A 115,343-nucleotide genomic window follows, 5' to 3' on the forward strand; every position below is an offset into this window, starting at 1 on the left:
ACCCCGGCCCCCACCACCAGCGCGTGGCCTCGCAGGCCCTGGTTCGCAAGCATGCGTTGCGTCCTCACGTACCGCTGGTGATCCGGGTCCACAAGCGAGTGCTCAGGCGCATCCCGGCCGAAGTCATGGTCTTGATCGGGAACAGGGTATCGAGCACCGATTGCGGTGGGTAGGCTGCCGAGTTGTTACGCAATTGTGGCTCGATGTAAGGCAAGGATGCCGAGTTGCCGTTGGCGTACTGCACGAAGTTGCTGATGTTGGCGATCACCTTCGGGTCCAGCAGGTAGTTCATGTAGGCGTAGGCGTTTTCCAGGTGCGGGGCATTCTTGGGAATCACCACCATGTCCATGGCCACGGTGGAGCCTTCCTTGGGAATGCTGTAGCCGATGTTCACGCCGTTGTTGGCCTGATGCGCGGTGGCCATGGCCTGCAGCACGTCGCCGCTGAAACCCACAGCCACGCAGATGTTGCCGTTGGCCAGGTCACTGACGTACTTGGCCTGGTGAAAGTAGAGGATCGAAGGACGGATCGCTCGCAGCGCTTCTTCAGCCTTCTTCAGATCCGCCGGCTGCTCGCTGTGCGGGTCCAGACCCAGGGCGTTGAGGGTGATGGGCACCATCTGCGTCGGGTTGTCGAGGAAGGCCACGCCGCACTGCTTGAGCTTCTGGATATTCTCCGGCTTGAACAGCATCTGCCAGGACTGAGTGACGTCGGTGTTACCGAAGATCGCCTTGATCTTGTCGACGTTGTAGCCGATGCCCACGGTCACCCACATATAGGGAATGCCGTACTGGTTGCCCGGATCGCTGGTTTCCAGGAGTTTCATCAGTTTGGGATCGAGGTTGTTCCAGTTGGGCAGCTTGCTCTTGTCCAGGGGCTGGATCGCCCCGGCCTGGATCAAGCGTGGCAGGAAGTGGTTGGACGGGCTGACCAGGTCATAGCCACTGCCGCCGGTCATCAACTTGGCCTCAGTGGTCTCGTTGCTGTCGATCACATCGTAGGTGGTCTGAATGCCGGTGCGCTTGGTGAACTCGGTCAGGGTGTCAGGAGCAATGTAGCCGCTCCAGTTGGCGATGCTCACGGTTTCAGCAGCCTGTACGCTTGCGGCGCACAAGGCCAGGGATAACAGTGCCGTAGTGGTGCGATTGATCATAATTGCCGCCCTCTGTGCTCTTATTATTGCGGCGATTTGTTCGCCGCGACGGTTAACGCTCGTGTCGCGCGCGCTGCACTTCCCAGCCCATGCGCAAGCTTGCTCCAATGTCGAAAAACGGTCGTGGCGGCAGGTAGCCGGGACGGGCCTGGGACAGCACGTCGCGCAGCAGCGGCGAGTCGCCACCACTGGCCATTTCCGCCAACAGCCGGCCCCACAGAGTGCCCCGGGCAACCCCGGAACCATTGCAGCCAGCCACCGTGTGCAGGCCCTCGGCAACCCGACTGAAATAGGGCTCGCCGGAGCGAGTGCCGCTCAGGTGCCCGGTCCAGGTGTATTGCAGATCGGCATCGGTGATCCCGGGGAAACGCTTTTGCAGGCCCCGCACATGCTCTTGCCGACGCACGGCCAGATCTGCCGGCCCCAGGTCGCGCTGGCGGTATTCGACGGTATTGCGCATCAGCAGGCGGCGCCCCGGCAGCAGACGCACGGTGGCAGCTCCCGGCAGTGTGGAAAGCACGCCCCAGCCCTGCTCGTCCAGCAGGCGCTGCCAGGGTTCCTCATGCAATGGCCGGGTGATGCTGGCGCTCAGTTCCAGGGGGAAGGTGCCGCTGTGCTTGACACCGACCCGGGGCAGGAAGGCACCGACACAAGCCAGCACCTGAGTCGCCTTGATCTCGCCCTCCCGGGTCCGTGCCCGCCAGCCATCACCAGGCACCGACCGCAGATCGTCCACCGGGCTGTTCTCGTAGACCTCTACCCGCTCGGGCAAGCCTTGCAGCAGGCCCTTGACGTACTTGGCCGGCTGCAGCAAGGCGTTGCCACCGGCACAGTGAATCGCTCGTTGATAGAATGAGCTGCCCAGGCGCTGCTGCAGGGCCGGGCCTTCCAGGTACTGGGCCTGGGCCCCCACGGCGTTCAAGGTCGCGACCCGTGCGGCACTGTCTTGCAAGTGCTGGGGCTGATGCACGGCGAAGTGGTAGCCGGCATCATTGAACTCGCACTCGATGGCCAGTTCGGCAATACACTCGCGCACTTCCTCGCCGGCGGCGAAACCCACCCGTGAGGCGACCTGATAGGCCGGGTAGCCAGAGCGGCCGATCAGCTCATCGGCGCCTGGCAGTTCATGGCTGACCACAAACCCCGAATTGCGCGCCGAAGCGCCCTGGGCCGCGCGCTGGCGGTCCAGCAGGACAATGCGCTGCTGAGGATACATCCGCGCCAGGGCGCGGGCTGCCGAGAGGCCGGTAATGCCACCGCCGATGATCAGCCAGTCGGTGTTCTGCGTGCCTTTGAGTGTCGGCCGCTGAGGGGCTTCCCCCGCCAGGGCGATCCAGCCACATACGTTGTTCAAAGCCTTCTACTCCTTCACAATCCATGCGCCGGGAGCATTCAACAGGGAATCCAGGCCGGCGCCACAGGCCTACAATCTATGGCGGCTAACGCTGGATTTCGAACGTTATTAATTCATCGAACTATTCGGAAAACGCATGGATAAGCTACTTCGACTGCCTTCGCTGCAGGCCCTGCAAACCCTGGTCAATGTGGCCCAGACCCACAGCTTCACCGAGTCCGCCGCGCGCCTGCACCTGACCCAGAGCGCGGTGAGCCGGCAGATCCAGCAACTGGAAGAACATTACGGGGTCAGTTTGTTCGAACGCAGCAGTCGCCGGGTGTCGCTGACCGATCAGGGGCGCGACGTCTGCACCGTGGCCACGCAGATCCTCAGGTCCCTGGGAGCACTGCAGGAACGCCTGGCTCCCGCGCCCCTGGACCAGCCCTTTCGCATCCGCATCTTCGTGTCCCTGGCAGTGCGTTGGCTGCTGCCAAGGCTCAGTGGCTTCTATGCCGCCAACCCCGGACTGTGCCTGTCGATCGAGACCGTGGGCGGCGCCACCGTGGACCCCGGCGGCGATTGCGATGCCTACGTGCTGTACCTGCCAGAAGGGCTGGATGAGCGGCCACTGACGCTGCTGTTCGACGAGTACCTGGTGCCGGTGTGTGCACCACAACTCAGTGATGGGCAGGCACCCCCGCGCTCCCTGGAAGAACTGGCCGGACATGCCTTGATTCACGGCTCCACCAGCCGCCAGGAATGGACCGCCTGGCTGCTGGCCCAGAACGACCAGACGCCCCACAGCTACAAGCACATCCTGTTCAACCTCGATGACCTGGCCCTGGACGCCGCAGCCCGCGGGCTGGGAGTGGCAATGACCGACCTGATCCTGGCCCAGGACTCCATCGCCCGTGGCAGCCTGCTGATCCCCTTCGGCGAGGCGCTGAAAACCGGCGGCGTCTATGCGCTGTGGCTGCGCGACAGCGGTGCGGCGCACCCGGCCTGCGAGACGGTGTTGAACTGGTTCCAGGCCCAGGCTGCCGAGCGCGACTTGCCTTCAACGGGCAATGCCTGAGCATTCTCGGCGGCCCCAGGCGGATTTTGCTGTGGCCAGGCAGTGGACTGTGGCAAGGTCGCTGGCCAGCAAAGGCAACCAGGTGTTGTCCGCAGTGACATGCATCATCGCCCGCGCGCGTTCAGCCCAGGAGGACACTGCATTGAATCAACGGTTCTATCTGACCGGCGCCTCGGGCGCCGGCGTCAGCACGCTGGGCATGGCCCTGGCCCGTCACCTGCAATTGCCCCATGTCGACGTCGATGACCATTACTGGTATCCCAGCGATCCACCCTTCCAGCGGGCGCGGGCGCCGGAACAGCGGCTGATGTTGCTCAAGGATGCCCTGGGTCAGGCGCCGTGGGTGATATCCGGATCCATGGACGATTGGGGCCAAGAGATCATCGCCCAGGCTGACTGGATAGTGTTTGTCGACACCCCGACGGCGCTGCGCCTGCAGCGCATCCGCGCTCGGGAACAACAACGCTTTGGCGCGCGCATTCTTCCCGGGGGCGATATGCACGCCCAGCACCTGGCCTTCCTTGAATGGGCGGCGGCCTATGACAGCGGAACCCGCGCCGGGCGCAGCCGCCCGCGACACAGCGCCTGGCTGAGGCAACTGACTCAGCCCTGGAAGCACCTCGACGGCGGTAGATCGGTGGAGCAACTGCTAGAGGAAATACAGCTGATCACGGCCAAGGACAGGCCGCGCTGAGACACTGCTGAGCAAGCCCCGGAGAGACTCGAGCGGCCAGTGGCATTCAACTGAAAGCAGCCGTCATCGCCCAGGCAAAACACGCCAGCACAAAGGCCATTCCCATCACGTACACCGCTAAAGCACGACCCACAGAAATACTCCACGAAGCAGACAGTCGACAATCAGCCGCCCCTTCGGGGCGAGCGACGGCATGCATTTTAACAGCCCGCGACATCATTTTGACACAATGAGCCACTACGGATTTTTCCGCTCCCGACAAACGGCAATTTCGTCAATTTTGTGACGCCCCTCTCACTATTATCCGAGAAGCCAGGCCGCCGACGCACAAACATGACCTTGCATTTCCCCTGGAGCTTTCCGCCGCCTCCTGGAGCCTCGCCAGCGGCTAGGTACCCGCCTCCTCCCTTTTTCCCGCACCACATGCTTGAACGAGATCAGAAGCGCTTCTCCGGGTTGGACAAGAGTGACTCTCGCTGCTTTATTCAGCATCAGGTTCAGTTGCATTACACCCAAGGAGGGGGATATGCCTTTCAAAATCATGATGGTTTTCGGTACGCGTCCTGAGGCTATCAAGATGGCACCGCTGGCTCGGATTCTGCGTCAGTGGCCAGGCCTGGAACTGCACATCTGCTCCACCGGCCAGCACCGTGAAATGCTCAAACAGGTGCTCGACTCCTTCGAGCTGCAGGTCGATGAGGACCTGCAAGTCATGACCCAGGGCCAGTCCCTAAACGGTCTCTCGCAACAGTTGCTGCTGCGCCTCGATAGCGCCTACGAGCGACTGCAACCAGACATCGTACTGGTGCACGGCGACACCACTAGCAGCTCCATCGCCGCTCTCGCTGCGTTCAATCGGCAACTGCCCATCGGCCACGTAGAAGCCGGCTTGCGCACCGGCAACCTCAAGACGCCCTGGCCCGAAGAGGCCAATCGAAGGCTGACCGGAGTCATCGCCGACCTGCACTTCGCCCCCACCGTCAAGGCCAAGGCCAACCTGCTGCGGGAGAATGTGCCGAACGAAAACATCGAAGTCACCGGTAATACGGTGATCGACGCACTGCTGTGGATGCGAACTCACCAGGAAAAAGTCCATTGGCACCCCGCCGCCGATTCCCCCCTGACGGCGCTGGCCGACAACCGGCGCATGGTGCTGGTTACCGGCCACCGCCGGGAGAACTTCGGCAACGGTTTCCGCGACATCTGCGAGGCTCTGGCGACCCTGGCCCTGCGCTACCCGGACGTGCAGTTCGTGTACCCGGTGCACCTCAATCCCCAGGTGCAGAATGCGATCTACGGCCTGCTCTCGGATACGCCCAACATCTACCTGGTGGAGCCCCAGGACTATCAGCACTTTGTCTGGCTGATGGGGCGCTCGCACTTCATTCTCAGCGACTCCGGCGGCATCCAGGAAGAAGCTCCTGCGCTTGGCAAGCCCCTGCTGGTGCTGCGCGACGTTACCGAACGGCCGTCAGCGCTGGAAGGCGGCACCGTGCTACTGGTGGGCACCGATCGCGAACGTATCGTGCATCACGCCAGCCAACTGCTGGACGATGCCGACTTCCATGCCCGCATGAGCCGCGTGCACAGGCCCTACGGCGACGGTCACGCCAGCGAACGCATCGCCCGCCGTCTGAGCACCTGGCTGGAGGCTAGAGCCGCAAGTGCCCAGGCCATGAGTCACGGCAAGGATCACAACCCCGTCCACGAAGCCTTGCCGACGGAAACAGCCTGAACCTCGGCATCGCTTCACCGGCCAGCCGGCGGCTACGGATCGTGACGCCAACCCTTTTGGAATAGGCGCCGGCTTGCCAGCGAAGAAACCCGCACCACCTCTTTCACCTGTCAGGCAACTGCCTGCCGGGACAACAGCACCTGGGTCACCCGCCGCTCCTCCACCGCCATGACCTGAATGTTCCAGCCGTCCCACTGCAGGCAATCGCCCTTCACCGGCAAGCGATCCAACAGACTCATCACCAGCCCGGCCAGGGTCTGGTAGTCCTCGGTGGGGGCGGCATTGAAGCCGGTACGCTGAGCCACCTGAGGCAGGTTCAAACCACCGTTGACCAGGAATCCATCCTCCTGTTCCACCACATCCGGCCCTTCGACCTCACTGGCATCGGGCAGCTCACCAGCAATCGACTCGAGAATATCGGTCATGGTCAAAATGCCCATGAAGTCGCCGAATTCGTTGATCACGAAGGCAATATGAGTCGAAGCCTTGCGCATCTGTTCCAGGGCATTGAGGATCGAAAAGCTGTCCAGCAGGTTGATGGTTCTGCGCGCCAGATGCGCCAGGTTCGGCTCGTTGCCGGCCAGGTACTCCTTGAGCAGTTCCTTCTTGTGCACGAAGCCCAGGGGCTCATCCACCGCACCATTGCGAATCAACGGCAGGCGTGAGTAGGACGAGTGCATCAGCTTGGTCCGAATCGTCTCCGGGCTGTCCGCAAGGTCAATGCAGTCAACCTCCGCCCGCACGGTCATCAGCCTGCGGATCGGCCGCTCCGCCAGCTGCAATACACCGCTGATCATCACCCGCTCGCGACGGTCGAACAGTTCGTTGCTGTTGGCCTCATCACCTTCCAGCAGATCGGCGATTTCCTCACCCACCTCCTCCGCCGCCAGCTTGCGCCCACCCAGCAGGCGCATCACCGCATACGCGGTGCGCTCACGCATGGGCCGCAGACCCTGCATCGACTTCTTGCGCCGGGCCCGGGCGACCTGGTTGAACAGCTCGATGAGGATCGAGAAGCCGATGGCCGCATACAGGTAACCCTTGGGAATGTGGAAACCCAGGCCTTCGGCGGTCAGGCTGAAACCGATCATCATCAAGAAGCCCAGGCACAGCATGATCACCGTCGGGTGTTCGTTGACGAAGCGGGTCAGCGGCTTGCTGGCGACAATCATCACGCCGATGGACACCACCACCGCGATCATCATCACCGCCAAGTGCTCGACCATGCCCACGGCGGTGATCACCGCATCCAGGGAGAACACCGCATCAAGCACCACGATCTGCGCGACGATCGGCCAGAACAGCGCGTAAGTGGCACTGCCGGCTCGCACACTGACATGACCTTCCAGGCGCTCATGCAATTCCATGGTGGCCTTGAACAACAGGAACACACCACCGAACAGCATGATCAGGTCACGGCCCGAGAAGCTGTGTTCGAACACCTCGAACAGCGGCTGGGTCAGGGTCACCATCCACGAGATGCTGGCCAGCAGGCCCAGGCGCATCAGCAGCGCCAGGGACAGGCCGATCAGCCGCGCGCGGTCACGCTGCTCGGGCGGCAGCTTGTCCGCGAGGATGGCGATAAACACCAGGTTGTCGATGCCCAGCACCAGCTCCAGGACAATCAGGGTCAAAAGGCCAAGCCAGGCCGTGGGGTCTGCGATCCATTCCATAACGACGACTCAAATACTCCGGGAATTCAAACGGCCAGGCGCGACAAAGCGCCGAGGTGCAGGGACTGCGAAACCTTGGGTTCGGGCGGGCAACAAGGACAGGACGTGGCAAATGCCAGGAAGGAACGACCGGGGGAATGGCTGACTGAGCGTCTGCGTCTCAGAGCGGCCGGATAGCGCGAGAAGTCATGGAAGAAAGCACAAGGAGAGCGCCAACTGGGAGGCTCCGAAAGAGTGTTCATGCAAGTCCTGAGAGAAAAAACGGACTTGGAGATTACAGGGGCCCGAGCCTGATTCCCCAGCGGGAAATCATTACAAAAGTTTATCCAGCCCGTTCCGGCAGCCGCTACCGCGGGCTGCGACAGGCCGGGATCGTGCCCGACACAAAGAGTCTTCAGCGCCCGCAGGAGCGCCGCGAGCAGGCACTACAACTGCTCGGAAATCTCGATCAGGTTGAGGTCCGGGTCTCGCAGGTACACCGAGCGGATCGGGCCGGTGGCCCCGGTGCGTGGCACCGGACCTTCGATGATCGGCCAGTTGGCCCGCCGCAGATGGGCAATCACCTGCTCCAGGGGCACGCTGGCGATAAAGCACAAATCCAGTGCCCCCGGCACCGGCAGGTGCGCCTTGGGCTCGAATTCCCGGCCACGCACATGCAGGTTGATTTTTTGCTGGCCGTACTTGAAAGCCTTGCGCCCGCCGGCAAAAGTTTCCAGTTGCATGCCCAACACGCGGACGTAGAAATCCTCGGCGGCTGCAGGGTCGATGGTGGTCAGTACCAGGTGGTCAAGGTGATCGATCATCAAGCACACAACTCCTGAAGGCAGAGGAACGACCCGCGGATTATGCGCGCCGAGGGTGATGCTTGAATACGCTGACTCAGGCCGGGCGCCGATACTCGCGCCGGACCTGTTCGATGTAGCGCACCACCGCCGGAGCCTGCTCGAAGCGCCGATGAATCAACGACAACCAGGACGTCGCCGAACTGCCACCGATGGTTCGGTACAACACATTGGGCAAGCTGAGATGTCCCACCACCGACTCCGGCACCACCGCCACGCCCTGCCCCAGTGACACCAGGGCCAGCACCGCCACCAGGCCACCGGGCTGGGCGCCGAGCTTGGGCGCGTAGGCGCCCTGGGCGGCCACCTGCAAGGTGCCGCTGATCTGCTCCGGGAGGATGAAGGTTTCATCGAGCAGGTGCTCGGAGGCGATCTGCGGCAGGCGGCACAGCCAGGATTCGGCGGACAACGCCAGGACAAAGCCCTCGGCATCCAGGCGAATGGCCTCGACCCCTTCCGGCAGGGTCATGGGCGAGCGGATGTAGCCGACGTCGAGGCGGCCATCGGCAATCCGCGCCGGCAAGGTTGCCATCGGGCATTCCCGCACATTCAGGCTGACGTCCGGGCAGTCGCGACTGAAACCCTGTACCTGCTTCTGCAGCAACCCCGAGTACACCGCCGAGGCCACGTAGCCCAGTTCGATATGGCCAATCTCGCCGCGCCCGGCCCGTTGCGCATTGCGCTGGGCGAACTCGAACTGACGCACCGTGGCTTCGGCCTCCAGCAGCAATGCGGCACCGGCCTCGGTGAGGCTGACCTCGCGCTGCTGACGGATGAACAGCCGGGTTCCCAAGGTCTTTTCCATGTCCTGGATCTGCCGGCTCAAGGTCGGCGGGGCGATGCCCAACTGCTCGGCGGCACGGGTGAAATTGCGCTGCCGGGCCACCGCCAGGAAGTAGCGAAAGTGCCGAATTTCCATAAATTTCATGAGCTCAAAGGTAATGAACTGGCCGCCAGCGGCTAACAAAGACCGCAATAGGCCGCGATAAGCTGAACAGACATTCACAGTAAAGAGCCTCAGCCATGTGCGTCAAACCCCTGTTTCTGGCAATAATCACCTGCTTCGGCCTGCAGACCGCCGTAGCCGGGGAAACCCGGCCTGACATTGCCCACAAGGCAATCCTCACCCTGGACAGTGCTCAGAACCTGCTCAAGGCCGCCCAGGAAACCGCCCACGCCAAAGGCTGGCCCTGCGCCGTGGTGATCGTCGACGACGGCGGCTGGCCGATTCTCGGCGCCCGCATGGACGGCGCTCCGGTGGTGGCCGGGATTGAGTTGGCCCAGGGCAAGGCTCGTACTTCAGCGCTGTTCAAGCGCCCCTCCGGTGACCTGGAAAATGCGGTCAATGGCGGTCGTCCAGCCGCCCTCAGCGCCGGCCTGCTGATGATGAAAGGTGCCCAGCCGATCGTTGTCGACGGCCAGGTGGTCGGCGCTATCGGGGTCAGCGCCGACACGCCGGCCCACGACGATGAAATCGCCCTGGCAGCGCTGTCCATCCTCAGTCGGCGGACCACGCCATGAGCCGGACCCTCAACCCGCGCCTGACCCTGTTGACCGCCTCCGGGGTCTGCTCGCTGATTGTCCTGGACACCAACATCGTCGCCGTGGCCTTGCCGAGCATCGCTCGCGACCTGGGGGCCAACTTCGCCGATATCGAGTGGGTCGTCAGTGCCTACATGCTGGCCTTCGCCGCGCTGCTGCTGCCGGCGGGCAGCCTGGCCGACCGCTTCGGGCGCAAGAAGACCCTGCTCTGCGGGCTCGTGCTGTTCATCCTCGCGTCCCTGGGTTGCGGCGCGGCACCCAATGCCCTGTTGCTGGACGCCGCCCGGGCACTCAAGGGCGTGGGCGCGGCGCTGCTGCTGACCTCGGCGCTGGCATCCATCGGCCATTGTTTTCATGACGAGGTGGAGCGGGCCAAGGCCTGGGCGTTCTGGGGTGCCTGCATGGGCATGGCGATGACCGCCGCGCCCACCGTCGGCGGGCTGATCACCGAGTTCTTTGGCTGGCGCTGGATCTTCTACTTCAACCTGCCGGTGGGCCTGTTGTTGCTGTGGAGCGTGTTGCGCAACGTGCCGGAGTCCCGCGATACCCAGGCTGCGCGCCTGGACCCCTGGGGCAGCCTGGCCTTCAGTGCCAGCCTGCTGTGCCTGATCTGGGGCCTGATCGAAGCCAACCGCATCGGCTGGAGTCACCCGGCGACCACCACCCGGCTGCTGGCGGGAGTCGCGCTCCTGGGGCTGTTCGTGCTGATCGAACGGCTGCAGCGCCGCCCCATGGTCGACCTGCAACTGTTCCGCCATCCGCGCTTCATTGGCGCTCTGCTGGGCATGTTCGCCTACGCCGGCTGCGCCCAAGTGATGATGACCCTGCTGCCCTTCTACCTGCAGAACGGCCTGGGCTTCTCGGCGATTGCCTCGGGCCTGGGCATGCTGCCCTTTGCCCTGACCATGCTCATCTGCCCTCGGATCGGCGCGCGCCTGGCCAGCCGTTATGCACCGGCCACGCTGATGGCTGCCGGGCTGACCCTGGTGGGTTGCGGCAACCTGCTCAGTGCCTGGGCGGTGCATGCCGGCGGCTACCTGAACTTCGCCCTGGCGATTGCCGTGACCGGCGCCGGCGCCGGCCTGCTCAACGGCGACACGCAGAAAAACATCATGGCCTGCGTGCCCCGGGAGCGCACCGGCATGGCCTCGGGCATGAGCACCACCATGCGTTTCAGCGCCATCATGCTGGCCATCGGGGTGTTCGGTGCGCTGCTGGCCAGCCATACCCAGCAATTGTTGCAGGGCAGCCTGAGCCGTGTGCCCGGACCTTGGCTGGCACAAGCGCCGGAGATTACTTCACGGGTGGTGGCCGGGGACATGCAAGGCGCCCTGGCAGGCCTGCCGCAAGCTGCTCGCCTGCTGGTCGAACCCCTGGCCCAACAGGCCTTTGTCGGGGGCTTCGGCCTGGTGCTGGCGGTGGCCGGAATCCTCGCATTGCTGGGGGCGCTGGTGGTCGGTCGGCTGATGCGCAATCCCCTGCCCCAGGCGGCGGGGTTGGCCTTGAAGCTGGAGTAGTGCACGCCAGGCCTGTGCCGAGCCAAGATCAGCCAGGGCTCGGCCGCGGCGGCAAACAGCTTGCGCCGCGGCGGCCGGTTTGCAATTTCATAACAGACGCGCAATAGCGCGAACAAAAAGGGCCGGTTAAGGTGCGCCCTGCAAGGCCTCGCCCTCCACCCGCGACAGGAGCCGCACCGACCATGGACAGCAAAAAGCCTGCCCTCGACCCACTGCCGACACCGATCAAGGTCGAGTTGCTGCCCCACGATCCGCAGTGGGCGGTGCACGCCAGTGAGGTGGCCGAGACGTTGCAGGCAGCCCTGGGCGCGACTCTGCTGAAGGTGCACCACATCGGCTCCACCGCGCTCCCGGGGATCGTCGCCAAACCCGTACTGGACCTGATTCCGGAGGTCACTTCGTTGACGCAACTGGATGCCCGACAAGCGCTGCTGGAGGCTCTGGGGTATATCTGGCACGGTGAACGGGGCCTACCCGGGCGACGCTATTGCAGCAAGGACGACCCTGTCAGCGGACGCCGTCTGGTGCAACTGCATTGCTATGCCCAGGGCTCACCGGAGATCGAGCGACATCTGGCTTTTCGCAATTATCTGCGTCGACATCCAGACCTCGCCCGAGCCTATGAACAGGAAAAAATCCGCTGCCAGGCCCTGCACCCCCACGACTCGCATGCCTACAGCGACTGCAAGGATGCCTGGATCAAGCGAGTCCAAGCCCAGGCACTGCGGAACCCCGCGATACGCCGACTGACTGAATGACGAGGTGAAGGTGAAACAATTGAGCGTGATCGTGGTGGGCGCTGGCATTGTCGGCGCGTCCATCGCCTACCACCTGGCCCGCCAGGGAGCACAGGTGACCGTGGTGGAACAAGCCACGCCCGGCTCCGGGGTCACCGGCCATTCATTTGCCTGGATCAATCCACTCGGCGATTTCCCCGTCGCGGCTCGGGCATTGCGCTCCCAGGCACTGGTGGACTACCAGCGCCTGCAGCAGGAGTTGCCGGGGCTGAAGATCAACTGGTCCGGGGCGCTCTGCTACACCGACGCCGTCCTGGACTCGAAACACGCCAATGACCGAGGAACCGATCCGTCCGTCAACTGGATCGACCGGCAGCAGATCGGCCAGCTGGAACCCCATCTGCAAGTGCTGCCGGAACGGGCCCGGTACGCTCCCGGCGAAGGCAGCCTGGACCCGATTGCCACCACCCAGACCTTGCTCGAAGGGGCCCGTGCCCACGGCGCCCGCGTGCTCACCCAGAACCCTGTGCTGGGGTTGCAGGTCGATGGCAAGCGGCTGGTCGGTGTCGAGACGGCCTTGGGATCTTACCAAGCTGACTGCATGGTCCTGGCGGCCGGCTGCGGGACGCCAAGCCTGCTGCAGCCGCTGGGAATCAAGCTGCCGGTGTCGGCTTCGCCATCGATCCTGATTCGCTTCGATGCCCCGCCGGGCCTGGTCAAGACCCTGATCTCCAACAACCAACTGGAAATTCGCGCAACGGCGGACGGTGGCCTGCTGGTAGCGGAAGACTACATCGATGCCAGCGGCCCTCAAGGGCCGGACGCCATCGCCCAACAAGCCATGGCCACCCTCCGCCAGTCATTCCGGGGTGCCGAGGGGATCGTCTTGCGCAGCGTGGAGGTCGGCCAACGCCCGATGCCCCAGGACCAGTTGCCGATCATTGGCTTGAGCGACCAGTACCAAGGCCTGTATCTGGCGGTGATGCATGCCGGAGTGACCCTGGCCGCCACGGTCGGGCGTTTGATCAGCCAGGAGCTTGTGCAAGACCAACCCTGCGCCGAACTCTCGCCGTGCCGGCCGGCGCGGTTCAACAGCGACCACCGCCCCTTGTAGCCAACGCGCGAGCGGCGATCAGGAACATCGACGCCAGTGTTGTCGTCACCGCAACCATGCGCCAGTGCTGGCCATCGCCGCGCAAATCCCCTCCTCGAAAATCGGCCTCAACTCCTTGCTTCGCGGGGGTTCCTCGTCATGGGCATTCTCGGCCTGCGGGTGGAGAACTCCGAAGAACTGGAAGGCGCTCTGCGCACAGCACTGGCCCACGACGGCCCAGTGCTGGTGGACGTGGTCACGGCCAAACAGGAACTGGCCATGCCGCCGGCGATCAAGCTGGAACAGGCCAAGGGATTTCAGCCTGTACATGCTCAAGGCGGTGATTAGCGGGCGGGGTGACGAGGTGATCGAGCTGGCCAAGACCAACGGGGTGAAGGGTGGGTGATTGAGCCGCCAAGGCAACAAGGCGCCCTGCGAAAACCGGGCCTTCGCAGGGTGCGGGGTCCCCCTCTCATCAGCCCCCACACTGGCTCAAGTGTGGGGGCTGATTTCACAGGCAAGGGTTTATTCCCCCGGGCACCAATGACCCCGATGCAATGGTCATGTACCCGAGTTGAAGCACATCCATCAGCGGCGCCTGAGCCGCGATGCAGGCAAAGAACCCGACTTTACTCACTCTCCTGCGAGGGTTGCCGGCTGGCTGTACACCGTTTTCCCACGGAACACGGTCTGCAGTACCTTGGTTTCAGCTATTTGCTCGGGTTTCCCCTGCTCAACCAGGTTGAACAGGTTGCGGTCGAGGACAATGAAGTCCGCCGACTTGCCCGGCTCGATCGAACCGATCAGCTTTTCCTGGCGCACCGCACGGGCTCCGTTGATGGTGTAGGCGTCGAGCATCTGCTCCAGCGTGGCCGACTGCTGCGGGTTGTAGGCCGGCTTGCCGGGAATCGCACGAGTGATGCCGGCGGCAATATTCATGAAAGGACGCGGGTCACGGGAGTCGACCGGTGCGTCACTGCCGGCAACCAGGACTGCGCCTGCCTTGTAGGTGCTTTCCACCGGGTAGATGGCGCTCCAGGTGTAACTGTTTTGGTTGTAGAGCACGTCGTCGATGGCCTGGCCCTTTTTGCTTTTCTCCAGGAACGGGGTGATCAGCACGTCATATTGGGGCTGCAGGTTGATCCAGGCGTAGGTGTAGGTGAGGTACACCCCAAGCTCGCCGAGGCGCCGTTGATCGTCCGGGTGAACCACTTGCAAGTGGGCAATGGTGTGCGGGATGTGGCTGTTGCCATTGCGCTGGCGAGCCGCTTCCAAGCCATCGATGGCGACACGCGTGGCGCGGTCGCCCACGCTGTGGATGTGGATGCTGAAGCCATTGGCATCGAGTGCGCTGGCGTAGTTCTTGAAGTCCTGCACCTTGTAATTGACGATGCCGTTCTTCTTCGAGTCGTCACTGTCCTTGATGACTGTGACGGCGCCGGTGTCTTCGTTCGGCTTGAGGTGGGGCGTCTGATAGTTGTGCAGCATGCCGGCGTTGGGAGAGAACGGTGGCTTGCTGAAGGGGTCGCCTTCGAGCACACCGTCGGCGAAGATTTTCACCGCATCCGCCTTGATCAGCGGGTTGTTGGCGAACGCGGCGCGGACTTCCTGGGCCTTTTTCAGGTGCCCGGCAATATCCACTTTGCCCTTGTAGTCATCGGAGATGAAGCAGGTGGCGGCCGTGACGTGCATGTTCAGCAAATTGCGCTGCTGCATCTTCACCAACTGCTCACGGATGAAGTCGTTGGTGCAGGCATCCTGAATGCTGGTGATGCCGCTTTGCGCCATTACTTGTGCGACTTTCGGCAGGATCGCGCCGTAGATGGCTTCGCCACGCGGATCGCCCACTTCCTGGGCAAACATGTCGAAGTTGCCGACCGGGATTTTTTCCTTGGCGGCATCGCGGACCACCCCGCTGTCGAGGCTGACGTAAGGCGCCAGCTCGGCGAACACACCGCCCTTGCCCAGGCTTTTGGCAGTGAAGCCCACGGTCTTGCCGTTATCGTCCTGGGCCATGCTCAAGGCTTTCGAGTTGTAGGCACTGGCATGGCCGTCTACGCCGGACAGGATGATCGGGTGACCGTCAGCGACCGCATCCAGCGCTTGGCGAATGGTCTTGTAGCGGTCGGTCGGTTCGTTGTTTTCATAGGGAACCCACTGCTCGATCTTCAGCCAGGAACCGGGTTCGCTGGCATAGCGAGGCAAGCACTCCTGCACTTTGCTGGCCAACTGATCGAGGTTCACACTCTTGCCCTCAAGGTCGCAGACATCCAGGGCGACCGTGCCCAGCACGTGGATATGGTTGTCGTGCAAGCCCGGCAAGACCATCTTGCCGCCCAGGTCGACCACCCGAAAACCCTGCTTGATGAAGCTTTCCGCGCCTTCCCGGTTACCGGTGTAGACGAACGTGTCATTAGCGACGGCGATGGCCTCGACCTTCCGGCGCAGGCCATCCTGGGTATAGATCTGGCCGTTGAGGTACACCGTGTTGTGGCTGTTGTCGACGCTTGGCGTTGGCGTCTGGCTGCAGCCGGTGATCCCGGCGAGCAAGGCGAAGGAGGAAAGCGCTAGATGTTGTTTTAGTTTTAATCGCATACATTCTCCGGATTTATTACAGTAATTACTGTAATTTCACGTTCTACCAGTCTTGCCCAAGGGCGTCAATCGGTGAGGTTTGACACTGCCGGGCCAGTCAATGTGAAATGCCCGCCAATCAACGATAAGGCTGAGCGCGTGATGATTTCGCAAGACTTGAGAATGCGCCGCGAGCCGCGCCAGCAACGCACATTGGCAATCATCCACAAGGTTGAACAAGCGACACTGGCGCTGCTCAAGGAAAGCGGGATCACCCTGCTGAACACCAATGCCATCGCCGAACGATCCGGCATCGACATCAAGTCGCTCTACCGGTTTTTCCCCAACAAGGAGGCGATTGTCTATCGCCTGGTCCAGCAGTGGCTGGAGGAAATCCGCAGTCGGGAAAAGGCGATTTACGAGAGCCAGCTGGACCTGATTGAAACCTGGAACGCGCTGGACGACATGATCGATGGACTCGAGCAGCAGTTTTCGGGTTATGGCGCGCTCTGGCAGGCGATGGATGTGATCCCGGCGTTGCACGGCCTGGAGCAGGAGCATGAGGCGATCCAGCTCGGCAACATGGTGGCGCTGCTGCGGACCCATGGCTGCCGCTGGCCGGAGAAGGAGTTGACCGAACTGGCCAGGTACCTCTATCGGACCTGGGATGTGGTCAAGCAAGGCAGCATCGAACAAGGCGAAGCCCGCGGCCTGATGTGGCGTACACACAAGAAGTGGCAACATCGACTGCTGTTGTCGGCAGTCAAGACCCAGGACTGCGCTGAGTTTGAACGTGAGCTTTCGGTTTAAACGACCACCAGGATCGAGCCTGCGTTTTTAACCGGGAGCCGGCGGCATTGAACGATGGCAAACAACCACGGTTGAACGTTCTACCGCTGCCGCAAGGGCATCGCCCGCCTGCATAGTTTAGTCCTGGGCAATCTAAGGATCATGACTGCCCGGTGTTCCAATCATTTCCCCCGTGCCATGTTTGCAGCCCGAGCAAGGGTCCTGGCTTCTGTTTTGACCCGAGCTCGGGTTGTGCAGCTTCGCGACAGTCGCCGATTGTCCTGACCAACGCAGACAGGGCGGTCCCGGCGTACCGGAATGTTTCGAAGACATCCTTGTAGCATCGGAGACAATAATAATGATCAGAACTCTGAAGTGTGCCGCCTTGGCCACAGGCTTGATGACCACCACCCTCGGGCTTGCAGCCGACCTCACCATTGTGTCCTTCGGCGGCGCCAACAAGGACGCTCAAGTGAAGGCGTTCTACCAGCCATGGCAACTGAGCAGCGGTGGCAAAATCATTGCTGGCGAGTACAACGGCGAAATGGCCAAGGTCAAGGCGATGGTCGATACCGGCAGCGTTTCCTGGGATGTGGTCGAGGTCGAGTCCGCCGAACTGGCCAGAGGGTGCGATGAGGGGATGTTCGAAACACTCGACCCCGTTCAACTCGGACTCAACAGCAAGGAGTTCGTGCCCGGTGCGATACAGCCCTGCGGCATTGGTTTTCTCGTCTACTCCACCGTGCTGGCCTACAACGCCAACAAGCTGCAACAAGCGCCCACCAGCTGGAAGGATTTCTGGGACGTGGAAAGATTCCCCGGCAAGCGTGGCCTGCGCAAACTGGCCAAGTCGACCCTGGAGTTCGCTCTGATCGCCGACGGTGTCGAGCCCCGCGATTTGTACTCGGTACTCGCCACCAAGGCGGGCCAGGACCGCGCCTTCGCCAAGCTGGATGAGATCAAGCCCCATGTTCAGTGGTGGGAGGCCGGCGCCCAACCGCCTCAATACCTGGCAGCCGGGGACGTGGTGATGACCTCGGTGTACAACGGCCGTCTCTCGGCTGAGCAACGCAAGAAATACGGCCTGGGCATCGTCTGGTCCGGTGGTCTCTACGAGTTCGACTCCTGGGCCATCCCGCGCGGCGCCTCGCAACAGGACCAGGCCCACAACTTCATCCGCTTCTCCGTCTTACCGGGACAGCAGAAACTTTTCTCCGAGCACATCGACTACGGCGCTGCCAACCTCGGGGCCATGGACCTGCTCGACCCGGCACGCATCGCCGAGCTGCCCACTGCACCGCAGAACCTCGCGCAACAAGTCGCGGTGGATGCCTTGTTCTGGGCCGACCATGGCGAGCAACTGGAGCAGCGCTTCAACGCCTGGGCGGCACGCTAGGCTAGCCAGCCCGGCGTCGAGCTGGCGCCGGGCTGCTGTCGAGCCACCGAGCATCGATTGAAAGAGCCAAACCCACCCGCGCCGGTCTTGGTGAGATCACTTGCCAGTCGTGGGTTTGGTTGGCACTTGCCGGCCTTGCTGTAGGTATGCCGGTGCACAGCGGCCTGTCTAAAGAGTTCGTAAAAACTGCCTGCTGATTGCTTCCCCGGCCCGGCAAATGCGCTTCAATGGTCCTTGAGACGAATCTGAAAGCACCCTGCCATTCCCGGAGCAGCCCATGAGCAAGCTTGCCCGCTACCTGCAAGTCGAAGACATCCTTCTCACCGTCAACGTCTCGAGCAAACAGCGCCTGTTCGAGCAGGTTGGCCAACATCTGCAAGAGACTCGACAACTGCCGGGCGACTGGGTGAGCGCCAGTCTGTGGCGCCGGGAACAGGCCGCCAGCACTGCCATCGGTGAAGGCGTGGCCCTGCCCCATGCGCGGCTTGCCGAGCTCGATAGAATCCACGCGCTGTACCTGCGACCGCAAACCGCCATGGCCTTTGGCGCCCCGGACCAGCAACCGGTCAGCGATATCCTGGTGCTACTGGTACCCGCCCCCGCCGACCAGCAACACCTGGAGCTGTTGGCAGACGCCGCCCGGCTGTTCTCCAACCCGCGCTTTCGCCAGGCACTGCTGCGCTGCAATGACGCACTGCAGGTCAAGCAGCTGTTTGATCACTGGTAGCTTGAGAATGAGGTATCGGCCCCGGGCATCGGTTTGCCGGGTGCGCCCGATCGAGTTGGATAGCTCCGACCCACCGATCTCTGCCTCGTGCAAGATTCCATCTATTGGCGATTAGCTAGCTCATCAATTAACGTTCATTGCACCTCGCGCTACCCACTGCATGAGGCGGCGCCTGTCCAACTGTTGCGCCGGTATCCATATTCCCGTTGAAACAACTCACTGATTGCTCAATTAGAGAGAATATGAACAAGCAACAGCAGCCGCCCGTATTCCCTGGCGGCCGGCGACCTCGCAAGGACGACGGCGCCGGTCGAGAATCTTCTCGGCACACGCCACTGCTAGTTTTCGCCCTGTCCCCCTTGAGCCTGATCTGCATTGCGAGCCTCGCCGGCTGCACCGTGGGGCCGGACTTCGAGCGCCCCGACCTGACGAAAAATGCCGGCTACAGCGCAACGCCCCTGCCGCCGACCACCGCCTCGGCGCAGATTGCCGCCGGCGGCGCGGCGCAGCGGCTGGTGGCCGGAATGGACATCCCGGGGCAATGGTGGGCGCTGTTCCGCTCCCCGGAGCTGAATGCCCTGGTGGCCGAAGCGTTGCAGGCCAACCCCGACGTGACGGCCGCCCAGGCCGCGCTGCGCCAGGCCAATGAACAGGTATACGCCGAGCAGGCGTCGCTGTTTCCGTCCCTCAGCGCCTCGGCATCGAAAACCCGCGAGAAGGTCTCGGCGGCCAGCGCCCTGGGCTCCGCTGGCGCGGCGGCTTCCGGCGGCTCGTCGGCGCAGATCCTCACGGTCAACTCGGCGTCCCTGAGTGTCTCTTATGCCCCGGATGTGTTCGGCGGCACCCGCAGGCAAATCGAGTCCAGCAGCGCCCAGGCCGACTATGAGCGCTATCAGTTGGAGGCCACCTACCTGACCCTGAGTGCCAACGTGGTCAATACCGCCATCAGCCTGGCCTCGGTGCGTGACCAGATGGCCGCGACTGAAGCCGTGATCCAATTGCAGAGCGATCAGCTCGATCTGCTGCAGGCACAACGTCGGCTGGGAGCGATCGGCGACGGTGACGTGCTGACCCAGGAAGCGAGCCTGGCGCAGACCCGTGCCAGCTTGCCGCCCCTGCAAAAACAGCTGGCACAAACCCGCAACCAATTGCTGGCCTACCTCGGTCGTTTCCCCAACCAGGACCATGACGAACGTTTCCAACTGGCATCCCTGCACCTGCCACAGGAGCTACCGTTGAGCCTGCCCTCGGCGATTGTCGAGCAACGGCCCGACGTGCGTGCCGCCGAAGCCCAGTTGCATCAGGCCAGCGCCAATGTCGGCGTGGCCATCGCCAATCAGTTGCCACAGTTCAGCATCACCGGCTCGCTGGGCTCCACGGCGCTGAGCGGCACCAAGCTGTTCTCCTCCGGTACCGGAGTCTGGAGTCTGGCCGGTTCCATCGCCCAGCCGATCTTCGACGCCGGGGCCCTGGAACATCGCAAGCGCGCTGCAGTGGCGGCCTATGACGAGTCGGCCGCGCGCTATCGCAGCACGGTGATTGGCGCTTTCCAGGATGTGGCCAACGTACTGCGGGCGCTGCAAGCCGACGCCGACGCCCTGCAGCAGCAAGTGCTCGCCGAGAGTGCCGCGCGCCAGAGCCTGGATCTGGCTCAGGCGCAGTACCGCCTGGGAGCGGTGGGCTACCTGAACCTGCTCACCGCGCAGCAGGCCTACCAAAATGCAATTGTCAGCCGGGTCCGCGCCCAGGCCGCCCGCTACAGCGACAGCACCGCACTGTTCCAGGCCCTGGGCGGAGGCTGGTGGCAACGCAGCGATGTCGACCCGGCCACCGCCGGCAGCCCCGACCGTTTCGGCCTGCCGTCACTCGATGAAATCTATCCAGCCCGCGCGTCCAGCAACCGCGACCACGCTCAAGTCAAACAGGCACAGGCAGGCAGTGACCGGACCCAAGGTCCGGCGGATGCCACGGCGGCCACCCGACTTGCACCCTTGTCTCAGTGAGATCCGCCATGGCCGACGTCAACCCCGTCCCTTCCGCGCCCCAACAACCCGCGGCCCCAAAGCGTCGCCGCCTACTGTTGCCGATGCTGGTCATGCTCGGCGTGGTGCTGCTGATCGTCGCCGTGATCGGCGGGGTCAAGTTCAGCCAGATCTCCAAGCTCATCGCCCAGGGCAAGGTGCCCCTGCCACCGGCCGTGGTCACCGCGATCAAGGCGCCGTATGAAGAGTGGCAGCCGAGTGTCAGCGCCGTCGGCTCGATGAAGACGATGCGCGGAGTGGACGTCACCACCGAGGTCGGCGGGATCATTCGCAGCATCGGTTTCAAACCCGGCCAGGAAGTGGCAGCGGGCGACCTGCTGGTGCAGTTGAATGCCGACTCCGACATCGCCCAATTGCGCTCCCTGGAAGCCACCGCCAACCTCGCCGGTACCGTGCTCAAGCGCGACAAGGCGCAGTTGGCGGTGAATGCGGTGTCCCAGGCGCAAGTCGAGGCGGACGAAGCGGACCTGAAGGCCAAGCTCGCGGCCGCCGAGCAACAGCGTGCGCTGGTGGCGAAAAAAAGCATCCGCGCGCCCTTTGCCGGGCGCATCGGCATCACCGGGGTCAACCCCGGGCAGTACCTCAACCCCGGGGACAAGATCGCCAACCTGCAGACCTTCGACCCGATCTACATCGACTTCAACGTGCCCCAGGCCCAGGTGCAGGCGATTGCCATCGACCAGAGCGTGACGGTCACCGCGGACGGCCTGCCCAAGCAGACCTTCAGCGGCCGGGTCAGCTCCATCGATACCCAGTTCGACCCCAACACCCGCAACGTCACCGTCGAGGCCACCATCGACAACCCCAAGCGCAGCCTGGTGCCGGGCATGTTCGCCCGAGCCGTGGTCAGCTCCGGCACCACCCAGCGCTACCTGACCCTGCCCCAGACCTCGGTCACCTATAACCCCTATGGCACCACGGTGTTCATCGTCACCCAGCACAACAACGACCGCGGCGAAGTGGTGCTCACCGCGCAGCAGACCTTCATCGAAACCGGCCCGACCCGGGGCGACCAGGTGGCGGTGCTGTCCGGGGTCAAGGAAGGCGACCAGGTGATCACCAGTGGTCAGATGAAACTCAAGAACGGCTCGCCGGTGAAGATCGAGGAGCGTGACGCGCCCTTGAACGACCCGTCACCGACGCCCCAAGAACGCTAGGGCCTGCCATGAACTTCACCGATACCTTCATCAAGCGACCGGTCTGGGCGGTGGTGGTCTCGCTGTTCATCTTGATCCTGGGCCTGCGCTCGATCTTCGAGTTGCCGGTCAACCAGTGGCCGCGCACGGAAAACACCGTGGTCACCATCAGCACCTATTACTACGGCGCAGACGCGGCCACCGTGGCCGGCTTCATCACCCAGCCTTTGGAAGCCGCCATCGCCCAGGCCCAGGGCATCGACTACCTGTCCTCCACCAGCATCACCGGCCTGTCGACCATCACCGCGACCCTGCGCCTGAACTATGACTCGAGCAAGGCGCTGACCGAGATCAATACCCAGGTCAACTCGGTGAAGAACCAGCTGCCGGCCCAGGCCCAGGAGCCGGTGCTGACGGTGGCGGTCGGCCAGACCACGGATGCCATGTACCTGGGTTTCTACAGTGACACCCTGGCCACCAACAACATCACCGATTACCTGGTGCGGGTGGTCAAGCCCAAGCTCGACTCCCTGGAAGGCGTGCAGACGGCGGAGATCCTCGGCGGGCGCCAGTTCGCCCTGCGGGCCTGGCTTGATCCACACAAACTGGCGGCCCACAACGTCACCGCCCAGGACGTGGCCAGCGCCCTGACCAGCAACAACTACCTGTCCGCCGTGGGCTCGACCAAAGGCCAGATGATCACCGTGGACCTGACCGCCGGCACCGACCTGCACAGCGTGGATGAATTCAGGCGCCTGGTGGTCAAGCACAACGGCGACGCCCTGGTGCACCTGGAAGACCTGGGCACCGTCACCCTGGGCGCGGAAAACTACGACAGCAGCGTGGCCTTCTCCGGCAAGCGCTCGGTGTTCATCGGGATCAAGGCCGCACCCTCCGCCAACATCCTCAGTGTCGCCAGCAACGTGCGCAGTGTGTTCCCCGACCTGCAGTCGCAATTGCCGGCCGGGGTTCGCGGCGAGATCGTCTACGACTCCACCGCCTTCATCAACACCTCGATCAAGGAAGTGGTGAAGACCCTGCTGGAAGCCATGATCATCGTCTCGGTGGTGATCTACCTGTTCCTGGGTTCGTTCCGCGCGGTGATCGTGCCCCTGGTGGCGATCCCACTGTCGCTGATCGGCACCTTCTTCGTCATGTACCTGCTGGGCTACTCGATCAACCTGCTGACCCTGTTGGCGCTGGTGCTGGCCATCGGCCTGGTGGTCGACGACGCGATCATCGTGGTGGAGAACGTCGACCGGCATATCAAGGAAGAAGGCAAAGGCGTGCTGGACGCCGCGCTGCATGCGTCGCGTGAACTGGGCGGGCCGATCATCGCCATGACCGTGGTGCTGATTGCCGCCTACGTGCCCATCGGACTGCGCAGCGGCCTCACCGGGGCGCTGTTCAAGGAGTTCTGTTTCTCCCTGGCGGGCGCGGTGACCGTGTCGGCGGTGATCGCCCTGACCCTGTCGCCGATGATGACCTCACGGCTGTTCAAGAGCGACCAGGAGGAAGGCAAGTTCGCCAAGCGCCTGGACCGCTACTTCGACTGGCTGCGGGGTCGCTATCACCGGGTGCTGGCGGCCGGGCTGGACATCTGGCCGGTGCTGGTGACCTTCGGTTTCCTGCTGTTCCTGCTGGTGGCCGCCAGCGGCATGACCGCCAAGAGCGAGCTGTCGCCCACCGAGGACCAGGGCCTGGTGTTCATGCAGATCAAGGGCGCCCCCACCGCCTCGCCGCAGCAGATGGAACGGATCGCCGACCAGGCATTCCAGATTGCCAACAAGGAGCCCGAGTACCTGCAGATGTTCCAGCTGACCGGGCTGCCCTCACTGAACCAGGGGCTGGGCGGGGTGCTGCTCAAGTCCTGGGAGGATCGCAGCCGCTCCCAGGCCCAACTGATCCTCGACCTGCAGCAGAAGTGGAACCAGGTGCCCGGCGCCACCATCGCAGCCTTTCCCCTGCCGTCGCTGCCAGGGGCTCAAGGCTTGCCGGTGCAGTTCGTCATCACCACCACCGAGTCGGTGGCCAACCTCAACGAAGTGGCCCAGGCGGTGTTGGCCGAGGCGCAGAAACAGAAGCTGTTCTGGTTCTCCGACCTTGACCTCAAGCTCGACAAACCCCAGGCCAAACTGGTGGTGGACCGGGAGAAGATCGCCGCCCTGGGCATGACCCAGGCCGACGTCGGCGCCGCGCTGTCAGCGGCGCTGGGCGGCAACTACGTGAACTACTTCTCCACCGCCGGGCGCTCCTACAAGGTGATTCCCCAGGTGCTGCAGGTGGACCGCCTGAACCCGGACCAGATTCTCGACTACTACATCCGCACCCCGTCGGGGGCGATGATCCCGGCACGTACCGTGGCGCACATCGAGACCTCCACCGAGCCGGAATCGGTCAACCACTTCCAGCAACTCAACTCGGCCACCCTGTCTGGGGTCAGCGGGGTTTCTCAGGGCGAGCTGCTGGCCCGACTCAAGGGCATTCTCGAACAGGTGGCACCGTCCGGGTATTCCACCGACTATGCCGGTGAATCACGGCAATTCATCCAGGAATCCGGGGGCTTCGTCGGCCTGCTGCTGTTCTCGATCCTGATCGTCTACCTGGCCCTGGCGTTCCAGTTCGAAAGCTACCGCGACCCGGTGGTGATCCTGTTCTCGGTGCCACCGGCGCTGTTCGGTGCCCTGGCCTTCATCACCATGGGTTTCGCCTCGATCAACGTCTACACCCAGGTCGGGCTGGTGACGCTGCTGGGGCTGATCACCAAGCACGGGATCCTCATCGTGCAGTTCGCCAACGAATTGCAGCGCGCCGGCCACAGCAAGCGCGAGGCCATCGAAGAAGCCGCCGCGGTGCGCCTGCGGCCGATCCTGATGACCACCGCGGCCATGGTGCTGGGGGTGGTGCCGCTGGTCTGGGCCTCCGGCGCCGGCGCCGCGGGCCGCCACGACATGGGGCTGGTGATCTTCGCCGGGCTGTCCATCGGCACCCTGCTGACCCTGTTCATGGTGCCGGCCATGTACCTGTTTATTGGCACTACTCACCAGGGCACGGCCCATCCGGTGCAAGGCCCGGTATCAGGCGAGGACTTTGTGTCCAGGGCCTGAGCCGGCCCGGGGCCGGTAATGCACCCTACAACCCGCAAAGGCCATGGCAACCTGGCGCATGAGCCGATGGATTTCTGTTTATCCGCTATCGGTTGGTTTTGTAAGGCAAAGAGGCGAACACATCATCTCTGTGGATGGCAGCCGGGGCTCGCGCTCTGCCTCGTTGTCTCAGAACTGCGAGTTCTTTACTCGTCTGATCGATGCGCTACAGCGTTTCAACAGAGAACACGTTCAAGTTTCAATACAACAGAAACTGTCTTTCAACAATATTTCAGTCCATGGCGAACAACCTTGTGCCGAACACTTTCGGCCGTTCCCCCTAACAGCCGGACATTGCACTTTTTTTACAGAAAGCACATAAAAAAACGACACGCACTGACGATTGTAGCCAGCAGAAAACAATGCTAAACAAACCTGCAATCGGCCAAATGGACAACCTGGATGTTCACCCCAAACTTGCATCACAAGATGATCTTCGTCGGTTTTCTCTTGATATCCAGCAACCTCAAGGCCGACTCATTCTCTGGTGGCACTGGCTGGGGAAAATTTGCTCAAGCCTTGCTTGCGGTGAGCACCTGCCAAGACCGCTTGCTGGAAACGGAACGAGCGGCATGTTTCAAACGCAATGCCCGGCAGGCATGCCAATATGCCCCCGAAGGCATCGAGAAAGACAACTGCGTAAAGCAATATTCAGGTTATCCGACCCGGCCTGATCCAGATCCGTCAAAAAAACCTTCGCGAACTGCAGGTTCTCTGACGACAAATCATGTTCCAGGCGTTCTGGCGCCCTTTATCGGGACCGAGGCCAAATCGCAAAACTCCAAGCCCGACGAGTTCGATTCAAGAGTAAGAGTTCTCTTGTACGCCCCAAAGCCAGCGCAACTTTAATCAAAGCAGCAAGCATCCAGAACTGTTGCAAGCATGCCTGCATCGCAAACTGGATACTTTGCTTTCGGGCCACTACAACCAAGGGAGCCAAACGATGACCGCTGGTTCAGCCATCAGGCCTGCTCGGTAGAACCCAGAGTAGAAGGCCCAATAGCCGTTGCGCCCCGCCAGTGCCCCCAGCCAATGGCAGGACACGGGCCCACAAGTGCCAGTCGGACTCAGGCCGGCACGCCAAGAATGATGTGCGAAGCCTTGATCACTGCCTTAGCGCGGACGCCCGGGGCCAGGCCGAGTTCGGTCACGGCGTCGCGGGTGACGATGGAATACACCTGGCTGCCGCCGCTGAGTTCAAGCACCACCTCGGCATTCACCGCACCGTCGGTAACGCTGAGCACCTTGCCCTGCAGGCAGTTGCGGGCGGACGGTCATGAGCATCACCCAGGGTGCCTTGACCAGGGCCCGCGCCTCGGTGCCGGTGCATTCTCGGTTTCCCGGCGTCATCCCTGCTCTTGCAAGTGCTCCATGAAGGTGCTGGCGCTATAACGCTCGCGGAACAGCCCGACCTGCACCAATTGCGGCACCACTTGCTCAAGAAAGATATGCATCGAGTGGATCGAGCCACCCGGAGCGGCGATAAAACCGTCCATGGCACCGGACGCCGCCCAGTCGACGATCTGTTCGAAGGCGTCCTCGGCAGTGCCGATCACTTGCCAGTGGGCAGCGGAAATCACTTCCGGGCGCAGCAGCAACTCCTCCAGGCTCAGGGTTTCGCGCTCGATCAGGCGCCGCAGCAGATTGGTGTGGGTGCGGCTGCTGGGGTTATGCACCGGTGCGGGCAGGTCTGCCGCACTGATCGGCCGGTCCAGGGGCCAGTCACTGAGATCGAGGCCGATCATCTGCTTGATCGAGGCAAACTTGCGGGCCAGATCCGGGCGACCGTGGGTCTGCATGAACATCTCCCGCGCCTCCTCCCGGGTTGCTGCCAGGTACAGGCTCAGGCCTGGCAGCAAGCGGATGTCCTCGGGATTGCGACCGTGGCGCTCGGCACGCCGGGACAAGTCACGACGCAGCTCCAGCGCCGCGTCCTTGTCCGGTGTCGGGGCGAATACCAGGTCGGCCACCGAGGCGGCGAAGTCGCGGCCGGTATCCGAGGCGCCGGCCTGGATCAGGGGGATCCGCGCGCCGCCATAGGCCGGCAGGTTGAGCGGGCCGCGGACCTTGAAATGCGCCCCATCATGCGCCACCGGATGCACCTTGGAGCGGTCGGCATAGCGACCGTTCTCGCGGTCGAGCAGCAGCGCTTCGTTGGGATAGCTGGCCCACAAGTCATGCACCAGGCGGGTGAACTCGGCTGCCCGGGCGTAACGTTGATCCGCGCTGGGCATGGCGTCCAGGCCGAAATTCTCGTGGCCCTGCAGCGCGGTGACAATGTTCCAGCCGGCGCGGCCGTTGCTCACCCAGTGCAGCGATTGCAGCTGGCGGGCCACCACATAGGGCGGAAAAAAGGTGGTGGAAACCGTGGACACCAGGCCGATATGCGAGGTCTCCCGGGCGACGGCGGCCAGCAGCACCGTGGGGTCGAGGCTGGCAAAACCCGAGCCGCTTTCCAGGCCGTCCATGTTCAGGCAACTGACGTCGGGGCGGAACACGAAGTCCAGGTGCGCGGCCTCCGAGCGCTTGGCGATGTCCACCGCGAAGTCGGCGCTGTAGATCCCTTCGATATTGCTGCCCGGTTGGCGCCACGCATCGCCGCTGAGCCAGGTGGGGGCCAGGGACATGCCGATATGCAGGCGTTTGCGATTACTCATCTGTTGCCAATCTCCTGTGGTGCAATGAAAGCCGGCCAGCCGCTGAAGGGGCGCCAGCCTTGAGTCATGGGGTGATCAGAAGCTGCCCTTGACCCCGATGCCCAGGGTGCGCGGCTGGGTCATGCTGGCTTCGATTCCGCCGATGCCACGGTTCTGCTGCATGTAGGTCGGCGAGCGATCGTCGAAGACGTTCTTCACGTAGCCGTAGAGCTGCACCTGCTCACTGAAGCGATAACTCATGCGCGCATCGGTGAGGGTGTAAGGCTTGATCGAATAGCTCGAGGTGTTCGCCACATCGGAGTAGTAGCCATCCAGGTAACGCACCTGGGCATTGAGGTTCAGGCGCTCGGTGATGTCCCAACTGGGGCCGAAGCTCAGGGTATAGCCCGGCGAGCGGGCAAACTCGTTATGGGCGTAGCCTGCATTGCTGGAGATCTTGTCGATGCGGGTACGCAATGTCCCGGCGCTGGCCTTGAGCCGCAGGTTGTCCAGCACACGGTAGTCGAAGTCCAACTCCAGGCCATAGGCGTGAGCCTTCTCGGCGTTGATCGTGTAGGACTGGGCGACCCCCGGGGAAATCACCACCGGAATGTTGTACTGGGCATCCTTGAGATCCATGTAGAACAGGTTGGTGTTGATCAGCAGCCGGTCGTCCAAGAGGCTCGCGCGGCTGAACAGCTCATAGTTCCAGATCGACTCTTCCTTGAAGTAGGCCCACTGCCGGGTGCTCAGGTTCAGCGACACGCCTCCCGGGTTGTAGCCGCGACTGACCAGGCCACCCACCGTCCACTGCGGGGTCGCGGCATAGGCCAGGGACACCTTGGGCAGCAACGCCGAGAAGGTCTTGTCGTAGTTCAGCGCCCGAGGCGCCAGCACCGAGTTGCCGGTGCGCTCGACACGGTCCTCCTGGTAACGCAAGCCGCTACTCAGGGTCCAGAGATCGCTGAGCCGGTAGTTCAACTCACCAAAGATCCCCAGGTTGGTCTTGGTGTCGTCGAAGGCCGAGCGGCCCATCAGGGTCAGGGTTTCATCGGTGCGGGTACGGGCGTAGTAGATACCGCCCATGCCGCTGAGCACATCCTCTTGCCCGCCGAAGGTCAGGCGCGATTCGTTGGAGCCGTTCTTCTGGTGGATGTTCGCATCGCCCTCGCCCGCGGCGCCGGTAACCCGTTGCACCGACGACAGCGAATACTGCGCCTGGTTGAACAGCTTGATGCCGTTGCCCAGGTCATAGGAGACATCGAGGATGCTGGTGTTGGTGTCCTGCTCCCAGGACGGCATGGTGGTGGTCCGGTGTTCGAGCTTGTGGTACGGCGCCGAGGCGGCCTCCTGGGTCGGGCGGTTGCTGTCGTTGTGGGCAAAGGTGAACTGGCTTTCCAGGCCCGGGATATTGCTCGGCAGCCATAACAGTTTGGCCCGGGCATTGAGGTTGCGGAAATCCTGGTCGGTCTTGTTGCCCTGGAAGCGCGGGTTGCTGTAGTCGATGAAGGTGTCACGCGAGGAGTAGTCCACCGCCAGGCGCCCGGCGAAATCCTCGACCAAGGGCCCGGATACCGCGACCGAGCTGCGCCGCGTCTGGTAGCTGCCGATCTCCGCCTGGTAGGCCGCCTCGGGGGTGAAGGTGGGGTTCTTGGTGTTGACAATGATCGCCCCGGCAATCGCGTTGGCCCCTTGGGAGGTGGTCTGTGGACCGCGGAAGACTTCAATGCTGTCGACATCCCAGACCGAGGTCGCGCCGAAGAACATCTCGTTGTAGTTCAGGTAGTGCCCGTCGAGGTTGATCGTCGCCCGGGGCACGGTGCCGCCCCAGAACACGTTCTGCCCGTTGTTCGGACCCTGGGTGTCCTGGCCACGAATGATCGGGGCGCCGACCGAATCGGTGTAGATCACGTTGGGCATGCCATTGATGACCTCGGACACCGACGAGTCACCGGTCTTGTTCAGGTCGAGGTCCTTGTCGGTGAGGATGGAAACGGACGACGCGGTGTTCTTCATGCCGCGTTCCAGCTTCTCGCCGGTCACCACCTGAGCGTCGAGGGCCAAGCTGCCCTTTTGCCCAACCTCGGACTCCTCGGCCATCAACGGCGGGGTCGCCAGCAGAGTGGACAAGGTGAAAACGCCAATACCGTGACTCAATGTGCGATGCGTAAGGGCCATCAAGGCCTCCCTCCAAATGAGAATGATCCTCTTTAGCGATAAGGCTATCACGCAACCACAGCATTCCTCAATAAGGAATGAATTCCACAAAACGGAATGATCTACACTTTTTGGCCAGAGACATTTGCGCGTCCCTGGCGGACCGCGGAACCGGTATCATGGCCGCCGCTAGCGCCATCGCCGCGCGGGCCGCAGCCTGCGGCCATGACCGCAGCCAGACATTGGTGAGGAGACCAAGCCGTTGAACACTTCACAGCCCCCACTGGATGACACCCTGGATTCAGTACCGGAAAAGCGTTCCGGGGTGATCCAGTCGGTGTCGATTGCCGCGCGCTTTCTCAATACCCTGGCCAATGCCGAGAGCGAACTGGCCCTGGGTGAAGTGGCCCGACGGACCGGTACCGGCGGTTCCACCGCCCACCGCTACCTGCAAAGCCTGGTCAAGGAAGGGCTGGCCAAGCAGGACCCGGTCAGCGGCCTTTACGACCTGGGACCGGCGGCACTGAGCATCGGCCTCGGCGCGCTGAAACGCATCGATGCCGTGGACATTGCCGCCCAGCACATGAAATCCCTGGCCCAGCGGCATGCCGCCAGCGGTGGCGTAGCGATCTGGACCGACCGCGGGCCGACCCTGGTGCGCTGGTACCGCAGCGCCTATTTCTCGATCAATCCGCTGGCCCTGGGGGACATCCTGCCCATCGACAATACTGCCTGCGGCCTGGTGTTCCAGGCGTTCCTGCCCAAGGCCAGCATCGACGCCGCACGCAAGCAGCAGCCGGCACACTTTCGCGGCAGCCCACCGAGCAACGCGGTGCTGGACGAAGTGCGACACAAGCACTGGGCCGAGTTGACCAGCCACCTGCTGTCCAACGTCACCGGGCAAGCCGCGCCCGTGTTCGATGCCCAGCAGGAAATCGTCTGCGTGATGACCACCGTCACCGACCTGGGGCAATTGCAGGCCCCGCAAGATCGCGAAGCACTGTTCCATGAAGCCGGCCTGGTCAATCAGGCCACCGGCGGGAGCTGGGCCCTTCAGGCAGCGAACCCGCGGCAACACTGAGTCGAGATTCAGGCAGGGGCCGGCGCCGCACCGAGCACCTCGGCCCGGCCTTTGGGCACCATCAGCGGCGTGCCGCTGACCGGGTCGCGGATGATCACCGAGGCCAGCCCGAATACCTCCTCCACCAGGGCCTCGGTGAAGATCGTCATTGGCTCGCCCTGGGCCACAATGGCACCGTCACGCAGGGCGATCAGGTGGCTGGCATAGCGGCAGGCCTGGTTCAGGTCGTGGAGTACCGCAACGATGGTGCGCCCCTGGCGGTTGAGCTCGGCGAGCAGTTCCAGCAACTCGATCTGGTGGACGATATCCAGGTAGGTGGTGGGCTCGTCCAGCAGCAGGATGGGTGTCTCCTGGGCCAGCACCATGGCAATCCACACCCGCTGCCGCTGCCCACCGGACAATTCGTCCAGCAACCGGTCAGCCAACTCGCTGACCCGGGTCGCGGCCATCGCCCCGAGCACCGCCCGCTCATCCTCTTTCGACCACTGGCGCAGGAACGACTGGTGCGGATAGCGCCCGCGAGCCACCAGGTCGGCGACCGTGATCCCGTCCGGTGCCTGGGCGCTTTGCGGCAACAGGCCCAGACGCCGGGCAACTTCCCGGGCCGGCAGTTGGCGGATGTCCTGCCCGTCCAGCAGCACCTGGCCCTTGGTCGGGGCCAACAGCCGCGACAGGGCTGCCAGCAAGGTGGATTTGCCGCAGGCATTGGGTCCGACGATGACCGTGAAGGAGCCATCGGGAATGGTCAGGGACAGATCCTGGGAAATGATTCGCGCAGCGTGGCGCAAAGTCACGGCATCCGCGTGCAAACGGTGAGTCATGGGCTGGTTTTCCTCGTGGGCCTGACGGTTGCAGCATTGCAATTGTGGAATGGATTCTACAATATGGAACGAATTGCATGAGAAGCATTAGCATATACACGCTAAAGCCCAGGCCCTTCAATCCGCATCGAAAGCGCCTTGCCCGTGCCCCACTCACCGCCCCAACGGATCGATGATGAACCCACGCCTTCCCGCCCGGCTGCTCAGCGCAGCGGTCCTGGTCCTGTCCAGCCAACTTGCGCTGGCCGCTGCCACGGCCCCTGCACGCATTGTCTCCACCAGTCCCAGTGTCACTGGCATCCTGCTGGCCATGGATGCGCCCTTGGTGGCCAGCGCCGCCACCACTCCCAGCCGCCTCACCGATGACCGCGGGTTCTTTTCCCAATGGGCGAACATCGCCGAGCAACGACATGTGCAAGTGCTGTACCGCAACCTGCAATTCGACATCGAGGCAGTGATCGCCAGTGACCCCGATCTGCTGGTGGTTTCCGCTACCGGGGCCGACAGCGTTGTCGCCCAGCGCAGCGAGCTTGAGGCCCAGGGCATCAATACCCTGGTGGTGGACTACTCGAACCAGAGCTGGCAGGACATTGCCAGCGAACTGGGCCAGCGCACCGGGCTGCAGAAACAGGCCCAGGCAGCGATCCAGCGTTTTGACCAATACGCCGCGGACACCGCCGCCAGCATCACTCCGGCACCCGGCCCCGTCAGCGTGGTGGGCTACAACATCGCCGGCAGCTACTCCATTGGTCGCCTCAGCAGCCCCCAGGCCCGCCTGCTCGGCACCCTCGGGTTCAAGGTGGCGGAGTTGCCCCAGGCCCTGACCGCAAAGGTCACCCGTGCCTCGGACTTCCAGTTCATCTCCCGGGAAAACCTGCCGGCGGCAATCACCGGCGACAGCGTGTTTCTCCTCAGCGCCAACGACCGCGACGTGCAAGCATTTCTCGCCGACCCGGTGCTGGCCAACCTGCCAGCGGTGATCCACAAGCGAGTCTATGCCCTGGGGCCAAGCTCGTTCCGAATCGACTATTACTCGGGACGGCAGATGATCGACGCCGTCGCCGCGCACTTTCGCTAGCCCATGAGCCTGCTTGTCCAAGGCCTCGCCGCGCCCTTGCCACGGCGCCGTCACTTGCGCGCCCGCACCTGGGGCCTGCTGGCCGGGCTGATGCTATTGGGCCTGCTGGCCCTGCTGAGCCTGGCAATCGGTTCGCGATCCATTCCCCTGAGTGTGACCTGGCAGGCCCTGCACGCTGCCGACCTGCACAACGACCAGCACCTGATCCTGCGGGAGCTGCGCCTGCCACGGACCCTGATCGCCCTGCTGGCCGGGCTGGCCCTGGGAGTGGCGGGCGCGGTGATGCAGGCGGTGACCCGTAATCCCCTCGCCGAACCCGGCCTGCTGGGGATCAACGCCGGTGCGGCCCTGGCGGTGATCATCGGCGTGGCACTGCTGGATCTGACGAGCATGGCCCAGTACCTGTGGCTGGCGTTCTTCGGCGCCGGGCTGGCGGGCATCGTCGTGTTCCTGCTGGGCCAGGCCCACGAGACTGGGACCAATCCAGTGCGTTTGGTGCTGGCCGGTGCCGGGTTATCGGTGATGCTCACCTCGCTGACCGGGATCCTGGTGCTCAACAGCCCGCCCGAGGTTTTCGATCACTTTCGCCATTGGGCCTCGGGGTCGCTGTCCGGCAGTGGCTTCGCCCTGTTGCCGGTGCCTGCCCTGGCAATCGCCGGCGGCCTGGCCGTAGCCCTGGGCATTGGCGCCCAACTCAATGCCCTGGCATTGGGTCAGGACCTGGGCCGCTCGCTGGGGGTGAACCTGCGCCTGACCTGGCTGCTGGCCTGCCTGGCGGTGATGCTGCTGGCCGGTGCGGCCACTGCCGTGGCCGGGCCCATCGGCTTCGTCGGCCTGGTGGCGCCGCACCTGGCACGGATGCTGGTGGGCCCGGACTACCGCTGGATCCTGCCCTACTCGGCACTGCTGGCCGCCGGCCTGCTGCTGGGGGCCGACGTACTTGGCCGAGTGCTGGCCGCACCGGAGGAAATCGCCGCCGGAATCATCACCCTGCTGCTGGGCGGCCCCTGCTTCATCCTTCTGGTCAGGCGCTTTCGCCTGAGCCGACTGTGATGCCGCGCAACGCCCTGCGCATGGGCACCCGCTCCTTGCGCTGGCAGCCACGCACGGCGCTGGTCTGTGCATTGCTGGTGCTGCTGGCGCTGCTGCTGTGGGCTTGGTTGCTGGGCACGGGCAGCCTGGCCCTGACACCGGGCGAAGTGCTGGCCAGTCTCCTCGGCCAGGGCCAGGACCCTACCGCCCAACGGGTCATCCATCGTGTGCGCCTGCCCCGGGCACTCACCGCAACCTTGGTAGGCGCGGCCCTGGGCATGGCCGGGGCGATCTTCCAGTCGATCTCGCGCAATGCCCTGGGCTCGCCGGACGTCATCGGTTTCACCACCGGCGCCGCCAGTGGCGCGATTGTGCAAATCATGCTGTTCGATTCAGGGCCCCTGGCCACCTCCCTGGCGGCAGTGATCGCCGGCCTGTGCACTGCCCTGCTGGTGCTCATGCTGGCAAGAAAAGGCGGTACCAGTGGTGGCTATCGCCTGGTGCTGATCGGAATCGGCGTGGGCGCCAGCCTGTCGGGCCTGAACAGTATCCTGCTGGTCAGCGGCAACCTCGACCAGGCGATGTTCGCCCAGCTCTGGCTGGCTGGTTCGCTGAATACCCGGACCTGGTCCCATGTATTGCCGGCGGCCCTGGGCCTACTGGCCATCGCCCCGCTGGCCCTGTACCACGCGCGCCGCATCAACCTGCTGGAAATGGGCGACGCCGCGGCCACACAACTAGGGGTTGCGGTGGAGCGTACGCGGCTGATCATGGTCCTGGCCGCTGTCGGCTTGACCGCCGTCGCCACCGCCGCCGCAGGGCCCATCGCCTTTATCGCCCTGGCCGGCCCGCAACTGGCCAGGCGCCTGACCCGCTCCGCCGAAGTGCCGCTGGTATCCGGCGCACTAATGGGTGCGGTACTGCTGCTGGCCGCTGACCTGCTCAGCCAGCGCTTGGCCCTGCACGCCAACCTGCCGATCGGCCTGATGACCGGCTTGCTGGGAGGGTTTTATCTGCTGTGGCTGCTGGTGCGCAGCCGGCGGGTGTGAGCCTGGGCTTCATGAGGGGGCTCGAACGGTAACGACTGCGAAGTCTTCCAGAGACCTCTGCTCGCGCATAGCCCATGAACCTCAGCAAACGCCCGGTCGATCGGCACACCGGCAAATCCCTGCCCGGTGGTTGAAGTCACCTGCTGGCAGCCGATGATTGTCGATGCAGAACGCGGCAGGAATGTGATGAAGAATGAAGCCTGGGAGATCGCGGGCACAAATATCGCTATGATCGCCAGCCCCGCCCTGCTCCACGCAGGCGAGGTTGGATCGAGGGGCTGGGACCGGCCCTGAAACAAAACCACCAAGGACAACCGACCGAATGAAAATCATTGCCGCAGCCGTCACTCTTGCCCTCGTCAGCGGGTGCTCGATCTTCCCGGAAACGCGTGAAGCGCTGCTAGAAAAGGGCAATCACAACCCCGACTATTGCACGGCGGATGACGTTGCAGTGGTGACCAGCCGGGTTGAAGGCTATTTCTCCAAATGCATTCGCTCAAACCAGGTCAATGTGGGCAACGGCGCCAGTTTTGTGTCCACGATGCTGGTCGAGAAAAACACCACCGATGCGGGCACCGACTTCTCTGTCTATTCGCCTTCCGGAACGGCAGCCGGCTACTACTTGACCACCCGAATTTCCAGTGGTCCGGCCAGTTGCAGAACCCGAGTGTCTGCCACCTCTTACAACTTCATGTGGTCCAGGCATTTCGACAAACTGATTGAAAGCGCAAAAGGCAACGACCCTTCCTGCCTGCTTTGACCTCCTTGAACCCTCACTCGGCAGAACCCGATATGCGCCTGCTTTACCCCAGCGACCCATTCGACCCGAAACGCCCGGATGAACATTACCTCGAAGAGTACGCCGCCGTGCTGGCTGCCGGCCTGAGTGCCTCGCTGTTCTCTTTCGAGGATTTCGAAAGTGGCCGCTTCAAGGCCTCCCCGGCCCTTCAACCCGGCGAGCGGGTGCTCTACCGCGGCTGGATGCTGACACCGCAGGACTACGCCTCGCTGGTGCAGCATCTGCACGACAAAGAGGCCGTGGCATTCACCTCGGCGGCTGAATATCAGCGCTGCCATCATTTGCCGGAGTGGTATCCGCTGCTGGCCCCGTACACCAGCGAAACCCTGGTGTTGGCCGCCGATGCGGACTTCACCCAGGCACTCGCAGGGCTGAACTGGCCGGGGTACTTCATCAAGGATTACGTCAAGTCGCTGAACACCGGCAGTGGCAGCCTGGTGGACAGGCCCGAGGACATTGCCCCCCTGATCGAACAGATGCGTCAGTACCGGGGCCAGATCGAGGGGGGGATCTGTGTCAGGCGCCGTGAGGACTATCTGGCGGACAGCGAGCGCCGCTATTTCGTGCTCAACGGCCAAGCCTGCGCCGCGAGCGGCGAAGTGCCGGCGCTGGTGCAGGAATGCGCAGCACTGATCGACAGTCGGTTTTTCTCGGTGGACGTGATATTGCGCAGTGACGGCGTACTGCGCCTGGTGGAACTGGGTGACGGCCAGGTATCAGACCGCAAGGAATGGACGGCGCAACACTTTGCCAAGATGCTCGGCGCCGTTGCCTGAGAGGCCACTCAGCGCAACAGACGCCGCAGCCCCGCCTCGAAAGCCCCGTCAAGCCCATGCCCGTCCTCGCCGGCCAAGGCCAATGCCAGGGCGTGGCCATGGGTGTAATCCACCAGCAGTTCGAACAGCAGTTGCGGTTCATCGTCGAACTGCCGCACCTGCTCAAGCAAGTCCTCGCTGAAGGCCGCCAAGGAACCGCCAAACAACTGCGGGTCACTCAAGATGCACAGGGTCAGCGCCGGGTGACGGCGCACCCGCGCCATGTAGTGACCGAGCAACACCTGGACCCGTTGCACCGGCGGCAGGCCCAGCGCAGGTTCAGGCAGCGGCTCGCCGTGTACCCGCTCCACCAGCAAGCGCATCAGGTTGTGCTGGTCACCCACGTGGTAGAGCACTGACATCGGGGTGATCCCCAGTTGCCTTGCCAACGCCCGGACCCCAAAACCCTGCGGGCCCAGCGCCTGCAACTGTGCCAGGCCGGCCTCCAGCACCCGCTCCAGGTTCAGCGCACGGCCAACGCCCGGACGACCGCTGCGCTTGGGTTGCTCAGTCATGGGCACTGTCCGGTTCAATGCGATAACGGGTGCTGACCAGTCCGTCGGGATACTGCCTGGAGGCGATGCAACTCAACCGCAGGTCCCTCTCGAGTGCGCCGAACAGAGGACGCCCGCTGCCGATCAATACCGGCACCCGGGTCAGGGTCAACTCATCGATCAGCCCGGCCTGGAGAAACGCGCGGATCACCGCGCCGCCGTCGATATAGGCCTGCTGCCAACCCTGTTCCTGCAGTTCTGCCACCAGTTCCGCAGGTTGCGCGGCGCTGATCCGCAGCCGGTCTCGCAGGTGCTGCGGCACATCCTGCGCGGTGAGGCTACGGCTCATGACCACCACGGGTTTGTCGAAGGGCCAGGGCTCGAACCCCAGGACGCTTTCATAGGTGCCACGCCCCATGACGATGCCATCCACCGACGCCATGAACGCGGCGTAGCCGTAGTCCTCCCCGGACTCGCCGCTGGGCAGCCAGTCGATAGCCCCATCGTTGCGAGCGATGAAACCATCCACCGAGGTGGCGATGAACACCTTGCCAAAAGCCATATGCGTTGCCTCGAAGCACTTAAACATACAGCGTATGATAAACCCATCTCGGGGCCTGCTGACAACAGCCCTGAACTGCTGCCCGTCGCCTGCCCTGGTTGTGCGGCGCTCAGGCCTGTTCGGCATAGGCACCCAGTCCCTTCACCAGCGCCGCGAAAGTCACCGCACAACGCGGGCTGTCGCGCAGGTCCTCATGCATCGCCACCCAAGTCTCCAGCCGTGGTGCGAACACGTCCGCCAAGACCCGTACCAGCCGCGGATCGGCGCTGGCCAGCAAGCTCTGGCAGACGCCAATGCCGAACCCCGCGCGAATCGCCGCCAACTGCGCCAGGTCACTGTCGCTGCGCAAGGCGAAACGGCCACGGGTGAGCATCGGATACTGCTGTTGCAGGCCGCGAATAAACGCGGTTTCAGTGTCGAAACCGATCAAGGCATGGTCGGACAAGTCGGCCAGCGAGGTCGGTATGCCCTGCTGCGCCAGGTAGTCATGGTGTGCATGCAAGCCCAGCTCGATACCCGCTACGCGTCGTACCAGCAATGCCTCCTGGGTCGGGCGGAACATCCGTACGGCAATGTCCGCCTGGCGTTGCAGCAAGTCATCCGCGCGATTGGACAGCACCAGCTCGATCACCAGTTGCGGGTGCTGTTGACGCAAGGCGGCGAGTATCGGGGGCAACACCTCAACGCCGATGATTTCACTGGCCGAGAGCCGCACGCAGCCCTGGACACCGGCGCCATGGCTGCTGGCCACCCGGCGCAAGGCGGCCTCTCCTGCGGCCACTTGCAGCAGGTAGGGCCTGAGTTCCAGCGCCGCTTCAGTGGGAGCGAAGCCGTCGAAGGAACGGATGAACAGCTTCAGGCCCAGGGCAGATTCCAGCAGGTCGATGTGCCGCCCGACCGTGGGCTGGGACAGGCCCATGGCACGACCGGCAGCGGACAGCGAACCGCTTTCCAGGACCGCGAGAAAACTCCGGTACCAGTCCCAGTTAAGGGTGGTGTCAGTCAGGCTATGCATTTATTTATAGAGCCCATCGAATACTGGTCAATTTTCATTTAGCCGAGGATTCTGCACCCTGCAAGCTCTACCTCGGAAAAAGGAACCTTGTCATGCCACAAATAGCCCTGTTCGGCGCCGCCGGTGCCATCGGCCAAAGCATTGCCAGCGCCCTGCGCTCCCGGGGACAGAGCTATCGCGTGGTGGGCCGCAACGAAGCTGGGCTGATTCAGGCCTTCGGCGGTGATCCGTTGGCCGAGTGCGTCACCTGGGACCCCGAGCGGCCCGACTCGATCGAAGCCGCGGCGGCCGGGATCGACACCCTGATCTATCTGGTGGGGGTCAACTACTGGCAGTTCGAACTGCACCCGCAGTTGATGCGCAAGACCCTGGAGGGGGCAATCGCCGCCGGGGTGCGCAAGATCCTGCTGATCGGCACGGTGTATCCCTACGGTCTGGCCCAGGGCAATCCGGTGAGCGAAGACCACCCCCGCCAGCCAAACAGCTTCAAGGGGCGCATGCGCAAGGCCCAGGAAGACCTGCTGATGCAGGCACATGCCGACGGCCGCATCCAGGCTGCGGTGCTACGGCTAGCGGATTTCTACGGCCCGGGGGTGGACAAAAGCCTGCTGCACAACGCGTTTCAGGCCGCGGTTCAGGGCGGCACCGCAGACCTGGTCGGCCCCCTCGATCGGCCCCACGAGTTCGTCTTCGTGCCTGATGTGGGTCCGGTAGTCTGCCGGCTGATCGAACGCCCCGAAGCGTTCGGCAAGAGCTGGCACCTGGCGGGCGCCGGTGTCACCAGCCAGCGCGAGCTGATTGCCCAGATCCAGCACCAGAGCAACAGGCAACTCAAGTTGCGGGTGGTCGGCAAGACCCTGCTGCGTGTGCTGGGCCTGTTCAACCCCCTGCTGCGCGAGATGGTGGAGATGCACTACCTGATCAGCTCGCCGCTGATCCTCGACGACTCGGCCCTGCAACGCTTGATCGGTCCATTCCACAAGACCTCCTACGCCGAGGGTGTACGCCAGACATTGGCTGAGGCAGGCAACCGGCACCAGCCGTGAACAGGCTTCAGAAACTGAAGCGGTAACCGACATTGGCCGCCCAGGGCCGGTCGATGTTCGAGCCTTCGCTGGTCTCGACCTCGGCATACAGCTGATGGTTGCGAGTCAGCTCCCCGGCCATGCCAACCCCGGCATACCAGCCGCCGCCACTGCCATCGGGACGGCTGGCGATGCCGTTGGTGCGGACCTTGTTCTGCGCCGACAGATCCTCGATCCAGCCAGCCTTGAGGTAAGGCTGCAGACGCGTGCCGTTGTTCAACTGCAGCTCGCGACCGGCGCGGGCGCCAACGCGTACCTGGGTCGACAAGCCGTCACCAGGTTCCACCTGCAAGCCGTTATCCAGGCGATAGCTGTCCGAGCGGGCGTAGAGCATCGAGACCTGCGCTTGGGGCTCGACGAACCAGCGGTTGCCCAGGTCGATCTGTTTACCGACCTCCACCGACAGGCCAGCGCCTTTACTGCGTGAGCTTCCCGAGACTTTGGCACCGTCGGTGCCCCACACATCCAGGCGGTTGGACCAGCGGTTCAGGGTCAGCAAGGTGTCGGTGTACCAGCCGGAGTCATCCAGGTAAGTGGCATAACCCCCCAGGTGATAGCTGTCGAGCTTGCCGCTGCCCTCACCCTTGAAGTCCCGATCGGTTTGGCTGTAACCGGCCAATGCACCCACCACCAGCTGGCCCCCGGCAGTGTCGATCCGCGTATCGATGCCCAACTGCGTGCCCTGTACCCGCTGGGAAAAATCACGTCCTACGCCGTTGTCCAGGGACTGCTGCTGGCCGAACCCGCGGATCCACAGCCCCTGCTGGTCCGCCCCTTCGCGCAGCTCGCCGACCCGCTGCAGCAAGGTCGCGCGCTCGGCGTCCCAGGTGGCGCGCAGGCTGGCGATGGCGCTGCTGTTGACCGCCGCGCTGGCGCCGGTGGACAGGTTGTCCGGGCCGGGCGTCGGCTGAGTCCGGCCGACATTGAGCAAGTTCCAATTGCCCTGGGTATCGGCCTGCAGCGCGTAGCGGAAGGTTCCCACGTCCACCACCCCATCACGGTTGGCCAGGGTAAACGAGCCCGGGCCACCGGCACTTTGCACCAAGTTCGGGCTTTGCCCTTCGGCACTCGGTTCGACACCGGAGTTGCGAATCAGGATCTGGTTGCTGCCCATGACCTGGCCGTCGATGACCAGCCGATCGCCCTGCTGCCGGCCAAGATCGGTGTTCATGATGTAGAGGCCATCGCCCGCAAGGTCACCGCTCACCTGCAACTGCTTGAACGCCCCCGCCAACCCGGGATCAGCGAACTCCACCACGCCGTTGTTGGTCAACCCGGTGAGGGACGAGTCGCCACGCAGTAGCCAGGCGCTGCTGTCGTCCAGGGTCAGTTGGGTATCCCGCCCGCCGCCCTTGATCGCCCCGTCGAGGCTGGAATGATCGGCCAGCGACAGTTGCAGGCTGCCGGCGTCCACCAGCACGTCGCCCTGCAAGTGAGAGCGGACTGCATCGAGCTTCACAGCACCCGCCAGCACTCCGCTCGCACGGTCGGTGATCCACAACGCCGTGCCCGGCTGGCCGCCGCGGCGACCAATCAGGACGCTGTCGGTGAGGTGCGTGGTCAGGCCGCCACCATTGACCAGGATGCCCGCCCCGTCCTGGGTTTCAATCCGGCTGGCATTGACCTCGACGTTGTTCACCACACCGGTGAGCGTGGCGTAACTGAAGATGCCGTGGGCCTGTGCGCCACCGGTGCCCACGCTCGCGCCCTGGAACAGCGTGCTCGCATTGTTGCTGATGGACAGACCATAAGCCTGCTCGCCGGCAGTCAGCACATCGCTGTCGACAAGCTGCACACTGGCGCCCCGGCCAGAGGCAAACAAGCCATGGGCCAAGTCGCCGTGGGTGACGATGCGGCTGTCGTTGAGGGTGATGTTCGCCCCCGACAACCGTGCCAATGCCCCCACCGCACCAAGGCCCGACGTCTCGATCAGTGTTCCGCTGACATTGAATACCGCCCCTGGGCTGCCGCCGGTATCCGGCGATGCGTACAAGGCGTGAGCACTGTTGCCCTGGGTGCTGATGACCCCGCCGTCCATCGTGAACACACCGCCACGGTTATCGATGGCCAACGCCTGGGTGCCATGGGTTTCCAGGATACTGTTCTTGACGTCGACCCGAGTGTTGCTGCCTGGCATCCAGATCGCCGCACCGGAATCGGTGATGATGTGCACGTTATCCAGGTCGGCGCTGGCGCCGCTGGCATTGACGTTGATGCCGTAACCATTTTGCGTGGTGATCGTGGTGTTGCTCACCACCGCAGTGCCCCCCGGTTTCTGATACTGCGATGACAGGTAGATGCCATCGCCCTTGGCGTTGATCACGCCGTTGCTGAAGGTCAGGGAGGCGCTGGTCACACTCACCCCGCGCCCATTGCTGGCATTGACAGTGACCCGGTCGGCGCTGATGGAGGAGCCAAGCCCATCGACGGACATCGCCCCCAGGAAACCCTCGGAGTTGACGGTCACCCGGTCCAGTTGCACGGACACCCCGGCGGAGGCTGTGACGCCACGGGTGGAACCGGTCGAATGGGTGTTCAGGGTCATGTTCGAGGCCTGAATGACCGAGCCGTTGCCACTTGCGGACAACGCGTCAGCCTGGTTGCCCGAGGTGTCGATGGAGCCACCGGACAACTGTGCCTGGCCACCGGCAGTGACCGACACGCCACGGCTTTGAGAACCGCTGGTGGTGATCTGCGCATCGTTCAGTGTCAGCTGGCTGCCGGCACCTGTGGACACCGCGCCAGTGGCAAAGTCGGAGCCGCCGGTGGTGATGTTCACATCCGTCAGCGTGGCCTGGCCACCGGCTCCCACTTGAACCCCCACCACTACGGTGCTCGAGTCGTCCGCCGTGGCGTGGATCTCGTAGCCGCTGCCCTGCAACTGATTTTGCGCGCCGTTGACCCGCACCGCCGGCCCTGAGCCGCTGTGATCGACGCTCACACCATCCAGGGTCAGGGATTCACCTTGAGGCGAGGACAAGTCGATGCTTTCATACTCGCTCGCTTGAGCAGACTGAGCAGGAAGCGTCATCAGCGCCAGCGCTGAACTGATCGCCACATTCAGGATTTTCTTAACCAGGATCATGAGGGTCTCTGTGTTGTACAAAAGACCTGCATGATCGAATTGGGTGACCAACTAAAGAACAAGAACATCCTCAAATGTCCGAACATTAAGGATGTTCTTAACAAGCACCATGAACAGCTCTGTTCATCTCCTCGGTCACAACCGCAACCGCTGTGAGAACGCCTCAGAAATTCAAGCGATAACCGACATTCATCGCCCAGGGGCGGTCGACGCTTGAGCCTTCACTGGTCTCCAGGTCGACATACAGCTGATGGTTACGGGTCAGTTCCGCGGTCACCCCAGTGCCTGCGTACCAACCGCCACCACTGCCATCGGGGCGACTGCTGATGCCATTGGTGCGCACGGTGTTTTGCGCTGAAAGGTCCTCGATCCAGCCAGCCTTGAGATAAGGCTGCAGGCGCGTGCCGTTGTCCAACTGCAATGCACGGCCGGCACGGGCACCGGTACGCACCTGGGTCGACAAGCCGTCACCAGGCTCCACCTGCAAGCCGTTATCCAGGCGATAGCTGTCCGAGCGGGCGTAGAGCATCGAGACCTGCGCTTGAGGCTCGACGAACCAGCGGTTGCCCAGGTCGATCTGTTTACCGACCTCCACCGACAGGCCAGCGCCTTTACTGCGTGAGTTGCCCGAAACTTTGGCACCGTCGGTGCCCCACACATCCAGGCGGTTGGACCAGCGGTTCAGGGTCAGCAAGGTGTCGGTGTACCAGCCGGAGTCATCCAGGTAAGTGGCATAACCCCCCAGGTGATAGCTGTCGAGCTTGCCGCTGCCCTCACTCTTGAAGTCCCGGTCGGTTTGGCTGTAACCGGCCAATGCCCCCACCACCAGCTTGCCCCCGGCAGTGTCGATCCGCGTATCGATGCCCAGTTGCGTGCCCTGTACCCGCTGGGAAAAATCACGCCCTACGCCGTTGTCCAGGGACTGCTGCTGGCCGAACCCGCGGATCCACAGCCCCTGCTGGTCCGACCCTTCGCGCAGCTCGCCGACCCGCTGCAGCAAGGTCGCCCGCTCAGCATCCCAGGTGGCGCGCAGGCTGGCGATGGCGCTGCTGTTGACCGCCGCGCTGGCGCCGGTGGACAGGTTGTCCGGCCCGGGCGTCGGCTGAGTCCGGCCGACATTGACCAGGTTCCAATTGCCCTGGGTATCGGCATGCAACCCATAGCGATAGGTACCGGCATCCACCACCGCACCCCGGTTGGCCAGGGCGAACGAACCCGGGCCACCGGCGCTTTGCACCAGGGTCAGGCTTTGCCCCTCGGCCCCGGGTTCCGAGCCAGAGTTGCGCACCAGGATGTCGTTGTTGCCCATGACTTGGCCGCCGACGATCAGGCGGTCGCCCTGCTGCCGGCCGAGGTCGGTGTTCATGATGTAGTGGCCGTCGCCGGACAGGTCACCGGTGACCTGCAACTGCTTGAACGCTCCGGCCAGCCCGGGGTCGGCGAATTCCACCACGCCGTTGTTGCTCATCCGGGTCAGCACCGAGTCGCCGCGCAGGGTCCAGGCGCTGCTGTCGTCCAGGGTCAGCTGGGTGTCCTGGCTGCCACCCTTGATCGCTCCGTCGAGGCTGGAATGATCGGCCAGCGACAGTTGCAGGCTGCCGGCGTCCACCAGCACGTCGCCCTGCAAGTGAGAGCGGACTGCATCGAGCTTCACAGCACCCGCCAGCACTCCGTCCGTGCGATCGGTGATCCACAACGCCGTGCCCGGCTGGCCGCCGCTGCGACCAATCAGCACGCTGTCGGTGAAGCGCGTGGTCAGGCCGCCACCATTGACCAGAATGCCCGCCCCGTCCTGGGTTTCGATGCGGCTGGCATTGACCTCGACGTTGTTCACGACCCCGGCGCCAGTGGCGAAACTGACGATACCGTTGGCATTGGCGCCGCTGGTGCTCATGGTCGAGCCCTGGAACAGCGTGCTCGCATTGTTGCTGATGGCCAGACCGTGAGCCTGCTCACCAGCGGTCAATACATCGCTGTCGGTAAGCTGCACGCTGGCGCCACGCCCCGAGGCAAACAGGCCGTAGCCCAAGTCACCGTGGGTGACGATGCGGCTGTCGCTGAGGGTGATTTTCGCTCCCGACATCCGCGCCAGCGCACCCACCGCGCCGCGCCCCGAAGTCTCGATCAGGACCTTGCTGACATTGAACACCGCCCCTGGACTGTTACTGGTGTCAGGAGAGGCATACAGCGCATGAGCGTTGTTGCCCTGAGTCGTGATCCTCCCACCCTCCATGGTGAACACACCGCCACGGTTATCGATGGCCACCGCCTGGGTGCCCTGGGTTTCCAGGATGCTGTTCTTGACGTCGACCCGGGTGTTGTTGCCTGGCATCCAGATGGCACCGTTGTAGCTGCCCAGGGTGGTGATGTGCACGTTGTCCAGATCGGCAGCAGCGCCGTTGGCATTGACGTTGATACCGTAGCCATTTTGCGAGGTGATCGTAGTATTGCTCACCACCGCCGTGCCGCCCGGTTTCTGATAGAGACCGCTCAAGGTAATGCCATCGTCCTTGGCATCGATAGAGCCATTGCGAAAGATCAGGGAGGCGCTGGTCACACTCACCCCGCGCCCATTGCTGGCAGTGATATTGACGCGATTGGCGCCGATCTGGGAACCGATCCCATCAACGGACATCGCCCCAAAGGTACCCTGAGAATCGATGGTCACCTGATCCAGTTCGATAGAGGCGCCGTCTGCAGCACGAGCGGCAGTGCCAGAGTACGCAGCGTTGCTGGTGAGCGTCAGGTTCGACGCCTGGATACGGGAGCCGTTGCCACTGGCGTATAACCCCTCGGCCTGGTTGCCCGAGGTGCTGATGGAGCCACCGGACAACTGTGCCTGGCCACCGGCAGTGACCGACACGCCACGGCTTTGAGAACCGCTGGTGGTGATCTGCACATTGTTCAGCGTCAGCTGGCTGCCAGCACCGGTGGACACCGCGCCAGTGGCAAAGTCGGAGCCGCCGGTGGTGATGGTCACATCCGACAACGTGGCTTTGCCGCCAGCCTCGACTTGCACGCCGACCACCGCGTTGCCCGGGCCGCCGGCCGTGGCATGGATTTCGTAGCCTGTACCCTGCAGCTGGTTCTGCGAGCCGCTGACGCGCACCGCCGGGCCTGTTCCCGAGTGCTCGACACGAACGTCATCCAGGGTCAGGGATTCGCCCTGAGGAGAAGAAAGATCAATATTTCCATAATCGATCGCCTGAACGGATTGAGCTGAAAGTGCCATCAGCGACAATGCCGAACTGACCGCCACGCTTATCGTCTTCTTAACCAGAACCATAACTTTAAAGCCTTTGTGTTAGAGCACAAGAGGCGTTAAGGATCGAGCTAATAGAAAAACTAACAAATGAGAATCTTCTTAAAGCACATCCATTAAGAATATTCTGAACAAGGCAATAGCTAGTTATCTTTACCATGGGCCAATGCATACAAACGCCCATCTATCGCCGTTCACCAATCACTTTGCCGGGGCGCATATCCCGGTGGCCCTGCTGCGCCTGTTCATGTTCAGCCTGCTGTCCTGCATCTTGGTCATCGCCGGCTTCATGATTCATTGGTCACTGAATGAAACACTCTCCAACTATCGCCGACAGATGAACGCCGCAGCATTTAACGCACAGCAGTTCTTCAATCAACGAGAGAACCTGTTGAAAGCCATTTCCTCTTCAGCCGTGCGCACTCTAGATGATCGCCTTACTTCAGACCCCGACAACTTCCCTACAAGTAACAACCAGTTACGTATATTGCCATTAAGCACCGATAACCAATTGCATCGCTGGGCCTTGATCCTCACTGCCCGGGACTTAGTGGAAATCGATAGCACCCATAGCCAGCTGCTGTACCTGGCACCGGACCAGGAGAGCATCCGCACGCTCTATGAGCCCGGGGACGCCTACAGCACCGGCAGGTTGCCACGCAGGATCAACGACCAATGGCTGAAGCACCTCGACCAGCGCGCCGCGCAAAACCTCCTGTCGCGCCATCCGGAGGCCCGTACCTTGTGGTCCTGGACCTCCAGCGGCACCTCCAAGCAGGTGTACCTGCTGCGCCCGGTGGACGAACAGCATGCCGCCGATGGCTGGCTTGGCCTGGAGCTCAACGAGATCGACCTGGCCCTCGATCCCCTGGGGCTCCATCAGGGCAAATACGCGCTCTACGACGCCGCCGGGGCGGTGGTGCTGCACAGTGCTTCCTGGGAGGTGCCTGAGACCCTGTCGCGCTTCCAGGCCGATGAAGACTCCTTTGGCTTGCATCGGCTACGCGGACTGCCCGACTACATCGTGCTCAACAAGTCGGTGGGCAACGCCGGCTGGCGCCTGGTGTACTACGCACCCGTCAGCCAGTTGCTGCAAGACAGCTCGCGCGCCCTGTACACCACGGGCCTGATCATCCTTGTGCTGTTCGCTGCGATCTTTCTCGGCGCGCGCTACATCCGCCTGCGCCTGGTAGAACCCGCCGTGCGCCATTACAGCGCCCTGACCGACAGCGTCTCGCTCAATCGCCGCTTCATTGAAGTGGCGCCAGTGGGCCTGTGCCTGATGCGCCGCGACAACGGCCGGCTGATCCTGTCCAACGAAACGGGCCGTCGCTGGCTGGCCTCGGTTCCCGACCTGCGGGAGCGGATCCTCGGCGATCCGCACACGCGCGTGCATGCCATCGACCATGCCCTGGCCGATGGCACGTTCATTCAACTGACCTGTGCGCCTACCGGCTACAACGGCATCGCAGCGGTGCTGTGTTGCATCAGTGACGTCACCGACTTCAAGCTGGCCGAACAGTCGCTGCTCCAGGCCAAGAGCCTGTCGGACCAGGCCAACCGTGAAAAGACCCTGTTCCTGAGTACCCTCAGCCATGAAGTCCGCACCCCCATGTACGGCATCCTCGGCTCCCTGGAAATGCTCCGCACCACCGAGTTGAGCCTTGAACAAAACGACTATCTGGAGGCCACCCAGCAAGCCTCCTCGGCCTTGATGCGGACCATCAACGACACCCTGGACATGTCCCTCATCGAGTCCGGGCGACTGAGCCTGAGCAGTGCGCCCTTCTCTCCGGTGCGGCTGGTGGAAGAAGTCGCCTTCAGCTACTCGGCCCGCGCCCGCAGCAAAGGCCTGCGCCTATACGTGACCCTGGACCCCGGCACCCCGGACATGGTCATCGGCGACGGCGGGCGTATTCGGCAGATCCTCAATAACCTGGTGAGCAACGCGATCAAATTCACCGAGTCCGGCCATGTGATCCTGCGCCTGTACTGCCAGGCCGACAGCAGCGCGGATACTCGCCTGCGCTTCCAGGTGGTCGACACCGGCCCGGGCATCGCCCCCGAGTACCACGCCAGTCTGTTCGAGCCGTATTACCGGGTACCCAGCTGGCTGAGCCAGAAGTCCTCCGGCACCGGCCTGGGCCTGGCCATCTGTGAACGGCTGGCACTGATGATGAACGGTTCGCTGGCGGCCACCAGCGAGCTGGGGCTGGGCTCCAGCTTCAGTCTCAGCCTGGCACTGGACTACTGCGCGGCGTCCTCGGAGATAGAGATACAGCGCCTGGGAGTCACACCGGTGTATGTCCGCGGTGATATCCAGGAAATGGTGCTCAACCTCTGTCTGTGGTTGCGCCGCTGGGGCGCCCTGGCCATTCCCTACACTGCGGACAAGGGCCCGGCGCCCCAGCCTTCGGTGCTGGTGGATGCCTTCCTCGGAGAGCCCAAGCCGATTACCTGGGCCGGCCCGCGAGTGGTCATGCACGCCCCGGGCATGGGCCCGGCGGCGCGCCAGAACACCGACAGCTGGATCGCCCGGACCTTCAGCCTCGACAGCCTGCGTGAAGCCGTGGCCCAGGCGCAGAACGGCATCGTCACGCAGATGCGCTTTTCACCTCCCGTTGGCCTGGCCCCCCGCCTGGAACTCAGTCTGCTGGCGGTGGATGACAGCCCCCTGGCCCTGCAGGTGATCGGCCAGCAGAGCAAGTACCTGGGCAACCGGGTGGTGGCCAGCGCCAGCGCCGTCGAGGCCCTGAAACGCAGCGACCTGCTGTCCTTCGATGCCGTCCTGACCGACTTGCAAATGGAACACATGGATGGCCTTTCATTTGCCCTGGCCCTGCGTGAGCGAGGGTTCGACGGACCGATCATCGGCATCACCGGCGAGCTTTCACCCGCGCTGCGCAGTCGCTGCGAGTCGGCCGGGATCCGCCACCTGCTAATCAAGCCGGTACCTCTGGATGCACTGTGTGAGGTACTCCAATCCGTCAAGAGGAAAGTGATGTGAACTTGCCCAAGGGAATCCGTGTACTAGTGCTGGACGACCACCCGATCCAGTGCATGAAGGTCAAGCAATTGCTCGAGGAGGCCGGCTTCGGTCCGGTGGATACCACCCTGGATGCGCGCCAGGCACTGGCCATGCTGCACCAGCAGGTCTACGACCTGGTGCTGGTCGACCTGCATATGCCGGAAATGGATGGCGTCCAGTTCATCAATGCCCTGACCGGCGTCGAGCGCGTGCCGATCCTGGCCATCGTCTCATCCTGTTCCCGACGCCTGATGAACAGCGTCAGCCTGATGGCCAAGGAAAAAGGCCTGGCAGTGCTGGGCACCTTCCCCAAGCCTCTGGAGGACGTGCACGTTCGAGAGATCTGCCGGATCATCGGCAGTGGCCATCGACTGCCCTCACGGATCAAGCCGGAAAGCGAAACAGTCTTCGATCGCCAGACCTTGGAACGGGCCATCGAACGGCGCGAACTGCAGGCTCGTTTCCAGCCGCGGCGCTCACTGTCCAGCGGCAAGATCGTCGGCGCCGAGGCCCTGGTGCGCTGGCACAACCCGTCCTTCGGCCTGCTGATGCCGGATTCGTTCCTGGGCTCCATCAGCCGCCATCATCTGGAGCGCGACCTGCTGTTCCTGATGCTCGACGATGCGATCCTTGCGCAAAAGAATTGGCACGCCCTCGGCCACCGGATTACCGTGTCGGTGAATTTGCCCACCGGCCTGCTGGATGACCCGGAGCTGCCGGACCTGTTGCAGCAGGTGACCTGCGCTTCAGGGCTGGCCACCAGCGACATCTGTTTTGAACTGCTGGAAACCGAACGCCCCCTGGCCCCGGGCCAATACCACATGGGCGCCAGTCGCCTGCGCCTGAAAGGCTTCGGCCTGGCCCAGGACGACTTCGGCATGGGCTACAGTTCAATCTATAGCCTGATCTCGACGCCCTTTACCGAGATGAAGATCGATCGCCACTTCGTCCACGGCGCGGCGGCCGACGAATCGCGGGCCGCGGCGCTGGTGGCAGCGGTGCAACTGGGCCGCCAACTAGGCCTCGAAGTGGTCGCAGAAGGAGTAGAATCTGCCCGTGACCTGGAATTCTTGCGCCAGATCGGCTGCGACAGCGCCCAGGGCTTTCTGATTTCCACCGCATTGGAGCTGGACGCTTTCTCTCAACTGCTGGGATGCAGTATCAACCCACCCTTTTCTCCACCGACTCGGCCTGCCTCTCCTCCCACATGCCAGACATCCCGCTACGCCGCATCGCGCAAAACTCCCGGCGGCTGAACCTCGCCCTGTTCGGTATCCTGCCGCTGCTGTTGATCATGGGCGGTGCTCTGTTCTTGGGATTCCAACGAATCATCAGCCAGGAACAAGAGCGGATCTCATTCGACTTCACGCTGCTTGCCCACTACATGGACGAGCAGGAAGCGCTGCTCAAGCGCCTGAACAAGGAGCACATGCTTGAAGAAAGCCGCTCCCGACGGGATTCGTCGAGCATCTTTCACCTCATGGATCAACAAAACGCCTTGGGTGCCACGTTGTTTCAAGGCACCCCATCGCCCGTGGATACACCGTTCACCCTGGTCTGCGAGGACTTGACTCACTGCCCCCTGGAAAGCGAATCGGCGGTCGGTTTCGGACGCTACCTGTCCGATTTGTATTCCAGCTTCTGGATACACTCGAACTTTCCGGCTTCACCCCTGATGGTGGTGGATGCAAGCAAAGGCACCAGCTACACCATACCAACGGTGGGCAGCACCCAGCCCAGGTTGCCCGCACCCCTGGTGATGGCGACCATCGCCGCAGTCCGCGCCAACGCCACCGGGCTCCAGGAAATTCGCTGGGTCCGGCTCCGAGGCTTTCCCGAGCAGCTGGTAGCCATCACCCCGCTGCACAACATCACCATGAAAGACCGCGGCGATGCCGGCATCGCCTACGCCGTGACTCTCACCCACCGCGACCGCCTCAACGTGCTCTCACGGGCGCAGCAGGACCACTACTACGACGCCTTCTGGCTGGAAAGCCAGCACGATGGGCTATTGCTGGGGGAGCGGCCGCAGCCGATCAATCTCGACAGGGGGGTCAACTACCAGCCCCAAGGCCTGATTTTTCGGGTCGACGATGATAAGGGGACCCGCACCGGCTACTACATGCTGTCCTATCAGAACCTGTTTCTGGGGCACAACAACTGGCTACTGGCGGTGAGCCTGGCCCTGATGCTGATCAGCCCCCTGGCCGGCTGGGCCTATGTGCGCTGGTTCCAGCGCCGAGTGATTGCCCCCGCCCAGCGGGCCCATGCGGAGATCGTCGAAAGCGACCAGTTCAGCCGAGCCCTGCTGGAAACCACCCCGGTCGCCCTTTGTGTACTCAGCCGTGAGACCAGCCGAATCGTCTTCGCCAACACCCTGACACTCAAGTGGTTCGATACCCAGGTGGGCCAGAACCTCAATGACACTGGCCTGGATGCCCCCCTGATGGAGCGGATCCGCCAGGCCAGGGCTCCGGGCGAGATCGAGAACTACCAGAGCTTCGACGGCCGCTCCTTCTACATCGCCTATGCACCGACCCGCTACCGCAATCAGGATGTGGTGATCTGCGCCTTCGCCGACCTCAGCGTGCGGGCCCACATGGAACAGCAGCTGACCCAGGCCAAGCAGGCTGCGGATAAGGCCAACGGCGCCAAGTCGATGTTCCTCGCCACCATGAGCCACGAGATCCGCACCCCACTCTACGGCGTCCTTGGCTCCCTGGAGCTGATGGGACTGAGCGATCTGGACCAGGCACAGCGGCAATTGCTCGAGCGCATCCAGGTGTCCTCCGGGCTGCTGCTGCAGATCATCAGCGACATCCTCGACATCACCAAGATCGAGTCCGGGCAACTGTCCCTGAACGGCCAGGCCTTCGACCCCCGGGCCCTGGTCCAAGGCTGCGTCGCATCCTTTGTCGATCGGGCCCGGAACAAGGACCTGCTGCTGTTCTCCTGTGTCGACCCGACATTGCCTGCGACCCTCTCAGGGGATCCCGGACGCATCAGCCAGCTCCTCAATAACCTGATCAGCAATGCGGTCAAGTTCACCCACTCGGGGCACATCATCGTCCGTGCCCGTGCCGAACCTGGGTGTGACGGCCATGTGCGGATGTTGCTGCAAGTGGCCGACACCGGTATCGGCATCGGCAAAGAAGAACAGGAGCAACTGTTCATGCCCTTCTATCAGATCGATGCACACTCCCACACCGTGCACGGTGCCGGCCTGGGCCTGTCGATCTGCGCCAAGCTGGCGAAGCTGATGGGCAGCGAGATCCACCTGACCAGCGAGCTTGGGCTGGGCAGCAGCTTCTCCATGAGCCTGGAGTTGCCCCTGGTCGAAGGCGTCCTGCCAGCACGCCAGCCTGACCTCGCCGGCGCCCGGGTCTACGTCCAGAGCCCCCACCACGAATTGACCGCCAACCTGTGTCAGTGGCTGGAAAAATGGGGCGCCAGAACCAGCCCCGTTGAAGGCTCGCCCCTCGATGACGAGAGTCGCGGGATCCTCCTCAACCTGTTCGACAGCCACCCGGGCAAGCCGGAACGATGGGACCCAGGGCTCACCGTAATCAACCTGGGCGACCGCACTGACAACGGCCACAAAAGCCAGACCGACGCCTGCGACTTTTATGCCATTGGCCTGCTTATCGAGCGCACCCTGCGCGGCGAGCCGGACATGCTCCCCGCCAGCCGGGTTCCAGGCCTGCAGAACAACAACCTGCCGGCCTTGTGCCTGAACGTGCTGATCGCCGAAGACAACCAGATCAACCAGGCAACCCTAAGTCACCAGCTCAAGCAACTGGGCTGCCAGACCACCCTCGCCGTCGATGGTGCCGAAGCCCTCGAACTGTGGCAGATCGGCAACTACGACCTGCTACTGACGGACGTCAACATGCCGCGCATGAACGGTTATGAACTGACCAGCAAGTTGCGCCTCTCGGGGGATGACCGCCCCATCATCGGCGTCACCGCCAACGCCATGAGCGACGAGGAAAAGCGCTGCCGGGCCTCTGGAATGGATGCCTGGCTGGTCAAGCCAGTGCAGTTGCGCACGCTGTGGAATTGCCTGGCGCCGCTCTCGGGCATCGACCTGCAGGACTGCTCCATGCCTTCTGCCCGTAGCCCCCAGCCAGACAGCCTGCCCGATGATTTTCGCCAACTGTTTGTCAGCACCATGACCCAGGACCTCGAAAAACTGCGCCTGGCCATTGATGAGCAGCAACACGAACGCATCTTCTACCTCTTGCACCGCATTCGCGGATCGCTGGCGGTAGCAGGCTTCGAGTCATTGATTGAGCAGGTCGATGCCCTGGGAGAAAGCCTGCGCGACGACGGCCTGACCGCCGCTACCCACGCAGGCAGCCTGACCCTGATCAACCTGTTGCACAGCATCAGCCAATCAGACTGAGTCCCTGGGCAACCCGTACTTCCTAGCATTCCCTTTGAAAATGGATCGTGTCCCAATGAAAAAAATACGAGTGGTACTGGCCGACGATCATCCCCTGGTGCTCGCTGCCGTCAGGGACCTGTTGCACAAGACCTTGCAATACGAGGTGGTGGCTGCCGTCACCACCCCCAGTGCACTGATCCAGCAACTGTCGGACGACCCGAGGATCGACGTGGTGATCACTGATTACTTCATGGAGGGCGACGAAAAATTCGGCGACGGCATTCGTCTGGTGACCTACCTGACCCGCCACTTCCCACGGGTCCAGGTGCTGGTGCTGACGATGATGTCCAACCCGATGATCGTCGCCGCACTGTATGACATCGGCGTGCGCTCGGTGCTGCTCAAGCGCCACGACATGAGCGAGCTGCTCAGCGCCCTGGAGAGCGTCAGGCTGGGGCGTATCCACTACCCGCCAAGCCTTGAACAGAACGAGCACCATCGCAGCCCGGTGCGCTCCATGGCCGACGGCCTGAACAGCCTGACCCCCAAGGAATATGAAGTGCTGCGGCACTTCGTGCGCGGTGAGTCGATGATGCAGATCGCCGCCAACCTCAAGCGCAGCGTCAAGACCGTCAGCGCACAGAAGATCTCGGCAATCCGCAAGCTCAATCTGGACAGCGACCAGGCGTTGGTCGCGTTCTGCCTGGAGTCCGGTGAGTTCCAATAATCGTCCGGGGCAGCACCTAGGGCTTGGGCTGGGGTAGCGCCCGGGTCAGGCGTTCGAGCTTCTGCGCCGGGCTCAACTGCAACCATTGTCCATGCTGCACCGCAGGGAAATCGCAGTCGAGGTACTCCGGCGGTTCGGTCCCTTCCCAATAGTCCATGTTCAGACTGCCACACTGCCCACACTTGGGCTTGGTCAACAGGCCAAAGGACTGGCCCTGGGAGTCGTTGTCACAGGCGACGCCAAACACCCGCCGTAGCAGGTTCGCACGCCGGGTCGCGCTGCCCCCCTGGCCCTGCAGCAGTTGCTCCAGCAAGCCATCGACTTGGGCATAGACGTCATCGTTCAGCGCATCGAGGAACACCGTCTCACCCGACGCACTGCGCATCAGCAACGCGCCATAGCTGCCTGGCAGCATCTCGGGAGCCTTGAAGCGGTGCCCGCAGTCGGCGCAAACATAGGTGTACAAATAAAACTTCATGGCTCTACCGGAGTGATCATCTGTGGAGTGAGTATTTCATTGAAGTTATCCAAGACCGCGTGATTGACGCCTCCAGGATCTCGTTCGGAACCGAAGCGGATCACATTGTAACCCTGGTCGCCGGCATCCACGCCGATCTGCTGGGTCTTGGCGCTGATCGGGCCACCGTTGTAGCCCCACTCCTTGGCCACGGCCGGGTCGGTCAAGTCCAGTACCTTAGCCTTGCTGGCATTCACATTGAAGCGAATGCCATGGGTCGGCGTGGCGCCGTGGTGCGCCAGTTCGGCCAGGGGCGTGGTCGGGCTTTCACCGACGTAGAACGCCGCGCCAAAACGGCTGTTGGGGTTGAGGAACTTGGGGTCGATACCGCTGAGTACGCCCTGGGCCGCCCCGGGGTTGGTGGTGACGTGGTACACCGTGGCCTCAGGCGGTGGCGGACGCTTGCCCGCGCCGGCCATTTTCGGCCCCAGGCCCAGCAGTGCCATGCCCGCCGCGCCTTGCAGCAGGTCGCGATAGCCCGGCCCCAGGCGATCGCCCAGGTCCCCCAACAAGCCCATGCCGACAAAGGCCGCGCCGGTCACTGCGGCGAACCCGGCGAACACCGCCAGGCCGGTAAAGGCCGCCAGCACTCCGGCACCGAGCAACGCCCCGAGGCCGAGCACCTCAAGTCCGGTGTGCATCCAGCTGTCCAGATCGAAAACAAACGCCACCTGCACACTCGGCCCGCCAATCAAGGTGTTCTCGCTGCCACTCTTGATATGCGCGCCACAGACCATCTTGCTTTGCAGACGCGCAGCGGGCTTGCCGTTGATGGTGACCTTGGCACTGCCCTCGGCGATCAGCACCGGCATGGGCAGGTAGGGATGGTTGAACGGCAAGCCGCTGCAGGACGAGGACATGTCGGCCCCGGCGCGCATCGCATTGCGCCCGTTGATGAAAACATTGACGCTGCCCTCCACCAGCACCCCGGTGCCGGGTTCGGGCAGGTTGAAGATCGTGCTCAGGCCCTTGACGATCTGGAACATCGACAAGCCGCCCGCCGCCACCGAGCCGGCCAGGACCACCGCCGCCAAGCCCCCGGTGACGGCGCTAGCGCCGATGATCGCGGCGCCGATCAAGGCTCCGGCCACCGCACCGGCAACCATCGCCGCGACCCCGAAGCCGTGGGCGATTTCATCGCCCAGGCGTGCTGCTGACAGTGCATCCATTGCGTTTATCTGACTCTCGTCCTGAAGCACTCGCCCGTGTTGCGAGTGGAAACCGCGCGAAGAGTACCTCTCTGGCCAGCATTGAATAACCCGCCAGGCGAAAAAACTCAGGGCAGGAAATGCTGGCGACCAGCAACAATGGCCCGCCAGGCGTTCAACCCCGCACGCTGCTTACCGCGGCTGCGGTTCCGGAATCGCCAGGCGGCTGGTGGCCTTGACCTCCCGCAGCGCCAGGCTCGACTGGATCGAGGCAATGCCCGGCTGGCGCCGCAGTACGTGCTCGACAAAATCGCTGTAGCTGTCCAGGTCCTGGGCCAGCACCTGCAGCAGGTAATCGGCGTCGCCGGTGATCTTGTGGCAGGACTGCACCTCGGGCAGGCGCATGATCACCGTCTCGAAATCGTCCGGGGTCTGGTCGGAATGGGTGGCGAACCGCACATGGACGAAGGCCAGGATGTCCAGCCCCAGCAGGCGCCGGTCGAGGTTGGCCTGGTAGTCCCTGATCACCCCCTCTTCCTCCAGGCGCTTGCGCCGCCGCCAGCAGGGGGTAAGGCTCAGGGACAGGCGCTCGCTGAGCTCGGCGTTGGAAATGCTTGCGTCCTGCTGCAACAGCGCAAGAATCGCCAGGTCGGTGTCGTCGAGATTAACCTTGCGAGTCATTTTTTTCACAATCAGCCACCAACGAGGAAAATATTACCCAAAACTCTACGTTCATCCGAATAAAAAGCAAAGAAATCGCAGCCATGCCGGAACAAACTATTTGCACCGGACAATAACAATGGATGCGTTCAGCATGCTTACCGTCTTCAGCGAATCCCACCGCCTGCACCATGGCACCGAATTGAAGGATGGCGTGCTCAAGCCCTCCTTCGAGCAGCCCAGCCGCGCCGACACCGTACGGGACCGGGTCCGCCACGTGGGGCTTGGCGAGATCATCGGGCCGCGGCGCTTCGACCGTGCGTGCTACGTGGCCGCCCACAGCGAGCGTTACGTCACCTTCCTGGAACACGCCTGGAGCGAATGGACCGCCACCGGCCGCCGCCACGACGCCCTGCCCCTGGTGTGGCCAGTGCGCGACCTGGCCAACCAGCAAGTGCCCGAGTTCATTGACGGCAAGCTGGGCTTCTTCGCCATGGACGCCGGCTCGCCGATCACCGCCACCACCTGGGACGCGGTGCGCACCAGCGCCGATATCGCCCTCACCGCCCTGGCGCTGATCGACGAAGGCCAGGACAGCGCCTTCGCCCTGTGCCGCCCGCCCGGGCATCATGCCGCACGGGAATACATGGGCGGCTACTGCTACCTGAACAACGCCGCCATCGCCGCGCAGCACGCCATCACCCAGGGCGCCAAGCGGGTGGCGGTGCTAGACGTGGACTTCCACCACGGCAACGGCACCCAGAACATTTTCTATGACCGCGGCGACGTGTTCTTCGTCTCGCTGCACGGCGACCCAGCCGTGTCCTACCCCTACTTCTCGGGCCATGCCAGCGAGCGCGGCACCGGGGCCGGCGAAGGTTGCAACCTGAACCTGCCCCTGCCGAAGAACACCACCTGGCAGCACTATCGCCAAGCCCTGGAACTGGCCTGCCAGCAACTGCGGGCCTTCGCTCCCGAGCTGCTGGTGGTATCCCTGGGCGTGGACACCTTCAAGGACGACCCCATCAGCCACTTCCTTCTGGAAAGCGAGGATTTCCTCGGCATGGGCCAGCTCATCGCCACGGTGGGCACGCCCACTCTGTTCGTGATGGAAGGCGGCTACATGGTGGATGAGATCGGCATCAACGCGGTCAATGTGCTGCACGGCCATGCCAACCGCTAGCGCGCGACCGGCGCGCTCCCACGCAGTGTTCAACGTTCCGACCGAGAGGGAAATCAACATGACCTTGTTTATCGATGTGGATCAGGCCGCGGCGCTGTATTCGCGCCTGGGGGTCGCCCGGGCGATCCGTGAAATGGCCGGCTATATCCAGGCCGACTACCTGCGCTGGCAGGCCTTCGAAAAGTCCCCGCGCACCGCCAACCATTCGCCCACCGGGGTCATCGAACTGATGCCCGCCGACGATGGCCAGCAGTACGCGTTCAAGTACGTCAACGGCCACCCCGGCAACCCCGCCCAACAGTTGCTGACGGTCATGGCCTTCGGCGTGCTGGCCGAGGTGGACAGCGGCTACCCGGTGCTGCTCAGCGAACTGACCCTGACCACCGCGGTGCGCACCGCCGCCACCTCGGCCCTGGTGGCCCGGGCCCTGGCGCGCCCGGACAGCCGCAGCATGGCGCTGATCGGCAATGGCGCCCAGAGCGAGTTCCAGGCCATCGCCTTCCACGACATGCTCGGCATCGATGAGCTGCGGATCTTCGACATCGACCCGGCCGCCTCGCGCAAGCTGCAACACAACCTGCACGCCTGGCCGGGGCTCAAGGTGCGCATCGCCGAGTCGGTGGCCGATGCGGTCAAGGGGGCCGACATTGTCACCACGGTGACCGCGGACAAGGCCTACGCCACCATCCTCACCCCGGAGCTGATCGAGCCTGGCATGCACCTCAATGCCGTGGGCGGCGACTGCCCGGGCAAGACCGAACTGCACGCCGAGATCCTGCGCAACGCCCGGGTGATCGTCGAGTTCGAGCCACAGACGCGCATCGAGGGTGATATCCAACAGTTGCCGGCAGACTTTGCGGTGAGCGAATACTTCCGCATCGCCCAGGGCCTGGAGCCGGGCCGCGAGCATGCCCGGCAAGTCACGGTGTTCGACTCGGTGGGCTTTGCCCTGGAGGACTTCTCGTCCCTGCGCTACCTGCACGACCTGGCGCGCGAACACGGGATTGGCGAGCAGATCCACCTGGTGCCGACCCCGGCCAACATCAAGGACCTGTTCCAACTGATCGACCAGAGCCCCGAAGCTGCGACAGACGCCCCGCGCCGACTGGCCACGGGCTGAGACAACACCCCCACGGCCGCTGCACAGGGAAACGCCTCGTGCCCCTGTGCAGCGGCCCAACCCGAACCGGTTGCGCCACCCCGACCTGTAACCACAGCGCGCAGCCCCAGCCACCTTCCACTGCGAAAACTCGACAACTATAAAATCAAGAGGTTTTGTGATGACTCCAGATACCCTCGGGGCCCCTGCGCGCCCCGCGCTGCAACGCACCCTGCATAACCGTCATATCCAGCTCATGGCCATGGGCGGCGCCATCGGCACCGGCCTGTTCATGGGCTCGGGCAAGATCATCGCCATGTCCGGCACCTCGATCATCCTGATCTACATGATCATCGGCCTGTTCGTGTACCTGGTGATGCGCGCCATGGGCGAACTGCTGCTGTCGAACCTGCAATTCAAGAGCTTCGCCGACTTTGCCGGCGCCTACCTGGGGCCGCGCGCGGCGTTCTTTCTCGGCTGGTCCTACTGGCTGAGCTGGAGCGTGGCGGTGGTGGGCGATGCAGTGGTGGTGGGCGGTTTCTTCCAGTACTGGTTCCCCGGGGTGCCGGCCTGGATGCCCGCCATCAGCATGATGCTGACCCTGTTCGCCCTCAACGTGCTGACGGTACGGCTGTTCGGCGAAGTGGAGTTCTGGTTCGCCATCATCAAGATCATCGCCGTGCTCACCCTGATCGGCGTCAGCCTGGTGCTGATCGCCAGTTCCTTCGTCTCGCCCTCCGGCGTGACCGCCTCGCTGGGCCACCTGCTGGACCGGCAAGCGGCCTTTCCCAACGGCCTGTTGGGCTTCTTCGCCGGGTTCCAGATGGCGATCTTCTCCTTCGCCGGCACCGAGCTGATCGGCACTGCCGCCGCGGAAACCCGCGACCCCCACCACACTCTGCCCAAGGCCATCAACGCCATACCGCTGCGGATCATCCTGTTCTACGTACTGGCCCTGGCCAGCATCATCGCCGTGACCTCCTGGCAGCAGGTGTCGCCGAGCAAGAGCCCCTTCGTCGAACTGTTCCTGATTGCCGGCTTCCCGGCGGCGGCGGGCATGGTCAACTTCGTGGTGCTGACCTCCGCCGCGTCCTCGGCCAACAGCGGCGTGTTCTCCGCCAGCCGCATGCTCTTCGGCCTGGCCGACCAGGGCAACGCCCCCCGCGTGTTCAAGCGCCTGTCGGGCCAGAGCGTGCCGGTCATCAGCCTGAGCTTCACCACCCTGCTGATGCTGGTGGGGGCCCTGCTGCTGTACGTAGTGCCCGAAGTGATGACCGCCTTTACCCTGGTGTCCACGGTGTCGGCGATCCTGGTGATCTTTACCTGGTCGACGATTCTCGCCTCCTACATCGCGTACCGCCGCAAGCACCCGGAACTGCACGCCCGCTCCCGCTACAAGATGCCCGGCGGCGTGCCCATGGCCTGGTTTGCCCTGGCCTTCCTGCTGTTCGTCCTCGGCCTGCTGGCCCTGCGCCCGGACACCCGCCTGGCGCTGTGCGTGATGCCGGCGTGGTTTGTCTGGCTGGGGATTGCCTATCGCCTCACGGCCGGGCGCAAGGGGCGGGTTCATGGTCAGGCGGCATACCCGCGCTGAAGCGAGACAGTGCCAAGGATGGCACTTGCGCCAACGGCACAGGACGCAAAAACATCGACACACACCCTGCGGGCTTGCTCTACTTCCGCGCCATCCATGTCGCCAGGGAGTGCCAGCATGCAAGTCGCAGAACCCAGTTTTAAAGAAGTCTTGCGCAAGAGTCTCAATCGCGTACTCACCTACTGGGGCCAGATTGGCACAGTCATGGGCTTGGGCGCCGCCGGCTTGGGGTTGATCAGCCTGTACATGTACACCCGAGCAATTGGTCGCACCGACCTGTTCATGGCATCGGTCGATGCGAAATCGGCACTGGTGATCTGGCTGGTCATCGTGCTGGTGCTCATGAGCATGTTTGTGTTTCTGCTAACCGTCACCTCCCTGCTGTTCGGGATATCCACCAGCCTGTTTCACAGAACCCCGGAACGCCTGAAGGATGTGGTGTTGTGGCTGATTCCTCCGTTCCTGGTGGGATTCTCGGGATATGTCTTTATCATTTATTACGATCCTGGCTGGCTGCCGGAGTGGCAATCCCTGCTTGTGCTGCTGGCGCTGTTTCTGCTCAGTTGCGGAGGCCTGCTGTCACGCCCTGGATTCAAACAGCTGATCAAAGAAAACCTGACGCCCACCAGAGACAAAACTGACTTTCTAGTGGTGTTGATGATCTGTCTGCTGGGCACGTTCTGCGCGGCTGTTATCCCCATCCTGGTGATACTCAATGCCTACGTGAACGAAGTGAGCAGTGACTCTCCACACTACGTGGCAGTGTTGACGCTGCTGATACTGGTCCTGACGTTGCTGCCGGTGGTGATTTTCTACCGCAAGATCGGAAGCCTCTACAAACGGGTCCTGTATTCAGCCCTGTCGGTGGTAATGATTGCCCTGGCGGTTCTGTTTGTACTGCCCGGGGCCATGAGCCAGATCACCTACAAAGCGGCCGGGGGGCTGGATGTGCGGCAGGACGGAATCGAACGCTTCGTCCTGCTGGACGATCTCGAACTGCATGACCTGGACCCGCTGATGTGGAGTACCCGCCTGACCTCGCAGCGCCACCTGGAGATCCAGGGCTTTCAGCTGTTCTCTTTCGGTGAAACGCTGTTGATCTGTCCCAAGGGGCTACGCAGCTTACGGCTCAACCAGATGCACACCTATACCCGCCACTGCATCAAAACCCGCAACAGCGCAGTGAGCCGCAAACCGCCAGGCCCGCTGTACATCTCTAAACCGGCCTGTGCCAGCCTGGCGCCCCCTGCGGCATGCTGGAAGCCGCAGGGGTCCTGACCCTCACACTCTGACGGCCTGCAACACCGAGGCGTAGTTGGCCACCGCCATGCCGCCCATGTTGAACAGCAGGCCGAACTCCGGCGAGCGGGCGGCGAGGCCGATGGGTTCGCCGGTCAGTTGACGAAAGCCCAGGGCATGCATCGACACCCCGGTAGCGCCCACAGGGTGCCCCTTGGCCTTGAGGCCGCCGGAGAGGTTCACCGGCAAGCGCCCGTCGGCATTTACCCAGCCCTCGTCCAGGGCGCGATGCCCCTCGCCCTTGGGGGCCAGGCCCAGGGCTTCGTAGATCAGCAGTTCAGCGATGGTGAAACAGTCATGGACCTCGGCGAACCCCAGGTCGTCCAGGCGCAGGTCGGCACCGTGCAAGGCACTCTGGATCGCCAGTTGCGGACCTTCGAACGCCAGCACATCACGACGCGACATGGGCAGGAAATCATTCACCTGGCTCAGCGCGCGAATCGCCACCTGACGGCGAAACGTTGCGGCGCGCCGGGGCGAGGCCAGGATAATCGCCGCCGCGCCGTCGCTGATCAGTGAACAGTCGGTCAGGCGCAGGGGGTCGGCAATCAGCGGGTTACTCGGGGACACGCTGTTGCAATGGGCAAAGTCCATGGGCCGATGCATCTGTGCCAGGGGGTTGGCCATGGCATTGGCGTGGTTCTTCACCGCTATCGCTGCCATCGCCGCCAGAGGGCTCTGGTAGCGCTCGGTGTAGCGCCGGGCCACCTCGCCAAACAGTTGCGCAAAGCTCTGCCCGGATTCTTGCGGGTCATTCTGGTAACCGGCACCGGCCAGCGCCCGGGTGACCTCGGCGGTGCTGTTGCCGGTCATCTTCTCCGCGCCCACCACCAGCACCAGCTCGGCGGCGCCGCTGCGGATCGCGTTGATCCCGGCCTGGATCGCCGCCGAGCCGGAGGCACAGGCGTTCTCGCAGCGAGTGGCAGGTTTGAAGCGCAGTTGCGGGTCGGCCTGGAGCATCAGCGAGGCCGGGAAACCATCCGGCACCAGGCCGGAGTTGAAGTGGCCGAGAAACAGCGCATCGATCGCCCCGGCATCGATGGCGGCGTCCACCAGGACGTCGCGGGTGACCTCGACGATCAAGTCTTCCAGACTGCCATCGAGGCGACCGAAGCGGGTGTGGGCAGCAGCGACGATGCAAACGGATTCGTGGTTCATGCGCAGGCTCTCCTGTACGTGTAGCGAGCAGTCCCTGAAATCAACCCGCGCATGAGTCGCACGGGGGGGGTGGTCACTATGTATAGCAGCAAGTCCTGTCCGAGCCACGCCAGGGCACGGTAATCATCCCGGTCTCTGGTCGACGACCTGAACGGCAAGCAGCAGGCGCGTGAGTGGCGAACGATGCGCCACGCCATGGAAGCCCATCGCTCGCGGCCCATAAAAAAAGCTCCGGGCCAAAAGCAGCCCGGAGCCAGTATCGAAGACACTGCTGATTGGCTCAAATCCATCGCCCATGGCGAGCACCCGGCATCCCCTAGCGTGAATGCCGGGCGCCGGCAGTCAACTCAGCAACGGCGCACCCGGCTCCTCCTCAACCATCAGCCATACCCCTTCGAGCCAAGCTTGCGGACCCTCGTTTTCCAGGCTGAAACCCACGCTGGCCAGCTTTGCCTGGGCCTCGCTGCTGCCCAGTTCCACTTGCGCAATCCCGGTCTGATCCAGGTCCACCGCCTGTACCCCCAACTGGCCGGTCTGATCGCTCCAGGTCAGGTTGAAGCGGCCACTGCCCGACAAGGTCAGACGACTACGGCGCGACAGTGGCAAAGCCGGCGTGACCGGCAAGGTCATACCGCTGCGCAGTTGCTCCTGGGTCAGGCAGATGCAGCCATCCTGCACCGCCACTCCCTGGCCGAGCCAGGCCTGGCTGATCCGCGTGCCTGCCAGCTCATCCCGCAAGCCCCGCGTCTGCAGCAGCAGGGCATCCAACTCCGTCAACAGCCGATCCCTGAGGGATGGCAACTCTTGCACAGTCGTCGGCGTCACCTCGCCCAACACGCTCTTGAGCAGTCCCTTGGCCTGCTCCACCAGGTCGGTGGTATAGAACGCCAATTGGGCAAACGGCGGTGACAGCTGGTCCGCTGCCGGGCCCGGGCCGGCCCCCTGGCGTTGCAGATAGCCCTGGACCCGCTGGCTGTCCCAGCACGAACCGAGAACCCGCGCCAGTTGCTCGGTGCTCAGGCCTGCCAGCCCGAGGAACAGCGCCAACCAGGAAACACTGGTGTCCAGGGCCTTGAGCTCAGCGGCACAATCCATAGGGATGCGACGGTTGTAAGTGGCGATCCACTGCTGTCGCACCTGTTGGCTGAGTTGCCCCAGGGCGGCGAACAGCGCATTGTCCTGCTCCAGCAACCGGGCGCTGATCAAGCGGTTGTTCTGCAACGTCAACTGCACCAGGCCAATGCTCCGACCGGCGAATACCATGCCCAGCTGGCGCTGCGAGTCGTCGCCAGCCAGGTACAGATCGCAGGTGCCCAAAGCGTGCCCCAGGGCCAGGGTCCGGCCGATTTTCTGCAGCCGCCAATTGCCGGCGGGGGCATTGAGAAACGCTTGCACGGCGGCCAGGTCATCGTCACGGCGCTCGGGGCGATCGCTGGCAACGGTCTCCGATACCAGTTCGGTCAAGGCCAGGCGGGCAAAGCGATCGAACATCAGCGGCAACAGGTAGGGGGTCTGTGTCAGGCGCTCGGTGGGCAGGCGCAAACTCTGGCCAAACTCACGCACCGCCACCCTCTGGCAGGCACCGTGCAAACTCAGCGCCCGATCCAGGTACTGGTTCAGCAAATGCTCGAAAAAGCCCGTGTTGCCAGGCAGCTCGAGCAGAAACTCGCGGGACTTGGCCACCGGTGACTCCACCAGCTCCAACACCGGCCCCATCACGCTGAGCGGGTTCTCCAGCCAGGGGGCGTACCACGACTGCATACGCACATAGTGCCGGGCCAGGGGCAAGGCGACGACAGTCGAACGCCAGACCTTGCTCGAACGGTCGTAAGAATCGGACTGCTGAGCCGAGTAATAGAACGCGAAACACTCGGCGAAATGTTCGGTGGCCTGGGTCTGGGCACTGTCCATCAGCGCCGCTGGGTCAAAGCTGTCGAAGCACAGTTCGGCCAAGGGCTGCGCAATGCCCCCGGCAAGCAGCTTGTGGCGCAGGCCGCTGTCCAGGCGATCACGCAGGGTCTGCAAGCGTGCTGGATCCTGGCGCAGCGCGAGCAACGCGCAAGGCTTGCCTTGTTCACGCCCGGCATTGCTCAGAATGACGTCGATTTCCTCAAGGTCGGCCAGTATCTGGGTATTGATCAAGGCACTGAGTCCGGCCAGGTCGGTTCTCAGTTCCCGGTTCGACAGCGCCATCCGGCTGGCCAGGTCGTCGTGGCTCCAGACGATGCTGGCCAAGGTCTGCTGGGTCGCCGAACGCAGCTCTGCGCGGCTCATGCGAAAGCCGCTCACCAGCGCATTGTTCAGGCGCTCCAGGGAACTGCCGAGCTGGTTCGACATTTCATCCAGCTGACGCTGCAAACCATCGAAACGTGCGTCCATCTGATGATTGAGAATGCTCACCTGCTGGCTCAACCCCTGCAACTGCTGCATCACCCGATCCAACTGCTTACTGAGGTTTTCATAGACCTGGGTGAGCTGCTTGGAGATGGCCTTGGCCGCTTCCAGGTAAGGATCAGGCTGGGGATTGAACATGTTGAACAGACTGACCGCGATGTTGAACACCGCACCGGCGATCCCCATGACCCCGCCCAGCTTGCTGCCGCCCTGGAACGCCTGGAAGGCATTGGCCACGGCCTTGATGGTGTCCACCGCCACCACCGCAATACTCACGGTGATGTCGATGTAGTCCATCACCTTGTTGAAGGTGCTCTTCTCATCGCCATCGCCAATGCACAGGTTGCCGATCATGCGGGTGAAGCGTGAAGCACTGCCGATCCCTTCCAGCACTTCACGGGATTGGTCGAGGCTGTCATTCCACTTTTTCAGGGTCGCCTGGCGCTCCTCCCATTTGCGCACTGACGGGTCGCAGGAGACTTCAAGCGCGCGTTGTTCCTTCAAACTCTTCAGGTCGGCGCTTTCCTTGTCCAACTCGCTCTTTTTCTGCTTGATCAGCTGCGTCTTTTCCTCGACCTGAGTGTCGATGTAGCCCTTCTTCACGCCGTCGTCCAAGTAGCGCACATCGCCGACACCACCGGCGGCCTTGTAGGCGGCGTTGACCGAATCAGTACTCATGGGGTCGTATTTCAGGGACGCCATCTGCGTCTGTGTCTGCGCCTTGAACTCATCGAATCCCCGATAGCTGAGCAACAGCGCATCCTGCGCCGCATTGATCTGCGAGCTCAGTGGATGGCTGCTTTCGACCCGGTCGAAATTGCGCTTTTTATTGACCTCGAAGTTGTCCTTGCCCGGCTTGGACTTGTCCACCATGCTCGCCCCGGCCTTGCGTACCTGGGCGATGTAATCCTTGGTACCACCAAAGCTCGGGGCCGGGTCCGTGCCTGGCAGTGGCAACGAACCGGGCACCTGCCCTGGCAGGTCCAGCGCATGGCCAGAAGCGGCATAGCTGGCGCTGAGCCGTTCATCGTTGCCCGCGGGGCCACCGGGTGCACAATCAAAAGACCAGTTGGCCCGGGCCAGGGACATGCCCAACGGGTCCAGCGTTGGCGACCAGGGGCGCGGGGCCTGGCGGCTGAGAAAATCCGTCGCCTGAGCCTCGCTCATGGGCGGTTGCACCGTAGCCACCAGCAAAGCGCGGATGGCCCGGTGCGCTACATCCGTAGAGTCGCCATCCAGCTCCCTGCCGCTGCCGGCAGCGACCACGCCAACGCTCTCCAGGTACTGCTCAAGCAGTTTCACCAGCTCGGGTGACCAGACCTTGAGCTGGGTGACCAGCAACTGCCCGGCGCGCGGATACAGGGTCAGGAAGTCCTTGGTGTCCTGGGGCAGGTCGGCCAGCGACAGCTCGCCTTTTACACACAGCAAGGCGCCCGGCTGCGGTGCCGCGAGCGCGGCGAGCTGGTCCAGCAGTTGCTTGTGCTGCAAGGGCCCGAGGGGTTGCTCCAGGGCCAGATCGAGCACTGCCTGGAAAATCTGCCGCCCACGATCATAGAGCGCCTGGTCGTACCGGGCTTCTCCGCTCAGTCCCGGCGCGGTACGCCGGCTGGCATCGCGCAGCCACTGTGGCCACTGCACCGGCACCTGCTGCCCTGATGCCACACAGGCGGCCAGTGCCTCATCCAGCGCCTGTGGATTGGCATAAGTGCGGCCCTGCAAGGCCTTGACCGGCGTCGCCAGCTCCGGGTGCTGCCCTTGCAAGAGCTCCAGGCACTCGTCATCGATCACAAACACCGACAGCAGGTTCTGGATACGGTCGGCCAGGCTCGGCAACAACAGGTAGACGGCGATCGCCATCCGCGCCGTCAGCAGCGGATAGCTCAACAGGAACTGGCGCTGCGAAGCTTCGAGCCAGTCGAGCGTGAACTCCTGCTTGAGCACCGGCAGGCAGTTTTGCGCCGGCAGTACCGCGCTCAGCGAAGCCGGCAGCAACTGCGCAAGGACCTCCTCCTGCAACAGCCGGTTGTGCACCGCCGCGTCATCCGGATGGCACAAAGGGGCGCCAGCGCTGAGCAACAAGGCCGCGGTCGCGGTCTGCCGGCTTTGCAGCGCCTCGGCCAACAAGGTTCGGCCTTGGCCACTGCTCAGGTCCGCCGGGGCGCCGTCGCTCAGCAACTGCTCCAAGGTGGCGCTGCGCCCGCGCCGAGCCAACCAGTGCAAGGAGGTCCGGGCGTCCTTGTCCATGGCCTGCCACGGGGTGAATCGCGACTCCTGGACCTGAGGCCAGCACGGGAACCCCAAGCGCTGCAGGCTCTGCCCCTGAGCCAGCAACAGGCTGCCATCGGCCAACAGCGTCATGGCCTGGGTGTCCGGCAGGGTCAATTGCTGGACAACCTCGAAGGTTCGTCCGGCTTCCACCGCCCGCCACAGCACCAGCCGGTTGCGCGCCAGGAGAGCGAACCCGCCGTTGGGCAATACCAGGCAATCGAGCCAATCGAGATCCTTGATGTTCCATGGCAATCGGCTCTGCTCAAGGCGCGGGAGTTGCCCTGCGGCCCCCTTCAACTGCCACAGGATCAGTTCCCCGGACTTGCCCCAGGCCAGCAGCCGGCCATCGAGCAGAGGCCACAGCGCCCGTTGCTGCTGCGCCGCGCCACTGAGCGTCTGCAGCTCACACCCGACCTGCCACAGCAGCACCTCGCCATTGCCGCTCACCAGCACCACGTCACCATTGGGCAACGGTGCCAGGCAGGCGATAGGCGAGTGACAGTGCCGCTCCTGCTCGCTCCAACCGGCCTCGTCGAACCACCACTGGAGCACATTGCCCTGGTGCAGCAGCACCACGCCCCGGGTGCCAATCGGCACCACCTGAGTGACATCGGACAGTTTGCGTTCCAGATGAAAAGCGCTATCGCGCTGACTCAGGACCTGAACCGACTGGCCATCCTGATGCAGCACCAGCCAGCCGTTGCCCAGGGGCAACAGCCGAGCCGAAGCACAAGCCACATCATAGCTGCGACGGTTCTCGAATTCCTTCTCGCCACGGGCCGTGAGCAACGACAGAGCCTTGCTGGTACACACCAGCACGGCCGCAGAGGGCAACATCCCCAGGGCGAGAATCTGATCGCTGCCCAGTGGCTGGCAGATCGTCTGCGCGAGCGCGCCATAATCCTGCACCTGGCTGGACACCCTCGGGGCCACCAGTTCGTTGCTCTCACGGGCAGCGCTCAACCAGGGATCCTGCTCCTGTTCGATCAAAGGCATGGCAGTGGCCGGATGGCATTGACGCAACTCGTCGGCGATGGCGGCGATCAGCGAGTCGGCGCGATGCACGTCCACGTCCCCGGACAGGTCCCAGATCATCACCCCGCCAAATTGCTGCTCCAGGGCGTGGCGCACTTTCTGCCGCAAGGAGCGCGGATCGTCATAACTCAGCGACAGGCCATACCGGGTGTCGGAAGCACTGCGGTAGGCGAAAGGTACCTTGGCGGTAGGCTCCAGGGCGGCCATGAAAATCATCCCGGACCACCCCAACTGGGGTTTTCCGAGTTCTTGCGGCCGATAGCCGCCAACCTCCCGTGCCGCGACAATATCCCGGTAGAGCACCGCACCGGCTTTATCGGCCCCGGCCATCAGGGGTATGACTTCTTTGTTGGGGACCTGCGGACAAAGCAGCCCCTTGTTGTGATCGTCCGCCCTCTCCACGAACACCAGTTGCCCATAACCCGCCAGGCCGAGGTTCAGTTGCCGCCGCGTCAGACAGTTCTCGGCCACCAGGTGCAGGTAGGTATTGACGGTACTCTCAAGGCAAAAGGTAGGGTCGATGCCCGGTATCGAGGTGGCCGGAGCCTTCATCGGCGTGTTGAACCAGGAAGTGCTCGACCATGTGCCACAGTAGTCGTAGCTCATGATATTGACGTGATCGACCACCGCACCGATGGCTCGCCACTGCTCGATGTTAAAGGCATTGACCTTTTTCGCTGAGGCCCCGGCGGCAATGGACAGGCTCTTGCTGCCCAAGGCCTTTCGCAAATCCCGGGCCAGCTCGACAAAGGCCGCAGTATCTGAAGTTTCCGGGTACTCCCAATCCACTTCAAAACCGTCGAAGCCCAGGGTGGTGACCGCCGTATTGGCCGACTCCGCCAGGCGCGCGCGCAGGAGCGGGTCCTTGGCGATCCGGCGAAATTGCGCGGCGAAAGGCGCCACGTCCTTTTGCACAGCGAAAGCATTGCTCAGCAAGCCCACCAGCTCGAGGATCTCATCATCGACACCGTCAGATTCGCCTGGCTCGAGCTCGCGCCCCAGATAGCGTTTGCCATGCTCATGCAACCACCGGTACAAGCCTCGCTTGGGGGCATCCTGATCAAAGAGCCCGGTGGGGTCGCTCTCGCTGTAGGAATATGCGGATGGAGCATGATCGATCAACAACGCCGGCTTCTGGTTGTAGAACAACGCCCATTGGTCACTGTTCTGCACATGGAAAATCTGGAAGATGCCCGGCTTGGTACTGGCCCCAGGCAGCTGCGCCGAGTCCTCCAGCAGGTAGAAGTGCACCGGTGGGCATTTCGGCCAGCCGCCAACGATCAACGAGATATGCAGGCTGGGATTGAGTTCCTTGATGAACTGCAACGCCGCGATCTGATAGTTGTCGGCCCATTCATCACTGCTGATCAGGCTGCCATCACCTTGCAGCGCCATCATTCCATAGGAAATGCAGTTGACTTGATCCAAGGGAATATCGGTGACGAAGTAATTGCGCTCGAACATGAAGTAGTTGGCGTAGTAACCCACCAGGCGCCGCGTCAGGTCCTTGGACCTGGCCTTGCCGGCCATCGTGCGGTCCAGCGTGCGTCTCTCGGTTTCGTCTTTCGCCAGGACCAGTGCCTGCAACGCAAGATCCTCGTCGCGATTGAGTTTCTTCCTGGAAGCCTGGGTCTCGCCGGCAACCTCTTGCGGCCTGAGTACCCGCGTCACCGACATTTTGGGCAGGTACTGCACCCCCGCCACCGGAGAACGGATGGGCAAGCCATAAAAGGAGTTGGCGCAGGACAAGCTGACCTGCTCGTAAGGCCCGATTTCCAGCAGATTGTCTTTGGCGTAAGTCAGCCGGAAGACAAAATGCGTGGGTTTCTCCTCACGCGTCATCTGGATGCCGGGCCGGATCATGCCCTGGTTCCAGGAGCAGAAGAACTCTTCATACAGCTGGCTGACCGTCATGCCGATGGGCACTGTTACCTGGCCAAGCGATACCTGGCCCTGGATCAGAAAACGCAGGTACTGGATTTTATCGTCGTTGGAAGGCTCGAAGTCCGCGGCCTGATGCATCCAGCCGCGGGTTTCAGTGATCAGGTTTCGTCCCGTCGCACGTCCGATGAACACATTGGTTTCAATCCTCACCTCCTGCAACGTGATCGGGGTATTGCCAGCGTTGTAGAGGTAGTAGGTATCTACGCCCTTGCTCTTCTCGAATAGAAACTGCAATCCATTGCTCGACTGTGCTTGCATCTAGCTGCTCCTGACCGGGGTTTGGTCGCCACGCGGGTGCGCACGACACTGGCTACCGGAACTAGAACGCTGCAATTGAGCCGTTGTGATGCTTCTTTGCCGGGCGAAGCAGACGAAGTACCGCGCCGGCCTCTACTCCAGCATCGCCCGGGCATCCAGGCGCAGCACGCGCAAGGGCTCGAGCGCGGTGCCCTGCAGGGATTCACCGCGATAGAGGGCCTGATTGGCCGCAGCCATTTCGGCGCTGCGGCCGGCAACCCTTTCGTAGGTCTTGCGCGGCAGGATCTTGCTCCAGCCGTTTTCAAAGGTGTCGTAGGCCAGGGTCAGCGCGGCGGTGAAATAGTGCTGGCCGGACACCGGAACCCGTACCTCCTGGCCCGCCTCATCCAGGGCGATGAAGTGATTGGGCAGGTGTTTCACCCCCAGGCGCTTGAGCACTATCCAGGAGAACGCCGAAGGCACGAAGACCGTGAGCTTTTGCGCAGCAATGGGCGAGTAGCCACGTTCTAGCAGCAACTGGACGATCTCGTCTTCGCTGGCCTCGGGGTGGCCCGCCATCAATTCCAGGGCGTCGAGCACGCCCTGGTGGGCGCTGTCGTGGTCCAGGCAGCAACTGCAGTCTGGCGAGTGTGAATCGTCATGCATGATCGGTCGATGATCCCTATCGGTAATTGAGCGGCGCAGGATAAACCCTGCAGCCGCCCTGCGACCAGCGTGACAGCACGCTGCACAGCCGTTGAACCCGATGCAGAATAAAAATCATTACCACCTTGCCCGAGGCACTGTATGCATGTACAGTTCGCACAAATGCATATCAATGCATTTGTGCATATAGATGCCCGAAAGCCAATGCCTCTCCACCCTGGATCGGCCCCTTTCGGTATCCACATAAACTCTCAGCAAAGGTTGATAAACAATGGAAATAGCCCCTACCTTCATCTATGCAAACCCATCCTACGACTACAGTAGTACTCGAATTGGTTTTATCAGGGTCAACCTGGGCCGGATCAGTCCCGGCAATGAGGTCATCGATAGAACCATGGCCGAAGCGCAAAGCTGGCCCAGCCATGACTCCTATGTGGACATCGGGGTCGACTGGGTCACCTATCTGCCCCTGCAATACCTGGAAGCCAGAGGGGAAATTGAAGCCAACGCCAAGTGGGAACGGGAACATCTGGACCAGAACCTGCAAACCGATATCAACGCCCTCAGGAGCGCGGCAGGCCTGGCGGCCAACCCGTCCCCAATCGATCAGATCAAGGTCTCGATTCCCATCCTGCAGCAATTGATCAAGGAGCAATCGGAGCGACTGGAACAGGCCAAGCAGCAATTGGCCAGCCTGCCGCAGCAGAATTACCTGGCACGAACCAAGGAGAACGTCGTCAAAGACATTCTCAAGGGCGGTGGGGAAAACCTGTCCCAGGTCATGGACAACGAAATGGCCGGCCTTACCTTGACCCATAACGTTGCCTCGCTGAACGCTTCGCTCCAGAACCTGAACGCCCGCCTGGGCAACTTCGAGGCAGCCAAGACCCTGACGTTCGACAGCACCCTCGAAAACGTGATGAGCGCCAACCAGATCAATACCAAGGAGCGGGTTGCCGCATTTGTCGCACAGGCCGGGCATGAATCGTTGAACCTGACCAGGGTCACGGAGAACCTCAACTACAGCGCGGCAGCGATCATGAACTCCTGGCCCAATCGTTTCACCCCTGCTCAAGCGCAACAGGTGGCCTACCAGCCCCAGCAGATTGCTGAAATTGCCTACGGTGGGCGAATGGGCAATGACCAGCCTGGAGATGGTTTCAAATACCGGGGACGGGGTTATTTTCAGATCTCCGGAAAAGCGATGTACCAGTCGGTAGGACAAGCCTTGGGGCTGGATCTGATCAACCACCCGGAGTTGCTGGAACAACAACCTCACGCCGGTAACTCTGCTGGCCTCTATTGGAGCAACAACAACTTCAATGCAAAAGCCGATGCCGGCAACTTTGTGGGCATCACCCAGGTCATCAATGGCGGCCAAAACGGCGCTGCGGATCGCACCAGCCGGTACAACGCGGTACTCAACGCACTGAATGCTGTTAAATAGCCGGACTCGATCGCCCCACACCAGCGGTGAGGCCCGCGGGTTGATCTAGACCCCGGCCATCACCTGCGGGCTCCCGCGGTTCAGTACTCGGGAGCCCGTCTGGCGTTCTAGTGCCGCAAACGCGCCAGGACTTTCCTGCCCGGTTCCTCCAGCAAGGGTTGCACTTGCTCCCAGGTGAACGAACGATCCAGTTCACAACCATCACCATAGGCCGGCGTCGTCAGCCGGATGCCCTGACGATCGAACGTCAGGTTGTAGCTGTCATTCTCGGCAAGGGCGCTACAGCCCTCTGCGACTTCAACCTGGGAAGCCAGCCACAGCCGCAGTTTGTCTGGCAGTTGCACACTGCCCGAGTAAGCATCGCGCCACTGGAACTTCGCGCCGAACCAACTCCAGGGATCGACCTCCTCTGCACTGGACAGATCCCAGGTATGAAATCCCCAACTGATGCCATTGCGCCCGGTACCGGCGGCCCACTGATAGAACCTGAATGTCACCCAGTTCTCCGAGCGGTAGTAAGGCGAGACGACACGTTCATCGACCTCGACCTTGGCATAGTTCAACAGCGATTGCCCGAGTTGCTCGTGAAAGGTCTGCGCCTGCCCGGGATAGCTGGACAGCCTCGACAAGTCCGCATTGATCTTCGCGATCACGTCACCCTCTCCCACCAGCACCATGACCTCCTGGCCATAACGCTCCCTGAGCTCATAGGGATAACCCGCTACGTCACGACGGCTGAGCCGGGTGTTCGACAACGCGGTTTCCACGGGTTTGCGAAAGGCCTCACTGGCACAGTTGTCCGCGCTGCTGGTGCCGCTTTGTCGCAGCAGGCGCAGGCGCTGTTCATGACCGTCGACACTCGCCGTTCTGGCGGCGTTCAATACTCCCGACTCAGCGACCTTGAACATCCAGCGCGCCTTGTTCTCCGGCTCGCTCCAGACACCCACGTCGCGGCCCAACCCCAGTGCTTGCACAGTCGCCCGGTCCAGCTCATACAAACCCGCCGTGGCCGGCTCTGAAGAGTTGAAACACAGCCTGATTTCCTGGCCGTCGAGAACACCCTCCCAGACACCGCTCAATCCCGTATCGGCAACCGCCGCGGTGAGGAAAAAACTACTGAGAACGATACATGCCAAGGGTTTGAACATATGAATCGACAACTCCTCAAGAGACCTGGAAAGCGGCTCGCCTGCAGGGCCTTGTGCTTGCTGACAGATCGGCGATTGGCAAAGGAGCGATCATACCTGCCCTGAAGTGCGTGACATTCAGTGTTTAAACCCATCAAGGGCTTGCCCCCCTGCACTATCGGCTCGCCACCGTGGTCGCCGGTCGGCACCTACCGCGTGCAGACCTTGCCCTGATCCAAGGGCCTCTGCGCCTGCCGCCGACCCGAGGCCTGCGACACAGACTGTATCAGCGCCTTTACATTGTCCGACAATCAATGGCAAGTCCCCGGCTGCACGGGCCGAAACCGACAATGATGGCAAACTGGAATTTCGCCAGAACTGAACAATACTACGTCGCCAACGGACCTCCCTGTCCGCCTTCCAGCGAAAAGGAATTCAGCATGAAACCTCAAGAACTCGAACTCGATGTCGCGGTGGTCGGTGGGGGGGCGTCCGGCACCTACAGCGCCTGGCGCCTGCAACATGAACAAGGTGAAAAACTGCGCATCGGCTTGTTTGAATACAGCGACCGCATCGGTGGCCGGCTGTTCAGTATCAACCTGCCGGGCCTGCCCAATGTGGTCGCGGAAGTCGGTGGCATGCGCTATATCCCCGGCCCCAAGGGCCATGTACTGGTGGATAACCTGGTCAAGCAACTGCGCCTGCCCAGCCAGCCATTCCCCATGGGCGCACCGCCGCCGATCGGCTCGCAGAACAACCTGTTCTACCTGCGGGGCAAGCGCTTTCGCTATCGCGACTTCAAGGAAGCACCGCACAAGATCCCTTATGACCTGGCCTGGTCCGAGCGCGGCTTCGGCCCCGAGGACCTGCAGGTCAAGGTGATGAACTATGTGTACCCAGGCTTCGATCAGCTCAGCCTGTGCCAGCAGATGCAGGTCAAGGTGTTCGGCAAGGAGATCTGGAAATACGGCTTCTGGGACTTGCTGTACCGGGTCATGAGCAACGAGGGTTACCAGTTCATGAAAGACGCGGGGGGCTACGACGCCAACGTCGCCAACGCCAGCGCGGTGACCCAACTGCCCGCCACCGAATACAGCGACGACACCGACTTTCTAACCCTGACCCAGGGTTTCCAGAGCCTGCCACTGACCCTGGAGGCGAAGTTCCGCAAGTTGCCGGGGATCTTGCCCGGCAACCAGCGGGTGCAGAAGAACCAGCGCCTGGTGAAGATTGCCTACGCCAAGGACCCAGACTTTCCCTATCGCCTGCATTTCCAAAGCACGCACACCCAGCACGGCAGCACCCGGGACGCCGAGGGCAGCCAAGTGATCAAGGCCAGGAAGATCATCCTGGCCATGCCGCGCCGCGCCCTGGAACTGATCGACGCGCCACTGTTCGACGACCCCTGGCTCAAGGAGAACCTCGGTTCAGTGCTGATGCAATCGGCCTTCAAGCTGTTCCTAGCCTATGAACAACCCTGGTGGCGCAGCCTCGGGCTGGTGGCCGGGCGCTCGGTCACCGACCTGCCGGTGCGGCAGGTCTACTACATGGGCACCGAGTGCGAGCAAGCCGGCGGCGAGCCGACCCTCAACTCGTTGCTGATGGCCTCCTACAACGACATCGGCACCGTGCCCTTCTGGAAAGGCCTGGAGGACGGCGCCCCCTTTGTCGGCCATCTGCCGGCCAGCCTCAACGGACGCCTGCAGGCTGCACAGGTGGTGCCGAAGACCGAGTTCCAAGTCAGCGACGAGATGGTCCGGGTGGCGCAGATGCAGGTCACCCAGGTGCACGACCAGGTGGAACTGCCACGGCCCTATTCGGCGGTCTACCACGCCTGGGACGCCGACCCATATGGCGGCGGCTGGCACGAATGGAAAGCCAATTACCGGATCGACCAGATCCTTTGCCGCATGCGCCATCCGGTGCCGGACCAGCAGATCCACATCGTCGGCGAGGCTTACTCCATGGGCCAGGGCTGGGTGGAGGGCGCGTTGACCGTGGCCGAGTCGACCCTGCAAGATTTTTTCGGCCTGACGCGCCCTGACTGGCTGCCGAAAAGCTATGCCCTGCTGCCCGTGCCGACCCCGAATGGCTGCGCCCTGCCCGGCGCCGAGCCGCTGCCGTGCCAGGACTGCGCACAGACCCTGGGCAAGGTCACCGCGTTCGCCTACGAGGGGATCGATCATGGCCAGCAGTAATGCCTTCAGCGTCGCCGACTACCTGCTGACCCGCCTGCAGCAACTGGGCCTGACCAAGGTGTTCCAGGTACCGGGCGACTACGTCTCGCACTTCATGGCAGCCCTGGACGACTTCGACGGCATCGACGCGGTGGGCGAGGTCAACGAAATGGCCGCGGCCTATGCTGCCGACGGCTACGCCCGCTATGCCGGGATCGGCGCGGTATCGCTGCAATACAGCGTCGGCACCTTCAGTGGCCTGAACGCCATTGCCGGCTCTTATGTCGAGCGCAATCCGGTGGTGCTGATCAGTGCCAGCCCCTCGGCGCAAAACCGGCAATTGATCTGGTCCCAGGACGTGCTGTTCCACCACTCCACCGGCGACCTGGACGTGGGCCGCAAGGTCTTCGAGCCGGTGACCGTGGCCAGCCTGATCCTCGATGACAGCCAGTGCGCTCCGGCGCTGATCGATGCGGCCCTGGTCAAGGCCATCAGCGAGCGTCGGCCGATCTACCTGGAAGCCTGGCAGAACGTCTGGGGCGAACCTTGCCTGCCACCCCAGGGCGAACTGCAAGCACTGGCCGCACGCTGTGACGAGGATTCGATGCGCGCGGCCATCGAGGCCAGCCTGCTGCGCCTGGGCAGCGCCCGCTCGCCGCTGATCATGCTCGGCATCGAGGTCGCCCGCTTCGGCCTGCAAGAGCAGGTCATGCGCCTGATCGAGGCCAGCGGCCTGCCCTTCACCACCAGCCTGGAAGCCAAGACCGTGGTCGACGAAAGTCATCCGCAGTTCATCGGCACCTACGCTGGCACCGCCTCGCGCCCGTGGACCCAGGCCTTCATGAAGGATGTGGACTGCATCCTCGCCCTGGGGGTGATCTTCACCGACGACTACCTGCAACTGCTGGCCAAGGACTTCAGCCGGATCATCCTGGTCAACACTCAAGTGGCTCGCACCGGCCTGCAGTACTACCCCCATGTGCCACTGCCGCAATACCTGCAAAGGCTGTTGGGGGCCATGGGCCTGGACAGCGAATTCCCCCTGCGCAACCACACCCGGGAACCCGCCGCCCGGCCTGCGCTGTTGAAACAGGGCAGTGCTGACGACCCGCTGGGTTATGAACTGTTCCTGGAGATCCTCGAGCGCTTCGCTTGCCAGCAGAACCTGTGGGCCGACAGCAGCCTGATCCTGGGTGAAAGCTCAGCGTTGTATGCCGCCAGCAACCTCAATGGCCTGCCCCGGGACAGCTTTGTCGCCGATGCTATCTGGGGCTCCCTGGGCCACGAAACCGGCTGCGCCCTGGGAGTGGCCATGGGCAGCGGCCGCCGGCCGATCGTGGTGGCCGGCGACGGCGGCTTCATGACGATCTGCCAGTCGCTGTCGACCCTGGCACGCAATCGCATCAATGCCCTGGTGTTTGTCATGAGCAACGAGGCCTACGCCATCGAGCAGGCCTTCGTCGACATCAATGCCTTCGAGCCGGGCGGCCAGTTCGCACCCTTCGACCTGTTGCCCACCTGGGACTACCTGGCCCTGGCCAAAGGCTTCGGCGCCGAAGGCTTCAAGGTCTCGACCCGCTCCGGACTGGAACAGCTGCTGCCGCAGTTGCTGCTGATCAAGGATCGCCCGGCGTTGATCCAGGTGGTGATCCCGCACCAGGACCTGGCGCCGCAAATCAAGCGCCTGGCCCAGCCGGACGGCCCGCTGTTCGTCGCTCGCCACAGCCACGCCAACGACTGAACCACGCCCTTTGCAGGAGCCGGCTGGCCGACTCCTGCAGCTCTGCCCATGTTCCCCAAGGAGCAACGAATCATGGACGTTCCCTTCCTGCGCAACACCCTGGCCGTCGGCCTGTTGCTCGCCACCTGCGGTGCCCAGGCCCACACCATGGGCCATGGTGCTGACGAACACGTCATCAGTTTCACCCCGTTACCGGCGGACACGCCCTACCTGCAAGTGCTGCAGCAATGCGTCAGCCCTCAGGACACCGAGGCCGACCAACTGCTCTCGGGCCTTGGCGGCACCCGTTACCCGCTGGTCAGCCTCGAGCAGCCGGACCAGGTCCAGGCCTTCTACAGCCAGGGCATGGCCCTGCAATACGGCTTCAACTTCTCCGCGGCGATCCGCGCCTTCTACCAGGCCAGCCGTTTCGACGAAGGCTCGACAATGCCCTACTGGGGCATCGCCCTGTCGGCCAACTCGAACATCAACAGCATCGCCACCACCGGCTGCAACCAACTGGCCTACCGTTCAGCACTGATGGCCCTGGAACACGCCAATGCTCGCCTCCAGGCCCCGGCTGCCCAGGCAGCCTTCAGCCAGCGGCAACTGCAGCGTGAAGTGGACTACGCCAAGGCCTTCCTCGCCCTCTACAGCAAACAGGACGGCACAGTCCGCCTCGACGACGCCGGCAACAAGCGCTACGCCGCCGCGATGAAGGCCCTGGCGGAAAACTACTTCGACGACCTCGATGCCGCCACCCTGTATGCCGACGCCCTGCTCAGCCTCAGCCCCTGGAAGTGGTGGGAAGGCACCGAGGCGATTTCCGATCAGGTGCAGCCGACCTCGGCCGCCTACGAGGCGCTGCAAGTGCTGAACCGGGTGCTGGTCCAGGACAATCAGCACACCGGGGCCAATCACTTCTATATCCACGCCATCGAAGAGTCGCCGTTCCCCGACAGCGGCCTGCCCATGGCCGATCGTTTCCGCGATCAGAACCCGGCCATCGGCCACCTGGTGCACATGGCATCGCACATCTACCAGCGCACCGGCAACAACGCACTCGCCAGCACCGCCAACTACACCGCGGTCTCGGTGGACCGTGCCTACACCCACCAGGTCCAACCACAAAGCCCCTACGCCCTGCACTACCTGGGGCACAACATCCACTTCCTGACCTGGACCCTGTCCATCGAGGGGCGCCAGAACGAAGCCCTGAACATGGCCGAGGAGCTGGTGGAGAACACCACGCAATACTCGACGGTGCCCTTCCTCTGCCAGCGATACCCCGCGGAGATCAGGACCAAGAGCGACTACTTCTACGCGGTGCCCTACTACTTCGCCGTGCGCTTCGAGGATTGGGACGCCCTGGCGCGGATTGAGCCGAAGATCGACGCCGGCCTGGCGAACATCAACCAGACCTGCAAGGACGCCAACCAGAACACCCCGGACAACTGGACCGAGCTGAAAGCGCCCTACACCCGGCTGATGAAGGCCTATGCCCAGGCCTATCGGCAACTGAGCGCCAAGCAGCTGACCCAGGACCGCGCGCGCGACGCTCTCAAAGGGTTCTGGCAAACCGCCGCCGCAGCCCCGCTGACAGGCGAACAGGCCCTGCAATACGGCAACAACCCGGCGCTGCAACTGCTGCGCATCGCCAACCTGACCCTGATCAACCGAGCCCAGTCCAGCACTGCCGGCCCACTGGACCTGGCGGCACTCAAGCGCCTGGGCAACGAGGTCTTCAACAACCAGCAGGACGGCCTCAACGGCGACCTGCAGGCCCTGGATGGCGACTCCGGCCAACAACAGATCGCCGCCTGGCGCAAGGCCGTAGAAGTGCAGGACGCCCTCGCCTACAACGAACCGCCGGACTGGTACTACACCCTGCGCGAATCCCTGGGTTATGCGTTGCTGGCGCAAAAGCGCTATGCCGAGGCCGAACAGGTATTCCGTGAGGACCTGGCCGGTAACCGCCTGAGCGGCCGCTCCCTCAATGGACTGAAGCTGAGCCTGAAAAGCCAGCCCGACAAAAGCGTGCCGGCGCTGCTGGACGAGCAGTTGCAAACCGCCTGGCGCAACGCCACGGTGAGCCCGGTGCCGAAGCTGTAGCGGCGGTCCCAGGCGGCGCTCGGCCCGCAAGAAGCCCTGGACCGGGCGCCGCACAGGATCAGCAGCGACGCTCAGGAACGCCAGCGCACTGCCAGCGGCCAGTACCAGCGTACTGGTCGCGCCTGTAGCAGGCGTTCGTACAGCATCCACACCATGCACAGCAGCATCAGCACCACATGCCCCTGCTGCGCCAGCATCGGCAACAGCATCAGGGGCCAGCAAGAACCCACGCACCAACCTCCGGTGGATACCCCAAAGCCCAGGCAGTCACCAATGAAGTCCATGCCAAAAGCCGAGATCCGCGGTTGACGATGACACTGGTTAAGGCAGTGCTGCTTGACCGGCGAGGCCTGCCACAACAGGCTCAAGATCACCGCACCGGTCACGCTCTGAGTGGCCGACAGACCGAGCCAGACCTGTGCGCCCACCACCAGGCTCATCAGCAACAGCCCGACCAAGGTCCAGACGGCGACAAAGCCCAATACAAACAACAGCACTGCCTGCCAGCGCCGGCGCCGCAGGCTGCGCTGGCAGATGTACACCAGTGGCCGCACCAGCAACAGCGGAGTCATCGCCAACAGCATCAGGAGCCAAGCCAACAACAGTTGCCCCGGTGGATTGAACAGCAGCGCCTGCTCGATCCCTTGCCATCCCAGAGCGTACCCGGCCAATGGCAAGCTGCCGCAGAACGCCGGGATCGAGAGCATCGCGCTCGATCCCAGCAACCACCCCCAGCCGGTCAGGCTGGCCAGCAGCAACCAGGGGACCACACCGCGCCCCAGCAGCTGCAGGTAGGTGCCCATGACTTTCAGCCTCCCAACCGAGTGATGCTGACCCGTGACACCGTCACCTGATCCTCTGGGCGAACCGGCGTCTTGGAGATGAAACGGATATTCAGCTGATCCGCAGAGGTGATTCCGTTCAAGTGCAAGGTATCGATGATGTCGGTGATTTCGAACACTTCGGTGATGCCGTGACCACCGTGATCATCATCCGCGCGGCTGGCCTGGCACAGGCCGAACAACGACAGCACGCCTGCACGCAGTTCCGGATGCAGGGCCGGATCGGCACCTGGCGGCAAATTGATGTAAACCTGCAGCACGATCGAATCACGTTTACCGCGGATGTTTTCCAGATTGAGGAACACCCGGTCCGGCGGCGTCAGGTTGGCGACAAGCAGGTTCGACTTCAAGCTGTTGAAAACCTTCTGTGAGCTGCTCTTGTCCAGTACCACGCTGGTCTGTACCGAATTGCCAACGAGATCGAGGGGCGCGTGGTTGGCACCGATCAACTCACTGTTCTGGTCATTGCTCATCAGTAACCCCTGGCTGGAGAACTGCCGCACTTGATCCGCCGCCAGCCCCAAGCGCGTCAGGCGCCGCAGCAGCGGATGCACGACAGGTTGCTGCGCAGCGCTGGTGTCATAGCGATAGTCGAGTTGGGGCGCCAGGGTATCGAGCATTTGCGCCACCTTGAATTTCCACGGATGACCGCTGACGGTGGGTACGACAAAGTCCCTGTTCAAACCGGTCGGGCCGTTATACCAATCGGCTACATCTGGGTTCTGGTGATCTGCGCTGCTGTCCAGCCAGACCTGCCACAGACGATCGATATTGGCATGGTGCAACCAGAAGATCGGATCCAGGGCCGCCGTCTCCGGAAAACTCATCAGGCCCTGGGCCGGTTCTGTACCGGGAGGCACAGGAGTGACCTGATCCTCGCCGCCCACCTCGGTATGGACGATATTGTGCGGACGCGCCTCCAGGCCACCGCGAATGCCACTCTTATGCCCTGAAAATGTGCTGGGGGTGCCTCCAAATCCCGGCGGGTTGCCCATGTAACCGCCTTCAAACACCGCGTCCTCCAGGCACCCGAGCTGGATCAGGTCGGCAACCAGCACGACCTTGCCGTCGCCATCGGGACCATAGCGACGCTCGACATAGAGTGGGTTGGGGCCTCCTCCCTGGGGCAAGGTCCTGGCAGCAAAACAGGCTGGCAACTGCAAGGATTGCGGCCCCTCGTTGTAGTTCCAGTAAGGCAGTGCCCAATCCTGCGGGCCACCCAGCTTGACGATCGCGTCCCGGACAATTTTCTCGAAGGAGACAACGTAGCCGCGATGCCAGGGCACAAAGAACCAGTTGGAATGTTGGCACTGCTTCCAATACAGCTTGCGCTCGACATAACTGGGCAGCTTTTCGCCTTTCTTCAGGTAACCGGCATCTCTCCACATCTGCTCGTTGAAACCGTGGATCGCCGCGAGAAATCGCCAACTGGTGGGATCGGTAATCGGTCGTTGCTGCAACACCCCGACTGCCTTGGCGTACCACAGCAAGGTGTCGTCCCAATCGCCGGTTAACTTCCAGACATCACGCCGAACATGAACCATGGCCTATCTCCCTGATAAAACCGCGTTACGGAGGAAGCATTTCCTCCGCTGGCAACGCTAGATCAGGTGATATCAATCTGCCTGTTGCGCCCCAATAAAAGCGGACCGGCGGCAAGACTTTCAGCAGCACCATTCAGCGCCCGGAAAAGCGCAGGCGCGACAATTGGCGTAGATCCCCCTCGAGGTAGTAATCGTTGCTCCAACTGTCGTCCACCGCCAGCGGCTGCACCTGCTTCAAGGCCAGTTGCTTGGCGAAATAGCGGAACCGGTAGTGCTCGTAGAAACGCAGCAGTTCCAGGCCGTAGCGGTCCGCCAGATCAATATCGCCACGAATGATCAGGAAATTCTCGTCATTGCTCTGGCTGGCGCCGACGCTGAGGTTGTGGCTGCCGCTGATGATCACCGGAGCCTCGCTGGTGAAATCGGTGACGATGGCCTTGGTGTGCACCAACAGGTTGCCCTTCTGGCCCTTGAGCCCCTCCTTGAGCCAGCCTTCCAGGCCGTTGTTGAGCAAGGCGGTGGCGGCAAACTCGGCCGTGCGGTCGGCGTGGAAACCGGTGATGCGGCTGGCGGTGTTTTGCAGGCCATAGCGCAACACATCGTCATGAGGCTGGCCGAGCAAGGCATTGAGAATGCTGTCGGGCAAGGCAAAGGCAGTGACGAACAGCAGGTCGCGACGGGCACCGTTGATGATCTCGACAAATTCGCTGAGATCGCCCTGGCCGCTGCGCGGGGAGAACCCGGCGAACAACGCGACATCCGGCTGCATGGGGTTGTTTTGGGTCAGCCATTGGCGGGTGCTGCCCACATCCGTCGGGTTGGCCCAGACCTGCTCGAACACCTGCAGGTAGCGCGCGGCAAGCGCGGGATTGTCGAGGCTGTGGACTACGTTGGCCTGGCGGTAGACCCCATTGGCGGTGAAGTTGGTGCTGCCGCACAGCACCGCCGCAGGCTGGCGTTGGCCGCTGGCATCGAGGCGGCTGAGGACGATGAACTTGTCATGGAAGATCGCATGGGTCACCCGCCCGCGTTTATTGGCCTCGGGCAGGTGCTGCAGGCTGGCCTGGTTGAGGGTGGTGTCCGCGTCCCCGGGGGCGGCATGGTACAGCACCCGCACCTGGACGCCGCGATCGAAGGCGGCGTTGACCGCATCGATGATCGCCTGCAGCTGGTACTCGTAGATGGCAATGTCCAGGCTCCAACTGGCGTCCGTGGCGCGCTGGATAAACCCCAGCAGTTGCTCCAACAAGCCGTTTTCCAGCCACTGCCGGGGCGCCTCCGGCCAGGACTCGATAGGCAGGTCCTTGTTGGCACTGAGCAACGCGTCCAGCTCGGGAAACTTGCGCGAGAACGCCTGGCTGGCGGCCACCGCGCGATTGAAGATCACGTGCTGCCCAACCGGCAGTCCGTTGTCGGTGGTGATGCTCAGTTGCAACGACTCGGTCAGTTGCGGCGCATCGCTGCTGCCATAGACCAGGTGCACCCGATAGTTGAGGGTGGTGCCGGGGTCAACCGCGTAGTCGGCCCAGCGAAACTTCTGCAACGGCGCCAGATCGCTGGGGGTGGCGTTGTACTGGGGAAAGGTGTGGGCCTTGCCAGGGAAGGTCAGGCTGTTGAACAGAAACAACCAGGGCTTGCTGTCGACCTGCTTCTCGATGGCAAACCCCAGCAGGCCCTGGCGCCGGCTGGCATCCAGGTCCATGGCCAGCAGTACGCCGTTGGTCCCGGCATAGGCCTTGACCCGGAAATCGTCCTTGTCGTTACGCACCAGTACGCGCATGAAGTCACTCCTGTGAAAGACAGCGCAAAGCGTAGTCGCTTCCCGCCCCGGCATGCCAAGGCAAATCCCTGTAGGAGCCGGCTTGCCGGCGAAGAGGCCCTTGAGACTTGCACCGCCAGGCCGGACGCTTTCGCTGGCAAGCCAGCTCCTACGGGGGATCTGCGGTGTGTCGGGGAGGTAGTCAGGGCGTATGGACGTCGAGGTGCTGGTAGGCGGCGTTGAGGAGAATCGCCAGTTCCCGGGCGCGGCCCAGGCGGATCGGCCCGCGCTCGATATCGATCAACAAGGTCGGAGCGCTCAGCGCCGCCAGGGCTGGCAGGGTTTTCAAGCGGCCATCGGTGATCAGCAACACCCGCTGCTGCTCGGCCGGCAGGCGTCGTTGGCGCTGTTCCAGCCACTGCGCCGCCTCATTCAGGGCCTGTGGCAGCGGCGTGCCACCGCCGGCACCAAGGCCGTCGAGCCAGTGCCGCAGGTCCTTGGAAGCCTTCAGGCCTTGCACTTGCCAGTGCGGCGCGCGACCACTGGCGGTGAGCAGGGCCAGACGCGCACGCTGGCGGTATGCATCATCGAACAGTTGCGCCAGCAGACCCTTGGCGTCGCTCAGGGCGCTGTGCCGGCGGGTCGAGGCCGAGGCGTCGACGATCACCAGCCACAGCTCATGAGGGGCGCGACTGCGCAGGTGAAACAGCAAGTCTTCGCGCTGCCGTGGCCGGCCATTGAGCAAGGTACCTGGCCAGTTGATCCGGCCTTGGCGTGCTGCACGGCTTTTGCCTTGTCTACCGTGATCCAGCTGCCCCGCCCGGGGCTTGGCATCCACCCCCGCGGCTGCTCGGGGGCGAATGCCTAAGGCTTTTTTGGCCAGCTGGGCACTTCACGGCGGGCACCGATGGGCAGGGCCTGGGCCGGCATCTCGCCCCACTGGCCCTGGCCTTCTCCCGGGTTGGCGTTCGACGAGACTGGCGCCTGCGGGCTCTGCCCCGACGATGGGGCGCTGGGCGGCGTCTCGCGACGGCGATGGCGCAAGGCGAATTCGGCCACCGCCTCGATATCTTCCTCGGCAATGGCCACTGCCCCACGCCAGGCGGCATGGGCTCGGGCAGCACGCAACCAAACCAGGTCGGCACGCAGACCGTCGACTCCGGCGGCGAAGCAGCGCTCGGTGATCAGGGCCAGGCTCTGATCGTCCAGCGGGATATGTACCAGGGCGCCACGTGCCTGCTGGCAACGCTCACGCAGCGCAGCCTGGGCGTCGGCCCACTGAGCGCAGAACCCTTCAGGGTCGCTGTCGAAATCCAGGCGCCGGCGGATGATCTGCCCACGTTCCACAGGGGCCGTCTGACCACTGAGGGCGACGTTGAGGCCGAAGCGGTCCAGCAGCTGCGGACGCAGTTCACCCTCTTCCGGGTTCATGGTGCCGATCAGTACGAATTTCGCCGAGTGGCGGTGGGAAATGCCGTCGCGCTCAATCAGGTTGGTGCCGCTGGCGGCCACGTCCAGCAGCAGGTCCACCAAGTGATCCGGCAGCAGGTTGACCTCATCGACGTAGAGCACGCCGCCGTCGGCTTTGGCCAGTACCCCCGGGGAGAACTGCGCCCGGCCCTCGCCCAGGGCGGCATCCAGATCCAGGGTGCCGACCAGGCGCTCTTCCGTGGCGCCCAGGGGCAAGGTGACAAACTGCCCGCTGGCCAGCAAGTCCGCCAGGCCCCGGGCCAGGGTCGACTTGGCCATGCCACGCGGGCCTTCGATCAGCACGCCGCCGATCTTCGGATCGATGGCCGTCAGGCACAGGGCCAGTTTCAAGGCATCGGCGCCGACCACGGCGGACAGCGGGAAATGTGGGGTGTCGCTCATGTCGGGGTCTCGCTTGGGTCGGGTCGGGGGTGTCCGGGAGGACGTTTTCGCGAGCAAGCTCGCTCCTACAACAGCAATGCCGGCCCTGTAGGAGCGAGCTGGCTAGCGATCGTGTGCGCAGCACTCGCCGCCTCAGGAATCTTCTTCAATATCCAGCAACAGGTTTTCCAGAGCTTCGCGGTAGTCGCCAGGCTCCTGCCACAGACCACGCTGCTGGGCCTCCAGCAAGCGCTCGGTCATGTCCCGCAAGGCGTGGGGATTATGCTGGCGGACGAACTCGCGGGTCGAGTCGTCCAGCAGATAAGCATCCGCCAGCAAGGCGTACTGGTGATCATCGATCAGCTCGGTGGTGGCGTCGAAGGCGAACAGGTTGTCCAGGGTCGCGGCCATTTCGAAGGCGCCCTTGTAGCCGTGGCGCTTGACCCCTTCGATCCACTTCGGATTGGCCGCCCGGGAACGGATCACCCGGTTCAACTCCTCCTTGAGGCTGCGAATCTTCGGCAGGTCAGGCTGGCTGTGATCGCCATGGTAGCTGGCGGCCTTGGCGCCGCTGAGGCTTTCCACCGCCGCCAGCATGCCGCCCTGGAATTGGTAGTAGTCGTTGGAATCCAGCAGGTCGTGTTCGCGGTTGTCCTGGTTCTGCAGCACCGCCTGCACCTGGCTCAGGCGCGTGGCGAACTGCTCGCGGGCGGCGGTGCCTTCGTCGCTGCCGCCATAGGCGTAGCCGCCCCAGTTGAGGTAGATCTCGGCCAGGTCTTCACGGCTCTGCCACAGGCGGCCGTCAATCGCGCCCTGGACCCCGGCGCCATAGGCACCGGGCTTGGCGCCGAAGATTCGCCAGCCGGCCTGACGGCCCGCGGCTTCTGGGTCCAGACCGGAGGCGATCAGGGTTTCACGCTCGGCGCGGACCCGAGCGGCCAGAGGGTTGAGTTCCTCGGGTTCGTCCAGGGCCGCGACTGCCTGCACTGCCGCATCGAACAGGCGGATCAGGTTGGCGAAGGCGTCGCGAAAGAATCCGGAGACCCGCAGGGTCACGTCGACCCGGGGCCGGTCCAGCAGGCTCAGGGGCAGAATCTCGAAATCATCCACGCGCTGGCTGCCGGTGGCCCAGACCGGGCGCACGCCCATCAGCGCCATGGCCTGGGCGATGTCGTCGCCGCCCGTGCGCATGGTGGCAGTGCCCCAGACCGACAGGCCCAGCTGCAGCAGGTGATCGCCGTGGTCCTGCAGGTGGCGCTCGAGAATCAGGCTGGCCGACTGGAAGCCGATGCGCCAGGCGGTGGTGGTGGGCAGGTTGCGCACATCCACCGAGTAGAAGTTGCGCCCGGTGGGCAGCACGTCCAGGCGCCCACGGCTCGGTGCGCCGCTGGGGCCGGCGGGGACGAAACGCCCGCTCAGGGCGTCCAGCAGACCGCGCATCTCCGCCGGGCCGCAGGCGTCCAGGCGCGGCGCCACGACTTCGCGCAACGCGTCGATGATGATTTGCACCGGCTCCCAGCCAGGTTCGTCCAGTTGCACTACCGGGCCCTGGAGCGCCGTCTCGATCAACTGCGCGGCGTACAGTTCCAGGCGTTCACGCACGTCGCCGGCAGTGCGCCACAGGGCATCGCTGAGCGCTTGCAACGGCAGCGGACGGCGTCCGGTCCAGGGTTCGGCGAGAGCACAGTCCAGGGGATCGAAGCCCAGCTCGAAAGCCTTGGCCAGGGCCCGCAACAGGCTTGCATGCTGGCCCTTGCCATCGCCCCGGGGAATCCGCAGCAAGGCCAGCAAGGTGTCGATGCGCAAGCGCTCAGTGGGGGATTCGCCGAACACATGCAGGCCATCGCGGATCTGCGATTCCTTGAGGTCGCACAGGTAGGTGTCCAGGCGCGGCAGCCAGATGGCTGCGTCGGCGTCGCTGTCGAGTTGCTCGTCGAGCTGCAACTCGCGGTCGATATGGGTCTCGCGCACCAGTTGCAGGATGTCCCGCTGCAGCTCCCGGGCACGCCGTGGGTCAAGCAGCTGGGCTTCGTAGTATTCGTCCGCCAACAGCTCCAGGTTGCGCAACGGGCCGTAGGTTTCGGCCCGGGTCAACGGCGGCATCAAGTGGTCGATGATCACCGCCTGGGTCCGACGCTTGGCCTGGGCGCCCTCCCCCGGATCGTTGACGATGAACGGGTAGACATTCGGCAGCGGGCCCAGCAGCGCATCCGGCCAGCAGGTTTGCGAAAGGCCGACGCCCTTGCCCGGCAGCCACTCCAGATTGCCGTGCTTGCCAACGTGGATCAGCCCGTGGGCGCCGTAGGTCTGGCGCAGCCAGAAGTAGAACGCCAGGTAAGCGTGGGGCGGCACCAGGTCCGGGTCGTGGTAGACCGCGCTGGGGTCCACCTGGTAGCCCCGGGCCGGCTGGATGCCGACGAAGGTCAGGCCAAAACGCAGCCCGGCGATCATCATCCGTCCATTGCGGAACATCGGGTCCTGCTGCGGCGCGCCCCAGCGCTCCAGCACCGCCTGTCGGTTGGCCTCGGGCAGCGCCTGGAACATTGCCTGATAGGCGTCCAGTGCCAGGCTTTGCTGGCACGGGCGCTGATCGAGGCTGTCCAGGTCGTTGCTGACGCCACCGAGCAATTGCTGAATCAGCTCGGTGCCGCTGCCGGGCAGCTCGTCCGGCAGCGGGTAACCCTCGGCGTGCAGGGCCTTGAGGATATTCAGCGCGGCCGCTGGAGTATCCAGGCCGACGCCGTTGCCGATCCGCCCGTCCCGGGTCGGGTAGTTGGCCAAGATCAGGGCGATGCGCTTTTGCCCGTTGTCCAGGCGCCCCAGCTCGACCCAGCGACGGGCTAGTTGGGCGACGAAATCCATGCGCTCGGGCTGGCCCCGATAGCAGACCACATCCGACTGACTGCGCTCGCTGCGCCAGGCCAGGTCCTTGAAGCTGATGGGCCGGCTGATGATCCGTCCGTCCAGTTCCGGCAAGGCGATGTGCATGGCCAGGTCCCGCGGGCCCAGGCCCTGCTCGCTGTCACGCCAGCCCGGCTCGTTATCCTGAGCGCAGATGGCCTGGATCACCGGGATATTGCGCCGGAACGGCCGCAGGTGCGGGGCTTCGGGGCTGGACTGGGCAAAGCCGGTGGTGTTGAGGATCACCCCGGCAGCGGCTTGATCCAGCCACTCCTCGACCTGGCTCAGGCAGCCCGCTTCCTTGAGGCTGGCCACGGCCAGCGGCAAAGGGTTGAGTCCCGCCGCCTGCAAGCGCTGGCAGAACAGGTCGATGAAGCCGGTGTTGGCCGCTTGCAGGTGCGAGCGGTAGAACAGCACCGCCGCCACCGCGTGTCCGGGCTGCCAATCGGCTTGCCAGTCGTCCAGGGTGGCGTGGCTCTTGTGCGGGTGGTAGATCGCCGTGCGTGGCAGGCTTTGCGGCTCGCTCCAGGAGTAGTCGCGCCCCGGCAGGCCGCTGGCCAGGCAACGGTAGAAATTCAAGGCATTGTCGCGCCCGCCCTGGCGCAGGTAATGCCAGAGGCGGTCACGCTCAATGGCCGGCACCGTGCTCAGGTCGCTGAGTTCCGGGTCCGGGCGGTCGTCTCCCGGCACCAGGATCAGTTGCACCCCGCGCTGGGACAGCGCCACCAACCGCTCGACGCCGTAGCGCCAATAGGCGATGCCGCCATGCAGGGAAATCAGGATGATCTTGGCGTGCTGCAGCACCTGCTCGACATACAGGTCCACCGAGGCGTGGTTCTGCACCTGCATCGGGTTGGCCAGGCGGAAACTGGGGAAATCCTCGGGCAGCTGCTCGGCGGCGTCCGCCAGCAGCGCCAGACTGGAATCGCCACTGCAGAGGATCACCAGCTCGGCGGGGGTTTGGCCAAGGTCGGCAATGTTGTCATCCGAGACGAATCCGCCGGGCTGGGTCCTGAGCAGGTGCATGGCTTAGACGCTAAGGGCAGCGCGCAGTTGCGCTTCCAGCTGGACGGCATCCAGTTCCTGGCCGATCAGCACCAGGCGCGTGGTCCGGGCTTCGTCGGCACCCCACTTGCGATCGAAGTGCTTGTCGAAACGCGTGCCCACACCCTGGATCAGCAAGCGCATCGGCTTGTTGGGGATCGCGGCAAAACCTTTGACCCGGAGGATGCCGTGCTTGACCACCAGCTGGGTCAGGGCATCCAGCAGCAGGCTTTCGTCGGCCTGGGGCAGCTCGATGGAGATCGAGTCGAAGGCATCGTGATCGTGGTCGTCATGATCGTCGTCGCCATCATGGTGGTGATCGTGGTGGCTGTGGCGGCTGTCGATGTGCTCCTCGGAGCCAACACCCAGGCCCAACAACACATCCAGTGGCAGGCGGCCGCTGCTGGCTTCGATGACCTTGACCGCCGGCGGCAGCTCTTCAGCGACTTCCAGGCGCACCCGGGCCAGGTCTTCAGGATTGATCAGGTCGGTCTTGTTGAGGATCACCAGGTCGGCGCTGGACAGTTGGTCGGCGAACAGCTCATGCAGCGGCGACTCGTGGTCCAGGTTCGGGTCCAGCTTGCGCTGGGCATCCACTTGATCGGGGAAGGCGGCGAAGGTGCCAGCGGCCACGGCCGGGCTGTCGACCACGGTGATCACCGCGTCCACGGTGCAGGCACTGCGGATTTCCGGCCACTGGAAGGCTTGTACCAGGGGCTTGGGCAGGGCCAGGCCGGAGGTTTCGATGAGGATGTGGTCCAGATCGCCACGGCGCGCCACCAGTTCACGCATGACCGGGAAGAATTCTTCCTGCACGGTGCAGCACAGGCAACCGTTGGCCAGTTCGTAGACTCGGCCGCTGGCCTCTTCCTCGGTGCAACCGATGGCACACTGCTTGAGGATCTCGCCGTCGATGCCCAGCTCGCCGAACTCGTTGACGATCACCGCAATGCGCCGACCCTGGGCGTTGTCCAGCATGTGCCGCAGCAAGGTGGTCTTACCCGAACCAAGGAAGCCGGTGACGATGGTGACAGGAAGTTTGGCCAGTGTTTTCATCGGATGCCCCTTGGCAAAGGTGGCGGGCATACGGGACGAGGACCGCAGCATCGGGCGCGCGGAGAATTCGCCACCGGATCACCCCGCCCGGTTGTAGTGAGAATCTTGGGTCGAGGCAGGTCTCCTGGCTGAGGGTCTGCCGGTGCCAGTCCTTGGACTGGCGACCGACGCTTGCTGCGCCTTCCCGCAAGCGTCCAGAACGCCCATGCAGTGGCCTTGCAGCAATCAAACCCTTCACAGTTGCGGGGGCAGCCGCGGCATCGACCGCGTTCCCTTCTTAGCTTCGACCGCTGGCCGAAGAACCTCGAACGCGCAAGGCTACGCAGAGCGCGGGGGGCGGTCAATCGACAATGCACAGGCAAATACCCGCGGCCCTTGTGGGCCGGGGCATGGCAGGAGCCGACTGGCTGGCGTCGACAATCTCCCGGCGCCTTTGGCTGGCCAGCCAGTGTCTGCACCCGCGGCACAACTGAGAAAGACTGGCAATTGACGACGCTCCCCCGCCCATGATCTCCTACACAACTTGTTACGGGTGCCCTTTACAGGGTGAAACGGGAAACCGGTGAATCACGTGCTTTACTCCAAAGTCGTGACCAGTCCGGTGCTGCCCCCGCAACGGTAAGCGAGCGAAGTGTCAGATCCACTGTGCCCTGGGCATGGGAAGGCGACACTTGCAGGCAAGGCCCAGGCCCTGCCCCTCGCCAGCCCGGAGACCGGCCCGCGACACACAAATAACAAACCCGCGGTGGGCGGGCGCTGTTGCAAACCCTGCGTGGCTGTCACGCGGGGTTTTGCTGCGCAACTCCCCCGCTGACACTCCAAAGGGAAGCGCCATGTCGATCATCAGCAGCACCAGCAGCCATTCCGCCAGCAGCACCGCCACTCTGAGCCAGCGCCTGGTGGCCGCCATCGGGGCCTCGATTCTCGGTGCCTGCCTGGTGTATTTCGCCGGTTTCTCGCATATCGAAGCGGTGCACAACGCCGCTCACGATACCCGTCACAGCGCTGCTTTCCCTTGCCACTGAGACCTGCCGAAATGATCAAGCGTATTGCGCAAACCGCAGGTTTCACCGGGCTCCTGGCCGCCCTGCTGCTGACCCTGCTGCAAAGCTTCTGGGTCGCCCCGTTGATCCTGCAGGCGGAAACCTTTGAGAAGGCCCCAGCCGCCGAAGTCCATGAACACGCCGAAGGCGCCATGGCCGGCCACACCCACGATGCCCAAGCCTGGGAGCCGGAAGATGGCTGGCAGCGCGTGCTGTCCACCACCGGTGGCAACCTGGTGGTGGCCGTCGGCTTCGCCCTGATGCTCGCCGGCCTCTACACCCTGCGTGCGCCCAACCGCACATCCCAGGGGCTGCTCTGGGGCCTGGCCGGCTACGCGACCTTCTGCCTGGCGCCAACCCTGGGCCTGCCACCGGAGTTGCCAGGGACCGCCGCCGCCGATCTGGTGCAGCGCCAGGTCTGGTGGGTCGGCACTGCCGCGTCCACCGCCGCCGGTATCGCGCTGATCGTGTTTGCCCAGAACTGGCTGCTGAAGCTGTTGGGCGCGGCCATCATCGCCGTGCCTCACGTGATCGGTGCGCCCCAGCCTGAAGTGCACTCGATGCTCGCGCCAGAAGCCCTGGAGGCGCAGTTCAAGATCGCCTCGCAATTGACCAACGCCGCGTTCTGGCTGGCCCTGGGCCTGATCAGCGCCTGGTTGTTCCGGCGCAAGAACACGGATCAATACTCGGCATGATCGAGATGCGCGCAGCGCCGACCCTGCTGGTGGTCGGCCTGGGTTGCCAGAAAGGCTGCCCGGCGACCACGCTGCGCGCGCTGCTCGATCAGGTACTGCAGGCCCATCGCATCGACTCGCAGCAAGTCCTCGCCCTGGCCAGCATCGACCTGAAACAGGCCGAGCCCGGCCTGCTGGAACTGGCCGCACAGTTGGAACTGCCGCTGACCTGCTTCAGCAGCACGCAACTGGCACCTTATGCCCTGCGCCTGAGCCATCGTTCGCAGATCGCCTTCGAGCGTACCGGCTGCTACGGCGTTGCCGAAAGCGCAGCCCTGGCCCTGGCCGAACAACTGCATCCAGGCACGGCCAAACTGTTGATCCCCCGACAAAAATACGCCCAGGCCACCCTGGCATTGGCCGCTTGCCAGTAAAATCCCCGATAATCCCCGCCCTTGATCATGAGCAATCTTCATCTGAAGCCGTGCTCCCGCCCTTTTTTCACAGGACACAGCCATGACTGTCTATTTCATCGGTGCCGGTCCCGGCGATCCGGAACTGATCACCGTCAAGGGCCAGCGTCTGATCCATCGCTGCCCGGTGATCATCTATGCCGGCTCCCTGGTGCCCGAGGCGGTACTCGAAGGCCACTGTGCGCAGCGACTGATCAACAGCGCCGAACTGCACCTTGAACAGATCATCGAAGCGATCAAGGAGGCTCACGCCCAAGGCCAGGATGTGGCCCGGGTGCACTCCGGCGACCCAAGCCTGTACGGCGCCATCGGCGAGCAGATCCGTTACCTGCGGGAGCTGGACATTCCCTTCGAAGTCATTCCCGGGGTCACCGCCACCGCCGCCTGCGCCGCACTGCTGGGGGCCGAGCTGACATTGCCGGACGTGTCTCAGAGCGTGATTCTCACCCGCTATGCCGACAAGACCGCGATGCCCGCCGGCGAAGAATTCGCCAGCCTCGCAGCCCATGGAGCGACCATGGCGATTCATCTTGGGGTCAACCATCTGCAGAAGATCGTTGCCGAACTGCTGCCCCACTACGGCGCCGACTGCCCGATTGCGGTGGTGCACCGCGCTACCTGGCCCGACCAGGATTGGGTGCTGGGCACCCTCGCGGACATTGTCGAGAGGGTCGCCGCCAAGGGCTTCCGGCGTACGGCACTGATTCTGGTGGGCCGGGTCTTGGCCACCGATGCATTTAGCGAATCCTCCCTGTACCGCGCCGGGCATGCGCACCTCTATCGCCCCTGAGCCCACCTGACCTCCCGTAGGAGCTGGCTTGCCAGCGAAGGCGATCTCGATATTGGCGTACGTCTCAGGGGCCCTTTCGCCGGCAAGCCGGCTCCTACAGGGTTGGATGCCTTCCCGGTAACGCCCTGCAGGAGCTGGCTTGCTAGCGAACGCGTTCTCACCGGCAGCACAAGGCTCAAGGGCCCTTTCGCCGGCAAGCCGGCTCCTAGGCCGATTTGTTGGGCACAGCAGGCATAAAAAAACGGCGCTCACGGGGCGCCGTTTTTTATCTCGCAGCGAACGCCTTAGTAGTAGGCGTTTTCTTTCTGCGTGTGGTCGGTGACGTCGCGGACGCCCTTGAGCTCGGGAATACGCTCGAGCAGGGTGCGCTCGATGCCTTCCTTCAAGGTCACATCCGCCTGGCCGCAGCCCTGGCAACCGCCACCGAACTGCAGAACGGCAATGCCGTCCTCGACGACGTCGATCAGGCTGACCTGGCCGCCGTGGCTGGCCAGCCCCGGGTTGATCTCGGTTTGCAGGTAGTAGTTGATGCGCTCGTTGACCGGGCTGTCGGCGTTGACCATCGGCACTTTGGCGTTGGGCGCCTTGATGGTCAGCTGGCCGCCCATGCGGTCGGTGGCGTAGTCGACCACCGCGTCATCGAGAAAACCCTCACTGAAGGCATCGATGTAGGCGGTGAAGCTTTTCAGACCCAGGGCCTTGTCTTCGGGTTTTTCTTCGCCCGGCTTGCAATAGGCGATGCAGGTCTCGGCGTACTGAGTCCCTGGCTGGGTGATAAAAACGCGGATGCCAATCCCCGGGGTGTTCTGCTTGGATAGCAGATCAGCCAGATAATCGTGGGCGGCGTCGGTAATGGTTATGGCGCTCATGGTGGTTCCTCGCAGACGTGGGCGCAGTTTACGCCAATCGACGCCGCTGACAAAGTCCTAGTATTTTTGTCGGGATAGACCTTGGTATAGAGCGTCCCCGGGCCCTGCCGAGGCGCGGGCCGAGGACGGATAACGGCTCTATATCAAAGGTTCTCGTAACGGTTCATGTCCATGACCCCGGCTTCCACCGGGTCGGTTTCCTGCAAGTAGCGGGTCTGGTCGTGGAAGTACTGCCAAAACTGCGGATGACTGCGACGGATGCCCCAGCGCTCGACGATTTTCTCGAAGCTCGCCGGATCCCTGGCCTCTTGCATGGCCTGGACAAAATCCGGCACTTGCTCGGCCGGCACATTGAACATGAAGTTCGGGTAGCTGCTGAGGATGCCCGGGAAGATGGTCAGGGTGTCCAGGCCCGGCTGGTAACGCAGTGACTCGCCAAGCAGGAAGGCCACGTTACTGTGGGCGCGATTGCGCAGCATGCTGTAGAACTCGCGCTTGCCGCTCGCGGCCTGGACCCGCAGCACGGTCGCTTCCGGTAACTGCTCGATGACCTTGAGCCCCGCCGCCGGGCGCGAGGTCAGGCGGCTCAGGGCCTGTTCGGCATCCTGCAGCGCCGGGTCGATATTGGGCCGCGAGCAGTAGGCACCGGTACAGCGGTTGATCGGATCCGGCTTGGCGTTGAGGTCGCCATAGCGGGCCAGCAACTGATTGGCAAAGTCCCTCTTCGGGTCCTTGAGGTCGAGTTTCAGGGCGCTGCGCTTGTCGTCGTCGATGGACTCGTAATCCAGCCACATCTTGAACTTGCCGCTGTTCTGGTACCAATCGTCGAGGAAGTCTTCGCGGGTACCGGCCGGCATCAGGCGCAGGAAGTTCTGCTCCGCGCCGTTGCGGATCAGGTCGAAATACAAACGGGTCTGGGCCTGGTGGGAAACGTTGCCGAACACGTCGAAGTTCACCGCCAACTGATAGTAGGTGCGCTCCAGCAACGGGTAGTCGAACAGCCACATCGTCTGCGGCACTTCGCCGATCAGGCCCTTGGTCACCGAGGCGCTGTCGAAGTGGCGGAAGATACTCAGCAATGCGTTGTCGTTGCCGGCCCACAGGGACGACCAGCTGGGTGCCGGAGAGTCGGCATAGAAGTCGCGGCGCAGGGCCTCGTACTCATTGCGCTTGTCACGATAGGACAGCCACAGGCTGAGCACACTGCCGACATCATCGTTTTGCCCGGGCATCGCCAGCAACGGCGTGGCCTGGCCGCGATACGCCGGGTCGGTGATGTACAGGTCGTGCTCCGGCGCCTGGAACAGTGCCCAGAAGTTGTCACGAATCACATCGGTAGCGATCTGCCCGCGGCACACCGGGCCACGGATAAAGGTGCGCACGAAATACTCGGCGTTATCCAGCATGAACTGGTAGCGGGCCTTGGCCGGAATCGCCTCGAACGTCTCGAACGGGTTGGCCCGGCGCGCCGGCCCGTAGCCCGGCAAGGCGTTGACCTGCCAGTCGCCGCTGTAGAACAGGGTCTTGACCCGGGCCATCTTCGCCGCGCTCAGCGCATAGGTGATGTGGGTCTTGTGCACGATCACCCCTTGCACCGGCCACAGGCGGTAATACACCTGGGTGCCCGGGTCATCGTTGGGGCGCCGGGTGTTGATCAGGTCAATCGGCTGGCCGCTGGGGGTACGCGAACGCACCCACTGGAAGAAGTGCCCCGGCTCGCCGCCTTCAAAATAGATATGGGCGAGGAACAAATGCTCGAAGAGCCAGCGCGCCACCAGGCTTTCCCGGGCACCGGGAGCGTTGAGCAGGTTTTCCCACTGGGCCACTTGCAGGCTTTCCCGGGCACTGGGGGCCAGGGCCTGTTCGTCGATCGGCGCCCCCGAGGCCAACCAGCGTTGCAGGGTCTGGTACTGCTGGTCGGTAAGACCGGTCACGGCCAGGGGCATGCCTTCTTTCGGATGGGCGCTGGCGTAGCCATCGAATTCCGCCGGTTGTGCGCACATGTTCTCCCGGCTCAGGCCCAGGGCGATCTCACTCGGCAGCTTGGCGTTGGGCTGCAGCGGCGTGCGGTGCCCCAACTCGAGCATCCGCGCCATCAGCGCAGCCTGGCTACCCTGGGCATCGAGTACCGAATAGAAGTCCTTGTGCTGCCAGGCAGCCTTGCCGAAGGCGTCGTAGAACAACCGGGTCGGCGCCTGGGCTTTGCTGCGCTCGCCGTCGTAGACCGGGATCTTCGAAGCGCCGCGACCGGCACCCTCGCCGCTGCCCAGGTTGAGCTGACAGGCGGAGTCGTAGCAGGCATGACAGGCCACGCATTTCTCGGTGAAAATCGGCTGGATATCGCGGGTGTAGGAAATAGCCGGCGCCGGACCTTGGGCCATGCACAGTGAACTCAATAGCAGCAGCACGCTGCTGACGACAAAACGATACGGCATGTCCCTGTCCCGAAAGTAAAAAACGCCGCGATTCTACCGGTCTCGCCCGCCGACCAACATGAGCGATATTCATGCAAAACCCCCGCATGCTACAAAAGCATGCAGGTTTGCTATGATCCACGCCCTTCGTAATGGCCCTACCAGGTAGTTCTCATGTCTGACCGCAGTGCTCGCCTCAACGCTCTCCAGCAAGCCCTCAAAGAGCGCATTCTGATTCTTGATGGCGGCATGGGCACCATGATCCAGAGCTACAAGCTCGAAGAACAGGACTACCGTGGCAAGCGTTTCGCCGATTGGCCCAGCGACGTCAAGGGCAACAACGACCTGTTGGTGATCACCCGTCCGGACGTGATCGGTGGCATCGAAAAAGCCTATCTGGATGCCGGCGCCGATATCCTGGAAACCAACACCTTCAACGCCACGCGCATTTCCATGGCCGATTACGGCATGGAAGAACTGGCCTACGAATTAAACGTAGAGGGCGCACGACTGGCGCGCAAGGTGGCCGACGCCAAGACCCTGGAGAACCCGGACAAGCCACGTTTCGTCGCCGGTGTACTGGGCCCGACCAGCCGTACCTGCTCGCTGTCGCCGGACGTCAACAACCCTGGCTATCGCAACGTCACCTTTGATCAACTGGTGGAAAACTACACCGAGGCCACCAAGGGCCTGATCGAGGGCGGCGCCGACCTGATCCTGATCGAAACCATCTTCGACACCCTCAACGCCAAGGCGGCGATCTTTGCCGTGCAGGGCGTGTTCGAGGAACTGGGCGTCGAGCTGCCGATCATGATTTCCGGGACCATCACCGACGCCTCCGGCCGCACCCTGTCCGGGCAGACCACCGAGGCGTTCTGGAACTCCGTGGCCCACGCCAAGCCGATTTCGGTAGGCCTGAACTGCGCCCTCGGCGCCAGCGAACTGCGCCCTTACCTGGAAGAGCTGTCGAACAAGGCCAGCACCCACGTCTCGGCGCACCCCAACGCCGGCCTGCCCAACGAATTCGGCGAATACGACGAACTGCCGGAACAAACCGCCAAGGTCATCGAAGAATTCGCCCAGAGCGGCTTCCTCAACATCGTCGGCGGTTGCTGCGGCACCACGCCGGGGCATATCGGGGCAATCGCCAAGGCTGTGGCCGGCTATGCGCCACGGCAGATTCCCGACATCCCCAAGGCCTGCCGCCTGTCGGGCCTGGAGCCCTTCACCATCGATCGCAGTTCATTGTTCGTCAACGTCGGCGAACGGACTAACATCACCGGCTCCGCACGCTTTGCCCGACTGATCCGCGAGGACAACTACACCGAGGCCCTGGAAGTCGCCCTGCAGCAGGTGGAAGCTGGCGCCCAGGTCATCGACATCAACATGGACGAAGGGATGCTGGATTCGAAGAAGGCCATGGTGACCTTCCTCAATCTGATCGCCGGTGAACCGGACATCTCTCGCGTGCCGATCATGATCGACTCCTCCAAGTGGGAAGTGATCGAAGCCGGCCTGAAATGCATCCAGGGCAAGGGCATCGTCAACTCCATCAGCATGAAGGAAGGTGTCGAGCAGTTCATTCATCACGCCAAACTGTGCAAGCGCTATGGCGCCGCCGTGGTGGTGATGGCCTTTGACGAAAGCGGACAGGCCGACACCGAGGCGCGCAAGAAGGAAATCTGCAAGCGCTCCTACGACATCCTGGTCAACGAAGTGGGCTTCCCACCGGAAGACATCATCTTCGACCCGAACATCTTCGCCGTGGCCACCGGGATCGAGGAACACAACAACTACGCCGTGGATTTCATCAATGCCTGCGCCTACATCCGCGATGAACTGCCCTATGCGCTGACCTCCGGTGGCGTGTCCAACGTGTCGTTCTCGTTCCGCGGCAACAACCCGGTGCGCGAGGCGATCCACTCGGTGTTCCTGCTGTATGCGATCCGCAACGGCCTGACCATGGGCATCGTCAACGCCGGCCAGCTGGAGATCTACGACCAGATCCCACAGGAACTGCGTGACGCCGTGGAGGACGTGATCCTCAACCGCACCCCGGAAGGCACCGACGCCCTCCTCGCCATCGCCGACAAGTACAAGGGCGATGGCAGCGTCAAGGAAGCCGAGACCGAAGAGTGGCGCAGCTGGGAGGTCAACAAGCGCCTCGAGCACGCCCTGGTCAAAGGCATCACCACGCATATCGTCGAAGACACCGAAGAGTCACGCCAGTCGTTCGCCCGTCCGATCGAGGTGATCGAAGGCCCGCTGATGTCTGGCATGAACATCGTTGGCGACCTGTTCGGCGCCGGCAAAATGTTCCTGCCCCAGGTGGTGAAATCCGCCCGGGTCATGAAGCAGGCCGTGGCCCACCTGATCCCGTTCATCGAGCTGGAAAAAGGCGACAAGCCGGAAGCCAAGGGCAAGATCCTCATGGCCACGGTCAAGGGCGACGTGCACGACATCGGCAAGAACATCGTCGGCGTGGTGCTGGGCTGTAACGGCTACGACATCGTCGACCTGGGGGTGATGGTGCCGGCAGAGAAGATCCTGCAGGTCGCCAAGGAGCAGAAATGCGACATCATCGGCCTTTCCGGGCTGATCACCCCGTCTTTGGACGAAATGGTCCACGTCGCCCGTGAAATGCAGCGCCAGGATTTCCACCTGCCGCTGATGATCGGTGGCGCCACCACCTCCAAAGCCCACACCGCAGTGAAGATCGAGCCCAAGTACAGCAACGACGCGGTGATCTACGTCACCGACGCCTCCCGCGCCGTGGGTGTGGCCACGCAGCTGCTGTCCAAGGAACTCAAGGCCGGTTTCGTCGAGAAAACCCGCCTGGAATACATCGAGGTGCGCGAGCGTACCGCCAATCGCAGCGCCCGTACCGAGCGCCTGAGCTACCCCGCGGCCATCGCCAAGAAGCCACAGTTCGACTGGAGCACCTACGCGCCAGTCAAACCGACCTTCACCGGGGCCAAGGTGCTGGACAACATCGACCTCAAGGTCCTGGCCGAATACATCGACTGGACGCCGTTCTTCATCTCCTGGGACCTGGCCGGCAAGTTCCCGCGCATTCTCGAAGACGAAGTGGTGGGTGAAGCGGCTACGGCGCTGTACCAGGACGCTCGGGAAATGCTCGACAAGCTGATCAATGAAAAACTCATCAGCGCCCGCGCAGTCTTCGGTTTCTGGCCAGCCAACCAGGTGCAGGACGACGACCTGGAAGTCTACGGCGAGGACGGCCAGCCACTGGCGCGCCTGCATCACCTGCGCCAGCAGATCATCAAGACCGACGGCAAGCCGAACTTCTCCCTGGCTGACTTCGTGGCCCCCAAGGACAGCGGCATCACCGACTACGTGGGTGGCTTTATCACCACCGCCGGGATCGGCGCCGAGGAAGTGGCCAAGGCCTACCAGGACGCCGGCGACGACTACAACTCGATCATGGTCAAGGCCCTGGCCGACCGCTTGGCCGAAGCCTGCGCCGAGTGGCTGCACCAGCAGGTACGTAAAGATTACTGGGGTTATGCCAAGGACGAGACGCTGGACAACGAAGCGCTGATCAAGGAGCAGTACAGCGGTATCCGCCCAGCCCCGGGCTATCCGGCCTGCCCTGATCACACCGAAAAGAGCACCTTGTTCACCCTGCTCGACCCTGAAGCCAGCGAATACAAAGCCGGGCGCAGCGGCGTATTCCTGACCGAGCACTACGCCATGTTCCCGGCGGCGGCGGTCAGCGGCTGGTACTTCGCCCATCCGCAGGCGCAGTACTTTGCCGTAGGCAAGGTCGACAAGGACCAGGTGCAGAGCTACACCGAGCGCAAAGGCCAGGACCTGGCCGTGAGCGAACGCTGGCTGGCACCGAACCTGGGCTACGACAACTGATAACAGAAAGCGCCGTACCGCCGGTCGCGCCGCTGTAGGAGCGGGAACCGGCTTGCCGACGAAGGTGATCTCAAGGCACCTTCGCTGGCAAGCCAACCGCCCCTGGCGGCATTGTCTATGCTCTGTTGACACTCAACCGTGTCGAGGGATTTATGGACGATCCAAGCAAGGACAATCAACCTCCGACCTTCCTGCAGATGCTGCAAAGCGTGCTGGCTGCAGCCTTCGGCGTGCAAAGCGGGAAAAACCGCGCCCGCGACTTCAGCCACGGCAAGCCCAGTCACTTCATTGTGCTGGGCATTCTGTTTACCACCCTGTTCGTCCTGGTCCTGCTGGGCATTGCCAATCTGGCGATGCACCTGGCCGGGGTCTGAGTCGGCCTTATCGCAGCAGCAGCTGCAGACCGAAGGGATAACGATAGCTGTCTGGCTTGCCTTGGGCGGACAGCTTGCGAAAATCGACCTTGGCGCCCACCTGATCGCCCATCCGCAGCAGTTGCTGCGCCTGGGTGAGGGTCAACGATTGGAACAACGACAACTGCCAATCCGGGCCGCCCAAACGCTTGGCATCCAGCCCCAGAGCATCATCGTGGAGCGCCACCATGGCCCAGCCACCCAGGGTGAAATGCCCCGCGACCAGCACCGATAACTGCCCATCGATCAATGCCTGCAAAGCCTCGGGCGAGCTGTTGACCCCGCTGAACAGCAGGTCCACGCCAGGCTTGCGTCCCAACTCCCGGGCCGCACGCATGGCCCCCAAGGCCATTTCATCGTTGGCCGACCAGACCAGTTGGGTTTGCGGATAACGCCGGAGCAATTGTTCCGCCTGCCGGTAAGCGCGTTCACGACTCCACTCGCCATAGACCAACTGACGCAAATGCACTTGCGGGTGCTCGGCCAAGGCACGGCGCAGGCCCTGCTCGCGCAACTGCGCCGAGGGCGTGACCTTGAGGCCGGAGAACGCCAGCAAGTCGATTGACTGGCCTTCGGGCACCGGTCCGTGCTTGCGCAGCAACTCCTTGAGCATCCGATAACCGGCCTCTTCGTCGTTACCCACCATGCTGCCCATCCAGTCGGAATAGCTGTGCTGGCTCTGCCCGATCAACTCACGCTGGTCCTCGGTCAAAGGGCTGTTGACGATAAACAGCTTGATCCCGGAGCCTTGGGACAATCGCAGGATTTGCGGCGCGATATATTGCTCGTTCACCAAGATCAGGTAATCGGGCTTCGTGGCCGCCTGGAATAGCTCCCGAGCCTGGTCAAGGGTATTTTGCGGATTGCGCTCGGCATACAGAATATGCAGGTCCATTCCCAGATCCCGGGCCGCGGCCTGCATGAATTGCGAATAACTGACCCAGAAAATTTCCGTCGAATTGCCCGGGTTGAGAAACACCACCGACGTCGCCTGAGCTGTCGCCCAAAACGGCAGGCTGAGCCACAACAGACACTTGCACAGAACCTTGAACATCACGAAAAGAGCCCCAGAATTATCCCGGGTAGTATAACTGGCAAAATACTGGCCAACGGCGTCAAATTGTCAGGATTGTCCGACAATCCAGGCTCTTTTTATCCCGGGACTACTGGTGGCTGACCCAAAACACGGCCGTACCCACGACCAGTATGATCAGAAAGAGAATGGCCCAAGCATCAACACTGCTGTCACTTTTCCTAACCTTGGTTGGATGACTCATAGCATCGCCTCTAATAGATTTTGTGGGTGACTGCTCAAAGACAGATCACAGTTAAGCCCAGGATTGCCCCCATCACAAATGTGGGTACTCACAACCCCCTACCGTTAGTCGTTTTGGTTCTTTGCATATACTCAAACATCACTTTTGCGCATAACCGCAAACTGGTATCGTTCGGCGGCTCCGATGGGAGTGCGCGGCCGTGCGCGCAGATTTGCTTACATGGGTGGGGTTGAGCGTGAACCAAGGCAGGACGAGGTGAAACCGGCAACAAGCCGCGATTGACTGCAGTTCAAACGCCCTGAAGAACCTGTTCACCGCAGTATTTGCCAAGTGCGCTCTTGTGCCACCTGTAGCCTGAGAACTGGACCTATATGTACGTATACGACGAGTACGATCAGCGGATCATCGAGGACCGCGTCAAGCAGTTCCGTGATCAGACCCGACGCTATCTGGCAGGCGAGCTGAGCGAAGAAGAATTCCGCCCCCTGCGCCTGCAGAATGGCCTCTATATCCAACGTTTTGCCCCGATGCTGCGGGTCGCCGTGCCCTATGGCCAGCTGACTTCGCGCCAAGCGCGGATGATGGCCAAGATCGCCCGCGACTACGACAAGGGCTATGCGCACATCAGCACCCGGCAGAACGTACAGTTCAACTGGCCGGCCCTGGAAGACGTGCCGGACATCCTCGCCGAACTGGCCACCGTGCAGATGCACGCGATCCAGACCAGCGGCAACTGCCTGCGCAACGTCACCACCGATCAGTTCGCCGGTGTTGCTGCGGACGAACTGATCGACCCGCGCCCCTGGTGCGAGATCGTCCGCCAGTGGACCACCTTCCACCCCGAGTTCGCCTATCTGCCGCGCAAGTTCAAGATCGCCATCAACGGCTCGACCTCTGACCGTGCGGCCATCGAAGTCCACGACATTGGCCTGGAGCCGGTGTACAACGCCGCCGGCGAGCTGGGTTTCCGTGTGCTGGTCGGTGGCGGCCTGGGCCGTACCCCGGTGGTCGGTGCCTTCATCAACGAGTTCCTGCCGTGGCAGGACCTGTTGAGCTACCTCGATGCGATCCTGCGGGTCTACAACCGCTACGGTCGTCGTGACAACAAGTACAAGGCGCGGATCAAGATCCTGGTCAAGGCCCTGACCCCCGAAGTGTTCGCCGAAAAGGTCGACGCCGAGATGGTCCACCTGAAAGGCGGCCAGACCACCCTGACCGAGGCCGAAGTGCATCGCGTGGCCAAGCATTTCGTCGATCCGGACTACCAGTCCCTGAGCAATCAGGACGCCGAGCTTGCGACTCTTGACCAGGAGCACCCGGGTTTTGCCCGCTGGCGCGTACGCAACACCCTGGCCCACAAGAAGCCGGGTTATGTTGCCGTGACCCTGTCGCTCAAGCCTACCGGCGTAGCACCGGGGGATGCCACCGACAAACAGTTCGACGCCATCGCCGACCTGGCCGAGCGCTACAGTTTTGGCCAGCTGCGCACCTCCCATGAACAGAACGTGATTCTCGCCGACGTCGAGCAAAGCCAACTGTTCACCCTCTGGGGCGAGTTGCGTGAAAACGGCTTCGCTACGCCGAACATCGGCTTGCTGACCGACATCATCTGCTGCCCGGGGGGCGACTTCTGCTCCCTGGCCAACGCCAAGTCGATCCCGATTGCCGAGTCCATCCAACGTCGCTTCGACGACCTGGACTACCTGTTCGACATCGGCGAACTGGACTTGAACATCTCCGGCTGCATGAATGCCTGTGGTCACCACCACGTCGGCCACATCGGCATCCTCGGTGTCGACAAGAAAGGCGAGGAGTTCTATCAAGTGTCCCTGGGCGGCAGTGCCAGCCGTGATGCCAGCCTGGGCAAGATCCTCGGCCCGTCCTTCGCCCAGGACGCCATGCCCGACGTAATCTCCAAGCTGATCGATGTGTACGTCGAACAACGCACTGAAGACGAGCGCTTCATCGACACCTACCAACGTATTGGCATCGACCTCTTCAAGGAGCGCGTCTATGCAGCGAATCATTAAGAACAACGAGGTCATCGACGAAACCTGGCACCTGCTGCCCAAGGATTCGACCCTCGACGGCATCTCCAACTGCGACGACCTGATCGTGCCGCTGGCCCTGTGGCGCGAGCATGCTCACGCCCTCAAGGCCCGCGACGGCGGCCTGGGTGTGTGGCTGGATGCGGATGAAGAAGCGGAAGAGATCGGCGACGACGTTGACCAGTTCCAGGTCATTGCCCTGAACTTCCCGGCCTTCACCGATGGCCGCAACTACTCCAACGCCCGCCTGCTGCGCGACCGTTATCGCTACAAAGGCGAATTGCGGGCAATTGGCGACGTGCTGCGCGACCAACTGTTCTACCTGCACCGCTGCGGCTTCGACGCCTATGCCTTGCGAGCCGACAAGGACCCGTACGAAGCCCTGGAAAGCCTCAAGGACTTCTCGGTGACTTACCAGGCCGCCACCGACGAACCGCTGCCGCTGTTCCGTCGTCGCTAATTCCAAGCGCCAACAAAAAGCCCTGAACCGGTCTCCCGGTTCAGGGCTTTTTTGTATCCGCCTCTCCCTCCGACCGTAGGAGCCGGCTTGCCGGCGAAGGGGCCTTCGAACCTTGCACAAACCTTGCGACCGCCTTCGCTGGCAAGCCAGCTCCTACAAAGCCGGCTTCTACAAGGCCAGCGGGGTTACCAGAAGCGCTGCTGGGTCAGGCGACTCCACCAGGTCAGCAGCACACGGTCGATGGACCCGCTGGCCGCCAGCCCCACGCGCTCCTGCAGGCTCTTGCGCTCGGCATAGTGCAAGTGGAAGACCTCGGCGCTCTTGGCCTTGTCCGCCAGGTATTCGTCGCTGGTCTGCAACTCGTCCACCAGCAGTTTTTCCTGCGCCGCCACACCCAGCCAGACTTCACCGGTAGCCACTTCATCAATGGCCAGTTGCGGGCGATAACGCGATACGAAGTTCTTGAACAATTGATGGGTCACGTCCAGGTCTTCCTGGAACTTCTCCCGGCCCTTCTCGGTGTTTTCGCCAAACACCGTCAGGGTGCGCTTGTACTCGCCGGCGGTGAGCACTTCGAAATCGATATCGTGCTTCTTCAGCAGGCGATTGACGTTGGGCAGCTGCGCCACCACACCGATGGAACCGAGGATGGCAAACGGCGCACTGATAATTTTCTCGCCGATACAGGCCATCATGTAGCCGCCGCTGGCCGCGACCTTATCGATGCACACCGTCAGCGGCACCCCGGCCTGGCGGATACGCGCCAGTTGCGACGACGCCAGACCATAGCTGTGGACCATGCCGCCACCGCTTTCCAGGCGCAGCACTACCTCATCCTTGGGTGTGGCCAGGCTCAACAAGGCGGTAATCTCATGGCGCAAGCCTTCCGTCGCCGAAGCCTTGATATCGCCATTGAAGTCCAATACGAACACTCGGGACTTGACCTCGGCGGGTTGCTTCTTCTGCTTCTTCTCGCTCTTGCCCTGGGCCTTGCGCAAGGCCTTGAGTTGATCCTTGTCCAGCAGGCTCTGCTCCAGGCGCTCACGCAGGTCCTTGTAGAAATCATTCAGCTTGCTGACTTGAAGCTGCCCGGTACCCTTGCGCCGGCCCTTGCTGCGCAGCGCAGCGGCGGTGATCAGCACCACCAGGATGGCGGCCACCAAGGTCACGGTCTTGGCCAGGAAACTGGCGTATTCGGCAAAAAACTCCACAGGGACTCCTCAAACATGGACCGCTGCCAACCAGCAGCGCAATGGGCTCAAGCATACCGGCGCGACCGGTCGGCCACCAGTCGCGAAACCTTGTGTAACCATGCTCCAAGAATCATTTCAAACAAGCGTATGTTTTTTCATTGACAGCTCACCGGCATCCTCATAACCTCGCAAAACTTTCAACGTACCGGGATGATGCGGACGTGGGCAGCATCTACTTGATTCGACATGGCCAGGCCTCTTTCGGTACAGACGATTATGACGTGCTGTCACCCACCGGCGTGCGTCAAGCCGCAGTGCTCGGTGAGCATCTGGCAGCCCTCGGAGTCAATTTCGATCGTTGCCTGTCCGGTGACTTGCGCCGTCAGCAGCACACCGCGCAGACCACCATGGAACAGATGGGCGCTGCCGGCATGACCAGCCCCAAGCTGGAAATCGACCCGGCCTTCAACGAATTCGATGCCGACGCCATCATCCGTGGCCTGCTGCCCGACCTGCTACCGCAGGAGCCCGAAGCCCTTAACATCTTGCGCAACGCCGCGCAGCACCGCGCCGAGTTCCAACGCATCTTCGCCCTGATCATCCAGCGCTGGCTGGCCGGCACCTACGATCCACCGGGCCTGGAAAGCTGGCTGGGCTTCGTCGAGCGGGTCCAGGGTGGCCTGCAACGGATTCTCGAAGCAGCGGACAATCAACAGAAAATTGCGGTATTCACCTCGGGTGGCACCATCACCGCCCTGCTCCACCTGATCACCCGGATGCCTGCCCAGCAGGCCTTCGAATTGAACTGGCAAATCGTCAACACCTCGCTCAACCAGCTGAAATTCCGCGGTCGCGAGGTGTCCCTGGCTTCCTTCAACGGTCATGCGCATCTGCAACTGTTGAAGGCCCCGGAGCTCATCACCTTTCGTTGAGCCCGGCTTACTGTGACCCTTGTGTAATCACCCCATAAAAGGATCGAACCATGACCTCCGTAGCAGACGCCGTACAAGCCATGCAAGCCAAGTTCAACCCAGCTGCCGCTGCCGGCCTGGACCTGGTTTTCGGTTTCCGCATCGATGACTCCAAGCATTTCTCGCTGGTAGTCAAGGACAGCACCTGCGAACTCAAAGAAGGCGAGAACCCAGACGCCCAAGTCACCCTGGTGATGGATGGCGAGACCCTGGACGGCATCGTCAGCGGCGAAACCGACGGCATGCAAGCCTTCATGGGCGGCAAACTGCGCGCCGAAGGCGACATGATGCTGGCGATGAAACTCAGCGAGCTGTTCCCAGCCTAAGACCCCTCCGGTCAGGCTGCACCCGAATCCCGCCCCTGTGGCGGGATTCGTCGTTTCTGCAGGTCATGTTTTGGCTCCCGCTCCCTCGGCCACCCTGCGGCGGAAAACCGGGACACGGCAGTGCGGCAGACCCGCTGCCAATACCAGGTCTGGCGCCTGCTGCGCAGAGTTCCCTTACCGCAAAACTGCCAAATAGAGCCGTTGAGCGCCTGATCCGCACGTCGACTCGCTTGATTGATCTCGGTCAGGTATTGCTCGTCAACACCCCTCTACTCTTGCGCCTTCATCGCGGCCAGGGACGGCTCAGTCGAAACCTGTGGCACCCCGCGCTCACTCACGGAAGAGTCTGTTTATGCGATCCCTGAAGATCATCCTGCTATCCACCGCCTTCAACGGCCTGACCCAACGCGCCTGGCTCGACCTGCGCCAGGCCGGGCACCGCCCCAGCGTAGTGCTGTTCACCAACGAGGAGGAAGTCTGCCGGCAGATCGAAGAGGCCGAAGCCGACCTGGTGATCTGCCCCTTCCTCAAGGACCGGGTACCGCAACAGCTGTGGAGCCACCCCAAACGCCCGGTGGTGATCATCCACCCGGGTATTGTCGGCGACCGCGGCGCCAGTGCCCTGGACTGGGCCATCAGCAAGGAACTCAAGCGCTGGGGCGTCACCGCGTTGCAGGCAGTAGAGGAAATGGACGCCGGGCCGATCTGGTCGACCCACGAATTCAACCTGCCCGCCGGGCTGCGCAAATCCGAGCTGTACAACGGCCTGGTGAGCGACGCCGCAATCCACTGCATCCGCGACGTAGTGGAGAAATTCCGTAGCGGCTTCACCCCCGTCCCTCTGGACTACAGCAACCCCTCGGTACTCGGGTGCCTGCAACCGAACATGAAACAATGCGACCGTACCTTCAGCTGGCACGATTGCGCGCACTTCATCAAGCGCAGCATCGACGCCGCCGACGGTCAGCCCGGGGTCCTCGCCAGCCTCGCCGGCGGCCAGTACTACGTGTACGACGCCCACCTGGATTCACGCAGCGGCCTACCGGGACAACTGCTGGCGGTACACGATGACGCGGTCCTGGTGGCCTGCGGCGATCACAGTTTGTGGATCGGTGCCCTGCGGCTCAAACCCCAGCCCGGTGAAGAAACCTTCAAGCGTCCCGCCCGCCACGTGCTGGCCGAACGCCTGAACGAGGTGCCGGTACTCGACTGGTCGGTGGCCAGCACCCCGTTCAGCACCGAGGCCTATCAGCCGATCCGCTACCGTGAATCCGGCAAGGTCGGCGAGCTGACCTTCGAGTTCTACAACGGCGCGATGAGCACCGAACAATGCCAGCGACTGGTCGAGGCCCTGCGCTGGGTCAAGGCCCGCGACACCGAAGTACTGCTGGTGCGCGGCGGTCGCGGCGCATTCTGCAATGGCGTGCACCTCAACGTGATCCAGGCCGCCGAAGTGCCAGGCCTGGAAGCCTGGGCCAACATCCAGGCGATCGACGATGTCTGCCTGGAACTGCTGACGGCGCGCCAATTGGTGGTCAGCGGCCTGACCGGCAATGCCGGGGCCGGCGGGCTGATGCTTGGCCTGGCGGCGGACGTGGTCCTGGCCCGTGCCGACACCGTGTTCAACCCCCACTACAAGAGCATGGGCCTGTACGGCTCGGAATATTGGACCTACAGCCTGCCCCGCGCCGTCGGCCAGCCAATGGCCCTGGAGTTGACCGAAGCCTGCCTGCCGGTCAGCGCCCTCCAGGCCTTGCAGATGGGCATGGTGCAAGAGCTCGGCCCACGTGACCCGGACGAATTCGGCCTGTGGTTGCTACAACGGGCCAACGCAGTGATCAACGATCCGAGCTACCAGCACCTGCGCCAGCGCAAGCTCGACGCCGATCCGCAACTGATGCAGCACTGCCGCAATGCCGAGCTGGAGGAAATGCACATGGACATGGTGCAGAACCGCAAGGGCTTCGCCGAGAAATGCCATAACTTCGTCTACAAGCGCAAAACCTGCCGCACCCCGGAGCGGCTGATCGAGGACTGGGCCAAATCCCGGGAAGTGGCCCTGGTAGACTGATCCCGCTCGACTGCCCAACCTGATCACCGCCCGGCTTGACCGGGCGGTTTCATTGGCCCGGCTGCAACAGCAACGCCACCAGCGCGGTCCAGCCGGTCTGGTGGCTAGCCCCCAGGCCGCGCCCGGTTTCACCATGAAAATACTCATGGAACAGCACCAGCTCGCGATCCTCGGCATCCACCTGCAATTGCGGGTAGCCACTCATGGACGGCCGTCGCCCCTCCTCATCCCGCAGAAACAGGCGCGTCAAACGCTGACTCAGCCCGTCAGCCACCTCCTCCAGGGACGCCAGATAACCGGAACCTCGCGGGTACTCCACCGAGAAGTTGACGTCGTAGTAACGATGAAACTCCCGCAGGGATTCAATCAGCAGGTAATTGATCGGCATCCACAACGGTCCGCGCCAGTTGGAGTTGCCGCCATACAGCCGTGAGTCGGATTCCGCCGGCTCGTAGCGAGCACACAACTGCTTGCCGTCCACCTGCATGATGAACGGCTGCTCGAAGGCCTTGGACAGAGAACGGATACCGAACGCCGAGAGGAACTCGCTTTCATCGAGCATGCGTTTGAGCAGGTCCTTGGTACGCTCGCCCCGCAGCAGTGCCAGGAGCATGCGATTGCCCTTGCCGGGCTCGTACCAGCGCGACACCAGGCTCGCCAGGTCCGGACGGTGGTGCAGGAAGCCCAGCAAGCGCTGGGCCAGCCCCGGCAAATTTTCGTGCTCGTGCTGCTCCAGAACCTGCACCGCGAACAGCGGCATCAGGCCGACGATGGAGCGCAGCCGCAGCGGCTCGTTCTGCCCATCGGGGCGATGCAGCACGTCATAAAAGAACTGGTCCTGCTCATCCCACAAGCCCTCGGCACTTTCATCCACGCGGTTGATGGCCCCGGCGATATAGAGGAAGTGCTCGAAGAACTTCACCGCGATGTCCACGTACACGCCATTGCGCTTGGCCAGTTCCAGGGCGATGCGCATCAGGTCCAGGGCATAGGCCGCGACCCAGGCGGTGCCGTCGGCCTGATCCAGGGTGAAACCTTCAGGCAAGGCGGCGGAGCGATCGAACAGGGCGATATTGTCCAGCCCCAGAAAGCCGCCCTGGAACAGGTTGCGGCCCTCGGCGTCCTTGCGGTTGACCCACCAGGAAAAATTCAACAGCAGCTTGTGGAAGATCCGTTCGAGGAAGTCCAGGTCGCCCTCGCCGCTCAGGGCCTTTTCCTGCTGGTAGACCCGCCAGCAGGCCCAGGCATGCACCGGCGGATTGGCATCGTCGAAGCGCCACTCGTAGGCCGGCAGCTGGCCATTGGGATGCATGAAGCGATCCTTCACCAGCAACAGCAGTTGCTGCTTGGCGAAGGCCGGGTCGATCAGGGCGAAGGCCACGGCCTGGAAACCCAGGTCCCAGGAGGCGTACCAGGGGTACTCCCAGGTATCGGGCATGGAGACGATGTCGCAGTTGGACAGGTGCCGCCAATGGGTGTTGCGCAGATGCTCGCGCTCGCTGGGGGGCGCCGGCTGACCGGGGTCGCCGTCCAGCCACTGGTTGACGTCGAAGTAGTACAGCTGCTTGGACCACAGCAACCCCGCCAGGGCCTGACGCTGGACATTGCGCCCATCGGCGCTGGTGATGCCCTGCTGCAACGCCGCGTAGAATTCATCAGCCTCGCGCCGACGCTGCTCGAACAGATTGCGGGCGCCGACCGGTTCACTGCCCGCCGGAGCAAAGCGCAAGAACAGGCGCTGGCTCTCGCCGCCCGCCAACTCCAGGACAAAGTGCGCCGCCACCCGAGTACCACCATCGAAGCTCACAGCACTGGCCTGACCGTCCACCAGGTAGTCGTTGATGCCGTCCTTGAACGGCCCCGGTGACGCCAGCCCGTCCAGCTTGGGGAAGTTGCTGTCGTTATTGCAGAACAGCCACTGGCAGGGCTCGGCGCTCCAGGCGGTGATCTGCCGGTCGGGCAGTTGCCCGTGTCGCGCCAGCACCTTGTCACCCTCCAGGCGCAGGCTTGGCCGCGGCTCGTCGCCGCCCCAGCTCCAGGTGTTGCGCGCCCAGACCTGGGGCAGCACCCGCAGCCGCGCCGGCTGGTGGAAACGGTTGTGCACGGTGATGTGCATGAAGATGTCATCGGCCGTGTGCTTGGCGTACTCCACCGTCACGTCGAAGTAACGGTTGTCCTCGAAGACCCCGGTATCGAGGATCTCGTACTCGGTATCGTTCAGGCCGCGACGGGCGTTTTCCGCCACCAGGTCGGCGTAGGGAAAAGCGGCGTGGGGGTACTTGTAGAGCATGCGCATGTAGGCATGGCTGGGCACCCCGTCGAGGTAGAAATACAGCTCCTTGACGTCCTCGCCGTGATTGCCCTCAGCGTTGTTCAGGCCGAACAGACGCTCCTTGAGAATGCTGTCGTGTTCATTCCACAGCGCCAGCCCCAGGCACCAGTGCTGGGCCTTGTCGGAAAACCCCGCCAGGCCATCCTCACCCCAGCGGTAGGCGCGGCTGCGGGCATGATCGTGGGGGAAATACTTCCAGGCGTCGCCGTCGGCGCTGTAGTCCTCGCGCACCGTGCCCCACTGCCGCTCGCTGAGGTAGGGGCCCCACTGGCGCCAGTGCTCGGCCTCGCTGCCTTGCAGGCGCCGGCCTTCAACGGTACCGAGAATGCTGGTGGTGGATTTTGCCGGCATGGGAGGTGTCCTTGGCCATGGAGGTGACCTGCAGTGTAGGAGCGGCCTGGCGCACCGCCCCATGACAAATGTTTCACGGTGCGAAGGCCCGAGGCCGTGAAAAACCCACGACAAGTTCGGGCCAGAGCCATTGCGGCTAAATTTCCCGCCCCAGGCTCGTTATAATCGGCAACCCTTTTATGGCAATGCGGATTCAATGATGTTCAGTTGCAAAGCGTTTTTTCCGGGAGTGCTGCTGGTGGCCGCCTTCTCGGCCCAGGCCGAAGGCCTTGACCTGAGCTACCCGCAGCCCCCGTTGCCGGCCACCCCCAGCCAGGCCCCGGCGCCCCAGAGCGACACACCGAAGCTCAAGCTGCAGTTCAAGCCGGCCATCAGTTACGAGCACAGTTGCAGCGGGCAGTGCACCTACGAAACCAATATCGACTCACTGCACGACCGCGAAACCCGCCACAGTGCCAGCGTGGGCCTCGACTGAACCCGGCCATTGAACCTGCGGCACGCTTGATCCACACTCGCGCTCCTGAGTCCTACAGCAAACTCAGAAAGTCCTGCCCTGCCAGTGCCTTGTTCCGTTTTGGGGTGCATGCCCATAGTTCCGGGTCGTCCTGATGACGATCGGGTTTGGCGACCCTGTGAATGGAATGAAGCGATGCTCTGGCAGATTGGTCAGGGCTTCTGTTATCGCATGACCGCTTAATGGCGGCTGTGCGCGGGAGACCTTCGGGTCTGTCGGTTCTTCCATTCCCGGCTCGCCAACCCGCGTACAGCTGCCACCCTTTTGTTTGGCGACGATTGAGTGACGGCGCTCACCCCTGAATGGAGTTGGACTCATGAATCGCTACATGCCGATCACCGGCCACGACTGCACCATCCCTTACCTGCTGATCGATACCCAGGCCCCTGCCGATGTGCTCTACGAAGCGGCGGCCTATCGCATCCGCGCCGTCACTCAACTGCTGGAAAACTTTGCAGCCCGCCCCGACATCCCCGGCGATGCCGTGGTGCTGCAAGAGCTGGCACTGATCTGCGCCATACCGCTGCGCGATGGCTGTGATGTGCTGAATGTGTTGGGCCGTCAGTTGCCAGCGCAGCCGCGCTGAACCTGTAGGAGCCGGCTTGCCGGCGAAGAGGCCCGCAAGTCTTGTGCAAGCCTTGAAGCCGCCTTCGCTGGCAAGCCAGCGCCTACGATGGTCTGTTGGAGTAGTACCGATACAGGTCCTCGTCCGGCCAGACCTCATCGTAGGCACTTAACCTTATTGTCCGCCTCAAGCACTCAGACTCCGCTACCCAAAAACTGTCTGCCAATTAACCCTCGCCATAATGCAACCACTTTACTTCTGTCACCCGTTGTCACTAGACCTGACATGTCAGGACTCGCATTAACCTCTATCACCTTGACCCCGGTCTGTTCGCTCGAAAGGAAAATATCAACTCCCATCACCGGCACTTGCAGAATGTCATATACCTTACGCGTCAAGGGCTGCAGGTCCTTGAGGATGCAGCTATTACTTAATCCCATTGCATCACCGCCCTTGGATAAATTTTTTGCTCCAGGTACTTCAATCGTCACACCCGGCACCGACACGCCAGAAGAATCAATCCCCAGCCTTCCAAACCACGCCTCCAAAAACCTGTACGTCACCGATACGCCTAACAAGTCGGCACACAATTGCATGTAAGTACTGACACCATCACCCAAAATAAATGGACCTTTACGCTCATATCCGGCATAGGCAACACCATTCAATACAATCAAGCGTATTTCTCGGGCGCAGACATATGGCTGTAAGACAACATCCCTTCCAGTTTTGCAAAAAACCTTTAAATAACTATGAACCTCCTCCCACCCCAAGATAGCAACAGCACTCTCCCCACAACATCCGTCAACTGGCTTAATAAACATTGGCATATTTTCAGACGTTACTTTTTCAGACTTCACTGCCTGCAAATCAATCTCCCAACAACGACTCCTTATCAGCCTAGTCCCGCTTATTATCGGAACTCCATGCTCCGCTAGCATTGAGTAACAAGACCACTTATCCCGACATATTTTTGCTCCATCCGCCGGAGTGCCAGGATACATTTCCCGGCACCCCAACGGAAGCACAACGGTTCGCTCATCACTACTCACGAGTAGAGCAAATATTTTGCCCAATCTGACGAACTCGAAGCTCCAGCCTTCTATTTTTGCTGCCTCAATTGCACACTCGATTGTTGCTGGTAGATGTAAGCCCTCCCCTGAAATTGACGAGATCACTTTACTACTCGACATAAGGGCTCCTTATCTGTTCTCCTGCACAACCTTCCAATTTTCCAACCTGAACAGCCATCCAGATTTCAAATTTTTGAATCGGCTACAGCATTGTCCCACTCCGTTCGCAAATCCATCAAATGAGGCCCCAGCGGAGACGCTTTTGTACCTTTAATAACATCAATCACGGCAAACAACTCGCCAGGCGAAAGATCAATACCGCTCTCAAGCAAGGTGCGAACTGGGTCCTTGGACAGGTCATTCATGAAACGCCGATCTTTCCTGGCGATTTTCATAATGAAGTTGACTTTCAATTTAGCTGCGGTGCGCATACAGATTCTCCCATCCGAATTATTTCATTCATAACATAAGTCGCGTATAACTTCCCAACCTCAGTCAA

At 62.8% G+C, this 115,343-nt stretch carries 82 protein-coding genes, 2 pseudogenes and 2 riboswitches (1 of these 86 running past the window's edge); of the genes and pseudogenes, 47 read left to right on the top strand and 37 right to left on the bottom strand.

Features of this window, described 5'->3' with window-relative positions; all coding sequences use genetic code 11:
- Window positions 1-64: 64 nt before the first annotated feature.
- Entirely contained in the window at window positions 65-1,153 is a 1,089-nt protein-coding gene (locus GV819_RS19795) for a polyamine ABC transporter substrate-binding protein (RefSeq protein ID WP_161757741.1), read from the bottom strand.
- Between the two features lie 52 nt (window positions 1,154-1,205).
- Entirely contained in the window at window positions 1,206-2,507 is a 1,302-nt protein-coding gene (locus GV819_RS19800) for an NAD(P)/FAD-dependent oxidoreductase (protein ID WP_161757742.1), read from the bottom strand.
- A 136-nt stretch (window positions 2,508-2,643) separates the two neighbouring features.
- On the opposite strand from GV819_RS19800, the gene GV819_RS19805 reads away from it, so the two are divergent.
- From GV819_RS19805 to wecB, 3 genes are all read left to right on the top strand, one after another.
- A complete protein-coding gene (locus tag GV819_RS19805) occupies window positions 2,644-3,564 on the top strand; it encodes a LysR substrate-binding domain-containing protein (protein ID WP_161757743.1) in 921 nt (306 codons plus the stop codon).
- A 142-nt stretch (window positions 3,565-3,706) separates the two neighbouring features.
- Window positions 3,707-4,258: an AAA family ATPase gene (locus tag GV819_RS19810; protein ID WP_161757744.1), complete on the top strand. Its 552-nt coding sequence runs from the start codon at window positions 3,707-3,709 to the stop codon at window positions 4,256-4,258.
- 526 nt (window positions 4,259-4,784) lie between these two features.
- Window positions 4,785-5,993, top strand: a complete 1,209-nt coding sequence (gene wecB, locus GV819_RS19815; protein ID WP_161757745.1) for a non-hydrolyzing UDP-N-acetylglucosamine 2-epimerase — start codon at window positions 4,785-4,787, stop codon at window positions 5,991-5,993.
- A 110-nt stretch (window positions 5,994-6,103) separates the two neighbouring features.
- Here the strand turns inward: wecB and GV819_RS19820 are convergent, their stop codons facing one another.
- The 3 genes from GV819_RS19820 to GV819_RS19830 all read right to left on the bottom strand — a co-directional run bounded on the left by GV819_RS19820 (window position 6,104) and on the right by GV819_RS19830 (window position 9,427).
- Window positions 6,104-7,666, bottom strand: coding sequence for a TerC family protein (locus GV819_RS19820; protein WP_161757746.1), 1,563 nt, complete (start codon window positions 7,664-7,666; stop codon window positions 6,104-6,106).
- Between the two features lie 425 nt (window positions 7,667-8,091).
- Window positions 8,092-8,469 carry a VOC family protein gene (locus tag GV819_RS19825; protein WP_161757747.1) on the bottom strand — a complete coding sequence of 126 codons (378 nt, stop codon included), beginning with the start codon at window positions 8,467-8,469 and terminating at the stop codon, window positions 8,092-8,094.
- A gap of 76 nt (window positions 8,470-8,545) precedes the next feature.
- Window positions 8,546-9,427 (bottom strand): LysR family transcriptional regulator, encoded by an 882-nt coding sequence (locus GV819_RS19830; RefSeq protein ID WP_178125074.1) that lies wholly within the window; start codon window positions 9,425-9,427, stop codon window positions 8,546-8,548.
- A 104-nt stretch (window positions 9,428-9,531) separates the two neighbouring features.
- Between GV819_RS19830 and GV819_RS19835 the strand changes: the two genes are divergently transcribed.
- The 5 genes and pseudogenes from GV819_RS19835 to GV819_RS33030 all read left to right on the top strand — a co-directional run.
- Window positions 9,532-10,029, top strand: a complete 498-nt coding sequence (locus tag GV819_RS19835; RefSeq protein WP_161757749.1) for a GlcG/HbpS family heme-binding protein — start codon at window positions 9,532-9,534, stop codon at window positions 10,027-10,029.
- Window positions 10,026-11,567 carry an MFS transporter gene (locus GV819_RS19840; RefSeq protein ID WP_161757750.1) on the top strand — a complete coding sequence of 514 codons (1,542 nt, stop codon included), beginning with the start codon at window positions 10,026-10,028 and terminating at the stop codon, window positions 11,565-11,567. Before GV819_RS19835 ends, GV819_RS19840 begins: the two co-directional genes overlap by 4 nt.
- Before the next feature lie 182 nt (window positions 11,568-11,749).
- Entirely contained in the window at window positions 11,750-12,325 is a 576-nt protein-coding gene (locus GV819_RS19845; RefSeq protein ID WP_218579767.1) for a GrpB family protein, read from the top strand.
- Window positions 12,318-13,418 carry an NAD(P)/FAD-dependent oxidoreductase gene (locus tag GV819_RS19850; RefSeq protein ID WP_161757894.1) on the top strand — a complete coding sequence of 367 codons (1,101 nt, stop codon included), beginning with the start codon at window positions 12,318-12,320 and terminating at the stop codon, window positions 13,416-13,418. The genes GV819_RS19845 and GV819_RS19850 overlap by 8 nt, the downstream gene beginning before the upstream one ends.
- A gap of 141 nt (window positions 13,419-13,559) precedes the next feature.
- Window positions 13,560-13,803 (top strand): annotated as a pseudogene (locus tag GV819_RS33030) (ubiquinone-dependent pyruvate dehydrogenase); the annotation flags it as partial.
- A 227-nt stretch (window positions 13,804-14,030) separates the two neighbouring features.
- Here the strand turns inward: GV819_RS33030 and GV819_RS19860 are convergent.
- Window positions 14,031-15,992 carry an amidohydrolase gene (locus GV819_RS19860; protein ID WP_161757751.1) on the bottom strand — a complete coding sequence of 654 codons (1,962 nt, stop codon included), beginning with the start codon at window positions 15,990-15,992 and terminating at the stop codon, window positions 14,031-14,033.
- Between the two features lie 162 nt (window positions 15,993-16,154).
- On the opposite strand from GV819_RS19860, the gene GV819_RS19865 reads away from it, so the two are divergent.
- From GV819_RS19865 to GV819_RS19895, 7 genes are all read left to right on the top strand, one after another.
- A complete protein-coding gene (locus GV819_RS19865) occupies window positions 16,155-16,781 on the top strand; it encodes a TetR/AcrR family transcriptional regulator (RefSeq protein ID WP_218579768.1) in 627 nt (208 codons plus the stop codon).
- 337 nt (window positions 16,782-17,118) lie between these two features.
- Window positions 17,119-18,156: an ABC transporter substrate-binding protein gene (locus GV819_RS19870; protein ID WP_161757752.1), complete on the top strand. Its 1,038-nt coding sequence runs from the start codon at window positions 17,119-17,121 to the stop codon at window positions 18,154-18,156.
- A 277-nt stretch (window positions 18,157-18,433) separates the two neighbouring features.
- A complete protein-coding gene (locus GV819_RS19875) occupies window positions 18,434-18,883 on the top strand; it encodes a PTS sugar transporter subunit IIA (RefSeq protein WP_161757753.1) in 450 nt (149 codons plus the stop codon).
- A gap of 242 nt (window positions 18,884-19,125) precedes the next feature.
- Window positions 19,126-20,886, top strand: coding sequence for an efflux transporter outer membrane subunit (locus tag GV819_RS19880; protein ID WP_161757754.1), 1,761 nt, complete (start codon window positions 19,126-19,128; stop codon window positions 20,884-20,886).
- Between the two features lie 8 nt (window positions 20,887-20,894).
- A complete protein-coding gene (locus GV819_RS19885) occupies window positions 20,895-22,082 on the top strand; it encodes an efflux RND transporter periplasmic adaptor subunit (RefSeq protein WP_161757755.1) in 1,188 nt (395 codons plus the stop codon).
- 8 nt (window positions 22,083-22,090) lie between these two features.
- The gene (locus GV819_RS19890) at window positions 22,091-25,168 is read left to right on the top strand and encodes an efflux RND transporter permease subunit (RefSeq protein ID WP_161757756.1); all 3,078 of its coding nucleotides are present in this window, start codon (window positions 22,091-22,093) and stop codon (window positions 25,166-25,168) included.
- Window positions 25,169-25,609: 441 nt separating this feature from the next.
- Entirely contained in the window at window positions 25,610-26,056 is a 447-nt protein-coding gene (locus GV819_RS19895; protein WP_161757757.1) for a hypothetical protein, read from the top strand.
- 218 nt (window positions 26,057-26,274) lie between these two features.
- Here GV819_RS19895 and GV819_RS19900 read toward each other — a convergent pair.
- The 3 genes and pseudogenes from GV819_RS19900 to GV819_RS19910 form a co-directional block, all read right to left on the bottom strand.
- Window positions 26,275-26,530: pseudogene (locus tag GV819_RS19900) on the bottom strand (TOBE domain-containing protein); the annotation flags it as partial.
- Between the two features lie 23 nt (window positions 26,531-26,553).
- Entirely contained in the window at window positions 26,554-27,864 is a 1,311-nt protein-coding gene (locus GV819_RS19905) for an NtaA/DmoA family FMN-dependent monooxygenase (protein WP_161757758.1), read from the bottom strand.
- Between the two features lie 75 nt (window positions 27,865-27,939).
- Window positions 27,940-30,024 (bottom strand): TonB-dependent receptor, encoded by a 2,085-nt coding sequence (locus GV819_RS19910; RefSeq protein ID WP_161757759.1) that lies wholly within the window; start codon window positions 30,022-30,024, stop codon window positions 27,940-27,942.
- 271 nt (window positions 30,025-30,295) lie between these two features.
- On the opposite strand from GV819_RS19910, the gene GV819_RS19915 reads away from it, so the two are divergent.
- Window positions 30,296-31,081, top strand: a complete 786-nt coding sequence (locus GV819_RS19915; protein ID WP_178125081.1) for an IclR family transcriptional regulator — start codon at window positions 30,296-30,298, stop codon at window positions 31,079-31,081.
- A gap of 8 nt (window positions 31,082-31,089) precedes the next feature.
- Here GV819_RS19915 and GV819_RS19920 read toward each other — a convergent pair whose 3' ends face one another.
- A complete protein-coding gene (locus GV819_RS19920; protein WP_161757761.1) occupies window positions 31,090-31,902 on the bottom strand; it encodes an ABC transporter ATP-binding protein in 813 nt (270 codons plus the stop codon).
- Between the two features lie 172 nt (window positions 31,903-32,074).
- Here GV819_RS19920 and fepB point away from each other — a divergent pair, with 172 nt between their 5' ends.
- The 5 genes from fepB (at window position 32,075) to GV819_RS19945 (ending at window position 36,636) form a co-directional block, all read left to right on the top strand.
- A complete protein-coding gene (gene fepB / locus GV819_RS19925; protein ID WP_161757762.1) occupies window positions 32,075-32,980 on the top strand; it encodes a Fe2+-enterobactin ABC transporter substrate-binding protein in 906 nt (301 codons plus the stop codon).
- Window positions 32,981-32,983: 3 nt separating this feature from the next.
- On the top strand, window positions 32,984-34,033 hold the full coding sequence (locus GV819_RS19930; RefSeq protein WP_161757763.1) for a FecCD family ABC transporter permease: 1,050 nt from the start codon (window positions 32,984-32,986) through the stop codon (window positions 34,031-34,033).
- Window positions 34,033-35,061, top strand: coding sequence for a FecCD family ABC transporter permease (locus GV819_RS19935; protein WP_178125075.1), 1,029 nt, complete (start codon window positions 34,033-34,035; stop codon window positions 35,059-35,061). The genes GV819_RS19930 and GV819_RS19935 overlap by 1 nt, the downstream gene beginning before the upstream one ends.
- Window positions 35,062-35,383: 322 nt before the next feature.
- On the top strand, window positions 35,384-35,821 hold the full coding sequence (locus GV819_RS19940; protein ID WP_161757765.1) for a hypothetical protein: 438 nt from the start codon (window positions 35,384-35,386) through the stop codon (window positions 35,819-35,821).
- A 32-nt stretch (window positions 35,822-35,853) separates the two neighbouring features.
- Entirely contained in the window at window positions 35,854-36,636 is a 783-nt protein-coding gene (locus GV819_RS19945) for an ATP-grasp domain-containing protein (RefSeq protein ID WP_161757766.1), read from the top strand.
- 8 nt (window positions 36,637-36,644) lie between these two features.
- Here the strand turns inward: GV819_RS19945 and GV819_RS19950 are convergent, their stop codons facing one another.
- From GV819_RS19950 to GV819_RS19960, 3 genes are all read right to left on the bottom strand, one after another.
- The gene (locus GV819_RS19950; RefSeq protein ID WP_161757767.1) at window positions 36,645-37,190 is read right to left on the bottom strand and encodes a TetR/AcrR family transcriptional regulator; all 546 of its coding nucleotides are present in this window, start codon (window positions 37,188-37,190) and stop codon (window positions 36,645-36,647) included.
- Window positions 37,183-37,731: a dihydrofolate reductase family protein gene (locus GV819_RS19955; RefSeq protein WP_161757768.1), complete on the bottom strand. Its 549-nt coding sequence runs from the start codon at window positions 37,729-37,731 to the stop codon at window positions 37,183-37,185. The genes GV819_RS19950 and GV819_RS19955 overlap by 8 nt, the downstream gene beginning before the upstream one ends.
- A gap of 109 nt (window positions 37,732-37,840) precedes the next feature.
- On the bottom strand, window positions 37,841-38,746 hold the full coding sequence (locus GV819_RS19960; protein ID WP_161757769.1) for a LysR family transcriptional regulator: 906 nt from the start codon (window positions 38,744-38,746) through the stop codon (window positions 37,841-37,843).
- A 92-nt stretch (window positions 38,747-38,838) separates the two neighbouring features.
- On the opposite strand from GV819_RS19960, the gene GV819_RS19965 reads away from it, so the two are divergent.
- Window positions 38,839-39,792 carry an SDR family oxidoreductase gene (locus GV819_RS19965; RefSeq protein ID WP_161757770.1) on the top strand — a complete coding sequence of 318 codons (954 nt, stop codon included), beginning with the start codon at window positions 38,839-38,841 and terminating at the stop codon, window positions 39,790-39,792.
- A 7-nt stretch (window positions 39,793-39,799) separates the two neighbouring features.
- On the opposite strand, the gene GV819_RS19970 is transcribed toward GV819_RS19965, so the two are convergent.
- Window positions 39,800-42,916 carry an autotransporter outer membrane beta-barrel domain-containing protein gene (locus GV819_RS19970; RefSeq protein ID WP_178125076.1) on the bottom strand — a complete coding sequence of 1,039 codons (3,117 nt, stop codon included), beginning with the start codon at window positions 42,914-42,916 and terminating at the stop codon, window positions 39,800-39,802.
- Window positions 42,917-43,079: 163 nt separating this feature from the next.
- A complete protein-coding gene (locus tag GV819_RS19975; protein WP_256667544.1) occupies window positions 43,080-46,148 on the bottom strand; it encodes an autotransporter outer membrane beta-barrel domain-containing protein in 3,069 nt (1,022 codons plus the stop codon).
- Between the two features lie 196 nt (window positions 46,149-46,344).
- Between GV819_RS19975 and GV819_RS19980 the strand changes: the two genes are divergently transcribed.
- From GV819_RS19980 to GV819_RS19995, 4 genes are read left to right on the top strand one after another with little or no spacing between them, the layout of a single operon-like run.
- Window positions 46,345-49,185, top strand: coding sequence for an ATP-binding protein (locus GV819_RS19980; RefSeq protein ID WP_161757772.1), 2,841 nt, complete (start codon window positions 46,345-46,347; stop codon window positions 49,183-49,185).
- A complete protein-coding gene (locus GV819_RS19985) occupies window positions 49,182-50,462 on the top strand; it encodes an EAL domain-containing response regulator (protein ID WP_161757773.1) in 1,281 nt (426 codons plus the stop codon). Before GV819_RS19980 ends, GV819_RS19985 begins: the two co-directional genes overlap by 4 nt.
- Window positions 50,414-53,611, top strand: coding sequence for a hybrid sensor histidine kinase/response regulator (locus tag GV819_RS19990; RefSeq protein WP_256667545.1), 3,198 nt, complete (start codon window positions 50,414-50,416; stop codon window positions 53,609-53,611). Before GV819_RS19985 ends, GV819_RS19990 begins: the two co-directional genes overlap by 49 nt.
- A 55-nt stretch (window positions 53,612-53,666) precedes the next feature.
- Window positions 53,667-54,320 carry a response regulator gene (locus tag GV819_RS19995; RefSeq protein WP_161757774.1) on the top strand — a complete coding sequence of 218 codons (654 nt, stop codon included), beginning with the start codon at window positions 53,667-53,669 and terminating at the stop codon, window positions 54,318-54,320.
- A gap of 16 nt (window positions 54,321-54,336) precedes the next feature.
- Here GV819_RS19995 and GV819_RS20000 read toward each other — a convergent pair whose 3' ends face one another.
- From GV819_RS20000 to GV819_RS20010, 3 genes are all read right to left on the bottom strand, one after another.
- Window positions 54,337-54,798, bottom strand: a complete 462-nt coding sequence (locus tag GV819_RS20000) for a hypothetical protein (protein ID WP_161757775.1) — start codon at window positions 54,796-54,798, stop codon at window positions 54,337-54,339.
- Window positions 54,795-56,006, bottom strand: coding sequence for a PAAR domain-containing protein (locus GV819_RS33485; protein ID WP_161757776.1), 1,212 nt, complete (start codon window positions 56,004-56,006; stop codon window positions 54,795-54,797). The genes GV819_RS20000 and GV819_RS33485 overlap by 4 nt, the downstream gene beginning before the upstream one ends.
- Before the next feature lie 171 nt (window positions 56,007-56,177).
- On the bottom strand, window positions 56,178-56,666 hold the full coding sequence (locus tag GV819_RS20010; RefSeq protein WP_178125077.1) for an Lrp/AsnC family transcriptional regulator: 489 nt from the start codon (window positions 56,664-56,666) through the stop codon (window positions 56,178-56,180).
- A gap of 133 nt (window positions 56,667-56,799) precedes the next feature.
- Between GV819_RS20010 and GV819_RS20015 the strand changes: the two genes are divergently transcribed.
- From GV819_RS20015 to GV819_RS20030, 4 genes are all read left to right on the top strand, one after another.
- Window positions 56,800-57,828 carry a histone deacetylase family protein gene (locus GV819_RS20015; protein WP_178125078.1) on the top strand — a complete coding sequence of 343 codons (1,029 nt, stop codon included), beginning with the start codon at window positions 56,800-56,802 and terminating at the stop codon, window positions 57,826-57,828.
- Between the two features lie 58 nt (window positions 57,829-57,886).
- A complete protein-coding gene (locus GV819_RS20020) occupies window positions 57,887-58,948 on the top strand; it encodes an ornithine cyclodeaminase (RefSeq protein WP_161757779.1) in 1,062 nt (353 codons plus the stop codon).
- Between the two features lie 160 nt (window positions 58,949-59,108).
- On the top strand, window positions 59,109-60,521 hold the full coding sequence (locus GV819_RS20025) for an amino acid permease (protein ID WP_161757780.1): 1,413 nt from the start codon (window positions 59,109-59,111) through the stop codon (window positions 60,519-60,521).
- Between the two features lie 18 nt (window positions 60,522-60,539).
- Window positions 60,540-61,799 carry a hypothetical protein gene (locus GV819_RS20030; protein ID WP_256667546.1) on the top strand — a complete coding sequence of 420 codons (1,260 nt, stop codon included), beginning with the start codon at window positions 60,540-60,542 and terminating at the stop codon, window positions 61,797-61,799.
- Window positions 61,800-61,802: 3 nt separating this feature from the next.
- Here GV819_RS20030 and GV819_RS20035 read toward each other — a convergent pair whose 3' ends face one another.
- From GV819_RS20035 to GV819_RS20045, 3 genes are all read right to left on the bottom strand, one after another.
- The gene (locus GV819_RS20035; RefSeq protein ID WP_161757781.1) at window positions 61,803-62,978 is read right to left on the bottom strand and encodes an acetyl-CoA acetyltransferase; all 1,176 of its coding nucleotides are present in this window, start codon (window positions 62,976-62,978) and stop codon (window positions 61,803-61,805) included.
- A gap of 342 nt (window positions 62,979-63,320) precedes the next feature.
- Window positions 63,321-70,877 carry a glycosyl hydrolase family 18 protein gene (locus GV819_RS20040; protein ID WP_161757782.1) on the bottom strand — a complete coding sequence of 2,519 codons (7,557 nt, stop codon included), beginning with the start codon at window positions 70,875-70,877 and terminating at the stop codon, window positions 63,321-63,323.
- A 132-nt stretch (window positions 70,878-71,009) separates the two neighbouring features.
- Window positions 71,010-71,522 carry a hypothetical protein gene (locus GV819_RS20045; protein WP_161757783.1) on the bottom strand — a complete coding sequence of 171 codons (513 nt, stop codon included), beginning with the start codon at window positions 71,520-71,522 and terminating at the stop codon, window positions 71,010-71,012.
- Between the two features lie 271 nt (window positions 71,523-71,793).
- On the opposite strand from GV819_RS20045, the gene GV819_RS33035 reads away from it, so the two are divergent.
- The gene (locus GV819_RS33035) at window positions 71,794-72,969 is read left to right on the top strand and encodes a glycoside hydrolase family 19 protein (protein WP_218579769.1); all 1,176 of its coding nucleotides are present in this window, start codon (window positions 71,794-71,796) and stop codon (window positions 72,967-72,969) included.
- Between the two features lie 107 nt (window positions 72,970-73,076).
- On the opposite strand, the gene GV819_RS20055 is transcribed toward GV819_RS33035, so the two are convergent.
- On the bottom strand, window positions 73,077-74,117 hold the full coding sequence (locus GV819_RS20055; RefSeq protein ID WP_161757784.1) for a hypothetical protein: 1,041 nt from the start codon (window positions 74,115-74,117) through the stop codon (window positions 73,077-73,079).
- A gap of 419 nt (window positions 74,118-74,536) precedes the next feature.
- Between GV819_RS20055 and GV819_RS20060 the strand changes: the two genes are divergently transcribed.
- The 3 genes from GV819_RS20060 to GV819_RS20070 all read left to right on the top strand — a co-directional run bounded on the left by GV819_RS20060 (window position 74,537) and on the right by GV819_RS20070 (window position 80,105).
- The gene (locus GV819_RS20060; protein WP_256667547.1) at window positions 74,537-76,294 is read left to right on the top strand and encodes a flavin monoamine oxidase family protein; all 1,758 of its coding nucleotides are present in this window, start codon (window positions 74,537-74,539) and stop codon (window positions 76,292-76,294) included.
- Window positions 76,281-78,014 (top strand): thiamine pyrophosphate-binding protein, encoded by a 1,734-nt coding sequence (locus GV819_RS20065; RefSeq protein WP_161757786.1) that lies wholly within the window; start codon window positions 76,281-76,283, stop codon window positions 78,012-78,014. The genes GV819_RS20060 and GV819_RS20065 overlap by 14 nt, the downstream gene beginning before the upstream one ends.
- A gap of 72 nt (window positions 78,015-78,086) precedes the next feature.
- The gene (locus GV819_RS20070) at window positions 78,087-80,105 is read left to right on the top strand and encodes a hypothetical protein (protein ID WP_256667548.1); all 2,019 of its coding nucleotides are present in this window, start codon (window positions 78,087-78,089) and stop codon (window positions 80,103-80,105) included.
- A gap of 71 nt (window positions 80,106-80,176) precedes the next feature.
- On the opposite strand, the gene GV819_RS20075 is transcribed toward GV819_RS20070, so the two are convergent.
- The 7 genes from GV819_RS20075 to cobW all read right to left on the bottom strand — a co-directional run bounded on the left by GV819_RS20075 (window position 80,177) and on the right by cobW (window position 91,102).
- A complete protein-coding gene (locus GV819_RS20075; RefSeq protein ID WP_161757787.1) occupies window positions 80,177-80,908 on the bottom strand; it encodes a DUF2182 domain-containing protein in 732 nt (243 codons plus the stop codon).
- A 5-nt stretch (window positions 80,909-80,913) separates the two neighbouring features.
- Window positions 80,914-82,491: a tyrosinase family protein gene (locus tag GV819_RS20080; protein WP_161757788.1), complete on the bottom strand. Its 1,578-nt coding sequence runs from the start codon at window positions 82,489-82,491 to the stop codon at window positions 80,914-80,916.
- A gap of 133 nt (window positions 82,492-82,624) precedes the next feature.
- Window positions 82,625-84,271, bottom strand: coding sequence for a phospholipase D-like domain-containing protein (locus GV819_RS20085; RefSeq protein ID WP_161757789.1), 1,647 nt, complete (start codon window positions 84,269-84,271; stop codon window positions 82,625-82,627).
- A 181-nt stretch (window positions 84,272-84,452) separates the two neighbouring features.
- Window positions 84,453-85,061: a vWA domain-containing protein gene (locus GV819_RS20090; RefSeq protein ID WP_161757900.1), complete on the bottom strand. Its 609-nt coding sequence runs from the start codon at window positions 85,059-85,061 to the stop codon at window positions 84,453-84,455.
- A gap of 53 nt (window positions 85,062-85,114) precedes the next feature.
- A complete protein-coding gene (locus tag GV819_RS20095; protein ID WP_161757790.1) occupies window positions 85,115-86,122 on the bottom strand; it encodes an ATP-binding protein in 1,008 nt (335 codons plus the stop codon).
- Window positions 86,123-86,254: 132 nt separating this feature from the next.
- Complete coding sequence (cobN, locus tag GV819_RS20100; protein WP_161757791.1) at window positions 86,255-90,028, bottom strand: cobaltochelatase subunit CobN; 3,774 nt, start codon at window positions 90,026-90,028, stop codon at window positions 86,255-86,257.
- Window positions 90,029-90,031: 3 nt separating this feature from the next.
- The gene (gene cobW, locus GV819_RS20105; RefSeq protein WP_161757792.1) at window positions 90,032-91,102 is read right to left on the bottom strand and encodes a cobalamin biosynthesis protein CobW; all 1,071 of its coding nucleotides are present in this window, start codon (window positions 91,100-91,102) and stop codon (window positions 90,032-90,034) included.
- Window positions 91,103-91,199: 97 nt separating this feature from the next.
- A riboswitch (cobalamin riboswitch) is annotated at window positions 91,200-91,424 on the bottom strand.
- A gap of 191 nt (window positions 91,425-91,615) precedes the next feature.
- A riboswitch (cobalamin riboswitch) is annotated at window positions 91,616-91,838 on the top strand.
- 97 nt (window positions 91,839-91,935) lie between these two features.
- Between cobW and GV819_RS20110 the strand changes: the two genes are divergently transcribed.
- From GV819_RS20110 to cobM, 4 genes are all read left to right on the top strand, one after another.
- Window positions 91,936-92,127: a CbtB domain-containing protein gene (locus GV819_RS20110; RefSeq protein ID WP_161757793.1), complete on the top strand. Its 192-nt coding sequence runs from the start codon at window positions 91,936-91,938 to the stop codon at window positions 92,125-92,127.
- Window positions 92,128-92,138: 11 nt separating this feature from the next.
- Window positions 92,139-92,840 carry a CbtA family protein gene (locus tag GV819_RS20115; protein WP_161757794.1) on the top strand — a complete coding sequence of 234 codons (702 nt, stop codon included), beginning with the start codon at window positions 92,139-92,141 and terminating at the stop codon, window positions 92,838-92,840.
- Window positions 92,837-93,253, top strand: coding sequence for a cobalamin biosynthesis protein (locus tag GV819_RS20120; protein ID WP_161757795.1), 417 nt, complete (start codon window positions 92,837-92,839; stop codon window positions 93,251-93,253). The genes GV819_RS20115 and GV819_RS20120 overlap by 4 nt, the downstream gene beginning before the upstream one ends.
- Before the next feature lie 82 nt (window positions 93,254-93,335).
- Window positions 93,336-94,082, top strand: a complete 747-nt coding sequence (cobM, locus tag GV819_RS20125) for a precorrin-4 C(11)-methyltransferase (protein WP_161757796.1) — start codon at window positions 93,336-93,338, stop codon at window positions 94,080-94,082.
- A gap of 284 nt (window positions 94,083-94,366) precedes the next feature.
- Here cobM and nfuA read toward each other — a convergent pair whose 3' ends face one another.
- Window positions 94,367-94,951 carry a Fe-S biogenesis protein NfuA gene (nfuA, locus tag GV819_RS20130; protein ID WP_161757797.1) on the bottom strand — a complete coding sequence of 195 codons (585 nt, stop codon included), beginning with the start codon at window positions 94,949-94,951 and terminating at the stop codon, window positions 94,367-94,369.
- Window positions 94,952-95,094: 143 nt separating this feature from the next.
- Window positions 95,095-97,386, bottom strand: coding sequence for a fatty acid cis/trans isomerase (locus tag GV819_RS20135; protein ID WP_161757798.1), 2,292 nt, complete (start codon window positions 97,384-97,386; stop codon window positions 95,095-95,097).
- A gap of 153 nt (window positions 97,387-97,539) precedes the next feature.
- Here GV819_RS20135 and metH point away from each other — a divergent pair, with 153 nt between their 5' ends.
- A complete protein-coding gene (metH, locus tag GV819_RS20140) occupies window positions 97,540-101,250 on the top strand; it encodes a methionine synthase (protein ID WP_161757799.1) in 3,711 nt (1,236 codons plus the stop codon).
- Window positions 101,251-101,402: 152 nt separating this feature from the next.
- Entirely contained in the window at window positions 101,403-101,624 is a 222-nt protein-coding gene (locus GV819_RS20145) for a DUF2970 domain-containing protein (RefSeq protein WP_015636084.1), read from the top strand.
- A gap of 7 nt (window positions 101,625-101,631) precedes the next feature.
- Here GV819_RS20145 and GV819_RS20150 read toward each other — a convergent pair whose 3' ends face one another.
- A complete protein-coding gene (locus GV819_RS20150) occupies window positions 101,632-102,717 on the bottom strand; it encodes an ABC transporter substrate-binding protein (RefSeq protein WP_161757901.1) in 1,086 nt (361 codons plus the stop codon).
- Window positions 102,718-103,311: 594 nt separating this feature from the next.
- Here GV819_RS20150 and GV819_RS20155 point away from each other — a divergent pair.
- Together GV819_RS20155 and GV819_RS20160 are read left to right on the top strand one after the other, a co-directional pair.
- The gene (locus GV819_RS20155; protein ID WP_161757800.1) at window positions 103,312-104,970 is read left to right on the top strand and encodes a nitrite/sulfite reductase; all 1,659 of its coding nucleotides are present in this window, start codon (window positions 103,312-103,314) and stop codon (window positions 104,968-104,970) included.
- Window positions 104,954-105,448: a DUF934 domain-containing protein gene (locus GV819_RS20160; protein ID WP_161757801.1), complete on the top strand. Its 495-nt coding sequence runs from the start codon at window positions 104,954-104,956 to the stop codon at window positions 105,446-105,448. Before GV819_RS20155 ends, GV819_RS20160 begins: the two co-directional genes overlap by 17 nt.
- 185 nt (window positions 105,449-105,633) lie before the next feature.
- On the opposite strand, the gene sohB is transcribed toward GV819_RS20160, so the two are convergent.
- On the bottom strand, window positions 105,634-106,659 hold the full coding sequence (gene sohB / locus GV819_RS20165; protein WP_161757802.1) for a protease SohB: 1,026 nt from the start codon (window positions 106,657-106,659) through the stop codon (window positions 105,634-105,636).
- Window positions 106,660-106,862: 203 nt separating this feature from the next.
- Here sohB and GV819_RS20170 point away from each other — a divergent pair, with 203 nt between their 5' ends.
- From GV819_RS20170 to GV819_RS20180, 3 genes are all read left to right on the top strand, one after another.
- Entirely contained in the window at window positions 106,863-107,573 is a 711-nt protein-coding gene (locus GV819_RS20170; RefSeq protein WP_161757803.1) for a histidine phosphatase family protein, read from the top strand.
- Between the two features lie 50 nt (window positions 107,574-107,623).
- Window positions 107,624-107,938, top strand: a complete 315-nt coding sequence (locus tag GV819_RS20175) for an SCP2 sterol-binding domain-containing protein (RefSeq protein WP_011061945.1) — start codon at window positions 107,624-107,626, stop codon at window positions 107,936-107,938.
- Between the two features lie 352 nt (window positions 107,939-108,290).
- The gene (locus GV819_RS20180) at window positions 108,291-110,009 is read left to right on the top strand and encodes a hydrogenase maturation protein (protein ID WP_161757804.1); all 1,719 of its coding nucleotides are present in this window, start codon (window positions 108,291-108,293) and stop codon (window positions 110,007-110,009) included.
- A gap of 49 nt (window positions 110,010-110,058) precedes the next feature.
- On the opposite strand, the gene GV819_RS20185 is transcribed toward GV819_RS20180, so the two are convergent.
- On the bottom strand, window positions 110,059-112,692 hold the full coding sequence (locus GV819_RS20185) for an MGH1-like glycoside hydrolase domain-containing protein (protein ID WP_161757805.1): 2,634 nt from the start codon (window positions 112,690-112,692) through the stop codon (window positions 110,059-110,061).
- 199 nt (window positions 112,693-112,891) lie between these two features.
- On the opposite strand from GV819_RS20185, the gene GV819_RS20190 reads away from it, so the two are divergent.
- A complete protein-coding gene (locus GV819_RS20190; protein ID WP_178126046.1) occupies window positions 112,892-113,167 on the top strand; it encodes a hypothetical protein in 276 nt (91 codons plus the stop codon).
- Window positions 113,168-113,522: 355 nt separating this feature from the next.
- On the top strand, window positions 113,523-113,792 hold the full coding sequence (locus GV819_RS20195; RefSeq protein WP_161757807.1) for a hypothetical protein: 270 nt from the start codon (window positions 113,523-113,525) through the stop codon (window positions 113,790-113,792).
- A 173-nt stretch (window positions 113,793-113,965) separates the two neighbouring features.
- Here GV819_RS20195 and GV819_RS20200 read toward each other — a convergent pair whose 3' ends face one another.
- From GV819_RS20200 to GV819_RS20210, 3 genes are all read right to left on the bottom strand, one after another.
- Window positions 113,966-114,964, bottom strand: a complete 999-nt coding sequence (locus GV819_RS20200) for an ATP-grasp domain-containing protein (protein ID WP_161757808.1) — start codon at window positions 114,962-114,964, stop codon at window positions 113,966-113,968.
- A gap of 65 nt (window positions 114,965-115,029) precedes the next feature.
- Window positions 115,030-115,275: a hypothetical protein gene (locus tag GV819_RS20205; RefSeq protein ID WP_161757809.1), complete on the bottom strand. Its 246-nt coding sequence runs from the start codon at window positions 115,273-115,275 to the stop codon at window positions 115,030-115,032.
- Window positions 115,254-115,343, bottom strand: the 3' end of a protein-coding gene (locus tag GV819_RS20210) for a coproporphyrinogen-III oxidase family protein (protein ID WP_161757810.1). 1,191 nt of this gene lie beyond the right edge of the window; only the last 90 of its 1,281 coding nucleotides appear in the window; its start codon lies off the right edge, out of view; it ends in the stop codon at window positions 115,254-115,256. The genes GV819_RS20205 and GV819_RS20210 overlap by 22 nt, the downstream gene beginning before the upstream one ends.

The sequence above is a fragment of the Pseudomonas sp. Fl5BN2 genome, from assembly GCF_009908205.1.
GTDB lineage: Bacteria > Pseudomonadota > Gammaproteobacteria > Pseudomonadales > Pseudomonadaceae > Aquipseudomonas.

Excerpts from the sequence above, each read along its gene's own strand:
- GV819_RS20110 (WP_161757793.1), top strand. The coding sequence starts at position 91,936 with ATGTCGATCATCAGCAGCACCAGCAGCCATTCCGCCAGCAGCACCGCC.
- GV819_RS19930 (WP_161757763.1), top strand. The coding sequence starts at position 32,984 with ATGAGCCTGCTTGTCCAAGGCCTCGCCGCGCCCTTGCCACGGCGCCGT.
- GV819_RS19960 (WP_161757769.1), bottom strand. The coding sequence starts at position 38,746 with ATGCATAGCCTGACTGACACCACCCTTAACTGGGACTGGTACCGGAGT.
- GV819_RS19860 (WP_161757751.1), bottom strand. The coding sequence starts at position 15,992 with ATGCGATTAAAACTAAAACAACATCTAGCGCTTTCCTCCTTCGCCTTG.
- wecB (WP_161757745.1), top strand. The coding sequence starts at position 4,785 with ATGCCTTTCAAAATCATGATGGTTTTCGGTACGCGTCCTGAGGCTATC.
- GV819_RS20200 (WP_161757808.1), bottom strand. The coding sequence starts at position 114,964 with ATGTCGAGTAGTAAAGTGATCTCGTCAATTTCAGGGGAGGGCTTACAT.
- GV819_RS19935 (WP_178125075.1), top strand. The coding sequence starts at position 34,033 with ATGCCGCGCAACGCCCTGCGCATGGGCACCCGCTCCTTGCGCTGGCAG.
- GV819_RS20000 (WP_161757775.1), bottom strand. The coding sequence starts at position 54,798 with ATGAAGTTTTATTTGTACACCTATGTTTGCGCCGACTGCGGGCACCGC.
- GV819_RS20195 (WP_161757807.1), top strand. The coding sequence starts at position 113,523 with ATGAATCGCTACATGCCGATCACCGGCCACGACTGCACCATCCCTTAC.
- GV819_RS19865 (WP_218579768.1), top strand. The coding sequence starts at position 16,155 with ATGCGCCGCGAGCCGCGCCAGCAACGCACATTGGCAATCATCCACAAG.
- GV819_RS20095 (WP_161757790.1), bottom strand. The coding sequence starts at position 86,122 with ATGAGCGACACCCCACATTTCCCGCTGTCCGCCGTGGTCGGCGCCGAT.
- GV819_RS20045 (WP_161757783.1), bottom strand. The coding sequence starts at position 71,522 with ATGCATGACGATTCACACTCGCCAGACTGCAGTTGCTGCCTGGACCAC.
- cobN (WP_161757791.1), bottom strand. The coding sequence starts at position 90,028 with ATGCACCTGCTCAGGACCCAGCCCGGCGGATTCGTCTCGGATGACAAC.
- GV819_RS19990 (WP_256667545.1), top strand. The coding sequence starts at position 50,414 with ATGCCAGACATCCCGCTACGCCGCATCGCGCAAAACTCCCGGCGGCTG.
- GV819_RS20135 (WP_161757798.1), bottom strand. The coding sequence starts at position 97,386 with ATGCCGTATCGTTTTGTCGTCAGCAGCGTGCTGCTGCTATTGAGTTCA.
- GV819_RS19940 (WP_161757765.1), top strand. The coding sequence starts at position 35,384 with ATGAAAATCATTGCCGCAGCCGTCACTCTTGCCCTCGTCAGCGGGTGC.
- GV819_RS20190 (WP_178126046.1), top strand. The coding sequence starts at position 112,892 with ATGTTCAGTTGCAAAGCGTTTTTTCCGGGAGTGCTGCTGGTGGCCGCC.
- GV819_RS20080 (WP_161757788.1), bottom strand. The coding sequence starts at position 82,491 with ATGGTTCATGTTCGGCGTGATGTCTGGAAGTTAACCGGCGATTGGGAC.
- GV819_RS20075 (WP_161757787.1), bottom strand. The coding sequence starts at position 80,908 with ATGGGCACCTACCTGCAGCTGCTGGGGCGCGGTGTGGTCCCCTGGTTG.
- GV819_RS20060 (WP_256667547.1), top strand. The coding sequence starts at position 74,537 with ATGAAACCTCAAGAACTCGAACTCGATGTCGCGGTGGTCGGTGGGGGG.
- GV819_RS19845 (WP_218579767.1), top strand. The coding sequence starts at position 11,750 with ATGGACAGCAAAAAGCCTGCCCTCGACCCACTGCCGACACCGATCAAG.
- GV819_RS20085 (WP_161757789.1), bottom strand. The coding sequence starts at position 84,271 with ATGCGCGTACTGGTGCGTAACGACAAGGACGATTTCCGGGTCAAGGCC.
- GV819_RS19905 (WP_161757758.1), bottom strand. The coding sequence starts at position 27,864 with ATGAGTAATCGCAAACGCCTGCATATCGGCATGTCCCTGGCCCCCACC.
- GV819_RS20025 (WP_161757780.1), top strand. The coding sequence starts at position 59,109 with ATGACTCCAGATACCCTCGGGGCCCCTGCGCGCCCCGCGCTGCAACGC.
- metH (WP_161757799.1), top strand. The coding sequence starts at position 97,540 with ATGTCTGACCGCAGTGCTCGCCTCAACGCTCTCCAGCAAGCCCTCAAA.
- GV819_RS19965 (WP_161757770.1), top strand. The coding sequence starts at position 38,839 with ATGCCACAAATAGCCCTGTTCGGCGCCGCCGGTGCCATCGGCCAAAGC.
- GV819_RS20205 (WP_161757809.1), bottom strand. The coding sequence starts at position 115,275 with ATGCGCACCGCAGCTAAATTGAAAGTCAACTTCATTATGAAAATCGCC.
- GV819_RS20160 (WP_161757801.1), top strand. The coding sequence starts at position 104,954 with ATGCAGCGAATCATTAAGAACAACGAGGTCATCGACGAAACCTGGCAC.
- GV819_RS20185 (WP_161757805.1), bottom strand. The coding sequence starts at position 112,692 with ATGCCGGCAAAATCCACCACCAGCATTCTCGGTACCGTTGAAGGCCGG.
- GV819_RS20065 (WP_161757786.1), top strand. The coding sequence starts at position 76,281 with ATGGCCAGCAGTAATGCCTTCAGCGTCGCCGACTACCTGCTGACCCGC.
- GV819_RS20070 (WP_256667548.1), top strand. The coding sequence starts at position 78,087 with ATGGACGTTCCCTTCCTGCGCAACACCCTGGCCGTCGGCCTGTTGCTC.
- GV819_RS20040 (WP_161757782.1), bottom strand. The coding sequence starts at position 70,877 with ATGCAAGCACAGTCGAGCAATGGATTGCAGTTTCTATTCGAGAAGAGC.
- GV819_RS20145 (WP_015636084.1), top strand. The coding sequence starts at position 101,403 with ATGGACGATCCAAGCAAGGACAATCAACCTCCGACCTTCCTGCAGATG.
- GV819_RS19995 (WP_161757774.1), top strand. The coding sequence starts at position 53,667 with ATGAAAAAAATACGAGTGGTACTGGCCGACGATCATCCCCTGGTGCTC.
- GV819_RS19980 (WP_161757772.1), top strand. The coding sequence starts at position 46,345 with ATGCATACAAACGCCCATCTATCGCCGTTCACCAATCACTTTGCCGGG.
- GV819_RS19835 (WP_161757749.1), top strand. The coding sequence starts at position 9,532 with ATGTGCGTCAAACCCCTGTTTCTGGCAATAATCACCTGCTTCGGCCTG.
- GV819_RS19950 (WP_161757767.1), bottom strand. The coding sequence starts at position 37,190 with ATGACTGAGCAACCCAAGCGCAGCGGTCGTCCGGGCGTTGGCCGTGCG.
- GV819_RS19825 (WP_161757747.1), bottom strand. The coding sequence starts at position 8,469 with ATGATCGATCACCTTGACCACCTGGTACTGACCACCATCGACCCTGCA.
- GV819_RS20155 (WP_161757800.1), top strand. The coding sequence starts at position 103,312 with ATGTACGTATACGACGAGTACGATCAGCGGATCATCGAGGACCGCGTC.
- GV819_RS20115 (WP_161757794.1), top strand. The coding sequence starts at position 92,139 with ATGATCAAGCGTATTGCGCAAACCGCAGGTTTCACCGGGCTCCTGGCC.
- GV819_RS19955 (WP_161757768.1), bottom strand. The coding sequence starts at position 37,731 with ATGGCTTTTGGCAAGGTGTTCATCGCCACCTCGGTGGATGGTTTCATC.
- GV819_RS20180 (WP_161757804.1), top strand. The coding sequence starts at position 108,291 with ATGCGATCCCTGAAGATCATCCTGCTATCCACCGCCTTCAACGGCCTG.
- GV819_RS20120 (WP_161757795.1), top strand. The coding sequence starts at position 92,837 with ATGATCGAGATGCGCGCAGCGCCGACCCTGCTGGTGGTCGGCCTGGGT.
- GV819_RS19945 (WP_161757766.1), top strand. The coding sequence starts at position 35,854 with ATGCGCCTGCTTTACCCCAGCGACCCATTCGACCCGAAACGCCCGGAT.
- GV819_RS19970 (WP_178125076.1), bottom strand. The coding sequence starts at position 42,916 with ATGATCCTGGTTAAGAAAATCCTGAATGTGGCGATCAGTTCAGCGCTG.
- GV819_RS20175 (WP_011061945.1), top strand. The coding sequence starts at position 107,624 with ATGACCTCCGTAGCAGACGCCGTACAAGCCATGCAAGCCAAGTTCAAC.
- fepB (WP_161757762.1), top strand. The coding sequence starts at position 32,075 with ATGATGAACCCACGCCTTCCCGCCCGGCTGCTCAGCGCAGCGGTCCTG.
- GV819_RS20010 (WP_178125077.1), bottom strand. The coding sequence starts at position 56,666 with ATGACTCGCAAGGTTAATCTCGACGACACCGACCTGGCGATTCTTGCG.
- nfuA (WP_161757797.1), bottom strand. The coding sequence starts at position 94,951 with ATGAGCGCCATAACCATTACCGACGCCGCCCACGATTATCTGGCTGAT.
- GV819_RS20030 (WP_256667546.1), top strand. The coding sequence starts at position 60,540 with ATGGCACTTGCGCCAACGGCACAGGACGCAAAAACATCGACACACACC.
- GV819_RS33485 (WP_161757776.1), bottom strand. The coding sequence starts at position 56,006 with ATGGATGCACTGTCAGCAGCACGCCTGGGCGATGAAATCGCCCACGGC.
- cobW (WP_161757792.1), bottom strand. The coding sequence starts at position 91,102 with ATGAAAACACTGGCCAAACTTCCTGTCACCATCGTCACCGGCTTCCTT.
- GV819_RS19895 (WP_161757757.1), top strand. The coding sequence starts at position 25,610 with ATGTTCACCCCAAACTTGCATCACAAGATGATCTTCGTCGGTTTTCTC.
- GV819_RS19890 (WP_161757756.1), top strand. The coding sequence starts at position 22,091 with ATGAACTTCACCGATACCTTCATCAAGCGACCGGTCTGGGCGGTGGTG.
- GV819_RS20035 (WP_161757781.1), bottom strand. The coding sequence starts at position 62,978 with ATGAACCACGAATCCGTTTGCATCGTCGCTGCTGCCCACACCCGCTTC.
- GV819_RS19820 (WP_161757746.1), bottom strand. The coding sequence starts at position 7,666 with ATGGAATGGATCGCAGACCCCACGGCCTGGCTTGGCCTTTTGACCCTG.
- GV819_RS33035 (WP_218579769.1), top strand. The coding sequence starts at position 71,794 with ATGGAAATAGCCCCTACCTTCATCTATGCAAACCCATCCTACGACTAC.
- GV819_RS19880 (WP_161757754.1), top strand. The coding sequence starts at position 19,126 with ATGAACAAGCAACAGCAGCCGCCCGTATTCCCTGGCGGCCGGCGACCT.
- GV819_RS20015 (WP_178125078.1), top strand. The coding sequence starts at position 56,800 with ATGCTTACCGTCTTCAGCGAATCCCACCGCCTGCACCATGGCACCGAA.
- GV819_RS19795 (WP_161757741.1), bottom strand. The coding sequence starts at position 1,153 with ATGATCAATCGCACCACTACGGCACTGTTATCCCTGGCCTTGTGCGCC.
- GV819_RS19870 (WP_161757752.1), top strand. The coding sequence starts at position 17,119 with ATGATCAGAACTCTGAAGTGTGCCGCCTTGGCCACAGGCTTGATGACC.
- GV819_RS19875 (WP_161757753.1), top strand. The coding sequence starts at position 18,434 with ATGAGCAAGCTTGCCCGCTACCTGCAAGTCGAAGACATCCTTCTCACC.
- cobM (WP_161757796.1), top strand. The coding sequence starts at position 93,336 with ATGACTGTCTATTTCATCGGTGCCGGTCCCGGCGATCCGGAACTGATC.
- GV819_RS19975 (WP_256667544.1), bottom strand. The coding sequence starts at position 46,148 with ATGGCACTTTCAGCTCAATCCGTTCAGGCGATCGATTATGGAAATATT.
- GV819_RS19805 (WP_161757743.1), top strand. The coding sequence starts at position 2,644 with ATGGATAAGCTACTTCGACTGCCTTCGCTGCAGGCCCTGCAAACCCTG.
- GV819_RS19920 (WP_161757761.1), bottom strand. The coding sequence starts at position 31,902 with ATGACTCACCGTTTGCACGCGGATGCCGTGACTTTGCGCCACGCTGCG.
- GV819_RS19885 (WP_161757755.1), top strand. The coding sequence starts at position 20,895 with ATGGCCGACGTCAACCCCGTCCCTTCCGCGCCCCAACAACCCGCGGCC.
- GV819_RS19840 (WP_161757750.1), top strand. The coding sequence starts at position 10,026 with ATGAGCCGGACCCTCAACCCGCGCCTGACCCTGTTGACCGCCTCCGGG.
- GV819_RS20055 (WP_161757784.1), bottom strand. The coding sequence starts at position 74,117 with ATGTTCAAACCCTTGGCATGTATCGTTCTCAGTAGTTTTTTCCTCACC.
- GV819_RS20150 (WP_161757901.1), bottom strand. The coding sequence starts at position 102,717 with ATGTTCAAGGTTCTGTGCAAGTGTCTGTTGTGGCTCAGCCTGCCGTTT.
- GV819_RS19830 (WP_178125074.1), bottom strand. The coding sequence starts at position 9,427 with ATGGAAATTCGGCACTTTCGCTACTTCCTGGCGGTGGCCCGGCAGCGC.
- GV819_RS20020 (WP_161757779.1), top strand. The coding sequence starts at position 57,887 with ATGACCTTGTTTATCGATGTGGATCAGGCCGCGGCGCTGTATTCGCGC.